129 protein-coding genes, 2 tRNA genes, 4 pseudogenes and 1 CRISPR repeat array (2 of these 136 only partly in view) are annotated in these 108,519 nt (G+C 60.5%); of the genes and pseudogenes, 48 read left to right on the top strand and 87 right to left on the bottom strand.

What is annotated here, in order from left to right:
• A protein-coding gene (locus tag BDK61_RS13215) for a DNA topoisomerase I (RefSeq protein ID WP_121303463.1) crosses the window boundary here: on the bottom strand, positions 1-1,703 show its start. It extends 2,392 nt beyond the left edge of the window; the window shows 1,703 of its 4,095 coding nt (coding positions 1-1,703); the start codon lies at positions 1,701-1,703; the stop codon falls past the left edge of the window.
• Between the two features lie 226 nt (positions 1,704-1,929).
• Here BDK61_RS13215 and BDK61_RS13210 point away from each other — a divergent pair, with 226 nt between their 5' ends.
• Together BDK61_RS13210 and BDK61_RS13205 are read left to right on the top strand one after the other, a co-directional pair.
• Positions 1,930-2,475: a hypothetical protein gene (locus BDK61_RS13210; protein WP_121303462.1), complete on the top strand. Its 546-nt coding sequence runs from the start codon at positions 1,930-1,932 to the stop codon at positions 2,473-2,475.
• Positions 2,476-2,645: 170 nt separating this feature from the next.
• Positions 2,646-2,942 carry a hypothetical protein gene (locus BDK61_RS13205; RefSeq protein ID WP_004957532.1) on the top strand — a complete coding sequence of 99 codons (297 nt, stop codon included), beginning with the start codon at positions 2,646-2,648 and terminating at the stop codon, positions 2,940-2,942.
• A 52-nt stretch (positions 2,943-2,994) separates the two neighbouring features.
• Here BDK61_RS13205 and gatB read toward each other — a convergent pair whose 3' ends face one another.
• Entirely contained in the window at positions 2,995-4,512 is a 1,518-nt protein-coding gene (gene gatB / locus BDK61_RS13200) for an Asp-tRNA(Asn)/Glu-tRNA(Gln) amidotransferase subunit GatB (protein WP_004957529.1), read from the bottom strand.
• A 129-nt stretch (positions 4,513-4,641) separates the two neighbouring features.
• Between gatB and BDK61_RS13195 the strand changes: the two genes are divergently transcribed.
• From BDK61_RS13195 to BDK61_RS13175, 5 genes are all read left to right on the top strand, one after another.
• A complete protein-coding gene (locus BDK61_RS13195; RefSeq protein WP_244209793.1) occupies positions 4,642-5,391 on the top strand; it encodes a DICT sensory domain-containing protein in 750 nt (249 codons plus the stop codon).
• Positions 5,392-5,502: 111 nt separating this feature from the next.
• Positions 5,503-5,805 (top strand): DUF7518 family protein, encoded by a 303-nt coding sequence (locus tag BDK61_RS13190; RefSeq protein WP_004957526.1) that lies wholly within the window; start codon positions 5,503-5,505, stop codon positions 5,803-5,805.
• Positions 5,806-5,826: 21 nt separating this feature from the next.
• Complete coding sequence (smc, locus tag BDK61_RS13185; protein WP_121303461.1) at positions 5,827-9,414, top strand: chromosome segregation protein SMC; 3,588 nt, start codon at positions 5,827-5,829, stop codon at positions 9,412-9,414.
• Positions 9,407-10,495 (top strand): segregation/condensation protein A, encoded by a 1,089-nt coding sequence (locus BDK61_RS13180; RefSeq protein ID WP_121303460.1) that lies wholly within the window; start codon positions 9,407-9,409, stop codon positions 10,493-10,495. Before smc ends, BDK61_RS13180 begins: the two co-directional genes overlap by 8 nt.
• Before the next feature lie 79 nt (positions 10,496-10,574).
• Positions 10,575-11,678 (top strand): site-2 protease family protein, encoded by a 1,104-nt coding sequence (locus BDK61_RS13175; RefSeq protein ID WP_007187666.1) that lies wholly within the window; start codon positions 10,575-10,577, stop codon positions 11,676-11,678.
• A 30-nt stretch (positions 11,679-11,708) separates the two neighbouring features.
• Here BDK61_RS13175 and BDK61_RS13170 read toward each other — a convergent pair whose 3' ends face one another.
• Both BDK61_RS13170 and BDK61_RS13165 read right to left on the bottom strand, forming a co-directional pair.
• Positions 11,709-12,359, bottom strand: coding sequence for a hypothetical protein (locus tag BDK61_RS13170; protein WP_007187665.1), 651 nt, complete (start codon positions 12,357-12,359; stop codon positions 11,709-11,711).
• Positions 12,360-12,407: 48 nt separating this feature from the next.
• Entirely contained in the window at positions 12,408-12,644 is a 237-nt protein-coding gene (locus tag BDK61_RS13165; protein ID WP_121303459.1) for a DUF7576 family protein, read from the bottom strand.
• A gap of 93 nt (positions 12,645-12,737) precedes the next feature.
• Between BDK61_RS13165 and BDK61_RS13160 the strand changes: the two genes are divergently transcribed.
• Positions 12,738-12,989 carry a hypothetical protein gene (locus BDK61_RS13160; RefSeq protein ID WP_121303458.1) on the top strand — a complete coding sequence of 84 codons (252 nt, stop codon included), beginning with the start codon at positions 12,738-12,740 and terminating at the stop codon, positions 12,987-12,989.
• Between the two features lie 338 nt (positions 12,990-13,327).
• On the opposite strand, the gene BDK61_RS13150 is transcribed toward BDK61_RS13160, so the two are convergent.
• The 3 genes from BDK61_RS13150 to BDK61_RS13140 form a co-directional block, all read right to left on the bottom strand.
• A complete protein-coding gene (locus BDK61_RS13150) occupies positions 13,328-13,573 on the bottom strand; it encodes a hypothetical protein (RefSeq protein ID WP_007187664.1) in 246 nt (81 codons plus the stop codon).
• 215 nt (positions 13,574-13,788) lie between these two features.
• Positions 13,789-14,220: a hypothetical protein gene (locus tag BDK61_RS13145; RefSeq protein ID WP_193363561.1), complete on the bottom strand. Its 432-nt coding sequence runs from the start codon at positions 14,218-14,220 to the stop codon at positions 13,789-13,791.
• 12 nt (positions 14,221-14,232) lie between these two features.
• Positions 14,233-14,670 (bottom strand): pyridoxamine 5'-phosphate oxidase family protein, encoded by a 438-nt coding sequence (locus tag BDK61_RS13140; protein ID WP_004957479.1) that lies wholly within the window; start codon positions 14,668-14,670, stop codon positions 14,233-14,235.
• A gap of 194 nt (positions 14,671-14,864) precedes the next feature.
• Here BDK61_RS13140 and BDK61_RS13135 point away from each other — a divergent pair, with 194 nt between their 5' ends.
• The gene (locus BDK61_RS13135) at positions 14,865-15,455 is read left to right on the top strand and encodes a HalX domain-containing protein (RefSeq protein WP_121303944.1); all 591 of its coding nucleotides are present in this window, start codon (positions 14,865-14,867) and stop codon (positions 15,453-15,455) included.
• A gap of 251 nt (positions 15,456-15,706) precedes the next feature.
• On the top strand, positions 15,707-16,918 hold the full coding sequence (locus BDK61_RS13130; protein ID WP_244209791.1) for a tyrosine-type recombinase/integrase: 1,212 nt from the start codon (positions 15,707-15,709) through the stop codon (positions 16,916-16,918).
• Between the two features lies 1 nt (position 16,919).
• Here BDK61_RS13130 and BDK61_RS23465 read toward each other — a convergent pair whose 3' ends face one another.
• Genes BDK61_RS23465 through BDK61_RS13105 form a run of 6 tightly spaced genes read right to left on the bottom strand, consistent with a single transcriptional unit; the run spans position 16,920 to position 18,853 of the window.
• A complete protein-coding gene (locus tag BDK61_RS23465) occupies positions 16,920-17,084 on the bottom strand; it encodes a hypothetical protein (RefSeq protein ID WP_167467385.1) in 165 nt (54 codons plus the stop codon).
• Positions 17,081-17,371 (bottom strand): hypothetical protein, encoded by a 291-nt coding sequence (locus BDK61_RS13125; protein ID WP_121303456.1) that lies wholly within the window; start codon positions 17,369-17,371, stop codon positions 17,081-17,083. Before BDK61_RS13125 ends, BDK61_RS23465 begins: the two co-directional genes overlap by 4 nt.
• The gene (locus tag BDK61_RS13120; RefSeq protein WP_121303455.1) at positions 17,371-17,847 is read right to left on the bottom strand and encodes a hypothetical protein; all 477 of its coding nucleotides are present in this window, start codon (positions 17,845-17,847) and stop codon (positions 17,371-17,373) included. The genes BDK61_RS13125 and BDK61_RS13120 overlap by 1 nt, the downstream gene beginning before the upstream one ends.
• On the bottom strand, positions 17,848-18,177 hold the full coding sequence (locus BDK61_RS13115) for a hypothetical protein (protein WP_064287741.1): 330 nt from the start codon (positions 18,175-18,177) through the stop codon (positions 17,848-17,850).
• On the bottom strand, positions 18,177-18,380 hold the full coding sequence (locus tag BDK61_RS13110) for a hypothetical protein (RefSeq protein WP_121303454.1): 204 nt from the start codon (positions 18,378-18,380) through the stop codon (positions 18,177-18,179). Before BDK61_RS13110 ends, BDK61_RS13115 begins: the two co-directional genes overlap by 1 nt.
• Entirely contained in the window at positions 18,380-18,853 is a 474-nt protein-coding gene (locus BDK61_RS13105; protein WP_121303453.1) for a hypothetical protein, read from the bottom strand. The genes BDK61_RS13110 and BDK61_RS13105 overlap by 1 nt, the downstream gene beginning before the upstream one ends.
• A 444-nt stretch (positions 18,854-19,297) precedes the next feature.
• Here BDK61_RS13105 and BDK61_RS13100 point away from each other — a divergent pair, with 444 nt between their 5' ends.
• Positions 19,298-19,600: a hypothetical protein gene (locus BDK61_RS13100; RefSeq protein WP_121303452.1), complete on the top strand. Its 303-nt coding sequence runs from the start codon at positions 19,298-19,300 to the stop codon at positions 19,598-19,600.
• Positions 19,601-19,605: 5 nt separating this feature from the next.
• On the opposite strand, the gene BDK61_RS13095 is transcribed toward BDK61_RS13100, so the two are convergent.
• Positions 19,606-19,848 (bottom strand): hypothetical protein, encoded by a 243-nt coding sequence (locus tag BDK61_RS13095; protein WP_244209790.1) that lies wholly within the window; start codon positions 19,846-19,848, stop codon positions 19,606-19,608.
• 579 nt (positions 19,849-20,427) lie between these two features.
• Here BDK61_RS13095 and BDK61_RS13085 point away from each other — a divergent pair.
• Positions 20,428-20,736, top strand: coding sequence for a hypothetical protein (locus BDK61_RS13085; protein ID WP_064287709.1), 309 nt, complete (start codon positions 20,428-20,430; stop codon positions 20,734-20,736).
• A gap of 1 nt (position 20,737) precedes the next feature.
• On the opposite strand, the gene BDK61_RS23870 is transcribed toward BDK61_RS13085, so the two are convergent.
• Together BDK61_RS23870 and BDK61_RS13075 are read right to left on the bottom strand one after the other, a co-directional pair.
• Complete coding sequence (locus BDK61_RS23870) at positions 20,738-20,872, bottom strand: 30S ribosomal protein S14 (protein WP_230458848.1); 135 nt, start codon at positions 20,870-20,872, stop codon at positions 20,738-20,740.
• A 943-nt stretch (positions 20,873-21,815) separates the two neighbouring features.
• Positions 21,816-22,454, bottom strand: coding sequence for a Cdc6/Cdc18 family protein (locus tag BDK61_RS13075; protein ID WP_244209789.1), 639 nt, complete (start codon positions 22,452-22,454; stop codon positions 21,816-21,818).
• Between the two features lie 128 nt (positions 22,455-22,582).
• On the opposite strand from BDK61_RS13075, the gene BDK61_RS13070 reads away from it, so the two are divergent.
• Positions 22,583-23,917 (top strand): IS4 family transposase, encoded by a 1,335-nt coding sequence (locus BDK61_RS13070; RefSeq protein ID WP_244209691.1) that lies wholly within the window; start codon positions 22,583-22,585, stop codon positions 23,915-23,917.
• Between the two features lie 191 nt (positions 23,918-24,108).
• Here the strand turns inward: BDK61_RS13070 and BDK61_RS13065 are convergent, their stop codons facing one another.
• Positions 24,109-24,513: an AAA family ATPase gene (locus BDK61_RS13065; protein ID WP_244209788.1), complete on the bottom strand. Its 405-nt coding sequence runs from the start codon at positions 24,511-24,513 to the stop codon at positions 24,109-24,111.
• A 235-nt stretch (positions 24,514-24,748) separates the two neighbouring features.
• Here BDK61_RS13065 and BDK61_RS13060 point away from each other — a divergent pair, with 235 nt between their 5' ends.
• The gene (locus tag BDK61_RS13060) at positions 24,749-27,457 is read left to right on the top strand and encodes a PAS domain-containing protein (RefSeq protein WP_167467384.1); all 2,709 of its coding nucleotides are present in this window, start codon (positions 24,749-24,751) and stop codon (positions 27,455-27,457) included.
• A 287-nt stretch (positions 27,458-27,744) separates the two neighbouring features.
• On the opposite strand, the gene BDK61_RS13055 is transcribed toward BDK61_RS13060, so the two are convergent.
• From BDK61_RS13055 to BDK61_RS13035, 6 genes are read right to left on the bottom strand one after another with little or no spacing between them, the layout of a single operon-like run.
• Positions 27,745-27,960 (bottom strand): hypothetical protein, encoded by a 216-nt coding sequence (locus BDK61_RS13055; RefSeq protein ID WP_121303448.1) that lies wholly within the window; start codon positions 27,958-27,960, stop codon positions 27,745-27,747.
• Positions 27,957-28,118 carry a hypothetical protein gene (locus tag BDK61_RS23460; RefSeq protein ID WP_167467383.1) on the bottom strand — a complete coding sequence of 54 codons (162 nt, stop codon included), beginning with the start codon at positions 28,116-28,118 and terminating at the stop codon, positions 27,957-27,959. Before BDK61_RS23460 ends, BDK61_RS13055 begins: the two co-directional genes overlap by 4 nt.
• The gene (locus tag BDK61_RS13050) at positions 28,115-28,306 is read right to left on the bottom strand and encodes a hypothetical protein (protein WP_121303447.1); all 192 of its coding nucleotides are present in this window, start codon (positions 28,304-28,306) and stop codon (positions 28,115-28,117) included. Before BDK61_RS13050 ends, BDK61_RS23460 begins: the two co-directional genes overlap by 4 nt.
• A complete protein-coding gene (locus BDK61_RS13045) occupies positions 28,303-28,626 on the bottom strand; it encodes a hypothetical protein (protein WP_121303446.1) in 324 nt (107 codons plus the stop codon). Before BDK61_RS13045 ends, BDK61_RS13050 begins: the two co-directional genes overlap by 4 nt.
• Complete coding sequence (locus BDK61_RS13040) at positions 28,626-29,030, bottom strand: hypothetical protein (protein WP_121303445.1); 405 nt, start codon at positions 29,028-29,030, stop codon at positions 28,626-28,628. The genes BDK61_RS13045 and BDK61_RS13040 overlap by 1 nt, the downstream gene beginning before the upstream one ends.
• On the bottom strand, positions 29,030-29,557 hold the full coding sequence (locus BDK61_RS13035) for a hypothetical protein (RefSeq protein ID WP_121303444.1): 528 nt from the start codon (positions 29,555-29,557) through the stop codon (positions 29,030-29,032). The genes BDK61_RS13040 and BDK61_RS13035 overlap by 1 nt, the downstream gene beginning before the upstream one ends.
• 93 nt (positions 29,558-29,650) lie before the next feature.
• Between BDK61_RS13035 and BDK61_RS13030 the strand changes: the two genes are divergently transcribed.
• Entirely contained in the window at positions 29,651-29,899 is a 249-nt protein-coding gene (locus tag BDK61_RS13030; RefSeq protein WP_121303443.1) for a winged helix-turn-helix transcriptional regulator, read from the top strand.
• 190 nt (positions 29,900-30,089) lie between these two features.
• A CRISPR array of direct repeats spans positions 30,090-32,219; the repeat unit is 30 nt; unit sequence GCTTCAACCGCCCAAGGGTCCGTCTGAAAC.
• Between the two features lie 208 nt (positions 32,220-32,427).
• Here the strand turns inward: BDK61_RS13030 and BDK61_RS24210 are convergent.
• Positions 32,428-32,562 carry a hypothetical protein gene (locus BDK61_RS24210; protein ID WP_279629715.1) on the bottom strand — a complete coding sequence of 45 codons (135 nt, stop codon included), beginning with the start codon at positions 32,560-32,562 and terminating at the stop codon, positions 32,428-32,430.
• Positions 32,563-32,848: 286 nt separating this feature from the next.
• Positions 32,849-35,239 (bottom strand): methyl-accepting chemotaxis protein, encoded by a 2,391-nt coding sequence (locus BDK61_RS13020; RefSeq protein ID WP_121303442.1) that lies wholly within the window; start codon positions 35,237-35,239, stop codon positions 32,849-32,851.
• Between the two features lie 431 nt (positions 35,240-35,670).
• On the opposite strand from BDK61_RS13020, the gene BDK61_RS24205 reads away from it, so the two are divergent.
• Together BDK61_RS24205 and BDK61_RS13010 are read left to right on the top strand one after the other, a co-directional pair.
• On the top strand, positions 35,671-35,799 hold the full coding sequence (locus BDK61_RS24205; protein ID WP_279629714.1) for a hypothetical protein: 129 nt from the start codon (positions 35,671-35,673) through the stop codon (positions 35,797-35,799).
• A 75-nt stretch (positions 35,800-35,874) separates the two neighbouring features.
• Positions 35,875-36,540 (top strand): annotated as a pseudogene (locus BDK61_RS13010) (ISH3 family transposase); the annotation flags it as partial.
• A gap of 34 nt (positions 36,541-36,574) precedes the next feature.
• Here the strand turns inward: BDK61_RS13010 and BDK61_RS13005 are convergent.
• Positions 36,575-37,405, bottom strand: a complete 831-nt coding sequence (locus BDK61_RS13005) for an IS5 family transposase (protein WP_121303441.1) — start codon at positions 37,403-37,405, stop codon at positions 36,575-36,577.
• A 77-nt stretch (positions 37,406-37,482) separates the two neighbouring features.
• On the opposite strand from BDK61_RS13005, the pseudogene BDK61_RS13000 reads away from it, so the two are divergent.
• Both BDK61_RS13000 and BDK61_RS12985 read left to right on the top strand, forming a co-directional pair.
• A pseudogene (locus BDK61_RS13000) lies at positions 37,483-37,968 on the top strand (ISH3 family transposase); the annotation flags it as partial.
• Positions 37,969-38,972: 1,004 nt separating this feature from the next.
• Positions 38,973-39,971, top strand: coding sequence for a transposase (locus BDK61_RS12985; RefSeq protein WP_121302241.1), 999 nt, complete (start codon positions 38,973-38,975; stop codon positions 39,969-39,971).
• 605 nt (positions 39,972-40,576) lie between these two features.
• Here the strand turns inward: BDK61_RS12985 and BDK61_RS23865 are convergent.
• A complete protein-coding gene (locus tag BDK61_RS23865) occupies positions 40,577-41,278 on the bottom strand; it encodes a response regulator (protein ID WP_244209787.1) in 702 nt (233 codons plus the stop codon).
• Between the two features lie 83 nt (positions 41,279-41,361).
• On the opposite strand from BDK61_RS23865, the gene BDK61_RS23860 reads away from it, so the two are divergent.
• Positions 41,362-41,580 carry a hypothetical protein gene (locus BDK61_RS23860; protein WP_244209786.1) on the top strand — a complete coding sequence of 73 codons (219 nt, stop codon included), beginning with the start codon at positions 41,362-41,364 and terminating at the stop codon, positions 41,578-41,580.
• A 560-nt stretch (positions 41,581-42,140) separates the two neighbouring features.
• A complete protein-coding gene (locus BDK61_RS12970) occupies positions 42,141-42,626 on the top strand; it encodes a metal-dependent hydrolase (protein WP_121303438.1) in 486 nt (161 codons plus the stop codon).
• Between the two features lie 658 nt (positions 42,627-43,284).
• Here the strand turns inward: BDK61_RS12970 and BDK61_RS12965 are convergent.
• The gene (locus BDK61_RS12965; protein ID WP_121301968.1) at positions 43,285-44,136 is read right to left on the bottom strand and encodes an IS5-like element ISHma10 family transposase; all 852 of its coding nucleotides are present in this window, start codon (positions 44,134-44,136) and stop codon (positions 43,285-43,287) included.
• 118 nt (positions 44,137-44,254) lie between these two features.
• Here BDK61_RS12965 and BDK61_RS12960 point away from each other — a divergent pair, with 118 nt between their 5' ends.
• Complete coding sequence (locus tag BDK61_RS12960) at positions 44,255-44,770, top strand: type IV pilin (RefSeq protein ID WP_121303437.1); 516 nt, start codon at positions 44,255-44,257, stop codon at positions 44,768-44,770.
• A 495-nt stretch (positions 44,771-45,265) separates the two neighbouring features.
• Here BDK61_RS12960 and BDK61_RS23455 read toward each other — a convergent pair whose 3' ends face one another.
• The 3 genes and pseudogenes from BDK61_RS23455 to BDK61_RS12950 all read right to left on the bottom strand — a co-directional run bounded on the left by BDK61_RS23455 (position 45,266) and on the right by BDK61_RS12950 (position 49,211).
• Positions 45,266-45,571, bottom strand: coding sequence for a hypothetical protein (locus BDK61_RS23455; RefSeq protein ID WP_167467345.1), 306 nt, complete (start codon positions 45,569-45,571; stop codon positions 45,266-45,268).
• A gap of 125 nt (positions 45,572-45,696) precedes the next feature.
• Positions 45,697-46,878, bottom strand: a pseudogene (locus BDK61_RS12955) (RNA-guided endonuclease InsQ/TnpB family protein); the annotation flags it as partial.
• Between the two features lie 338 nt (positions 46,879-47,216).
• Positions 47,217-49,211, bottom strand: a complete 1,995-nt coding sequence (locus tag BDK61_RS12950) for a S8 family serine peptidase (protein WP_167467382.1) — start codon at positions 49,209-49,211, stop codon at positions 47,217-47,219.
• A gap of 469 nt (positions 49,212-49,680) precedes the next feature.
• Between BDK61_RS12950 and BDK61_RS12945 the strand changes: the two are divergent.
• Positions 49,681-50,531 (top strand): annotated as a pseudogene (locus BDK61_RS12945) (IS5-like element ISHma10 family transposase).
• A gap of 321 nt (positions 50,532-50,852) precedes the next feature.
• On the opposite strand, the gene BDK61_RS12940 reads toward BDK61_RS12945, so the two are convergent.
• From BDK61_RS12940 to BDK61_RS12875, 15 genes are all read right to left on the bottom strand, one after another.
• Entirely contained in the window at positions 50,853-51,053 is a 201-nt protein-coding gene (locus tag BDK61_RS12940) for a hypothetical protein (protein ID WP_121303435.1), read from the bottom strand.
• 2 nt (positions 51,054-51,055) lie between these two features.
• Positions 51,056-51,442, bottom strand: a complete 387-nt coding sequence (locus BDK61_RS12935) for a thermonuclease family protein (RefSeq protein WP_121303434.1) — start codon at positions 51,440-51,442, stop codon at positions 51,056-51,058.
• Positions 51,443-51,471: 29 nt separating this feature from the next.
• Positions 51,472-51,768 carry a hypothetical protein gene (locus BDK61_RS12930; protein ID WP_148709139.1) on the bottom strand — a complete coding sequence of 99 codons (297 nt, stop codon included), beginning with the start codon at positions 51,766-51,768 and terminating at the stop codon, positions 51,472-51,474.
• Between the two features lie 104 nt (positions 51,769-51,872).
• The gene (locus tag BDK61_RS12925; RefSeq protein WP_208644670.1) at positions 51,873-52,109 is read right to left on the bottom strand and encodes a hypothetical protein; all 237 of its coding nucleotides are present in this window, start codon (positions 52,107-52,109) and stop codon (positions 51,873-51,875) included.
• Positions 52,110-52,157: 48 nt separating this feature from the next.
• Positions 52,158-53,735, bottom strand: coding sequence for a hypothetical protein (locus BDK61_RS12920; RefSeq protein ID WP_121303432.1), 1,578 nt, complete (start codon positions 53,733-53,735; stop codon positions 52,158-52,160).
• Positions 53,736-53,752: 17 nt separating this feature from the next.
• Positions 53,753-54,364, bottom strand: a complete 612-nt coding sequence (locus tag BDK61_RS12915; RefSeq protein WP_121303431.1) for a hypothetical protein — start codon at positions 54,362-54,364, stop codon at positions 53,753-53,755.
• Positions 54,354-56,054 carry a baseplate J/gp47 family protein gene (locus BDK61_RS12910; RefSeq protein WP_121303430.1) on the bottom strand — a complete coding sequence of 567 codons (1,701 nt, stop codon included), beginning with the start codon at positions 56,052-56,054 and terminating at the stop codon, positions 54,354-54,356. Before BDK61_RS12910 ends, BDK61_RS12915 begins: the two co-directional genes overlap by 11 nt.
• Before the next feature lie 3 nt (positions 56,055-56,057).
• Complete coding sequence (locus BDK61_RS12905) at positions 56,058-56,420, bottom strand: DUF2634 domain-containing protein (protein WP_121303429.1); 363 nt, start codon at positions 56,418-56,420, stop codon at positions 56,058-56,060.
• Between the two features lie 7 nt (positions 56,421-56,427).
• Positions 56,428-56,793, bottom strand: coding sequence for a hypothetical protein (locus BDK61_RS12900; protein ID WP_121303428.1), 366 nt, complete (start codon positions 56,791-56,793; stop codon positions 56,428-56,430).
• On the bottom strand, positions 56,790-56,948 hold the full coding sequence (locus BDK61_RS23450; RefSeq protein ID WP_167467381.1) for a hypothetical protein: 159 nt from the start codon (positions 56,946-56,948) through the stop codon (positions 56,790-56,792). Before BDK61_RS23450 ends, BDK61_RS12900 begins: the two co-directional genes overlap by 4 nt.
• Positions 56,948-57,493: a Gp138 family membrane-puncturing spike protein gene (locus BDK61_RS12895; RefSeq protein ID WP_121303427.1), complete on the bottom strand. Its 546-nt coding sequence runs from the start codon at positions 57,491-57,493 to the stop codon at positions 56,948-56,950. The genes BDK61_RS23450 and BDK61_RS12895 overlap by 1 nt, the downstream gene beginning before the upstream one ends.
• A 145-nt stretch (positions 57,494-57,638) precedes the next feature.
• Positions 57,639-58,487, bottom strand: a complete 849-nt coding sequence (locus BDK61_RS12890) for a hypothetical protein (RefSeq protein ID WP_121303426.1) — start codon at positions 58,485-58,487, stop codon at positions 57,639-57,641.
• A gap of 3 nt (positions 58,488-58,490) precedes the next feature.
• Complete coding sequence (locus BDK61_RS12885) at positions 58,491-58,832, bottom strand: phage baseplate plug family protein (RefSeq protein ID WP_121303425.1); 342 nt, start codon at positions 58,830-58,832, stop codon at positions 58,491-58,493.
• On the bottom strand, positions 58,832-59,353 hold the full coding sequence (locus BDK61_RS12880) for a phage baseplate protein (protein WP_121303424.1): 522 nt from the start codon (positions 59,351-59,353) through the stop codon (positions 58,832-58,834). Before BDK61_RS12880 ends, BDK61_RS12885 begins: the two co-directional genes overlap by 1 nt.
• 2 nt (positions 59,354-59,355) lie before the next feature.
• A complete protein-coding gene (locus tag BDK61_RS12875) occupies positions 59,356-62,145 on the bottom strand; it encodes a phage tail tape measure protein (protein WP_121303423.1) in 2,790 nt (929 codons plus the stop codon).
• 47 nt (positions 62,146-62,192) lie between these two features.
• Between BDK61_RS12875 and BDK61_RS24350 the strand changes: the two genes are divergently transcribed.
• Entirely contained in the window at positions 62,193-62,366 is a 174-nt protein-coding gene (locus BDK61_RS24350) for a DUF4177 domain-containing protein (RefSeq protein ID WP_121303422.1), read from the top strand.
• Positions 62,367-62,399: 33 nt separating this feature from the next.
• Here BDK61_RS24350 and BDK61_RS12865 read toward each other — a convergent pair whose 3' ends face one another.
• The 31 genes from BDK61_RS12865 to BDK61_RS12720 all read right to left on the bottom strand — a co-directional run bounded on the left by BDK61_RS12865 (position 62,400) and on the right by BDK61_RS12720 (position 81,629).
• Entirely contained in the window at positions 62,400-63,008 is a 609-nt protein-coding gene (locus tag BDK61_RS12865) for a helix-turn-helix domain-containing protein (RefSeq protein ID WP_208644684.1), read from the bottom strand.
• Positions 63,009-63,451: 443 nt separating this feature from the next.
• On the bottom strand, positions 63,452-63,853 hold the full coding sequence (locus BDK61_RS12860) for a hypothetical protein (RefSeq protein ID WP_121303421.1): 402 nt from the start codon (positions 63,851-63,853) through the stop codon (positions 63,452-63,454).
• A 3-nt stretch (positions 63,854-63,856) separates the two neighbouring features.
• Entirely contained in the window at positions 63,857-64,252 is a 396-nt protein-coding gene (locus tag BDK61_RS12855; RefSeq protein ID WP_121303420.1) for a hypothetical protein, read from the bottom strand.
• Between the two features lie 48 nt (positions 64,253-64,300).
• On the bottom strand, positions 64,301-65,599 hold the full coding sequence (locus BDK61_RS12850; protein WP_121303419.1) for a hypothetical protein: 1,299 nt from the start codon (positions 65,597-65,599) through the stop codon (positions 64,301-64,303).
• A gap of 20 nt (positions 65,600-65,619) precedes the next feature.
• Positions 65,620-66,216: a hypothetical protein gene (locus BDK61_RS12845; protein WP_121303418.1), complete on the bottom strand. Its 597-nt coding sequence runs from the start codon at positions 66,214-66,216 to the stop codon at positions 65,620-65,622.
• A gap of 6 nt (positions 66,217-66,222) precedes the next feature.
• On the bottom strand, positions 66,223-66,657 hold the full coding sequence (locus BDK61_RS12840) for a hypothetical protein (protein WP_121303417.1): 435 nt from the start codon (positions 66,655-66,657) through the stop codon (positions 66,223-66,225).
• The gene (locus BDK61_RS12835; protein WP_121303416.1) at positions 66,657-66,938 is read right to left on the bottom strand and encodes a hypothetical protein; all 282 of its coding nucleotides are present in this window, start codon (positions 66,936-66,938) and stop codon (positions 66,657-66,659) included. The genes BDK61_RS12840 and BDK61_RS12835 overlap by 1 nt, the downstream gene beginning before the upstream one ends.
• 1 nt (position 66,939) lies before the next feature.
• Positions 66,940-67,317 carry a hypothetical protein gene (locus BDK61_RS12830; protein ID WP_121303415.1) on the bottom strand — a complete coding sequence of 126 codons (378 nt, stop codon included), beginning with the start codon at positions 67,315-67,317 and terminating at the stop codon, positions 66,940-66,942.
• On the bottom strand, positions 67,314-67,916 hold the full coding sequence (locus BDK61_RS12825) for a hypothetical protein (RefSeq protein ID WP_121303414.1): 603 nt from the start codon (positions 67,914-67,916) through the stop codon (positions 67,314-67,316). The genes BDK61_RS12830 and BDK61_RS12825 overlap by 4 nt, the downstream gene beginning before the upstream one ends.
• Positions 67,917-67,922: 6 nt before the next feature.
• Entirely contained in the window at positions 67,923-68,375 is a 453-nt protein-coding gene (locus BDK61_RS12820) for a hypothetical protein (protein WP_121303940.1), read from the bottom strand.
• Positions 68,376-68,387: 12 nt separating this feature from the next.
• On the bottom strand, positions 68,388-69,350 hold the full coding sequence (locus tag BDK61_RS12815) for a phage major capsid protein (RefSeq protein WP_121303413.1): 963 nt from the start codon (positions 69,348-69,350) through the stop codon (positions 68,388-68,390).
• A 40-nt stretch (positions 69,351-69,390) separates the two neighbouring features.
• Positions 69,391-71,181, bottom strand: coding sequence for an XkdF-like putative serine protease domain-containing protein (locus BDK61_RS12810; protein ID WP_121303412.1), 1,791 nt, complete (start codon positions 71,179-71,181; stop codon positions 69,391-69,393).
• A 79-nt stretch (positions 71,182-71,260) separates the two neighbouring features.
• On the bottom strand, positions 71,261-71,587 hold the full coding sequence (locus tag BDK61_RS12805) for a hypothetical protein (RefSeq protein WP_121303411.1): 327 nt from the start codon (positions 71,585-71,587) through the stop codon (positions 71,261-71,263).
• A gap of 66 nt (positions 71,588-71,653) precedes the next feature.
• Positions 71,654-72,595, bottom strand: coding sequence for a phage minor head protein (locus BDK61_RS12800; RefSeq protein ID WP_121303410.1), 942 nt, complete (start codon positions 72,593-72,595; stop codon positions 71,654-71,656).
• Positions 72,596-72,598: 3 nt separating this feature from the next.
• Positions 72,599-74,155, bottom strand: coding sequence for a phage portal protein (locus BDK61_RS12795; RefSeq protein ID WP_121303409.1), 1,557 nt, complete (start codon positions 74,153-74,155; stop codon positions 72,599-72,601).
• Positions 74,152-74,337: a hypothetical protein gene (locus tag BDK61_RS24345; RefSeq protein ID WP_121303939.1), complete on the bottom strand. Its 186-nt coding sequence runs from the start codon at positions 74,335-74,337 to the stop codon at positions 74,152-74,154. Before BDK61_RS24345 ends, BDK61_RS12795 begins: the two co-directional genes overlap by 4 nt.
• Before the next feature lie 220 nt (positions 74,338-74,557).
• Positions 74,558-74,686 carry a hypothetical protein gene (locus BDK61_RS24200; RefSeq protein ID WP_279629713.1) on the bottom strand — a complete coding sequence of 43 codons (129 nt, stop codon included), beginning with the start codon at positions 74,684-74,686 and terminating at the stop codon, positions 74,558-74,560.
• A gap of 5 nt (positions 74,687-74,691) precedes the next feature.
• Positions 74,692-76,317 carry a phage terminase large subunit family protein gene (locus tag BDK61_RS12785; RefSeq protein WP_208644668.1) on the bottom strand — a complete coding sequence of 542 codons (1,626 nt, stop codon included), beginning with the start codon at positions 76,315-76,317 and terminating at the stop codon, positions 74,692-74,694.
• On the bottom strand, positions 76,310-76,906 hold the full coding sequence (locus tag BDK61_RS12780; protein WP_208644667.1) for a hypothetical protein: 597 nt from the start codon (positions 76,904-76,906) through the stop codon (positions 76,310-76,312). The genes BDK61_RS12785 and BDK61_RS12780 overlap by 8 nt, the downstream gene beginning before the upstream one ends.
• A 36-nt stretch (positions 76,907-76,942) precedes the next feature.
• Positions 76,943-77,227 (bottom strand): hypothetical protein, encoded by a 285-nt coding sequence (locus tag BDK61_RS12775; protein WP_121303407.1) that lies wholly within the window; start codon positions 77,225-77,227, stop codon positions 76,943-76,945.
• 2 nt (positions 77,228-77,229) lie between these two features.
• Positions 77,230-77,433: a hypothetical protein gene (locus BDK61_RS12770; protein WP_121303406.1), complete on the bottom strand. Its 204-nt coding sequence runs from the start codon at positions 77,431-77,433 to the stop codon at positions 77,230-77,232.
• A 15-nt stretch (positions 77,434-77,448) separates the two neighbouring features.
• The gene (locus tag BDK61_RS12765; protein WP_121303405.1) at positions 77,449-77,667 is read right to left on the bottom strand and encodes a hypothetical protein; all 219 of its coding nucleotides are present in this window, start codon (positions 77,665-77,667) and stop codon (positions 77,449-77,451) included.
• Entirely contained in the window at positions 77,664-77,849 is a 186-nt protein-coding gene (locus tag BDK61_RS12760; RefSeq protein ID WP_121303404.1) for a hypothetical protein, read from the bottom strand. The genes BDK61_RS12765 and BDK61_RS12760 overlap by 4 nt, the downstream gene beginning before the upstream one ends.
• Positions 77,846-78,079: a hypothetical protein gene (locus BDK61_RS12755; RefSeq protein ID WP_121303403.1), complete on the bottom strand. Its 234-nt coding sequence runs from the start codon at positions 78,077-78,079 to the stop codon at positions 77,846-77,848. The genes BDK61_RS12760 and BDK61_RS12755 overlap by 4 nt, the downstream gene beginning before the upstream one ends.
• Before the next feature lie 166 nt (positions 78,080-78,245).
• Positions 78,246-78,455, bottom strand: a complete 210-nt coding sequence (locus tag BDK61_RS12750) for a hypothetical protein (protein WP_121303402.1) — start codon at positions 78,453-78,455, stop codon at positions 78,246-78,248.
• On the bottom strand, positions 78,452-78,973 hold the full coding sequence (locus BDK61_RS12745; protein ID WP_148709138.1) for a hypothetical protein: 522 nt from the start codon (positions 78,971-78,973) through the stop codon (positions 78,452-78,454). Before BDK61_RS12745 ends, BDK61_RS12750 begins: the two co-directional genes overlap by 4 nt.
• A 221-nt stretch (positions 78,974-79,194) precedes the next feature.
• Positions 79,195-79,491 (bottom strand): hypothetical protein, encoded by a 297-nt coding sequence (locus BDK61_RS12740; protein WP_121303400.1) that lies wholly within the window; start codon positions 79,489-79,491, stop codon positions 79,195-79,197.
• Positions 79,488-79,826, bottom strand: a complete 339-nt coding sequence (locus tag BDK61_RS12735; protein WP_121303399.1) for a hypothetical protein — start codon at positions 79,824-79,826, stop codon at positions 79,488-79,490. The genes BDK61_RS12740 and BDK61_RS12735 overlap by 4 nt, the downstream gene beginning before the upstream one ends.
• Positions 79,827-80,028: 202 nt before the next feature.
• Positions 80,029-81,129 carry a prolipoprotein diacylglyceryl transferase gene (locus BDK61_RS12730; protein ID WP_121303398.1) on the bottom strand — a complete coding sequence of 367 codons (1,101 nt, stop codon included), beginning with the start codon at positions 81,127-81,129 and terminating at the stop codon, positions 80,029-80,031.
• On the bottom strand, positions 81,122-81,349 hold the full coding sequence (locus tag BDK61_RS12725; protein ID WP_148709137.1) for a hypothetical protein: 228 nt from the start codon (positions 81,347-81,349) through the stop codon (positions 81,122-81,124). Before BDK61_RS12725 ends, BDK61_RS12730 begins: the two co-directional genes overlap by 8 nt.
• A 135-nt stretch (positions 81,350-81,484) precedes the next feature.
• Positions 81,485-81,629: transfer RNA gene (locus tag BDK61_RS12720), tRNA-Met, on the bottom strand.
• Between the two features lie 145 nt (positions 81,630-81,774).
• On the opposite strand from BDK61_RS12720, the gene BDK61_RS12715 reads away from it, so the two are divergent.
• Positions 81,775-82,785, top strand: coding sequence for a DUF7115 domain-containing protein (locus BDK61_RS12715; protein ID WP_121303396.1), 1,011 nt, complete (start codon positions 81,775-81,777; stop codon positions 82,783-82,785).
• A 220-nt stretch (positions 82,786-83,005) separates the two neighbouring features.
• On the opposite strand, the gene BDK61_RS12710 is transcribed toward BDK61_RS12715, so the two are convergent.
• Positions 83,006-83,395 (bottom strand): DUF5830 family protein, encoded by a 390-nt coding sequence (locus tag BDK61_RS12710; RefSeq protein ID WP_049938898.1) that lies wholly within the window; start codon positions 83,393-83,395, stop codon positions 83,006-83,008.
• Positions 83,396-83,446: 51 nt separating this feature from the next.
• On the opposite strand from BDK61_RS12710, the gene BDK61_RS12705 reads away from it, so the two are divergent.
• Complete coding sequence (locus BDK61_RS12705; protein WP_121303395.1) at positions 83,447-84,106, top strand: TVP38/TMEM64 family protein; 660 nt, start codon at positions 83,447-83,449, stop codon at positions 84,104-84,106.
• On the opposite strand, the gene BDK61_RS12700 is transcribed toward BDK61_RS12705, so the two are convergent.
• A complete protein-coding gene (locus BDK61_RS12700; protein ID WP_121303394.1) occupies positions 84,084-86,660 on the bottom strand; it encodes a PAS domain S-box protein in 2,577 nt (858 codons plus the stop codon). The genes BDK61_RS12705 and BDK61_RS12700 overlap by 23 nt on opposite strands.
• A 46-nt stretch (positions 86,661-86,706) precedes the next feature.
• Positions 86,707-86,829 (bottom strand): HVO_2523 family zinc finger protein, encoded by a 123-nt coding sequence (locus BDK61_RS24195; protein ID WP_004957459.1) that lies wholly within the window; start codon positions 86,827-86,829, stop codon positions 86,707-86,709.
• Between the two features lie 105 nt (positions 86,830-86,934).
• Here BDK61_RS24195 and BDK61_RS12695 point away from each other — a divergent pair, with 105 nt between their 5' ends.
• Positions 86,935-88,455 carry a sulfite oxidase gene (locus BDK61_RS12695; RefSeq protein ID WP_121303393.1) on the top strand — a complete coding sequence of 507 codons (1,521 nt, stop codon included), beginning with the start codon at positions 86,935-86,937 and terminating at the stop codon, positions 88,453-88,455.
• Between the two features lie 43 nt (positions 88,456-88,498).
• Positions 88,499-88,789 (top strand): DUF7526 family protein, encoded by a 291-nt coding sequence (locus tag BDK61_RS12690; protein ID WP_121303392.1) that lies wholly within the window; start codon positions 88,499-88,501, stop codon positions 88,787-88,789.
• Positions 88,790-88,850: 61 nt separating this feature from the next.
• On the opposite strand, the gene BDK61_RS23025 is transcribed toward BDK61_RS12690, so the two are convergent.
• Together BDK61_RS23025 and BDK61_RS12685 are read right to left on the bottom strand one after the other, a co-directional pair.
• On the bottom strand, positions 88,851-89,282 hold the full coding sequence (locus BDK61_RS23025) for a hypothetical protein (RefSeq protein WP_148709136.1): 432 nt from the start codon (positions 89,280-89,282) through the stop codon (positions 88,851-88,853).
• Between the two features lie 261 nt (positions 89,283-89,543).
• Positions 89,544-92,645: an adenosylcobalamin-dependent ribonucleoside-diphosphate reductase gene (locus BDK61_RS12685; RefSeq protein WP_121303391.1), complete on the bottom strand. Its 3,102-nt coding sequence runs from the start codon at positions 92,643-92,645 to the stop codon at positions 89,544-89,546.
• A 573-nt stretch (positions 92,646-93,218) separates the two neighbouring features.
• Here BDK61_RS12685 and BDK61_RS12680 point away from each other — a divergent pair.
• The 3 genes from BDK61_RS12680 to BDK61_RS12670 all read left to right on the top strand — a co-directional run bounded on the left by BDK61_RS12680 (position 93,219) and on the right by BDK61_RS12670 (position 96,600).
• Positions 93,219-93,788, top strand: coding sequence for a J domain-containing protein (locus tag BDK61_RS12680; protein ID WP_004957446.1), 570 nt, complete (start codon positions 93,219-93,221; stop codon positions 93,786-93,788).
• A 37-nt stretch (positions 93,789-93,825) separates the two neighbouring features.
• On the top strand, positions 93,826-94,509 hold the full coding sequence (locus BDK61_RS12675) for a phosphoglycolate phosphatase (RefSeq protein WP_004957443.1): 684 nt from the start codon (positions 93,826-93,828) through the stop codon (positions 94,507-94,509).
• A gap of 459 nt (positions 94,510-94,968) precedes the next feature.
• Positions 94,969-96,600 carry a GTPBP1 family GTP-binding protein gene (locus BDK61_RS12670; RefSeq protein WP_011223746.1) on the top strand — a complete coding sequence of 544 codons (1,632 nt, stop codon included), beginning with the start codon at positions 94,969-94,971 and terminating at the stop codon, positions 96,598-96,600.
• 12 nt (positions 96,601-96,612) lie between these two features.
• On the opposite strand, the gene BDK61_RS12665 is transcribed toward BDK61_RS12670, so the two are convergent.
• From BDK61_RS12665 to BDK61_RS12645, 5 genes are all read right to left on the bottom strand, one after another.
• A complete protein-coding gene (locus tag BDK61_RS12665) occupies positions 96,613-97,110 on the bottom strand; it encodes a hypothetical protein (protein ID WP_121303390.1) in 498 nt (165 codons plus the stop codon).
• Between the two features lie 6 nt (positions 97,111-97,116).
• Positions 97,117-98,049, bottom strand: coding sequence for a methenyltetrahydromethanopterin cyclohydrolase (mch, locus tag BDK61_RS12660; RefSeq protein ID WP_121303389.1), 933 nt, complete (start codon positions 98,047-98,049; stop codon positions 97,117-97,119).
• Between the two features lie 24 nt (positions 98,050-98,073).
• Entirely contained in the window at positions 98,074-98,406 is a 333-nt protein-coding gene (locus tag BDK61_RS12655) for an MTH1187 family thiamine-binding protein (RefSeq protein WP_121303388.1), read from the bottom strand.
• A 99-nt stretch (positions 98,407-98,505) separates the two neighbouring features.
• Positions 98,506-99,156, bottom strand: a complete 651-nt coding sequence (locus BDK61_RS12650; RefSeq protein ID WP_121303387.1) for an HVO_2922 family protein — start codon at positions 99,154-99,156, stop codon at positions 98,506-98,508.
• Between the two features lie 463 nt (positions 99,157-99,619).
• Positions 99,620-99,691: transfer RNA gene (locus BDK61_RS12645), tRNA-Gly, on the bottom strand.
• Between the two features lie 348 nt (positions 99,692-100,039).
• On the opposite strand from BDK61_RS12645, the gene BDK61_RS12640 reads away from it, so the two are divergent.
• The 17 genes in view from BDK61_RS12640 to BDK61_RS12560 are tightly spaced (at most 4 nt apart) and all read left to right on the top strand, a layout consistent with a single transcriptional unit that may run on beyond the window.
• Positions 100,040-100,885, top strand: a complete 846-nt coding sequence (locus BDK61_RS12640) for a putative RNA uridine N3 methyltransferase (protein WP_004957426.1) — start codon at positions 100,040-100,042, stop codon at positions 100,883-100,885.
• A gap of 4 nt (positions 100,886-100,889) precedes the next feature.
• Complete coding sequence (gene rpl3p / locus BDK61_RS12635; protein WP_004957423.1) at positions 100,890-101,906, top strand: 50S ribosomal protein L3; 1,017 nt, start codon at positions 100,890-100,892, stop codon at positions 101,904-101,906.
• 3 nt (positions 101,907-101,909) lie between these two features.
• The gene (gene rpl4p / locus BDK61_RS12630; RefSeq protein WP_121303386.1) at positions 101,910-102,650 is read left to right on the top strand and encodes a 50S ribosomal protein L4; all 741 of its coding nucleotides are present in this window, start codon (positions 101,910-101,912) and stop codon (positions 102,648-102,650) included.
• Positions 102,647-102,904, top strand: a complete 258-nt coding sequence (locus BDK61_RS12625; RefSeq protein ID WP_004591553.1) for a 50S ribosomal protein L23 — start codon at positions 102,647-102,649, stop codon at positions 102,902-102,904. Before rpl4p ends, BDK61_RS12625 begins: the two co-directional genes overlap by 4 nt.
• Positions 102,905-102,906: 2 nt before the next feature.
• Positions 102,907-103,629: a 50S ribosomal protein L2 gene (locus BDK61_RS12620; RefSeq protein ID WP_004957415.1), complete on the top strand. Its 723-nt coding sequence runs from the start codon at positions 102,907-102,909 to the stop codon at positions 103,627-103,629.
• A complete protein-coding gene (locus BDK61_RS12615) occupies positions 103,626-104,048 on the top strand; it encodes a 30S ribosomal protein S19 (protein WP_121303385.1) in 423 nt (140 codons plus the stop codon). Before BDK61_RS12620 ends, BDK61_RS12615 begins: the two co-directional genes overlap by 4 nt.
• 2 nt (positions 104,049-104,050) lie before the next feature.
• Entirely contained in the window at positions 104,051-104,518 is a 468-nt protein-coding gene (locus BDK61_RS12610; protein WP_007187648.1) for a 50S ribosomal protein L22, read from the top strand.
• Positions 104,518-105,432, top strand: a complete 915-nt coding sequence (locus BDK61_RS12605; protein WP_121303384.1) for a 30S ribosomal protein S3 — start codon at positions 104,518-104,520, stop codon at positions 105,430-105,432. The genes BDK61_RS12610 and BDK61_RS12605 overlap by 1 nt, the downstream gene beginning before the upstream one ends.
• The gene (rpmC, locus tag BDK61_RS12600) at positions 105,429-105,644 is read left to right on the top strand and encodes a 50S ribosomal protein L29 (protein WP_004516964.1); all 216 of its coding nucleotides are present in this window, start codon (positions 105,429-105,431) and stop codon (positions 105,642-105,644) included. The genes BDK61_RS12605 and rpmC overlap by 4 nt, the downstream gene beginning before the upstream one ends.
• A complete protein-coding gene (locus BDK61_RS12595) occupies positions 105,644-105,928 on the top strand; it encodes a ribonuclease P protein component 1 (protein ID WP_121303383.1) in 285 nt (94 codons plus the stop codon). The genes rpmC and BDK61_RS12595 overlap by 1 nt, the downstream gene beginning before the upstream one ends.
• Complete coding sequence (locus tag BDK61_RS12590) at positions 105,919-106,257, top strand: 30S ribosomal protein S17 (protein ID WP_004591559.1); 339 nt, start codon at positions 105,919-105,921, stop codon at positions 106,255-106,257. Before BDK61_RS12595 ends, BDK61_RS12590 begins: the two co-directional genes overlap by 10 nt.
• Positions 106,257-106,655, top strand: a complete 399-nt coding sequence (locus BDK61_RS12585; protein WP_004516961.1) for a 50S ribosomal protein L14 — start codon at positions 106,257-106,259, stop codon at positions 106,653-106,655. Before BDK61_RS12590 ends, BDK61_RS12585 begins: the two co-directional genes overlap by 1 nt.
• Positions 106,656-106,659: 4 nt before the next feature.
• Positions 106,660-107,022, top strand: a complete 363-nt coding sequence (gene rplX, locus BDK61_RS12580) for a 50S ribosomal protein L24 (RefSeq protein WP_121303382.1) — start codon at positions 106,660-106,662, stop codon at positions 107,020-107,022.
• A complete protein-coding gene (locus BDK61_RS12575) occupies positions 107,019-107,723 on the top strand; it encodes a 30S ribosomal protein S4e (protein WP_121303381.1) in 705 nt (234 codons plus the stop codon). Before rplX ends, BDK61_RS12575 begins: the two co-directional genes overlap by 4 nt.
• On the top strand, positions 107,720-108,253 hold the full coding sequence (locus BDK61_RS12570; protein WP_121303380.1) for a 50S ribosomal protein L5: 534 nt from the start codon (positions 107,720-107,722) through the stop codon (positions 108,251-108,253). Before BDK61_RS12575 ends, BDK61_RS12570 begins: the two co-directional genes overlap by 4 nt.
• Entirely contained in the window at positions 108,250-108,435 is a 186-nt protein-coding gene (locus BDK61_RS12565) for a 30S ribosomal protein S14 (RefSeq protein ID WP_004591563.1), read from the top strand. Before BDK61_RS12570 ends, BDK61_RS12565 begins: the two co-directional genes overlap by 4 nt.
• A gap of 2 nt (positions 108,436-108,437) precedes the next feature.
• Positions 108,438-108,519: the 5' portion of a 30S ribosomal protein S8 gene (locus tag BDK61_RS12560; RefSeq protein ID WP_004516956.1), read on the top strand. 311 nt of this gene lie beyond the right edge of the window; the window shows 82 of its 393 coding nt (coding positions 1-82); the start codon lies at positions 108,438-108,440; the stop codon falls past the right edge of the window.

Below are 108,519 nucleotides of genomic sequence, written 5' to 3'. Positions count from 1 at the left end.
TCATCGTCTCTCAACGGCCGCTCACTGACGAGCGTTGATTCCTGTTCGGAGACACGTTCAGTCGCTTCGTCAAGCGAAAGGACCGTCGGTGTCTCCTTACTGACCGCAATATCTGTGTCTCCGTCAGCGAGGACGACCTGTCCGTCGCTAAAGAGCGAGTCGACTGTCTGTCGCTCGATATCTCCGTTTTCAGACCTGACAAGTACGTCACTGTCCGCTGTGAGGCATTTCGTCCCAAGCCCTTTGTCCTCCATCGTCTGGATGAGCCGCGACTGGCCGTAGCGACGTGGCGGCTGGGTCTGTTTGGCCTCCATCCGCACTTCGGAGATGGCCAGTTCCTCGCCCTCCTCCACGTCGGGAACGTGGTTCTCGCTGGCGCTGGAGTAAGGATACACCTCGTGATAGCCCGGTTCGACAAGGCGCTTGCCGTTGGCCTTCAGCGAGCGGCCGCCGGCCTCGGCGACGACCCGCAGGTGCTCCCACGTGGCGGCCTCGGCGACCGTCGCGAAGAAGCGCCGGACGACCAGTTCGTAGATTTCCCACTCGTCGTCCGAGAGGTCGGCCTTCGGCGGAATTTCGCCCGTCGGGTGAATGGGCGGGTGGTCGGTGGTCTCCTCGTCGCCCTCGGTGGCGGTGATGTCGTCTTGCTCCAGCAGCGCCTCGGCGTCCTCGCCGAAGTGTCCGGCTCCGACGAACTCATCGAGCAGGGCGTCCTCTTCGAGGTCGTCCGGGTAGACCGTGTTGTCCGTTCGGGGGTAGGTGATGTAACCGGTGGTGTACAGCTCCTCGGCGATTGACATCGCCTGCTGGGCGGAGTAGCCCAGTGAACTCGCAGCGGAGATGAAGGCGGTGGTGTTGAACGGCGTCGGCGGGCTGTCGGTTCGGGTCCGGCGGCGGACGCTCGTCACCGTCGCCGCGTCGACGCTCGTCAGGTCTGCGTACGCGTCGTCAGCGTCGTCTTCGACCCACACCCGCTCGGCTTCTTTGCCGTCGTCGTCGTAGAAGTACTGGGCCTCGAAGCCCGAACCGTTCTTCTGGAGGTCGGCGAATATTTCCCAGTAGTCCTCGGGGTCGAAGGCCTGTATCTCGCGCTCGCGGTCGACGATGAGCTTCAGCGTCGGCGACTGGACCCGACCCACGGAGATGAAGTCGTCGCCCAGCTGTCGGGCCGACAGCGAAAGAAAGCGAGTGAGTGCGGCCCCCCACACGAGGTCGATAATCTGACGGGCCTCACCCGCAGCCGCCAGGTCGAAATCAATCTCGTCGGGATTGGCGAAGGCGTCCCGGACCTCCCGCTCGGTGATCGAGGAGAAGCGGACACGGTCGACGGGCGCGTCTGTCTCCTCGCGGATGAGTTCGTAGGCCTCCTTGCCGATGAGTTCCCCCTCGCGGTCGTAGTCCGTCGCGATGGTGGCTTCGTCGGCCTTGCGGGCGAGTTGCTTCAGCGTCGTGACGATGTTCTCCTGGGTCGGCTCCTTCGTCACGTCGGCGTCGATGAGTTCGACCGGTTCGACGTCCCGCCAGTCGTTGTATTCCTCGGGGAAGTCGACGCCGACGACGTGCCCGGAGAGGCCGACGACGTGGGTGTCTCCCCACCGATAGACGTTGACGCCGTTTCGCCGATTCGCGGACGCGCCCCCTTCTGAGAGGATCTCCGCGATGCGGCGAGCGGCGTTGTCCTTCTCGGTGATAATCAGCCTCATCGGACACCACCTGTCTCTGTCATTACCCGTCGGTACGGAGTCAGTTGTTCTAAACGCTTTCGGGAAAATCAGGCGACAGCGCGGGTGTGCGGGCGCTTGCGGGGCCGCTCGCGCTCGCGCGGAGGTAGCCCCATTATCAATTCGGCAGCGGTCCAACGCAAGTGGGCAGCTGTGGCACCACTCATCACTTCGACGCACTCTTGCCACTGCCTCCCCGACTGCCGGTATGGATCGCCGGACGACCAAACTCCTCCGCGGAACCGCCGCCGCACTCGTCTTTGCGACGGCGGCGTTTCACCTCTGGTGGGGACTCCCGCGAAGCATCATCTACGCGCAAGCGATAGAGGGACTGTTCGGCCGGGGGCTCCCGCCGGACCCTCGCCCGTTCCTGTTCGTCGCCTTCGCCGCGGTGTTGCTCGCCGGCCCGTATCTCATTACACGGGGCGTCATCGGCCTGCGGAACGCCTATATCGCCGGGACGCTCCTCATGGTCGCATCCATTGCCGCGTGGGTGTTCTGGCACGCCACCGGCCACGGTGCCTTCCTCGTGGATGGGTTCTCCGCGCCGTCGTCCGGGAGCGGCGGCCACCACGGCGGGAGCACTGCCCTGCTGATACTGGACCATTTCAACACCGAGCCGACCGAGTCCGCGATCAAAACCCTCGAAGCGCTCGCCGCTGCGATACTCGTCACACTGCTGTGGAAAGACCCTGCGATTATGCCGGGCGAGCGACGTGACAGCGTCGAGTCAAGCACGTCGAGCGAATCGTAGCGCGCAGCTCAGCGTACTGGACAGTAGGATAGCCTTATACGGTAACCACGCCTATAGAGTTCAGGACCGACTCGGCAAGGGAACGGCGGTACCCTGACATTTATTATCAGTAGTGTGTCTCTTGTTATTGGATGGAAACTTCTATCCCGGACGTGATATGGGACACAGGGATGGACCGGGTGTTTGAGGCATTGTTTACCCGCCGTCGTCGAATGATTCTGTTCATGCTGAAGCAGGATAGTCCACGGCAGATTGTCGACTTTCTGCCAAGAAGTGTCGGCGCTCAGAGTACTGAAACTGAACTCCGTCACGATGACTTACCCCGTCTGGCCAGTTTAGCGTACATCAACTGGGACCGAGCGGCCGATGAGGTATCACGAGGCCAGCGATTCGACGAAATAGAACCGATGCTCGAGTTGCTTGAGAACCACGCCGATGAACTGCCGGACAACTGGCCACAGCGATGACTGCAGCAATTCAGGCTCGCCACTGCACCACCAGGCCGAGTAGGACGCTATCTTAGCTCTCCAGTTCCTCGCGCAGCAACCCATTCACGTCACCGGGGTCAGCGCTCCCGCCGGTTTTTTGCATGACCTGTCCGACGAGGAAGTTGATTGCGCCGCCCTCGCCGCTGTGGTAGTCTTCAACGGCGTCGGGATTCTCGTCGATAGCTTCCACGACAGCCTGTTGGACCTCGTCGCCGGAGGTCTTGCCCAGTCCCTCGCGGTCAACGACGGTGTCGGGGTCGTCGCCCGTATCGAGCATCTCCCGGAGCACAGTCTCATGGGCGTTTTTGGCCGTAATTTCGTCCTCGGCGACGAGTGCCACGAGCTGGGTCACCTCATCGAAGCGGTCGTCAATGTCGGTGATGGCCATGTCGCGGTAGTTCAGTTCGCCAAGCAGGTTGTCGGCGACCCACGTCGCGGCCAGGTTGGCGTCGAAGCGCTCGGCCACGTCCTCGAAGAAGTCCGCGACCTGTTTCGTGCTCGTGAGCTTCGAGGCGGCTTCCTCGCTGAGCCCGTACTCCTCGACGAACCGCTCGCGGCGGGCGTCGGGGAGTTCCGGGATCGGCACCTCGTCTTTCCAGTGGCTAACTCGAAGCGGCGGCAGGTCGGCCTCCCGGAAGTAGCGGTAGTCCTTCTCCTCCTCTTTCGAGCGCATCGACACCGTGTTGCCGTGCGTTTCGTTGAAGTGACGTGTCTCCTGTTCGACGGCGCGCCCTGACTGGATGAGTTTTCGCTGGCGCGACGCTTCGAAGGAGAGCGCCTGTTCCGCGCCCTTGTGGCTTGAGATGTTCTTGACCTCGGTGCGGTTGGCGTCTTCGAGGACGGACTTGTCGATGTCGCCGTCTTCGCCAACTTCGCTGGCGTCGACCATTGAGAGGTTCGCGTCGATGCGGAGACTGCCATCCCGCGTCGCGTCGAACACGCCCAGATACTCAAGCACTTCTTCGAGTTTTTCGAGGAACGACCGGACCTCGCCCGGCGCACGGAAGTCCGGTTCCGTGACGATCTCCATCAGCGGCGTTCCGGCGCGGTTGTAGTCGATGAGCGTGTAATCCGCGCGTTCAATGGAGCAGGTGCGGGATTCCAGCGGGCCCGAGCCCTCACGGACGTGTTTGATCGAGCCGGGGTCCTCTTCGAGGTGTGCCCGGCGGATGTCGACGCTGCGGCGCTCGCTCTCGACGGAGAATTCGAGTTCCCCGTCCTGACAGATCGGCGAGTCGTACTGCGTTATCTGGAAGTTCTTCGGGAGGTCGGGGTAGTAGTAGTTCTTCCGGTGGAAGGTGGTCTCCGCCGGGATGTCGGCATCGATAGCCTTGCCGACCTTCACGGCGGCCTCGACCGCTCCCTCGTTGACCACCGGGAGCGCGCCGGGAAGGCCCAGACACACCGGGCAGGTGTGGGTGTTGGGTTCGGCATCGGCCACGTCGGTCGAACAGCCACAGAATATCTTCGTCTCCGTCTCAAGCTGGACGTGGACCTCCAGCCCGATGACGGCCGCGAGTTCGCGGGCTTCGGACGCTTGCGCAGTCATTGTCCGGGATTCGGTGGCGCGTGGCTAAAGGCTAACGACCCCATCCGCAGCAACTCCCCAGCCAGACCTGTATTCACTCTCGATAACGGCCCCGCCACTTTCAATACGGAGAATCAAATGTGTGGCAGTGTGACGATATCGGCGTTCATCGATACGGTTCCGTTAGCTCGGCGGACGCTCACGGTGTTTAACGACGATGAACCCGAGCCGCTAGTGCGGATGCTCAGGCGGATGGTTGACTCGCCGGCCGTCGAGGTTCAGGCTGGCGAGATGTCGCCAGAATCCCCCGAAAACGCCGTCGTCGTCAAGGACGCCGACGGCACGGAGCTGGCCGTCTCGTCGATCAGTGCGGTCGGCGCGTGCGTGTTGCTCGTCAACTCCGACCTGTATGTCACGGGAACGCGGTCTCTGGACGAGGTCGACACGCCGGCGGCGCTGTTGCACCTCGACGAGGTCCCCTTTACTGTCACGGGCAAGCGGAAGATGCTGCTCATCGAACTCTCGCGGTACATCGAGTCGCTTGGGTGGCAATCCGACGATAACACGCTCCACGCGGGGTTTCAGTACCTCTCCCGGATCGACGACGAGCGCGGGACCCGACGCGTGTATGACCGACTGGCCGACAGCGATACCGACCTGCACCTGTACGGCCTTCCGGACCGTGTCCCCGAACTATCCGAGGACCCTACTATCCATACTGAACCGCGTGACGAGCTCCGGGAGTCCTGGTTCGTCGTCAACACTGACTGTACCGCCGATATGAAGGGAGTCCTCCTCGCTGAACGGACCGGACCGAGCCAGTGGCGCGGCTACTGGTCGTTCGGCGCCGACCACGTCGACGAAATTTCGGCGTACCTCCGGAAGCGCTACTCACCGTGACACAGGCGTACTGTCCGTGCCCTGCGTCTCCCGTCAACTCTGCATAATGTATCACTCGGACAGCCAATGTCTGACGTAGGTATAAGTGTCCACAATGGCTGGGTTACGGATATGTGCGGCAACCGAGTCGAGGAACTCGAAACGCGCGTCAGAGAACTGGAAGCGTCGGTCGAGGGACTGACCGACGAACTCGTCGAATGTAAGGTCCGCATCCGGGAACTCGAAGCCAGCGTCGATGAGGACAACGGATTCAGCGCTGACGAGCCCGACTCGGAGGAATCGGCCGCCACCTCGACGGAGGCCGACACACCTAACACTGAGGATACCAACGAGATTGATAACAGGGAGGAGGCCGAGGCCGCGTCGGAGACCGAGACCGAAGAGGACTCGGAGTCCGACATCATCGTCGCGTAGGGCTGTCGGCTACATCACCGCATGCATATTAAAGAGCTCGTCCTCGACAATTTCAAGAGCTTCGGACGGAAGACCCGAATCCCGTTCTACGAAGATTTTACCACTATCAGCGGCCCGAACGGCTCGGGCAAGTCCAACATCATCGACGCGATTCTGTTTGCACTTGGACTCGCTCGCACCTCGGGTATCCGCGCCGAGAAACTCACTGACCTCATCTACAACCCCGGCCACGCCGACGAAGATGCCGAGTACGACGGCGAACGGCAGGCCAGCGTCGAGGTAATTCTGGCCAACGACGACCGGACGCTGTCCCGTTCACAGGTCGTCAACGCCGCCGGCACTGAAGATGTGGGTGACGTGGACGAGATCGCCATCAAACGCCGGGTCAAGGAGACCGAGGACAACTACTACTCCTACTACTACATCAACGGTCGCTCGGTCAACCTTTCGGACATTCAGGACCTGCTCGCTCAGGCCGGCGTCACGCCTGAAGGCTACAACGTCGTCATGCAGGGCGACGTGACCGAGATCATCAACATGACTGCCGGCTCCCGCCGGGAGATCATCGACGAGATCGCCGGCGTCGCCCAGTTCGACGCAAAGAAGGCCGACGCCTTCGACGAACTGGAGGTCGTGCAAGAGCGCATCGACGAGGCCGAGCTCCGCATCGAGGAGAAACAGGAGCGTCTTGATCAACTTGAAGACGAACGGGAGACGGCGCTCAAGTATCAGGACCTCCGTGACGAGAAAGAGGAGTACGAGGGGTACCGCAAGGCTGCCGAACTCGAAGACAAGCGCGAGGAACTGACAGCCGTTGAGGAGTCCATCGACGAACTCGAAAGCGAACTCACCGAACTCCAGACGGAACTCGACGAGCGCCAAGGTGCGGTCATCCGACTGGAAGACGAGCTCCACGAACTCAACCAGGAAATCGAGCGCAAAGGCGAGGACGAACAGCTCGCCATCAAGCGCGAGATCGAGGAGATCAAAGGCGACATCTCCCGGCTGGAGGACAAGATCGAGTCCGCCGAGGAAACAGTCGAGGCCGCCGAGAACGAGCGCCGGCAGGCGTTCGTCCAGATCGACCGCAAGCAGGAGACCATCGACGATCTTGAAAGCGACATCCGCGAGACGAAAGTCGCCAAATCCAACGTCAAGGCCGACATCGCGGAGAAGGAATCCGAACTCGCGGAGGTCCAGCAACGAATCGACGAGGTCGGCGAGGAGTTCCAAGAGGTCAAAGACGAACTGGAGGAGAAACGCTCGCGGCTTGAGACGCTCAAAAGCGAGAAGAACGACCTCCAGCGCGAGCAGGACCGTCTGCTTGATGAGGCCCGCCGGCGCTCGAACGCCGAGGACGAGAAGCGAGCGGCTATTGAGGAAGCCGAAGCCGAGATCCCCGACCTCGAAGCCGACATCGAGGACCTGCAGACGGAACTGGAGAAAGAGAAACAGAACAAGGCGACTATCGGCGAAGTCGTCGACGACCTCAGGGCCGAGAAGCGGGAGCTCCAGTCTGATCTGGACGACCTCGAAGACGAGATCAGCGCGAAACAGCAGGAGTACGCCCAGCTAGAGGCGAAGGCCGGCGAAGACGGGGACTCCTCGTACGGCCGGGCGGTGACGGCGATTCTCAACGCCGGCCAGGACGGCGTCCACGGCACCGTCGGCCAACTCGGCGGCGTCGACCCCGAGTACGCCACGGCCTGTGAGACGGCGGCCGGCGGGCGTCTCGCCCACGTGGTCGTCGATGACGATAGCGTCGGCCAGCGCTGTATCGAGTACCTCAAATCCCGTAGCGCCGGCCGGGCGACGTTCCTCCCTATCACGCAGATGCAGAACCGCTCGCTGGGGTCTCTGCCCAGCGCCGACGGGGTCATCGACTTCGCGTACAACCTCGTGGATTTCGACCGCGAGTACGCGGGTATCTTCTCGTACGTGCTGGGCGACACCGTCGTCGTCGACAGTATGGACACCGCCCGCGAGCTGATGGGCGACTACCGGATGGTCACGCTTGAGGGCGACCTCGTCGAGAAGTCCGGCGCAATGACCGGCGGCTCCTCCTCGGGCACGCGCTACTCCTTCTCGGGCGGCGCTGGCAAGCTCGAACGGGTCGCCACGCGCATCAACGAACTCGAAGACGAGCGCGCCGACGTGCGCGATGACCTCCGTGATGTCGAGGAGCGCCTTGACGACGCCCGCGACCGCGAGTCCGATGCGACCGAACAGGTCCGGGATATCGAGACGAGCATCGAGCGCAAGCAGACCGCGCTCGAAGACACCCGCGAGCGAATCGAGCAACTGGAAGCGGACCTCGAAGAAATCGCTGACGAGCGCGAGGACGTGGCCGACCAGATGGACGAACTGGAGGCCGACATCGAAGCAAAGACCGAAGAGATCGACGCGCTCCAGCGCGATATCGACGAGCTAGAAGCCGAGGTCGAGGATTCGGAACTACCGGACCTGACCGACCAGCGCGAGTCGATCAAGGACGACATCGATGCGCTCGAAGACCGTCAGGGCGAACTCGACGCCGAACTCAACGAGTACCAGTTAGAGAAGCAGTACGCCGAGGAGGCCATCGAGGACCTCCACGACGACATTGAGGCGGCCCAGAACCGCAAGGCCGACCACGAGGAACGCATCGACGACCTCGAAGCGACGGTCGCGGAGAAGCAGGAGCTGAAAGGCGAGAAGGAACAGGCCGTCGCCGACCTCGAAGAGGAACTGGCCGAACTCAAGTCCGAGCGCGAAGACCTGAAAGCCGACCTGCAGGAAGCCAAGGAAGCCCGCGACGAGCAACAGGCCGCGGTCTCCGAAATTGAGCGCGACCTCGAATCTGAGCAGGAAACTCAGGAGCGTCTGGAGTGGGAAATCGATGAACTCGAAGCGCAGGTCGGCGACTACGACCCCGAGGACGTGCCCGACCACGAGACGGTCGAGCAGGAGATTGACCGGCTGGAAACGGAGATGGAGAAACTGGAGCCGGTCAACATGCGGGCTATCGAGGAGTACGACCGGGTCAACGACGACCTGCAGGAACTCGAAGACAAGAAAGCGACGCTGGTCGAAGAGGCCGACGGCATCCGCGACCGCATCGATACCTATGAGGCCCGCAAGAAGGAGACGTTCATGGAGTCGTTCACGGAGATCAACGACCAGTTCCAGAACATCTTCGAGCGGCTCTCGAACGGCACCGGCCATCTCCACCTCGAAGACGAGGACGACCCCTTCGAGGGCGGGCTGACGATGAAGGCCCAGCCCGGCGACAAGCCGATTCAGCGGCTGAACGCGATGTCGGGCGGCGAGAAGTCCCTGACAGCGCTGGCGTTTATTTTCGCCATCCAGCGACACAACCCCGCGCCGTTCTACGCGCTGGACGAGGTCGACGCTTTCCTCGACGCGGCTAACGCCGACCTCGTCGGTGAACTGGTGGACGAACTCGCCGGCGACGCCCAGTTCGTCGTCGTCTCACACCGCTCGGCCATGCTGGAGCGGTCCGAGCGCGCTATCGGCGTGATGATGCAGGGCGACAACGTGAGCGCCGTGACCGGGATCGACCTCAGCGGTGAGGGCGACGGTGATGAGGAGGTTCCGGCTGATGACTAGCGAGGAGCCGACGGAGCAGCGCAACGGAGACTCCTCGGCACAGTCGAGCGGGGAGGGCGAGGCGCGCCCGGAGGAAGCGTCTCGGGGTAGCGAGCGGGGAGCGAATGTGACCCGCGAGCGCAGTGACCCGCGAGACGATGCCGATGACATCCCGCTCAACATCACCGGGCACGAGGACCGCGAGCCGCCAGGTGGCTCGGACGACGCGGCGGCGCTGCTGGGCGACTCCCCCGACCCAGACGACGAGACAACTGCACAGGACAGCCCCGAAAGCGACCGGACGACCGACGAGGACGAGGACGAAGACGTCGAACCGGTCGAAGTGCTGGTCCAGCTTGCGGACGACGGCGAAATCGACCCGTGGGATATCGACGTGGTGCGGGTCACCGACAAGTTCCTCCAGCGTATCGACGACGCGGACCTGCGCACGTCGGGGCGGGCGCTGTTCTACGCGAGCGTCTTGATTCGGATGAAAAGCGACGCAATGCTCGGCGAGGGCGAGACGGAAGAGGAGCCGGCCGAGCCGTGGGAGCAGGCAATGCACGAGGACGCCCCCATCGAGGACCCGGACCCCTTCGCTGCGCTGGAGTCGGAGATGGACCGACGGCTCGAACGCCGCCGCGCCCGCGGGATGCCACAGACGCTCGATGAACTCGTCCGGGATCTCCGCGACGCCGAACGGGAATCGTGGTGGAAGGAGTCCCGCGAGTACGACACCAGCGACTCGCCGAGCGGGTACGACCGCGGGACGCAGGAACTGGACTACCGCGGGGCCGACGACATGCGACTGGACGAGGAACCGTCGGCCGCCGATGTGACTGGAACAGCCCACGCCGAGAACATCGATGACATCATCGCCGACGTGCACGACGCCGTCCGCGAGCAGTACGACCAGGGCCGCGAAGAGGTGCTGTACCGCGAGGTCGACACGGCCGGTGGGTCTCGCGTTGAGACGTTCCTCGGATTGCTCTTTTTAGCTCACCGCGGTCAGGTCCGCCTCCAGCAGGACGACCTCTTTGGGGACCTCTGGATTCAGGACCCCAGCGCCGCGACCGGGTCGGACGAAGCCATCGCAGACTGAGCGAGCCAGTTGGGCGGCTCTACTGTATCCAGTGGGGCCAGCAAACAGGTTCAAACGGGTCGAACCCTAAACGTTGGTAATGGCGACTCAGTCCTCGCCGCCGGAGTTACCTGACCCGGAAGCGCTCGCAGACACGTTCCACGTGTACGAGATCGACAGGACCGCCGAGGACGGCGTCCGGTATTACGGCGAGCCACTGACCGAGTCCGAACAGGTCATCCACCGCATCGCGCCGGCGTTCCGTCAGCGCGGGTACCGCGTCGCGCTCAAGCGGGAGATGGGCGAATGGGTGCTGATTGCCCACGAGCGGTCGCTCGGCGTCGACGGCATCCCGTGGTTGAACGTCGGGCTCGCCGTCCTGACGCTGTTGTCGACGCTGTACGCCGGGACCCGCTGGTACGGGCTGTCCGTGCTCGAAGACCCGACAGCCATGCTCGCGGCGTGGCCCTTCGCCGCGGCCGCACTGGGTATCCTCGCAATTCACGAGTTCGGCCACTACGTCATGAGCCGGTACCACGAGGTTGAGGCGAGCCTGCCGTACTTCCTGCCGTTTCCGAACGTGCTCGGGACGCTGGGTGCGGTCATCAGCATGAACGACCACATCCCCGACCGGAAGGCGCTGTTCGACATCGGCGTCGCCGGCCCGCTGGCGGGTCTCGTTGCGACAGTCGTCGTGACTGCCATCGGTGTGACGCTCCCACCAGTGGAGGTAACTCGCGGCATCGTCACGAACATCGAACTTGGTTACCCGCTGTTGTTGCAGGGTATCGCCGCAGTCATGGGTGAACAGCTTGAGTACGCGAACCCGCAGCTCCTCCCGAACCCGGTCGTCATCGGCGGCTGGGTGGGGGCGTTCGTGACCTTCCTGAACCTCCTGCCAGTCGGCCAACTCGACGGTTCACACGTCGCTCGGTCGCTGTTTGGCGACCGACTGTCTCTGGTCCAGCTCGCCGTCCCCGTCGCCCTGTTTGGACTCGCTGGCTACCTTGTCGCCTTCGAGGGGGGCCGAGCGGCCGGGCTGTGGGCGTTCTGGGGGATTCTGGCGCTGGTGTTCGGCCGGCTCGGGTCGGCGACGCCGCTTGACGAGACGCCGCTGGGACCGGGCCGCTGGGCTGTCGGCCTGCTTACCTTCGTTCTGGGGATGCTCTGTTTCGTCCCGGTACCGCTCGTCATCACGATGTAGCGGCTTCCTGTGGACCGCCCTCCTGACCCCTCACAGCCCGTACGGGTCGTATTCGGGTCTGTTGTCCGCGTCGGCAGAGAGGTCATATCGCTCCCGGAACTCCGTGAGTAGGTCATCAGCGCCAGCAGTGAACAACACAGCGACGCCATACGGCCGGGAGTACGAGTCAGCATCGGGCGGATCGGGGTCGATGAAAATAGCGTCTGTCGGCGGGTCGCCGATACCGGGGAGTTCGGTCAGCAGTGATTCCATCGGCACGAGCCCGGTGAGCACGCTCGGGACGAACGTGCCGCCGGGCAGCGGCGCGCGCGGCTGCACGAAACACTCCGCGACCGGCTTGCCGTCTTCTTCGAGTACGGCGCTCGCCGGGCGTTCCAGCCCCGGCTCCCAGAGGTCAGCCGCGACTTCGGGGACTTCGGCGTCAACGACGAAATCCATCGCGACGCGGTCACGACGGTCGAACGAAAGCAGCGACCAGGCTTCCTCCGAGTCGTCGGGATCGCCGCCGAGCGTAGCCTCGACGAGATCACCTGTTCGGAGGTCGTCAACTGCCGGCTGTCGTTCGCCGTAGCCGGACTGGTACACGGTGTAGAGCCGCGTTGCATCGGTGTCGAACAGATTGATGTGCGGGACCGCATCGACGACCCGGTAGACCCTGAACACGCCCGTGCGCTCGTCCATACTTTCCCGACGCGCTCCATCGTCAAGACTCCGCGGACTCACCGGCGCTCAGGCAGCCGTCATGAGTTTGAGCCACTCGGTCAGGCAGTCGTCGCTACAGTGGTGGTGGCGCTGTCGTCCGCTGCCTGTATCCAGAACTCCGACGACGAGATGCCAGTCGTCGGCGTACATGTGGCCGCCACAGACCACGCAATCGCGCACCGTCTCGTCGTCCGTCCGTTTCCCGACCGACACGGTCTCGACGTAGTAGGTCCCTCCGAGGGCGTACGGCGTTTCCAGCTCCATCGGCACAGTCTGGGGACTACACACCCCTAAATGACGGGGCAAACCGCCTCGGTCGACACAACATGGAGGTAGCTCCGGCTCCAAGCAACAGGTATGAGTCAATCCACGGATCTCCCGGACCCGGACCCTGAACAGCTCCGCCTGGCCGCCGAACGGTTACTCGATGAGACGGTCGATCGCGACGAGGCACTCCATGTGACGGCCGACGATCTGTCGATTGCCATTCCGATGCGGTTCGGTTCGGACTCCCAACAGGCGACGTGGCGGTTCGACGGCGACGTGACGATATCAGCCGACGGTGTTCGTGGGCCGCTCAGAGAGTGGGTCGACCTCCTCGAAGAATAGCCGGCATCGGAGCCGAAGCGCTCAGAATGCCGCGACGTGGGGCAGAGATCAAATTATAGTGTCCACGCCGAGCGGTCCTGTTCGACGAGGTGCCAGTATGACCGGCGATTTCGGTCGGATCGAGCGAGGACTGTGCGTCGCAGTTACTGTGTCCGCGGCAGTTAGCGGGAGAATCTGGCCAGCGATTCGCCGAGGCCCGGACCGACACCTGCGGTGACTGCTGTTCGGGACGTGTGCACGCGAACGACTACTGGGAGAATGAACGTATGGCCACAGCGGTAATACGGAGTAGCAGGGCACGATATCCACGCTGGTGACCGAAATTGAAGCGTTCCGTTTCAGGCATCTCCTCTGTGTGCGTGGCCGATAAACAGTGTCACGGCGTTGCAGACGACGAGTGCGACGAACGCGACCCGCGTTGCCCCGGAGTTCAGGCCGGTAATTAGCAGCGGGAGATACAGAAACGGGAGCGCAATCGCTGTCCAGAACGCGAAACCTCGAACGGCGGAGACGAAAGGCTCGTCGAACTCCGGTATCGAGTCATCAAACTGGGCGAGTAATTCGTATGCGGACGAACTTGACATATGGAGGGAACCTATCCACGGCTTTTACTGGAGATAGCTTATAACCTCTAGAGGTTTCCGGCCGTTTCGCTTCGTTTCACGTACAGTGGTCCCCCAATAGTTCATTTTACTACAGGCTGAGCGGCGCGGAGACGTTTTATTAGCGGCGGAGATCTGGTATAACACCTGTGGAACTTCTGATATCTATGACATTCTCGGTGGACGTGCACGACCGATCACGGTCCGAGTAGTGACACGGTTACGTCGTGTTCTGTATCCGTTAGTGTGGTGCTATCAACGACGTGGTCCGGCAGCGACTCCCGCCACTCGGCGAGTCGTTGCTCGTGGTAGGTCCGATGGCGCTCCACCGAGTACGTCTCGTCGTCCGCGTCCCGGAGCTCGTCAGCGGTGTCGTCAGGCGTTGGATACGACGGTGCGTCCGTAGCCAGTAGCGAGCCGGGCTCGATGAGAATCGGTCCATCGTCGTCGTCGGGCTGGACGACGTGGAGACGCGCCCGCATCCGGCCGCTAAACGGCGGTGTGACGCGCAACACCGTCTCTGACCCGTCCGCAGCCGCTTCGATGGCTGCAACGAGGTCGGTGGCGCTTATCGCGAGTGATTTGATATCTGTCGGGTCGCTGTCCATGGTTGAGTCTGTATGTTCCATTGGTTCAGGCTGTTACATCCGATTGCTGTAGTCCCAGGTGTGGAGTCGGTCGGGCGTAATCGTAATCCGTACCTCGCGGCGGTCGGGTGCAAGCAGTTGGTCGGCCAGTGGTGAGTCGGTCCCGCCGAGATAGCGGTGCAACAACTCGGTGAGAACTGTCTTATCCTCGTCCGCTGTCATCGTCGCTGTTCCGTTGCCTCTGACGCCGCAGTACGGCGGCTCGTTCGTCGAGATTTCGAAGGAGACGCTGGCGTCATAGTCGAGGTAGTCGACAACTGCCGCATCCGCCCCAGTCGCACACTCGAAGACACCGTCAACGAACCGATACCAGAGCGAGAGCATCCAAGGCTTGTCTGCTGGAGTTCGACACCCGAGACGGAGTGGCACAGTTTCGGCGCTGAGAAACTGTTCCATCTCCTCGCTCGTCCACGGTCCGGAGACGGTCACCATACACACAGCCTACGGTCGCCGCTATGTTAACATCTCTGGGATGAGTCACTGCATTGTGACAGCACAGTTTCACGAGAATCGACAATAGGACAACCATAGCATTCTCAAAATAGATAATCTGCTGGGTAGCTTTATTTTGCTGTTCAGGAAAGTCACCGTGAGAGCAGTGCGTGAGTCGACAGGAGGGACAACAAGTGCAAAAGCGTGGTGAGACCGAGGAGGCAACGGTGCTCGTCGTTGACGATGAGCAAGATATCGCGGACCTGTATTCGACGTGGCTGCTGACCGCACACGACGTTCGGACCGCACACAGCGGTACTGAGGCGCTCCAGTTAGCCGACGCGTCCGTCGACGTCGTCTTTCTGGACCGACAGATGCCCGACATGAGTGGTGACGAGGTCCTCGACACTATCGCAGAACGGGGTATCGACCCCGCAGTAGTGATGGTGACGGCCGTCGACCCGGACTTCGACATTGTCGAGATGCCCTTCGACGAGTATCTGACCAAGCCGGTCAGCCGCGAGGACCTCCTCGACACCGTCTCGGAGATGCTTATCCGAACCACGTACGACGACCAGGTTCAGGAGTACTTCGCCGTAGCTTCGAAGAAGGCGACACTAGAAACCCAGAAGAACACACCACAACTCGAAGCAAGCGATGAATACCAGACCGTCAACAAGCGGTTCGAAGAACTCCGCCAAAGGGCCGATGCCACGGCCGCAGAGATTGACGATTTCGAGTCCGTATTTCAGCAGTTCCCCGGTAACGGGCTCTCATCTGGCTAATCGCTGGCGATTCTTTTCTCACGGAGCGACAGTAATGCGTCGAGCAGTCGGAGCAAACGTACTGGCGTTTGAGAACAACTCGTTGACGACGCAGTCTGCTTGCTCGGCACACCGCCGCTCGGACTGGTGTAGTGCTGTTCCCGAATCCGAGATAGAGACGCTACTGGCTGCTTGTCGATGTGATCTGGAAAATGCCCGGGGAGGGCAGTATACCCGAGCTTTACATGCCCGTCGCCCGTGGCACTGTCTACATGACCGACAACCCCGCCAGCGCCGTCGACACCATGGTCGACCGCCTTGAGGACGGTCACTATGACATCAGCGACGCCGACCGGGACCTCCTCCTCGACCTCGACCGGCAGATCCGCCTGCTGGGCCCCAGTGAGTTCTCCGACCACCGCCACGAGTTCCTGCTGCGGCGTGGGCTCATCATCGCGAAGCGTGTCGGCGGGCTCGCCGATGGCGTCGACGACCGCGAAGCCGCGGAAGATATCGTCCAGTGGATCAACACCGAACAGACCGGCAGTCCCGAGACAAACAAGGACTACCGCGTCGCGTTCCGCACTATCGGGAAGATCGTCACCGACGGTGACGAGTACCCGGACGCTGTCGAGTGGGTCCCCGGCGGGTATCCCGACAACTACGACCCGGCACCGAACCCCGCAACCATGCTGGACTGGGCCGACGATATCCAGCCGATGCTGGACGCCTGCCTCAACTCCCGCGACCGGGCACTGGTCGCCCTCGCATGGGATCTGGGCCCCCGCCCCGGCGAGCTCTACGACCTCACGCCCGGCGATATCGTCGATCACGACTACGGCCTGCAGGTCACACTCAACGGGAAGAACGGTCGCCGGTCGCCCGTCCTCGTCCCGTCGGTCCCCTATGTCCGCCGATGGCTCGACGATCATCCCGGCGGCGATACCGATCCGCTGTGGTGCAAGCTCTCGTCGCCAGAGAGCATCTCGAACAACCGTGTCCGTGACGCACTGAAAGACGTCGCCGACCGCGCCGGCGTCGACAAGACCGTCACGCCGACGCACTTCCGAAAGTCCTCGGCCAGCTATCTCGCCTCGCAGGGCGTCTCGCAGGCCCACCTCGAAGAACACCACGGCTGGACGCGTGGATCCGACATCGCGAGCCGGTACATCGCCGTCTTCGACGACGCCAGCGAGCGGGAGATCGCCCGTGCCCACGGCCTTGATGTCGAAGCTGACGAACCCGATGCCGTCGGTCCACTGGTCTGCCCGCGTTGCGAGCAGAAGACGCCCCGGGAGAAAGACGCCTGCGTGTGGTGTGGCCAAGTCCTCTCCCAGACCGCGGCCGAAGGGGCCGAACGACAGCGACAGGATGCGATGGACAGCATGGTCGCCGCCGACAGCGACCTTGCCGAAGCCATCGCGACCGTCGAAGCTGAAATCGGCGACGACGTCTCTATCCGTATCGAAGGACTGGACGAGTGACTCAGACATCGTAGCCAGCCTCCCGAAGTGACGCAAGCCAGTTTTCCGCATATTCGGCGTAGGGAACGTCGCTCTCGGCGATGGTCTGCAGCTCTTCGTGGACGTTGTACAGCGTTTCGAGTCGGTCGTCGCGTTTTGCGTCTGTGGTGTTCGTATCGACACTCATGAATCCTCACCTCGGAAAAAGCAGTCATAACACAGCGCGTCAATGTCGCCGCTCCCGGGACAACCGACGGTCCCGTTCGGGCAGGTAGTGTCTTGGTCGCCGACACCGGCCAGCTGGGTAGTGGTCGCGATGGCGTCGCGACGGCTCATGCCACCGTCCGTCGCAACGCGCTTGACCTCGACATCGTGCCGTTCCTTGCGCTCGTGGCGCTCGGCTTCGTCGCTCACCGACACGAGATCCTGCGCAGTCTCGGACCACGAGCAGTCCTGACAGTCAGCGACCGCCATCAGTCCGCACCTCTCTTGACCAGCGTGGCTTCGTCAGTGGTCACAGCCCGGGGCGCTCCATGGAGAAGATCCTTCGCAGCGGACCGGGTAGCGACCTCGCGAAAGTATGGGTCCTCGCCTTGGAGTCGGTCCAGCGACGAGTAGCCGGCGACGAAAAACCGCCCCTCATCAGGAACGTACTCGATCTCGTTGAACCCAGCGCTTGACCAGGTCACTACGACGAGGTCGCCGCCGGTGTGTTGGATGGCCCGCAGCCAGTCAATCGGGCGCGGTTCGTCGGCGGGAATCTCGCCACACAGTGCCGCCCGGACACGCTTGACCGTCTTGCGCTGCCCGTTGTCGGCCTCATCGAGAGCGGCCAGTGCGGCGTCGGTCGCGGACTGGTCGGCCGGCAGCGGGAGCTGGTCCAGATCCCACGGGAGGTCCTCGTTCGGTGGGTGGCTTCGCGTCGCAGGCTGGCGTGATGTGGCTGCCATCTACGCCACCTCCTCGCCGTGCTTGCGGTCCCACTCGAACTCGTAGTCGACCTCATCGAGTTTGTGCCGCAGCGAGGGCCGCTGGTCGCTACGACCGCCGTGTGGCTGGTCGAGGACACACTTCGTACAGGCCGGATACAGCCGGCGGTGACACTCCCGCCGGGTCATGTCCGCTGGGTCGTCGGCCGTGAGGTCGGCACAGTCCGGGTCGTCGTGGTAGCAGATGTCGCCGCGGCCGCTTGTCCGGACTCGGTAGACGGTGTCGTCGAGGTCGCCGTCGTCTTGCTCGATCCGATGGCGTCGTTCGTCACGGGTGATTGCGCCGGCCATCAGCACCACGCCTCCCGCTCGACCACGACGTTACTCTTGATCCACGCCTCGGACTCAGTCGTCGCGACCGTGACGTTCGCGAGCGTGGTGAGCTGGATGTCGGCCGTCGGCGCGAGCAGCACACCGGTCGGGTCTTCGATGCAAGCCATCTCCTCTGGTAGGGTGTGCTGGCGCTCGCGGGCGCACACGGAGGGTTCCGACATCAGTCATCACCCCACGAGCCACGGAACGTCTCCTCGACGGTCACATACACGGACACGTCGACATCGTCGGCCACCGAGTGTCGCGCCGCGCGTTCGAGATCATCCGCGAGCGTGCGGAGTTTCGAGGCGGCCTCGATGCGGGTGTCGGTGTGTTGGTAGTCAGCGGAGGTGTCATTGCGGAGGTAGTCTTCAACAGCATTCAAATCCGCCCGCTGGTCAGGGGTCATACCGTCCCACGCGCTGTCGAGGACGGTCCCAACCATGTTCGCAGCGGCCGTGTCGGTCATGCCACCATCGGTCATCGGCTCGCCGACGTGGTCGGCGCTGACAGCGTCAGGATCAGCTTTCGCGAGCTCTCCGGCGAGGTAGCCGGGATCGCCGTTGTCCGTGTAGCGGTCGCGCTCAATGGGCTCATCGAACGTAGCCCCACAGTGACTGCAGGCGTACTTCGCCTGTGCGGGCCGGCCGCGCATCTTGTTCTTTGCCCGCCTGCAGATGCCCGTCGTGTCGCACTCAGGGCAGGCACGGACAGTGTTATCGGCCTGTGGGCCAGCGGTGCTAATGGAGGGGCTGGTGCCTATCTGAGTCCTCTCCAAGTGGCTCGCGGTGTCACGCGAGTCCGCCTTCTGAGTACTGCTCTGTTCTGGATTATCACGACCGTCTGCACGGTCGGCTATGCCGCTCTCGTTGGGCTCAGTTTTAAGAGCCCGATGTCCGTCTTTGTTCATGGCTTTCGTGCACCGGAAGCCAACGACCCCGAGGTGCCCTTAACACCATTTGAGGGGTCGTTTTAGGGCGATGACCCAACGGCCTCCGAGTTGTAAGTGTATCCTTACGCTATTAATGTTACTGGTAGTAGCACCCTAAAGTGAGCCTACCAGTAGTTCTATACAGCGGTGTTACCAACAGTATCATGTATGGCCCTCGCTACCGATGAGATGATGCTGTTGCAGCTCCCGACAGACGAAATGATCCTTACGGAGCTGCGGGACGGTCGAAATCTCGGGGCCAACATCGCCGACGAGATCGGCCGACACAAGAAAACAGTCACCAAGCGGTTGAACCAGCTTGAAGACTACGGACTCGTCAATAATATCGGACGCGGCGTCTACGAGCTCACCGAGTCTGGTAGAATTGCTCTGGATCACATCGACAAGTATGACCGGAGCTCCAATGAACTCGAAGACACCATTGAGCGCAAACTCACCGACGAGTCCTGACATTCTCACGCGGGCTGTGCTATCAACGATAGCTCGTCTTCCAACCAGTCGGGCGTCTCGATATCGGCGAGTTCCCCATCGCGGTACGTGCTCTCGACGTCCATCTCGCCAGACAGACTGACTTGGCAGATCCAGCGCCGGCCATCGGGGTGCGTGACCTTCAGTCGGTGACCGTCCTCGCTGCGGCCCAGCTGGCGCACTTCAACTTCGTTGCCGGCGTAGTCCCGGATACTCATTTTCTGTGGCATACACGCCACACCGAGGGGTGGATATTGCTTAAAAAGGTGCTAGATGTCCGAATAATCGGGACGCGATGCCCATCGATATTATCCGCTGTTCGTTTGGTGGGTCTGGTCGTGGCGTGGGCGGTACAACTGAAACAATATCAGCATACCACCTGGCTTCCGAAAACCATAGCACGTCTAAACAAAGCTCAGTGATGTGCTGTTATGACAGGAGGAGTTATACATAGACTGTGGTCATGATCAGTAATAGTGTCCTTAATCAGATCAGCATGATCCTCCGCATATCACTCTCACTAGACTTTGTGATCCTGATCTTTCTGCTCGGCGAATACAGATCAATGAATCGAGATTCTATATCTCCTCTCAGGTTGAAGCCGTTGAAGTACGGAATTTTGGTGATCTTAGGATCAGTCATTATAACTGTAGCTACGATCTCTCTCAGGGTTTTTTCCGATATCTTTGACTTTGATATAGGCGTCCTACCATTACTAGCATTTATAATACAAATGATAATCATAACTGGGGCCTCAATCTGGCTATCCCATATTATTTTGAACGAGTGAACGCTAATGTTGAGTCAAGATGGAGGCTCCTGAGGATGGATGGCACAAAGAAATTTTTGATGAGAATGATCTAAAATTATTGAGAGATGAGTATAGCCAGAAGGACGAACCCATTAAAACATTTGCAGAAGGCTGCTGTGATGATGGACTAGTTCCTGGACAAAGGGTAGAGAATTTGGCCTATATTATTGGTGAATTTGCTCACTCAAATTTTAATGACGAAGGACTGTTTGTTGAAGTGATTGAAAAAAGTGTAGACGGAGAGGAAGGTGAAAAACTAGCGAAGTCTTATATCGGGATCCAAGCAATAAAAGATCTTGAGACTTGATCTAACTATATTTTCTAAAACCCATATTCGATGCAAGGCTTTGAAAGCACTGTCTACACAACCAGATATCGTATTTTCCGATAAGACCTTGCTCTCGTCCACAATATTGACATGCACTTAGTTGCTTAGTATGCACAACCTTTTGGACTAATTTTGGTTGGTCTTCGATCTCAGAGTTTTGAATAGACCACCATATATTCCAAAGATATGCCTTCTGTGCCTTTCGAATCAGGACCTTATTTGTTGATTCATTAGAAGATCCAAAAGCTGCTTCAGCGGCGCTGGTGAACTGCCGCTTCCGTTTTTCTAAATACTCTCTCGCCTGGTTTGGACTAATTGGATCATCAATAGCTGAGCGCGTATTGCCGGAAGTGAAGTTACTATCTTCAATTCCTTCAAAAAACTGACTTTCGAACTTTTGTAGTGAATCAGTCCACTCTGGTCTACTTGATTTAGCATATTCGATAATTTGTCTCAGATATACTCCATTCTTTATTTTTAGATCACTGGGATCTATACCCTGCGTAAAATGGTTATATGCCAACTCGTAGATCTGGTCTTTGCATCCAGTACTATACTTACCAATTTCGCTCAGCGCTTCAAATAGTTCGTCAGAACCCGCTGATTCAGGGTCAAAAGGCAGGTCATCGCGATACTCTTCTTCAGTTACAGTCCTGTGGTGGGAGGTATCCGTATCGGAATACGATTTATTAGGGGATCTGGTATCGATATCGTCTGCCATTGTTCTGGAATCTTCCTATGTGGCCGAACGGCTGTGCTAGGTACATTACTGTTAGTCACGTAAATAAGACTTAGGTGCTGTTTCTTTTGGGTAATACGCTGGAGTTCTCTCAACTTTTCATTGACCGTAGCTATTTCAGCCTTTCAGATGAGTGAGGATATACTCGAAACGGCCGATACCGACGACAGTGGCCTATCCGCCATCGGCTTGTCGGCTCACAATTCGACAACAGTTGGCTGAAGTCTCGACACACATCAGCCGCAGCACCCTTTTCGATGTCCTGCAGGTACATGATTTAGCACTCACCCAGCGGCCTGAGAGAACCTCCGCACAGTAGTCAATCTTGCAGGCCAGATTGGAGTACTCTACTCAGGTCGATATCGTAGCCGGACCGGACACTCTGGTCGATAACCGTATACCGACGATCCCGCGTTGAGCCCAGCCGCTCAACAAGGTCGTACTCATCGAGCTTCCGGAGCTTCCGGCGCTGTGACCGCTCCGCCAGTGGCGTTCGCGAGCGGCCGTCGTACGCTCGGTCGGCGACAGCGTCGTAGCGGTCGTGCAGCGTCTCGCCGTCGATTTCCCCGGCGTCCCGTACCAGCGCGTAGAGCAGGTGATGATGGAACGACAGCGAGTCCAGCGCTGCCTGCCGCATCCACTCCCGGGCCAGTGGATACGCGCCGGCGACGTCCTCATCGCGAACAGTGTGGTGATCCCGATCCTGTGCCAGCGTCGCTGCGGCCAGCAGCGAGTAGATCCCGAAGCGGGCGATGCCAGCGACCTCGTCGGCGATCATTTCGAGCTGGCGTCGGGCAACGACACCATGGTCCAGTCCCTTCTCGGCGCGGGGTTCGAGGATGTCGGCCAGCTCATCGGTGCCGTAGCGATCCAGCGTCAGCGTCTGTCCGTGCAACCGGTGGGTGATCCGTCCGGGGGCGTGGGTCAGCCACTCGGCAGCGTCGTAGCAGATGATCACCAGCGAGATGCCAGTGACGTCGGCCAGCCGTTCGAGCGCCTTGGTGTCGTGGCATCCGTTCTAGGCTAAGGCTGAGTTAGCAGGAAAACCACCAGATGTTACCGGGATGAGAAACCGGTGGAAAGTGAATGAAACTACCACCGGATGAGGTAATCGAAGAGCGGTTGGTGAATACTTTTCCAAACAGCCGGCTGCGCGAGCTGGCTCGCGCAACCGGACTGGTGCAGCGCGACGGCGGGAAGTTGGAAGCTGACGCTCTGTTCTGGGCGCTTGCGCTCGGATTTCTCTCAGCCGGGCACAGAACAATCGAAGCGTTCCGCCAAACCTACATCGATACCTTTGGTGGCACGATCAGGTACTCATCCTTCTACGAGTGGTTCACGCCTGAACTGTGTACATTCCTTCGAGAGGTCCTCAAGGAGGCCCTTGAGGACCTCGATCACGAGAGCGACCGTCTCCAAGGACGGTTTGAGGAGTTCCGTGAAGTCTTCATCGTGGATATGACAGTCATTACGCTGTTCCAGGAGCTGTTTGATGAGTTCCCTGGCTTTGGTGACGACCACGCTGGAGCGAAGCTCCACGTGGTCGAATCAACCAGTACAGGCCTCCCTACCGAGTTTTCTATCACAGACGCTCGCACGCACGAGTCAACGCAGTTGTCGACTGGACCATGGCTGGAGAACGCACTGCTGCTGTACGATCAGGCGTACTTCGAGTACCGGACGATGGACTTGATCGACACTAACGGCGGCTGGTTCCTGACGCGGTTGAAGCCAAACGCACAACCGAAGATCGTCGACGAACTCAGGGAATGGCGTGGCAACGCCATTTCTCTGGAGGGAGAAAAAGTTCAGGATATTCTGGACGATCTGCATCGTGACGTGATTGATGCCAAGAGCGAGGTCGAGTTCAAGCGACGCGTCTACAACGGCACGCGCAGCCGTGCCGTTGAGACGTTTCGCGTCGTTGGTGTCTGGAACGAGGACCAACAGCAGTACCACCTCTACATCACGAATCTTCCAGCTGACGACTACGCTGCCTCAGATATCGCAAAGCTCTACCAAGCTAGATGGGAAGTAGAGCTTCTCTTCCGTGAACTCAAGACTACATACGCCCTTGACAAGATGGATACAACCAAACCAGAGGTCGTTGAAGCGCTCATTCTGATCAGCCTCATTTCACTCATTGTGAGCCGGACACTTCGAGAACTGTTCATCGAGATTCTCGAAGACAACTGCAGTGACGACGACATTGAGCCGTCGTCACTGCTGCCACGAGAGCGCTGGGCAAAGGCTGTGAGCCGCCGGAATGATCGGATACTCCGCCGAGTCGCTCGGCGACTCGGCTATGAGACGCCAAGTCTCGTCAAATCGCTGATGAACGACGGATTGAACCCGAACGCTCACCGTACCTTATTGCTTGAGGAGGTACAGTACAACTCGTTTGACGCCAAGCTCGCGTAATCCAGCGAGAACGCTGGATTCGCGTCGCTGGTTAGCTGCGCTACTCGGTCCAGATGGGCAATTCAGTGCTTCTTCCTCCTGAGAGAAGTTCAGGCTGTCACACACGAGCAGATCGAATCTTCAGCGCCAGTTATTCACCGTAGATGTATCACCAGCTCTGGCACAATCTCTGTCAGCCGAATCAAGTTAGACTAGAACGGATGGGTGTCGTGGATGTCAGAAGCCTCGTCGAGGACAACGACGAGTGGGTCCTCAACACGCCCGCGCAAGGAGAGACACAGGTCTTCGAGTGGTGTGTTGGTAGCGGGTTTGGGCCCGACCGCTGCCAGTACTTCTCGGATGATGCTCGCCGTCGACGCCCCCATACACTCGACGTGGGTGTAGTCGAGATCGTGGCGCTCGGACAGCTGGCTGAGTGTGTGTCGCGCCAGGACAGTCTTCCCGACGCCGGGCGACCCTTCAATGAGGAGATCGTCGCCTTGCTGGCCGCGCTTTGTGGGCGCGAGCGCAGTGGCAAGCCGGTCGACGGCAGCATCGCGGTGGAGGAGGCGTTGCGGGGCGTACGTGTCGTCAAAGACCGACCGGTCCGCAATCATGTCAGCGGCTGATGATAGCGTGGTATATAAATGGGTGCGTGATGTCCGAATCTTGGCTGCTGTCAGTTGTCAGGGGAGTTCCTTATTTGATCGGACAGAGTGAAACACCTTCTCAGTACGCGTGCCTATTGACGACTAGATTTTCTAACAGTTCAGAGAAATGTACTGATTGTGATGAAAGATCGAGCGCGCATTCAGCACTTCCTTAAATTCCTCTGTGTAATAAATGAGCCATATGGAAGATAATTCGAACATGGACAGAGGGGGAGCAACCGCCGGCGAGTCAAGAAGTGTTTACGAAGCGATCTTCCGTGAAATGAGTGATGCAGCCTTTTTGATCGACGTTGAACAATCAGACGAAGACTACACGTTTACCTACCGGCGAAATAACGCCTCACATCAGGAGCAATCTGGCCTTTCTGAAGATGAACTACGCGGACAGACCCCACAGGAACTTCTTGGCGACGAACAGGGCACTGTTGTCGCAGGGAACTATCAAGAGTGCGTTGAAAAGGGAGAAACCATCGAGTACGAAGAGAAATTAGAGTTACCTGGTGGGACGAGTGACTGGCAGACAAAACTCACCCCGATCACCGACTCCGGCCAAGTCACCCAAATCGTCGGCGTCGCTCGGGACATGACAGAAAAGAAAGAGCAAGAACGGCAGCTGAAGCGCATCCATCGGCGGTTTGAGACTGTCATGGAAACCATGTCCGCAGCGGTATTTCTGAAGGATGCCGACGACCAGTATCTCATGATGAATCAGGCGTGCCGTGAACTGTTCAACGTAGAAGATCAAGACATCGTCGGATTGACCGATGAGGACCTCTTTCCACCAGATACGGCTGAGCAAGTCAGAACAGACGACCGACGGGTCTTCGAGAACGGCGAGGTGATTGAGATAGAGGAGACAGTCCCAACAACTTCCGGGAACACTGTCCGGTTGACGCGTAAATCACCTGTGTACGACGAAGATGGTGAGGTTATGGCTCTTTGTGGCGTCTCGACTGACATTACCGAACGCAAACAGGCCGAACGGCAACTCAAAGAGAACAAAGAACGGCTCACAGAACAGAATACCGCACTGGAATCGTTGGCTCAGATCATAACCGATACAGAGCGAACAGTCAACCAGCAGATAACTGACCTGCTCGATCTGGGAACGACGTATCTTGATCTCGATGTTGGAATCCTCTCGGAGATCGACGGTTCTGAGTACACGGTCCGGAACGTCGTTGACCCTTCGAAAGGCATCACCTCCGGAGATTCGTTCGATCTCACCGATACGTATTGTTCGTTGGTCTATGATGCTGACGGCCCCGTCTCATTTCACAGCGCAACTGATGGTGGTGTCAAAGACCATCCGGCGTATGAAAAGCAAGGGATCGAGTCCTACATCGGGGTTCCAGTCTTCGTCGAGGACAAACGGTATGGTACCTTGAATTTCTCCCGATCTGAGTCTCGTGAGGAAGCAATCACAGACGCTGAGGAGTCGTTCGTCCGGATTATGGCACAGTGGATGGGGACGGAACTCAATCGCCAGCAACGTGAAGAGGAACTTGAACGGACCAGCAAGTTCCTGCAAGAGACACAGGCAGTCGCAAAGGTTGGTGGATGGGAGGTTAGCCTGCGGTCCGAGCGGATGCGATGGTCCGAAGAATTGTATCGCATCCACGGACTGCCACTGGATGCGAACCCGACACCTGAAGAGGCGATCGAGTTCTATCATCCGGACGGTAGAGACACTATCAGAGAAGCCTTCGACAGACTCACTACTGAAGGCGAACCGTACGACCTGGAGCTGCGGATTGTCACCGCAGACGACGAGGTCCGCTGGGTCCGCACGCGCGGTGAACCACGGTATGAGGATGACGAAATCGTTGCCGTCCACGGAACGTTTCAGGATATCACCGAACGCAAAGAACGCGAAGAGGAACTAAACCGTTCTCAACAGATTATTGAAAATTCGACCGATATCGCTACGATTATCGATCCAGAGGGAACGATAACGTACGTTAGTTCCGCTGTCAAAGATGTTCTGGGACATGACCCAGAGGAGTTGATCGGTGCCAACGGGTTCAGGTATCAACCAGAAGAAACCCAAGGAGCTGTTGCGGATGCTGTCGAACATGTGCTCGACAATCCTGCTGAAACGAAGAGGGTGCAGACACGGTTTCGGCGAGCTGATAGCTCGTGGTGCTGGATCGAATCAACGCTTCGAAACCGTCTTGATGATAATGTGATCGATGGGATACTAGTAAGCAGTCGGGACATTACCGAACGCAAAGAACGCGAGCAGGAACTCCACCGACAGAATAGTCGACTCAACGAGTTTGCAAGCGTGATTTCTCACGACCTCCGAAATCCACTCAACGTCGCTCAGGGACGGGCGGCGATTCTGCAACAGCGGGACGACGACGAGTTGCAGGAACACCTCACTCCGCTCGTGAGGTCGCTGGACCGAATGGAGAGTATTATCGAAGATACGCTGACGCTTGCTCGACAGGGCGAAACTGTTGGTGGGACAGATCCGATATCGGTCGTTGATCTGATCGGGAAATGCTGGGCAGGGGTAGAGACAGGTGAAGCGACGCTCGAAATCGAGGACGAGTTCACGCTACGTGGGGACCACGACCGGCTCCAACACGTGTTCGAGAACCTGTTCCGCAATGCAGTGGAACATGGGGGCGAGGATGTAACGGTCTGGGTTGGACGCTGTGGTGAGGACTGTCTCTATGTCGAAGATGATGGGCCAGGAATTCCACCGAGTGACCGCGACGCGGTACTCGAACCAGGCCACACGTCTGTAAGTGGCGGAACAGGCTTCGGTCTCACGATTGTAAAGCGCATCGCAGAGGCCCACGGCTGGGAGGTAGCGATTACCGACGGGCGAGACGGCGGTGCTCGATTTGAGTTCGATACTGCTGGACTGCCCGATAAGTGAGTGGTATTGACCGACTGATTCGCCAGTTCTGATCCGAACACGGGGTTGCTGTGCTGTATCCGTTCTGAATGGATTCTGCGTAGGGCATTCTGTCTGGATTGCTCGTGCTGACTTCGACCTCTGCATGTTTCACCGGCCCTCTGACGGATTTCATATAAGTTGCCCCTAATCAGGTTACGGATACTCTCTGTACCGCTCACAATAAGAAGTAGAGTCACTACATTCACAACAGCTAATATTAGGTAACCAACCGCCGGCCATCCGAAGGCTACAGGAATAGGAAGTGGTCAGCCCTGCAGTTGCTCAGCGTACCAGCGGCTATGCACGAACCGCTGTGGGCACCACTGCTCGTGTGGGAAGTCATCGATGTTCATTGCCACAGCCCCACACTCGGTACACCGAATTTCGCCGGTCGGCCGGCGTGCGGTCAGCCCGCCCTGCCCGACCGAGGCCTCCTCAAAGACGAGCTCGAACGTCGTTGACGGGTCAGCGAAGGACTTCATTTGAGGTCGACCTCCAAGCCACTCGACCGTCGGTACGCCAACAACGCGAGTCTGTCGCGAGGGAGCGGCACGTACACACCCAGCCGTAGCGACGATAGCGGCGTGAGCTCGACGTGAGCCCAGTCCACGCGGCCCTGCCCGTACTGCATCTCGGTCATGCGTCAACCTCCTGGACGACGACAACGCTGTCGACGATCTGCCGGCCGACGGGTCGCCACGCACACCCAGTCCACTCTTCCTCGACGTGATCGTAGCGGCCGTCGCTGCGGGGTTCGTAGCGATCCCGGCGCGGGGTCCCGCCGGCGGGCGTCCGCCGAACGACGATCGCTTCCGATGGGTCCGTCATCGGGACACCCCGCCATCGATGTGTTCCGCCAGCGCTGTCTGGTCGACGCCGGCGGGAATCTGCTTGTCCCCGCGGGCAAACCAGACAGCTCGTAGATGCTTGCACCCGCCGTCGGGTCGCCGATGCAGCATGTCGGGACAGTCACAGATGCCGGCGTCGGGATCGACGATGTACTGCGTGCCTTTGTTATAAACCGCGACCTGCTCGTCGCGGGTCGCCGGGTCGTCAGCGTAGATGTCCATGTGCTCGGTCAGCGCGGCCACGTCACGCTGGTCCAGCTGGGCCAGCGCTGCGATGTCGGCAGTCGCTGCGGTGGCCATCACGCCAGCACCTCCAAGAGCGTGCCGCTGTTACGCAACCGCTTGGCTTCGTCGACAGCCTCGCGACCGTCGGCGCCGTGGTGGTCGATGATCTCGGCCCGGTCGGCGACGATGTCGTCCAGTGCTGTCCGGACGTGGGCCCGCACCTCAGCATCAAGCTGCTCGCGAATCGTCTCGGCGGCATCGAAACATACCGCGTCCATCTCGGAGAGGATGGTCTCCCCGTCGTCTTCGCTGAGCGTGTAGCAGCGTTCCATCGCATCGGCCAGCCGCACGATGGCGCCGTCGCGGAAGTACAGCTTGTCCCGCACGATGTCAGCGAGCAGGTCCGACTCGAACTGGTCGACGGCGCGGTCGACAGCCTCGTGTCGGCGCTTGTCGGCCTTCGGGTGGTATTGGGGCATCAGTTCTCGACCTCCTCGGGGTAGAGCTCTCGCACAACGGCGCGGTACGCATCCCGAGCGTCGGCGTCGACAGTGTCACCGTGGCCCTCTGGCCGAGTGATGACAGCCTGCCAGTCCGACAGCGGCCGAATGGTCTCGCCGTTGCCGGCGGCCTGAGACTCGACGACAACAGCGCGACCGCCGTCGGCAGTGACGTACAGCGTCTGGATGGCTGGCCGCTCGCGGTTGGCGACGCCGGTTGCCTGCCCGCGGTCGTTGGTCCGGTACTCCAGCTGGAGGCCGGCGCGTGCCTCGACAGCGTGGTAGCGCTCTTCGTCAGCGTCGGCATCCTCGCGACCGCCGTTGTCGGCCCACGTCTCCGGGATGATCTGCGATTCGTCTGACTGGTCGATCCACTGCCAAACTCGGTCCGTGCCAGCAGATTGATTGCTGGGGCGAATTGATTGGCTCATGCTTCGGTTGGTCGAAGCGCGGGCGGTGTCTGAAGCACCGTCCGAATTCTGCATCGGCGAGCTCCCACGCTTCATACATACACATTATTCTGTCATCAACATAAACCTATGGGTTGTAGGTTATTGGCGATAGGTTTACGGCGGTAGCCTACCACTTTTACAACGGAGATGAGTACAGCAGAACCAATCATGGACGCAGATGATATGCGTGACGCAGATTGGGCCATCCTCGAAGTACTTCGCGAAGGCCGAGCGAACGCACCGCTTATCGCTGAGCAAGCGGGCTACTCGGCCCAGTACGTTCGAGAACGGCTTGGTCGACTCAAGCAAGACGATATCGTTGAGCCACTAGGTCACGGTATGTATGCGACCAATCCAGATGAGATTCCGAACAGGGAAGCGAGCAATACCGAGTGAGTGCGAGCAGTGCGGCGTCACGTCCCGCGGCGCCGTCGTCCACCAGTTCGGCGACGAACTGCTGTATGTCGACTGCGCAGCGCCGAGCGACTGCTCCCGCTGCGGGACCGACACATCGAAGCTGACGCTGGCCGGCGAGTGGCTGTGCACGGCCTGCTAGGACATCCGGAGCGACCGGGATACGGTACGTGCTTCAACCGCCCAAGGGTCCGTCTGAAACAGTCATTCGTGCTTGGGACGGCGGCATACAGCGAGCTTCAACCGCCCAAGGGCCCATCTGAAACGCTCGGAAAACGGACTGTTCCGCGACTTGTTGATGCTTCAACCCCACAAGGGTCCATCTGAAACCGGCCGGCCAGCGCCGCCAAGAAGGCGACGAACATGCTTCAACCGCCCAAGGGTCCGTCTGAAACGCGGCGACTCGGTGATAGCTTGTATGTCTTACCCGTTGCTTCAACCGTCCAGGGGTCCGTCTGAAACCGCTCAAGCACTCCGTCACCGAGCAACGGCGCGGCTTCAACCGCCCAAGGGTCCATCTGAAACACAAACAAAATCGGTCTTCGCTGTCGTTCGTCGAGCTTCAACCGCCCAAGGGTCCATCTGAAACTGCGAGCGCCCAAAATCCGCCCGATTCAATGCTGCTTCAACCGCCCAAGGGTCCATCTGAAACCAACCCCCACAGTCAACGACTCGGCGATCAAGCTGGGGCTTCAACCGCCCAAGGGTCCGTCTGAAACCGGCCCAACGACGTTTAGAGCGGCAAACCCAAGGTGCTTCAACCGCCCAAGGGTCCGTCTGAAACGCGTCCAGTTCCCCAGCGGGCTCTGCGTGGTAGACTGGCTTCAACCGCCCAAGGGTCCGTCTGAAACGTCCTGGGCCTTCGAGACGGCTTCGCCGGGGTTATCGCTTCAACCGCCCAAGGGTCCGTCTGAAACTGGCAGTAGAGATCTCAAAGCTCCCGATCTGGTCGCTTCAACCGCCCAAGGGTCCGTCTGAAACTGGGTGTACTGAACCTCGGCGTCGTAGCCGCCGGGCGCTTCAACCGCCCAAGGGTCCGTCTGAAACCGTTGTCCCACTTTGTCCCGCCGCGGGACCACTGCGTGCTTCAACCGCCCAAGGGTCCGTCTGAAACTGCCGTTGCCCACGACAAGCCGCTCGGGGTGGCGCGTGCTTCAACCGCCCAAGGGTCCGTCTGAAACCGTCCGACGGGGCCAGACAGTCCGGCCACTGCTCTCGCTTCAACCGCCCAAGGGTCCGTCTGAAACCCCATGACGTATGCGCCGCCGACGCTGTCGAGCGCGCTTCAACCGCCCAAGGGTCCGTCTGAAACACGCACTCAAAACGACTGAGCCAGAGGAGTTGATAGAGGCTTCAACCGCCCAAGGGTCCGTCTGAAACCACAACCTCAAGCACCGACGACGAACGAACTGTATCCGCTTCAACCGCCCAAGGGTCCGTCTGAAACCCACGTCAGCCGTCCCGTCGACAGCGTTCGGGTCGCTTCAACCGCCCAAGGGTCCGTCTGAAACATGCATTATGGCAATTCAGGAACGCAATTCCACGAACGCTTCAACCGCCCAAGGGTCCGTCTGAAACCACTCTATCGCCAGGTGCGACGAGGGCGTTCGAGAGCTTCAACCGCCCAAGGGTCCGTCTGAAACCATCAGGCGGGGCGGCCATTATTACAGCACTATGCGGCTTCAACCGCCCAAGGGTCCGTCTGAAACGCGGGCGACCAGCTCGCCGGGGGTCCGCTCGACGTGCTTCAACCGCTCAAGGGTCCGTCTGAAACAACGCACCGGCATCGGTAAGCGTCACCCGCTGTGTGCTTCAACCGCCCAAGGGTCCGTCTGAAACGGGACAGTTCCGCCACCGGCTCACGGGCGAGTTGGTCGCTTCAACCGCCCAAGGGTCCGTCTGAAACGCGACAGACCCTGATGCCGTCCCAGACGACGCGCCGGCTTCAACCGCCCAAGGGTCCGTCTGAAACGCGGCGATAACTGGCACACGCTTCGGGTCCCGCCCGCTTCAACCGCCCAAGGGTCCGTCTGAAACCTGACGGGTTTCCGGTCCCTCTCCGAGTTTATCGAGGCTTCAACCGCCCAAGGGTCCGTCTGAAACTCGCAGAGACAGGCGAGTTTGAGGTGGTAGAACAGTCGCTTCAACCGCCCAAGGGTCCGTCTGAAACCGGACACCACACCCGAAGTCCCACTGCTCGGGTTTGCTTCAACCGCCCAAGGGTCCGTCTGAAACGATGATCGACCCTGGCACACTGCCGAGCTTCGGCAAGGCTTCAACCGCCCAAGGGTCCGTCTGAAACAATGCCCGATTTCCGGGACACAGCCTGTCTTGAGGCCGGTTTCACTTCACTATTTTCGTCGACCACCAATATCCCCTGAACCCCCGGGGGTCGACGGAAACCACTCCAGTTTGCCACCGCGCTCCGCACCGGCCTCAACCGTATTACTCTGTGACTCGTTTCTTCTTATGGGGTCTGTATGTACCAGAACGGCCACTACGGCGCAGCGCTACTCTTTGTCGCCCCAACCGGCGCGCTCCTCATTGCCGCCGGCTTCGTCGAGCTCGCCCTCATGGCCGGAGCCACGGCGGTCGCCCTCGCGATGGTGCCCGATCTCGACCAGCGCGTGCCAGGTATCACGCACCAAGGCCCACTCACACGTCTGGTTTGGGCTGGCTGTTGGTCTCCTGCTCGCTCCGGTCGGGACGCTCGTGACGGTCGCACCCCTTCTGGGATGGGCTGTGACAGGGTTCGTCGTCGGGTCTGTGACTATCGCGTCGCATATCACCGCCGACGCATTGACCGCATTTCCCCCCAGTACTGCACCTGCACTACGAAGAGCGGGTCTGCGGTCAGTTAGCTATCTGAGCCAAGGGATACTTCATAGAGCGATCTTCGGTTGCCTGAGAGGGGCCAGCACTGCGACATCCTTACTCACCCGTCTCACTGGTATCAACTTCTCCAGAGGTAGTAAACTGTCCAACGAGCGAGCGTAGGTCACTGGCTCGTTCGGAGAGTGTTTGAATATTAGTGGTCACTTCGGTGACCGATGCAGTCTGTTCTTCCGCGGAGGCCGCAGCGTTTTCTGACTGTGCAGTCGTTTCCTCGCTTATCGAGCCGACCTCATCAACCATTGCGACGACTGCTTCGCTTGAGGTAGCCTGTTCAGCCGTCGCATCGCTGATAGACTGGACGCCATCATTTGCCGATTCGACTTTTCTGGCGATATTTCCGAGCGCATCAGTAGCCTCTTCGACTGTTGTATGACCGTCTTCGATTTGGTCTCCGATCTTCTGCATATCGGCAACCGTCTCATTAGTGACTGATTGCACATCAGCGATGATTGAGCTAATGTCGTCTGTCGCCTCCTGAGTTTCCTCGGCAAGTTGTTTCACTTCGTTAGCGACGACAGCAAACCCTTCTCCGTCAGTTCCGCCGTCACCGTTGCCAGCACGAGCAGCTTCAATATTCGCGTTGAGCGCAAGCATATTTGTCTGCTCAGCGATGTCATCGATGAGTGTCACAACCTCATTAATTCGGTCTACTTCTTCAGCAAGTTCTTCGACCTGCTCTATCGTTGCGGCTGTCTGCTGCTCAATGTTTGCCATCTTCTCCGACGCCTTTTGACCGCTTTCCCGACCAGCCACAGCCATTTCAGTTGCCGCCTCTGACTGTGTTGCAACCTCATCCGCTGAGGAAGAAATTTCCTCGATGGTGGCCGACATGTCCGTCATCTCGTCTGTTACCTGTTGGATGTTCTCGTTTTGGTTTTCCGCACCGGTCGCGATCTCCTGAACGGCGTTGCTAACCTCCTCGCTCGCGGTTTTGATTTCTGCAGCGCTGGCCGAAATCTCCTCTGTGGAACCGTTCACGTCACCGGCAAATGACTCAATCCTAGTAATTGTCTGTTCAAGCTCCGAAACCATATGATTGAACGCCTCCGCAATATCACCCATTGCGTCGTTATCGGTGTTTTCGTCAAGCCGCTGAGTAAGGTCCCCGTTTGCAGCCTGACCCATCACCTCACCGAACTCTTCTGCACGGCGTTCAAGAGATGCTGCCAAATCCTCAGCTTCAGCTTGTGCTTGCTGGGCATCTTCTCGCGCCTCAGTGATATCTGAAATGAACCCTTCTAGGTCAGCTTGCATTTCGTCTAAGGATTCACCGAGACGACCCGGTACGTCTTCCTCTAACACGTCGGCATTGAACTGTTGTTCTGAGAGTGCATTGGCTTGGTCCGCAACCACTTCGAGATATGTCTTGATATCTCTGAATGCAGTTCGAACTTGTCCAACTTCGTCGATACGACCCTCATCGCGTATCGGCTCATCCAGATTCCCTTCGGCAACCGCCGTTGCTTGGTTTGTAAGCTCCTGCATCGACTGGATTGGACCACGGTTAACTAACCACCCGAGGAGGAGCAAACCAACTATCGCCACGCTCACCAGCGCGACGATGTCGGTTGTAACTGTTTGCTGAAGCGCAAGTGCTGAAGACTTCGGTGCTCGCTTGACAGCAACCCAATCAGTACCTCCGCCGACAGGAGCAAACGCAACAAGGGAATTAGCAGTAATTACCGTCCCCTTATCTTGCTGGTCAATTGCAGAGAGAATCTGCTCTGACCCCTGTGCACTGTATTCTGAAAGCAGCGCAGACTCGTTCAGACCGAACACGACATCAGTCGTCCCAGCAGCAACAACTACGGTTTCCGTGCCGTCAATGGAGCTCCTGAATCCCTCAGCTCGTTCAGCCGTGTGCGTGACTAGTACCACAGCACGGTCTGAATTTGGCACTGGGGAGATGAACGCTATCGATGTCTTTCCATTGGTATCTCTGTATACCCATGACCGCGACACCTCATCAGGACTGTCGAATGTAAGGTCCTCATATGCTGTCTCCATTGGCCAGACGATGCTTGTTTCCTGAATACCGCCTCCTTCCAATTCCGAGTTTGTGCTTGCGACAATTGTACCGCTTTCTTGTTCGATATAGTGGAGTGCAACGACATCCGATGACAAGTCAGCCTTTCTGTTGAGTAGCGTCTCCCGTGCCCCAGTTTCGTTACTGGCAAACCCACGATGCTCTGACAGAGACCTCGTGTTTTGTCGTTGTGTAGTGAGCCACTGCTCTAAGCTATCGCCCTCCATTTCCGCGCTTGTCAGAAGGCTTTGCTGTTGCTGTTCTGTCACTCCGTTAGAAACTTCGACTTGTGTATATCCTCCAATAGCACCAATTACTACCAGAATGAGGAGCGCCGATAGGGCGAATTTCCTTGTGTAGCTCTTACGTATTGTGTCTGGGAGATAGTTCTCAAGTGACATAATTTTAGATGGGGTTTTGCTCCGTATATACGACCGCAGGAATTTTGAGTGATAAAACTGCTGTTGGGATTATTTTTGTTGATACTAAGTGTGTGTCAGATCTTACCGACCTCTGAAGCTCTCAGGGATCAGCGATTAATATATAGACACTCGAGCCAGCTTTCAGACTGTAAATGTAGGTATTAGTATAGTGTATTTCACATATCGGATATATGGATTACAAAATCGATGGCGACAGTTGATATGTTCCAGAGCGAGTCCACGGCGTAGCGTTGCTAACTGGTGTAACCATGATCCGCTTGCAGCAGAAACTGCCATTGCCAGACCTGTCGTGTCGGTTGTGACAGGGTCCGTTGTCGCGGTTGGAACCAGCACGTCGTACATCGCCACAGACGCACTCACACTGGCTGGCGTCCGGCCACTGAGTTCGGTTGATAACACACAACTCCCTCGACGTCGTCAGAGCGAAGAACCCACTCGCAAACTACGCGGTGCTGGGACTGGGGATTGCCGGCGCAGTGTTTGGCGTCTGGGTCGGAACCACGGTTGCTGGCTTCTAACCAACACAACGTGATTTTCCGGCCCAGTGTCAGTCGATCACATCGGGTTAGAGGAAGCGTCTACTTGGGAAGAGTGTGGAAGCCACCCAAGCAGACAGCGAGATAGAAGAAGAGCACCTGCTTAATTTTGTCGTCAATAGTCTTGACGAGGAACTTTCATTAGATCTCGGCGAGAATGTCAAGGTCACGGCAGAGACGCTCTATGAGGTCCTCGCCGGCGCCAGCGCCGGCGGGACCTCGATCAATCACGTCTGCGAAACGACTGACGACTCACCACACGCTAATACCGTCCGTGGACATCTCAGCGATCAGTTTGAACTGGATTCGGTTGAATCGGTTGGAGACACGCTGCTTCAACGAGATACGCTTGAGACACTTCCAGATCGACCGGTGGAGGTCTGCGCAGACCTCCACCTCGATCCCTACTACGGTGATGAGGACGAAACCGAGGCTCTGTACTCCTCACAGGCCAAGCGTGGAACAACGACGTTTCACGCCTATGCAACGCTCTACGTGCGCGTACGCAACAAGCGATACACGCTGGCGGTTCGCCAGCTCGTTGCTGGCGAAACCACCAGCGATGTCCTCGGTGAGTTTCTTGAACTCCTTGACGGCCTTGACCTCAGCGTCAAGGCCGTCTACCTTGATCGAGGTTTCTACAACAGCACCTGTCTCAAGCTGCTGTACGCGCACAATTACGCCTATGTGATGCCGATCGTCAAGTGGGGTGAGACGATTCAAAAGGCTGTGTTGAATCGCCATAAGGCGGTGGAATTCACTGTTTGACGGCACGTTTGATGTTATAGACGACACACATCAGGGCGATTTCTCGGAACTCACGAAACCAGGAACGCGCTCGCACGGCGAAGCCGAGCGAGCGCTTCACGGCCGAATTAACGGTCTCAGTCATAGAGCGCTGATTGTAGCGTTGTTTGTCGATTCTGGCGTTGTGAGCGTGGTCGTAGGGAGCGAAGATGCGGTGCTTGATGAGCGGTCTGATGCCGAGTTCACGCAGTGCTTTACGGAGCGCTTGCTTGTCGTAGCCTTTATCGGCCGCTAGAGACCGCAGATCGCCCGCGTTCCGGCGGACGATCTGCTCAGCGAGGTCTGCGTCGCTTCCTTCCCGAGTCGTTGAGCAGTGTACGTCAAGGATTGCTTGGGTCTCTGTATCGACGAGTTTCGTGACTTTCAGCTTCTGGACGCGGTAGCTTATGCGCTGGCAGTAGTGACGGCTCGCTGCTGAGCGTTCGTAGAATGTAGCGTCGATAGCAGCGTGTTTCGATGGGTCGTGCAGCTGCGCCGACTGGCGCAGCAACACTCGGCAGACGCTCATTTCGATTCGGTCGAACGCTTTACACAACGTAGATGGAGAGGGGAGATCGGCCGCGCTGAGGCCGATCTCCCCGATTATTTGTGGCATCTCTTTGAGCAGGTCAATCGTCATCCGGTAGGATGTATCAAGATAGATCCGCAGACAATGCAGGGAAACGATGGCATAGTCGGCGAATCCGCCGCCGCCTTCCGGGGCGGCGGATTCGTCTCCATCACCGGTAACAACTTGAGCAATCGGCACAATCTCACCAGTGAAGCGGGAGATTTGTGTCATAGGCAACCGAATCATCCCGCTTCAACTCCTTTGATTTAGCGACCTATCCCGACGCCGTCTAGTGATTCAACAGAGCCATTCAAAACAAACTCAGCAAAGGCTGGAGCCGCGAGATCGAACACGATCTCGCTGGCGAGGTGGAGTTCCCTGTGTTCATCGACTGCGTGTACCAGCAGGGACGGTACGACGAACACGGGGTGGCGCGTCACGGCTACGCCGCTGACGCGCCCTTTATCGACACGCCACGAGATGCACGAGATCACTACAGCAAGCGCTTCGGCATCGAATCAAGCTACCGATTAGCCAAGCAGAGCCTCGCTTTCACTAGTTCTCAGGATGCTGGACTACGGTTGGTAATGTTTGTAGTGAGCCTACTGCTTCAGAACAGCTGGCGATATCTCCACTGGAGGTACGTGGCGGCGCCCCGCCGTGGGGGGCGCCGCCTCTTGCAGTGGTCGTTCACGGAGTTTTGCGAAATGACGCTTCGCGCAGCTTGGACAGCACTTGGTGTCCGCAGGTCTGTTCCAGCGAATCAACCACTTGACGGCCGGTTCTTCCGGTAGCTGTCCATCGGGCCGGACGGCGGTCGTCAGTGGTGACACTGTCGCGTCGGCGGCAGTCCGCCGCCGACAGCGACGGTCCATCCCGAAAATCATGCTCACCAGCGGTTCGAAGATGCTCCACAGCTAGTTCGGTTTAGTTCACCGTAATCAAACGGGGTTACGCGGCTGTCGATGTGATCGACTGAGTGTTGGTTAGCGATTTATTTTAGCAGAGGGATTGAACAGTTCACATACTGCTGCTACACTCTCATTGAATTGCTAAGTACACCACAGTTAGAGGGCAAAGCAGGCCTCCCCAGTACTTTTATCCTCATGTTCTAGAACAACATCTATGCCAATCATGTCAAGCGATGACTTTTCGCTTCATACGGATGAGTGCGAGCAGGTTGGGGACGGCATGCCAACCTCAAATCTGCCTGACGAAGTCACATCAATCGATGATCTCGAGTGTGACTGCTGGAAGCAGTTTGACTCGCTTGAAGAATTTACTTGAACACTGGCTTGTTCGTACGTGCATCGAACAGCCGTTTCACCCCTTCTGGTGAGTTACAAACACGAGAACGTGTCATAGAATCGGTTACAGCGTTTGGTTCTATAATGAATTATCAGTAAGAAGAATAATATGTCAGATAGTGTAAGAGTATCTCTACGAAGGCGGGTCGTCAAACGTTTATATCTGAGAAACGAATGTATTAGGAGAGTACCGATGAGAGGGTCGCCCAACTGGTTGGTATTCACCCTGGTGAGTGCTGCAGTAGGTGCTGTCGTCGTGTATGTTTTCGGGCCAGCTGACACAAGAGTCGTCTCATCTTTGGCCGCTGGCACTGTCGTATTCGCTATGTTTACTATCGGCGTTAAAGTCTCCAATAAGAAAGTGAAGCAAACTCTTTTAGATATTCTTTCACTGTTGCCCTGACGAACTATGCACACCTACCGAACGGGTGTTTGCCTCCAAGAGCGTGTCATAGAAAGGGTCACATACGAAGCAGCAGGGTGCGGAAAGTGTGTCCAGCACAACCGCAACCCTGCAAGATTTGGATTCGGTAGACGCCTTCTTGAATGTCGCGGCTACCGAGACAGTACCGCTGTTTGAGCATCTTGAGTTCGAGTTTCTGCTAGAGTACGACGTGTTCGCCCCCGCTTCGAGGGGGCGAACACGGGTGCATCAGCCACCAGACCTCTTTCGCGGCTTTCTGCACTGCTACTACGAGGATGTCTACGGTACACGCCCGGTTGCACGAGAACTTCAGCACGGCCTCGTCTGGTACTATTGCGGGCTCGACAAACCGCCATCCAGAGACACAATCGACCGGTTTCTCACCGACCTAGAACACGTCATCGATGATGTTTTCCAGAGGCTCGTCGAGCAGGCCGCCGCCCGCGGCCTGCTCAACTCAACGTACTCTATCGATTCGACGCACGTTGAAGCGATCCAGTACAACGACGATGCGTCGTGGAACTACGATTCAACGGCCGAAGAGCACTACTACGGGTTCGGCTGTACGATCGTTTCGACCGGTTCAAAGATCCCGATTGCAGCAGAATTCACCCAACGCAAGCAGGCAGACGCTGAGACGGCGATGCGCGTCACAAAAGACGCGCTCGCCGTCGGGACACCGATCTGGATGCTTGGAGACAGTGCCTACGACATTCTTGAGTGGCACGACTTCCTGCTGGAAGTAGGGATTGTACCAGTCGCCCCGTACAACCCACGAAACACTGATGACCCGCTCGATATCGAATACAGGGTCGAAGACCGTATCAAGGAACACAGTGAGGAGGTTCAGCTCAAGCAATCAGTCTTGGATGAGACGTACAACCGCCGTACAGGAGTCGAACGCACCAACGATGCGGTGAAGGACTGCGGCCTCGGGCACGTTCGCGCCCGAGGCCGCGTCCACGCACGAACAGAGGTGTTCATTGCGCTGTGTCTCCGCATCGTTGTCGCAATCACAAATTTCGAGCGAGGAGACGACCCGGGTCGTGAGAAGCTCACACTATGAGGAGGATTCTATGACACGCTCTCCAAATCAACTGGTGAGGATCTACTTCGATAGGAGAGCGTGACTCCATGAGAATCCCGCTGAATACCCTGGAGTGTGAAGTACGATATGGAGTCACGCTCAACTCGAAGCTAGTGCTCTGTTGAATAGCGGCCTCTGAGCCACACTGAGACGACCCCGGTGTTGAAACCACTAGCGTCAGCCACTAACGGGCCTCCTCAAATTCCGACTACCTCAACCAACCCCGCTATTCAACAGAGCAGTATCTACAACAACTGTCATGCGAAGGCGGGGGAGGGGGTGTGGAGAGCAAACAGGGCGTGTCAGGGACATGGGCACACGGTTGATGACTACCATCGCCGTCGGGGACCCATGGTGCAGTGGCGGATAGGTACATCGGATACTTTTTGAGACCGCCTCCGACCGGCGGCTACCTGTATAAACTGACCAGTGGATAATTAAACAAGACCGTGAGTTTCTGACCCTGAAACTCTACCGTAGATTCTTGTCCTACGCTATTCAGAAGCAGCAACAGCAGTTCTCTCACCTGATATCAGAAACGCATGCCAACTGTTCTATAATACCCACATACTTCCCTCAGCTACTCACGGTGTGTTTTGGACAGCGCTGCGGACCCGGTCGGCTAAAAGTTCGTACTGTTCAGAAGTCGCTTCTTTTTCAACATAGTCTGTAGCGCCGACTGCGACAGCATCGCCCATAACCGTCTCACTGTCATGTGAACTAAAGAAAATGAATGGGAGTTCCGGGTACTTCACCCGAACGATCTGCAAAAATTCAGTCCCATCCATTCCGGGCATATCAAAATCTGACACGATACAGTCTGGCTTACTTTTGTGTATTATATCCAGAGCTTCACTTGCATCAGTGGCTGCCACGACCTCGAATTGCTCTTCTTCGCGTTCAAGAAACTCGTTAGTCAGGGCTGGAAAGTCCAGTTCGTCGTCGACATGGAGGACTTGAATTCCCTCTTGAACACTATGGGACATATGTAATCGTTGCGTGACATTTGCAAAAACATCTCGGGCAATATTATCAATCCTGATATTGGGGCGGTATACCAAATAAAATAATGTTGACAAATATCGGACCGTAGCCATAACAACCACAATTACTGGAACGGCCACTATGGCGCGGCGCTGCTGTTCGTTGCTCCGATCGGCACACTCCTGATCGCCGCCGTCTTCGCCAAGCTCGCCCTCGTCGGCGGCGGTACGGCGGTCGCTCTCGCGATAGTTCCCGATCTCAACCAGCGCGTGCCGGGTATCACGCACCGTGGCCTGACGCATACGATCTGGTTCGCACTGCTGATCGGCGTGATCATCCGGCGGTCGCGGCGGCAATCGGTATTGTTGGCCCTGTCGTGTCAGCTGTGGCGGGCTTCGTCGTCGGGGCTGGAACCATCGAATCGCACATCGCCGCCGACGCATTGACGCCGGCTGGTGTCCGGCCGTGGTGTCCCGTTGACGACACGCACTACTCGTTCGGCGTCGTCAGGGCGGAGAACCCGCTCGCGAACTACGCGCTGCTGGGACTGGGGATCGCCAGTGCAGTGCTTGGTGTATGGGCTGGGAGCATCGCGAGCGTCTAACCAATGTGCCGACTCGCTGGCTGTGATTGGTGGTCAGCAGCGAGAGGCACACCACCGTTTCCGGAGTAAACGGTAGACGTGACAGCTTCAACTTCACAACCGTCTGTCTGAGACCAGACCACCTCGGGGAACACTCGCAGGGTGGTGCAAGTCTCAATCCAACAGAGGATCCGTCTGAAACTCCGAAGCGCCTCATTGATCGCCTGGCGCTTGATGTTGCTTCAACCTCACAAGGGTCCGTCTGAAACTCTCGTTAAGCTTTTTTAAGTGCTCATCACAGACCGGCTTCAACATCACACGGATCCGTCTGAAACCATGATGTCGATGTCGTCGCCATCGAGCCAGACCCACGCTTCAACATCACAAGGACCCGTCTGAAACCATGCCCGATTTCTAGGACACAGCCTATCTTTAGCTTGGTTTCACTTCACTATTTCCGTCGACCGCCAATACCCCCTGAACCCCCGGAGGGTTGACGGACACCGCTCCAGTTTGCCACTGCGCTCCGCACTGGCCACAATTGTATTACTCTGTGACTCGTCTCTTCCGGTAGAATCTGTATGTACCGGAACGGCCACTATGGTGCGGCGCTACTGTTCGTCACGCCAGTCAGCGCGGTCCTCATCAGCATCGGGTTTGTCAGGCTCGCCTTCGTCGCTGGGATTACAGCGGTCGGCTTCGCGATGGTCCCAGATCTCGATCAACGCATACCGGGTGTGACACACCGTGGCCTGACCCACACGGTCTGGTTTGCGCTGGTCGTTGGGTTCCTGCTCGCTACGGCCGGTGCAGTTGTGACAATCGCGCCCTCACTGGTAGGGGCTGTGACCGGATTTGCTGTCGGGACAGGGACCATCACGTCGCATATCGCCGCCGACACACTCACACCAACTGGTGTCCGGCCGTGGAGCCCCGTTGACGACACACAGTACTCGCTCGACATCGTCAGAGCGAACGACCCACTCGCGAACTACGCGCTGCTGGGGCTGGGGATTGCCAGCGCAACGCTTGGCATCTGGACCGGTGGCACAGCCGCTGGCTTCTAATCAACATACCGACTCGCTGACTATGATTGGTGGCCAGCAGCGAGCACCACACCGCCGTTTCCGGAGTAATTCCGCTAAGTGATGCCAGAGAACACTCGTAGGGTGGTGTGTTATTCAGACATGACCAAGTAATCGGTAAAGCTATGAGGGCAGCGTAAGGGATATGTGTCTACCGTTTACTTAATATAAGCATGAGTAATTGGACTCAGTTTCGGTGTGTGGAGTGTGGAGAGCACTATGTCCACCCGCTCATAAGCCTCGAGAGGTCAGCAGATGGAACGGTTGAAAAGGCCGTCTGCCACGACTGTCAGAGTGTCCCTGCTTAGGTTCCTTACAGGGAGTCACAGAATGATTTGTACACTCCAGTAGTCTCTCAAACCGGTGTGGAAAGTAGGTATTGTTGCTGCTATTCAGGAGCAGCAATAGCAGTCTTTACGGCCGGTATCCGAAAGCCATGGCAACCTTTCTATAACACTCTGTCCCAAATCAAGATTTCTTCTCAGTTCCGGGCCTGTCTCTTGAGGTATCTCGGAGACCGCGGAAGAAGCAGTCGGGCCGCAGCGAATAGTTACCTCCGCTGAAACATTGACTACTTCCAATACTAATGGGCCGATATACTCTTTTGTGGGCTCAATTGAATCCGGCGAATTTCGGCGTTTCAGCGTTCAATTGCCTGCTCCACGTTGTAAACGCCGGCTATGAGCGTTATCTCCCGGAACTGGCGGAACCAGTCACGCGCTCGGACGGCGGAGCCGTGCGAGCGCTTGATTGAGGAGTTGACGGACTCGGTCTGTGATCGCTGACCATAGAGCTCGTCGTCTATTCGGGCGTTGTGTGCGTGATCGTAAGGAGCGAAAACACGGTGCTTGATCAGCGGACGAATCCCGGCGTTTCGAAGCTCCTCACGGAAGCTCATGTCATCATAGCCTTTGTCAGCGGCCAAGCTTCGAAGGTCGCCCGCGTTCCGCAGGGCGACCTTCGGGCCGATCTTGGTTTCGTCAGGCCACTTCGTGCTGCAGTGTAAGTCAAGAATTGCTCCCTCAGCTGTATCTACGAGAAACGTCGTCTGGATCGTTTTGACGGAACGATCAATCCGTCGCAAGTAGTGAGACGATGCTTGCTGACGGTCGAAGTAGGTGGCATCAATTGCGGCGTGACCATTCTGGTCCAGCAGCTCCGCCGACCGGCGGAGCAGCTGTCGCCAGACAGTCATCGATGCCCGTTTGAACGCCTTACACAGCGTCGAAGGCGCGGGAAACTCCCCGCGTTGAAGATTCAATACCGCTCGAACACGTTCCATCTCTTCGGCCCAGTCGATGATTTCCTCGTACTCCGCGCTCATGTGTTCGCGCAGATAGAGCAAGACTGCGTGCTTCCAGCCGGCAAACCCGTTGCCGGCTGGATCACTCAGTTCCATCAGCGCAGCGTCAGTAAGCTTTTGAGCGAGCGAAGCCACTTGCTTCACGAAGCGGAAGAGGGTGTTGTGCATAACATTACTCTCCCGCTTCATACCCGTGATTCTAACGACCTATCCCGGCGCCGTCTGTGGATTCAATTGAGCCCTTTTGTGAGATAGCTCTCAATTGTTAGCAGCGACTTTTTTATCACGCGAGAGGTTATATATTGTAATGGACTTGAAACAGTTGCTGTGCACTGATAACGACGCAGTCTCACCAGTTATCGGAGTTGTACTCATGGTCGCAGTTACCGTGATCCTTGCGGCCGTCATTGCAACGTTCGTATTGGGAGTGGGCGATACCGTCAATGACACTGCGCCACAAGCAAGCTTCAATTTCAATTATGAGCAGAATGCCGGGGGGTCAGACGAGCTTGCAATCACCCACAATGCGGGGGACACCATTGCGGGCGAGAATCTCAATGTCACCTCTACCGGTGCTGCAACTGAAGATGATGACAGCGCAAGTATTGGTACCGATGTGTTCACTGGCACAATAGACGCAGGAACAACAGCGACTATCAACAATACGACCTTCAAAAGAGACTCTGACAACAAGGTCCTTAGCAACGCTGGTGGACCAGACTCACGGCTCAATCTCTCTGCCGCGACTGTCAGGGTCGTTTACATTGATACCAGTAGTGATAGCTCCGCGACGCTTGGACGCTGGGAAGGCACCGATGTCTGACTGAGTTACTGGAGTTTTAATTCTCGATACTACTGCCTGCATACTACACTAGATTGTGCATATACCACGGCAGTAGGCTGTACTAATGCTGATGGATGACACGGCCTACTGGTGGGTCTATAGTAAGCTCTGCGTTGCTGTCGCATAGACCGTGACAGAGTGGATTAGAAAAGCGCTGACACGCAGTGGAACAGGGTGAGGTGGGATTAGTGCTTCTTGCGTGTCAGCTCCAGTGTCTGCCGTCGGCGCCCAAACTGGCGATGACGGGGGCAGTGACAAGCGCCGACAATGGAAGGTGAAATTATACGTTTATAAGTCCACCTATCGCTCAATCCCGTCGACGCCCGCCGTGGGATCGATATCGAGCAACTCCCGAGCCTTCTCGATGCCGGGCTGGGGCTGCCAACCGACGCCGGCGTAGTGATCACGCGGTCGCCGCCAGGGGTTGAGCTCGTAGTGCGCACTGATCCCGACGCCGTTGACGTGGTTCCACAGTCAGAAGTGATACTGGTACTCGCCGAGGAAGCCGTCGGGCCGCAGCGCGTAGCTGCCGCACTCGTAGGCCCGTCTCTCGGATGTCTTGTGGTACTTCATCGTCGCCGTGTTCACCGGAAACACGGTGTCGATGTCGAGCAACTGCTTGCGGACATCGTCGGAATCTGCGTCCTGGACGACGCCGGCGAAGCACCGGGTCTGCAGCGCTTTCGAGAACATGATGTCCCGACCGAACAGGCGGCGCTCGTTGCGCTCCAGCGGCGGGAGAACTGTGCGTCTGAACGTGATGAGGTCTGGCCAAAGCATGGGTACAACAGCGATGGAATCATCTTTCGGCACGGCAGAGTCCCAGTATGGAACTGCGGGTCCGCAAGCCCGAGGGTTGGACGACGCTCTCGTTCCCTGAGGAGGCCGAGACAATCGCCGTCGCCGGCGGGAAGGTTGTACTCTCCACTCACGTTCAACGTCCCGCGATTCAGGCGCACGTCTACGGGTGCGCCTCCGTCGTCTGCGTTTTGCCGACGACGGAGATACTGTAGGCCGATGTTCTTGGAAGCGTTGTAGTCGGCGTGGTTCTGGTAGCCGCAATCTTGACACTCGAAGTCCTCGCCGTGGCGGTTGTCGTCGTGAGTAAATCCACAGGTCGAACACCGCTTTGAGGTGTTCCGTGGGTCTACTTGGACGGCTTTGATGCCCTGCTCTTTGGCTTTGTATGCGACGTACTCGTAGAGGCGACGGAACGCCCAGATATGGTGCCACGACGCCTGTGGCACGTTCTCACGAATTTCGGTCAGGTCCTCGAACACGATGTGCGAACAGTCGTGTTCGACGGCTTCGGCTACGATTTCGTTGGCGACCCGGTGCAGGAATATCTCGAAGCGTCCGTCCTCCTTGCGCTCAATGCCTGCTATCACGTCGTGTGCCGCTCGTGTTCCGCACTGTTGGAGATCGCCACGCCGTTTTTCGTACTCTCGCTTTCAGTGGTTGAACTCGTCTGCCGACCAGAATCGCCCAGTCGAAGCGACCGCAAGTTGGTTCACACCGAGGACTGTTCTGTGCCCGGTCGTGGTGTCGGTGTCGTCGTCTTCTTTGAGCATCGACGCATGGAGATACCAGTCACCATCACGTCGATGCAGAGTCGCCCGCCGGAACTCGTAGTTCTCGTTGGCAACGTACTTCGTCGGCGGTGTCTCGGGATTCTCAGGGAGAATATAATCGCACTCAATACGCCCGTCCGGTGTCGAGAGCGAAACGTGGTCACGGTGGAACGTGGCACTTCGCTTGTCGTAGATAGCGGTATCTGCCGAGAACGTCGGACGGGACGTATCTTGGTCGTTCTTGAGTCGTTCGACGCCGCTTTTGATGGCTTCGACGGCCCGATGAATCCCTTTCTGGACGAGATTTGCGGTCAACTCCGTGTCTTCGCGTAGCTGGTCGTACAGTGCATCTTCGGCCTTGGCTTTCGATGTGACGTGGTAGCCGTCGTCACCGTGCCAGCACCACTCGCTTGCGGTGTTGGAACAGTATTTGAATTCCTCGACAGTCTCCCAGAGGTGTTCATCCGCTCCTTCGGGCGTGTCGAGCTTGATAACGGCGGTTCGACGGTACTCCACGATACTTTCATACATCTACTTGTAGTTACTTAATGATCGGGAGTTAGCAGGCAACAGTTTGGCGGCTGGTCGATACCGGGTCGGCTTCCTCCCCACCCTACTCGCTTGTGCTTCCGCCGGGGCCGGAAGCCTGGCGCTCCTTGAGGGTGGGGCCTCCGCCTTGAATTAGGTGAACGTCTCGACGGTGGCGTTCGATGTGACCGAGGAACTGGTATCGGACATGATGAGGAATGAGAGGTATTGGACCTCTCCGCTCCCTTGCGGCTGAGAATATTGAGGGAGGAGACGGCGTCTCCCTCCATCGACACCGACGGTGCTACCCGCCCCAGTGTAGGCAGTCAGCTCGCAAAGGCGGCAGCGACAGCGCCGAGCGCACCGACATCGATCTCACCACGGGCGAACTCTGTCGCCGCCGTCCCAAGTTCACCGATATCGATCTCGCCATCGTCGTTCGCGTCAAACCGTTCAACTGGGTCCTGCTGCGTCTCGCGCACGGTTACGAGAGCGCTGACACTCGCCTTGCCGAAGTCGAAGTCGTCGGTACCCTCTGCTGTGATGGCGTAGGTGCCAGCGTCTTCATCGGAGAGGTTGACATCGAAGGTCACCGTTTGGGTGCCACTACCGCTTGCCTGCACCGGATTGGGGCTGTTGACGACGTAGCCCTGGCTCTCAAGCCCGTTAGGGTTCTCAATGGTCAGGTCGATGCCTTCGTACTTCGCGAAGTTGTACTCGACAACAACTTCGAGATTCTCGGCGTTGACGTCAGCGACGCTGCTGCCCGCGATATCCTTGCCGCTCTCGTTGAGAATTTCGTAGTCTGAGATTCGCGGCTGGCCGACAACGACCGAGAACGTATTCAAGGTACCGTCCGCGCTGTAGGTCCCAGTCGTCTGGTCCTGCGGGATCGGCGTACTCAGGACCTGCCCCTCAGCGTCACCACTAACCCCGGTCAGGGTGTCGAAGTCCTGCGAGCCGAACTGAATACTTTCCTGACCCTGGAAGACACGGTCGCCGGACTGAGCAACTGTTGCTGTCGGTGTTGGTGTGGGCGTTACTGTCGGCGTCGGTGTCGTAGCAGACCCGACAGCATCAATGGCATCCACTGCACCTGTGCCAGACACTGTATCGGCACCGGAGCGTCCAATATCGTCGCTCGTTGATTTGAGTGTAGATTCCACCTCTGCTGGTGATGGATCTCCTTTCTGTTGCTCCTCAACGAGTGCTGCAACCCCGCCCACGTACGGTGCTGCTGCCGATGTCCCTCCGAAGATATCGTAGAACCCGCTGTTAAGATCAGTATTAGTGTATCCAGCTACGTCGACCCCACGTCGACCGTCATCTGTCGGACCACGGCCACTATATGAGGCTATCCCGCTACTTTGGACATATTTTCCCCGTTCATACGCTCCGACGGTGACTGCTGCGTCCACATCTCCGGGAGCCATGACACTCGAACTGGGGATTGTCCGCTCTATTCGCCTTGGTCCCTTGAAGACCACGAGTTCAATCTCATCATCAGCGGGCCCACCAGTATGCTGAACAACGAGCGCCAGCGGTTGTGGCTCTACTGTCGCACTTATCGTTGTCCAACGGCTTGTCTCAGTACTGAGAGCACGGCTACGCCCAATGGAGACGTACTCTGCTGTGTTAGGATTAAGTAATGCGAGTCGATATTCACTCGGATCTCCCCGCTCCTCCCATCGAAGAACGGCGTTAATCGCTCCCCCTCTAAACGTAACGCCGGGACTTGGGAGCGAATTTACTTCATCTCCCGACGCCGTCCACTCGTGGATGTCATCTTGATCTGTGTCTTGGAAATCTCCTTCCCAGTGGTGCTCAGCTTCGTTTCCCGCGCTCGTGACGAATAATGTTCCCTGCTGTCGTGCCGACACGATTTCATCAGACAGGTAGTGATCTCCATCATCCTCGACCGAGGGCCAACTTATGCTGTAGACGATTATATCAACATCTTGGTTAGCAAGGTACTCAATCGCTCGCTGGTGGTCGGTGGTTGTATCAGCGCTGACCAAGTAGAGGTCACTATCCGGCGCGGTTTGAGTGACGACTTCCGCAACCGCTGTGCCGTGTGCAGGGTCGCCTGCTGTGGATCGAAATGACCGAGTTGTCACAACATTGTTACCAATCGCTGGATTATCACGATCGAATCCACTATCAATAACGCCAACTTTGACACCATCTCCGGTGACTCCGTTCTGATGAAGTTCCTTAACGCCGAGAGACTCACCGTCACTTGATCCGGGAACGTCCGCGGGCACAGGCTGCATTGCGGGTCTGACTTCTCTGACCCACGGGAGCCTCTCAACTGCACTCACGTTTGACTGCGGCATCCGTATATCAATCTGCGCATCCGCCTGTGTCTCTACTGTGCCGTACTGTGCTAACCGTGTTCGGTTAATTGCTGACGCATTCGTTGCAACGACCGTGTGTTGTTGTGGAACTGTGGTTTGGGTTGTCGTCGCTCCTGTAGCACCCGCTGAATCGTCGATTGGAGGGGCTTGATCGACAGACGTCTTATTATTAGACACCCCGCTCACGGTAATTGCTCCGGCAAGGAGCACAGCGACGACAACGACAACTCCGAGGAAAGCCGACTTTTTTATCATAGTGTTAAACGAGCGTATTATGATGTCGCGTTTCCAGTGTTTAAAACCGGTGCGAAGCCGATGGTGACGACCTGATGACTCGGTGTTCAGAGCATCCGTTCTAGCCTAACTTGATTCGGTTGACAGGGCTCAATTGAATCCACAGACGGCGCCGGGATAGGTCGTTAGAATCACGGGTATGAAGCGGGAGAGTAATGTTATGCACAACACCCTCTTCCGCTTCGTGAAGCAAGTGGCTTCACTCGCTCAAAAGCTTACTGACGCTGCGCTGATGGAACTGAGGATCCAGCCGGCAACGGGTTTGCCGGCTGGAAGCACGCAGTCTTGCTCTATCTGCGCGAACACATGAGCGCGGAGTACGAGGAAATCATCGACTGGGCCGAAGAGATGGAACGTGTTCGAGCGGTATTGAACCTTCAACGCAGGGAGTTTCCCGCGCCTTCGACGCTGTGTAAGGCGTTCAAACGGGCATCGATGACTGTCTGGCGACAGCTGCTCCGCCGGTCGGCGGAGCTGCTGGACCAGAATGGTCACGCCGCAATTGATGCCACCTACTTCGACCGTCAGCAAGCATCGTCTCACTACTTGCGACGGATTGATCGTTCCGTCAAAACGATCCAGACGACGTTTCTCGTAGATACAGCTGAGGGAGCAATTCTTGACTTACACTGCAGCACGAAGTGGCCTGACGAAACCAAGATCGGCCCGAAGGTCGCCCTGCGGAACGCGGGCGACCTTCGAAGCTTGGCCGCTGACAAAGGCTATGATGACATGAGCTTCCGTGAGGAGCTTCGAAACGCCGGGATTCGTCCGCTGATCAAGCACCGTGTTTTCGCTCCTTACGATCACGCACACAACGCCCGAATAGACGACGAGCTCTATGGTCAGCGATCACAGACCGAGTCCGTCAACTCCTCAATCAAGCGCTCGCACGGCTCCGCCGTCCGAGCGCGTGACTGGTTCCGCCAGTTCCGGGAGATAACGCTCATAGCCGGCGTTTACAACGTGGAGCAGGCAATTGAACTCTGAAACGCCGAAATTCGCCGGATTCAATTGAGCCGCTGACAGAGATTGTGCCAGAGCTGGTGATACATCTACGGTGTGCTCTATTGAAAATGCAAGGCGGGAAGGCGATTAGAGCGTTCTAGCGAGTTTCTAGATGTTGTTGAGAGCGAAGAGAAGAACGATTTCACGGAACTGTCGGTACCAGAACCGCGAACGCAGGGCATAGTAGTTCAGGCACGATCTTAATAATCCTCAGTCGATCACATCGGGTTAGAGGAAGCGTCTACTTGGGAAGAGTGTGGAAGCTGGCGGCGCCCCGGTTAATGGACCTCATCGCCGCGATCGTCAGTCGTCGCTTCGCACCACCTGGTCGTAGAAGTCGCCAACCAGCCAGGCGACACGCCAGTAGTGCTTCTCCTGCCCGTACTTGCTGACTTCAGCGCCGATGACGCCACAGTAGAAGCCATCCTCGAGGGCATGGATCTCTCGGTACGTGAGGTTCCCCAGCAACGGGAGCGAGATCGCCGTGTCCTCTTCGTCGGCCATCCTCAGCTCTCCCCCTCCGTCGTGTCGACGCCGTCGAACGTCTCGCGGAGGCCCTCGTTCAACACGGCGCCGTCGTGTCGGCGCTCGACCTCTGCGAGGTAGCGACCGTACTTCCCCTTCTTCTCGGTGCGGACGGTGATCGGCCACTCCCCCCCTGCGCCGTCGGCCGTCTCTCCATCGATGCTGGGGAGCCAGTCCTGGACGTACGCTGTTTCGCGCTCCCCGCGGCGATACTCCTCGGAATCGTGACTGACGCCGTACGTCTCGTGGGTGTCCACACCCTGCAGTCGGAGCCGGATCTCCCGCTGGATATGGAACCCGAGATCGACGACCACGTCGATCGTGTCGCCGTCGATGACGTTCACGCAGTGAGCTTTGTACTCGTACATGGATTTCTCGAACTGTTGTTTCAGCGCCTCTACCTCTCGAAAAGAGATGTCTCCCAGGTCATCGTGGATACGGTCAGCGCATCCGACGTCGCGATGGATGCGGTGATCGCCTCGGAAGATATCGCGCTCGATAAGGTCGTGAGTACGCAGGTCGCGATGGACACGGTGTCGGCACCCATCCTCGCGCGGACCACTCTTCTCGCGAGTGCGTACGTCGTCGACGAGATCTGGGAGTCACAGATGCCGACGGAAAAGATGTGGTCTACAGGGTTCCCGTCGCCACCACACGAGTGGTTGGGCTCGAACGCCGAGCTGTACGAGGACACCGGAGATACACCAGGGAGCACGCATAGCTCACTGACATTCAATTCTCCGGGGAACAGCAACACCGGAACCAAATACTGGGAGATCACTCTCGACCTCGATGAGATCACTCTTGATTCTCGCGAACATACTCGGCGTCGAAGGATATCTCCCCGTCATCAAGCACGAGAAAGTCATGGTACGTGAGGGGGCCATCGACCGCGGCACTGATCGACTCGTCGATGCCGTCGAGAGTGTCGACTGATGTCGCGTCGAAGACCTCGGCCAGGTCGTCTTCGGTCGTTTCTACGATCTTCTCCTGGCTGTCGCTGCTTGAATACTCGCCTCGAGCGTAGCCAACCATTCGGTCGGTACCGCTGCTGTCGGATTTGAAGATTGCACTGATCATGAGTCACTCCAGCTGAATTTCCGCGAATTCGGTTGTTCGAGTTATTCCAGTCGCTGAATCGAGCCAGAACCCCATTTGCAGATCCTGCTCACCGCTGTAGCCTGAGGCGTCGATCGATCTTTCGGTCCATCCGTGGTTAGAGTTGGTGCTAAAGACTTCACTTCCGCCGATTTGAACCGTCATATATCCGCTCGCACTTATGTTATCCGCAGCCGTGTAGATCCTGAGCGTCGACGCCTCGTCCCAGTCGATCGCGAGGTCGTAGGTGTACAGACCACCACTGGTCGAATTGTAGAGCTCGACGCGGAGTTGGTACGCACTTTCGCTCCGGTCCTGGATCATCTCGGCATCGATGTCCTCTCCGCCGAGATATGACGCCGGTGGTGTCGGTTCTCCTGCTTCCCAGAGCTTCTCAGCACCAATTGTCTCCGTCCAGACGCTGCCTCGAACGTGCGATGAGTGAAGTATTGCAGTTCGGGCCATGATAGACGTCGACACCGCGTCCATCGCCGTGGGGGACGTCGACACCGCGTCCATCGCGGTATCGGATGCGCTGGCCGCGTCCATCGCCGTGTTGGACTCGCTGACCTCGTCCATCACGACCGACGAGGCGGCGATGCTGGTCATCGCTGCGGAGTTCGCGAACTTCGAGAAGTTCTGGTAGTAGGTGTCTCGCGTCGACGCATCGACTTCCTCGGGGTACAGCGCGAACCGAAGGTCGGTTCGTGCATCTGCAGCCCCGGTCTGATCGTCGTTGACGTTGTGGGGATTCGTCTCGTCTCCCTTGTGGTCGGACAGTGCCGTATCGACCGCATCGACACCGCCGCTGGTCGCGGGGTCAAAGTTCAGTTCGGTGCTACTAATCGCGCCTTCCGGCACTTCGACCGTCAGCGCGCCGTTCTGGTCGTCGTAGGTGACGCTTACACCGGTGCCGGCGTTGACGAGTGTGGAGACCTTATCTTCGACTTCTTCGTCGTTGAGCGCACTCGTGTCGACGGTCAGCGTTCCGTTCTGGCCATCGTACGTCCACGAGAGTTTATCGCCTGCCTGTACGAGCGAGGCGACGACGTCCTCGATCTCTTCGTCGGTCCGCGTGCTGATGTCGCTCCACGAGAGGGCATCCCCGTCGGTTTCGAGGACCTGCCCACTGGATCCAGAGGAGCCAGTGAGAGATGCCGCATCGACGGATCCTACGACAGCGCTCTGGGCCTCGGCGTCGGTGTACCGCGCGTGATGATCGTCGCTTGCGATGTCGGCGAGATCATCGTGGGACTTGACGCCCAGGTCGATCCACTGGTTCCCGTCGTCGACGGCGACGATCTGCTCGTCGTATGCGAACGAGACGCGCCCGGGCGTCCCAGCCGCCGGTCGGTCGGCGAGCGTCTCGTATCGGAGCTCCGTTACCGACGAGACGCCTTCGAGCGTCCCAACGATCGACGCGAGCGTATCGATATCCTTCGTGATTGCCCACATCGCCCAGTTGTCGTGCTCGGCGATGGGTTTCTCACCGCCGGCGTACGTCTCCTCGCCGGCAGCGGGTTCTGTACCACTGTCTCCCCAAATGCGTGATTGTCTATCCATGTCTCAGTAATCTGGTGTCACTTCAGCAGCGAGCCGTACGTCCCGCCGACACTATCGTCAGTGAGCGTCCCGTATCCGCGATCGGCGTCCGTCGGATCATCACCAGCAGCCGCGTACTCGAACGTCCCGCGGGCGTAGCCCTGGACGTCGACGCCGGCTGCGGTGAGCGGTTCAGCCTCCTGGAAGAACTCATCCGTCGTCAAGTTACGATCGTTCAACTGCTCTTCCCAGACGCCGATGTCAACCCGCGCTGGCTCGATATCGGTTGGTTCGTCTACGACGACGTCGTCGATCTCTGCGTCCAAGAGCACCGCAATCGTCTCGCGGATCTCGTCGATCGTCCCGCTGGAGAGCTGTGACCGCAGCGCCGTCTGGGCGCGAATCCTGAACACCGAGTCGGGTTCGTCTGTCCGGCGCTCGAGGTCGAAGATCGTCGCCAGCCGGTCGAGCTGCTCGCCGGTTGCTGAGGTCACGAACTTCGCCGCCAGGATGTCCGCGAACACCTGTTCGAGTTCGTCGTACTCGTTGGCGAACGCGGTGATGAGGGCGGACCAGATCTCACCGTCTGCAGGATACGGCGTCTTCAGCGACGCTTCCAGGCGCTCACGGGCGGGTTGCTCATTCAACATTGACCGTTACCTCCGATATCCCGGTCATCGCGGCCTGGGTGTCTGTGATTGAAATGTTACTCTCACCGACCTGGTTGAGCCGGACACCGTCGACGTTCGGGCGCGTGGCCTGAGGGGACCCATCTGGATCCAGATCCCCCCGGTACCGTTGGGTGATGTCGACGCCAGCGGCCGCTCCATCGTACGGATACGTCGGGTCAGCGTCCTGCCCGATCGTGTAGCTGGCCCCCTCAGCGTCGACAGCGATGTCGAACGCCTCACCGGAGGTCCACGAGAGGACGCCGTCGAACCGGAACCACTCACCGGCAGCGACATCGGAGATGTCCGTACTGGTCAGAACGTTTCCGTTACTGTCGAGCAGTCGTGCTTGGGTTGCATCTGCGACGTTGGCTGACAGCCGGGCCTCGACCAGCACGTCATCGGCATCCGCCGTGGCCTCGAATCGAACACCACGGGCCGACGAATCCGACACAGTGGCATCGTCGGCATCGGTCGTCTGGGCCGTGTCGGGATCGTCGGTTCCGATCCAGAGGTCGGCCATGACTGTCCCCTGGGTTTCCATCACGCGCCGGAACAGCTGGTCGTAGATGACGTCCTCACCGATTTCGAGGCCGGGGTAGCCGATGTTATCCGACGCCGTGCCACCGATGTAACGGATGATCCGGTCAGTGATCTGAGTCGAGCCATCCGACGGGAACGTATCGGACGTCGTCAGATCGGCGACGAGCAGGATCGTCACCTCATCGGCTCGGTTGAAGGACTCTGTCTTCTCTGTCCCGTCCTCGAGCGTCCCGATGCCAGACTCAGAGCCGAACGATTCGAGGCCGCCAGCCCGTGAGTCAACGATCGCCTGGGCGACGACTTCGTCGGAAACGTCGGGTGCCAGCACCGTCACCTGGACGCCGTACCCCTGGTCCGGGTCGCGGACCTCGTCGACACCGACGGACTTGATCTCGTCGTCAGCGTTGAACACGCCCGACCGGACGGCGCGGAGCGTCGCTGCCCCGCCATCAGCGAGGCTGTTCTGATACCGCAGTTTGAACTCAGCATCAGTCTCGCGATCCCTCCCCTCGACATAGCCGAGCGACTCGTCGCCCGTGGGATTGGGGTTCGTGACGTCGTCGACGTCGGCGACCAGGTCTTCGAAGCGCTCGATCGTGTGCGCTGCGACGTTCGTCTCGGCACCGAGCCACTCCTCATCGAGCTCTGTCTGCCAGGGTTTGAGCGCCTCGATCGGCGCGGTGGCTTCGGAGTTCCCCGCGCTGAGGACGACTCCTTCAGTCGTCTCGAACGGGATCCGTGGTTTCGTTTCCGTTCGCTGCGTCGTCACCATAGTCCCCGAGGGGATGGTGATGTCCTCCGGTGCTGGCGAGTCTCTCAAAAACACGACCTCGCCGGTCGCACTCCGTGCCGGGATCCGTGAGAAGCCCGCCAGCGCGAGCTGCTTATCGAGTTGCTCCCCGAAACTGTCCTCGTAGTAGGAGGCGTAGTAAATCGACTCGGCGACCTCCCACAGCCGCGCCAGCTCGAGGGCGTTCATGTCGAGCGCCTGCATCTGGGGAGACGCCTGGCGGAGTTCGATGTCTTCTCCAACCTCGTTTTTAAAGTGCTGCTTCTGGTCCCCTCGGATATCGTCGATGTGCTTGCGACGGAACGAGCCGTCGTCCTGGATACCGTAGTTGTTGCTCATGGTTTAGACTGTGACCTCCGTCTCGAAGTCGAGTCCCGTGCCGTCAACGAGCGTCACCGAAATCGCGACGTCAACCCGACGGTTTGCGTCCGGATCCGTGATCACGATCTCATCAACCGCCTCGACGCGATCGTCCTCCAGGAGCGCATCCCGGATCTCTCGCTCGAGGATCGGCGGTGCCGAGCCAGCCGCCTCGAACACACGGAGACCGTGGTCCTCGTCGAACGGATCCTCACCGCGGACGGTCGCGAGCGTCGTCTTCAGTTCCTGTTCGACAGCTGCCGCGCCGTCGATCCAGACGAGCTCTCCGTTCTCGACGCGGTAGCTGCCGTCCTCCTCGAGCGCGAGTGTACGATTGTATTTCATCGGTCTATCACGATTCGGTCACCGTCAGTATCTCGTTCCCACCGTGGTCGGTGATCGTTGCCGTCCCGCCAGACCCAGGATCTGTCGTCGAGTCGTCGACGCACATCACCGGCTCTCCGTTGACCGTCAGGAGGTGGTCCTGGTCGGGCGTCAGGTCGTGGGTTTGGTAGTCGATGCAGTTCCCCATCGGATCCGTTGCGTGGCCGTGCGACGGGAAGTGCATCACCGCGGCCGCGTGCGTCGCGACATCGGCACCCTCGATCGAGAGTGGTGCGTCATCTGTCGACTCGACGCTTCCCGTCGCCGGCTCGGAACACGCCGACGGGTGGCCGTTGGCCTCGGTCGGAGCGCCGATTACTGCAGGGACGGTCATGAACCAGACCCTCCTCGACGGATTCCGATGACGCCGATTACCGTGGCGAGGGCGAGAAGGCTGATGGCGAGGCGGCTCGCGCCGGTCAGGACTGCGATAACGAAGCCGCCCTGGAAAAACCCAAACCCGATGTCGATGTAGCGGTCGGGAGACATCAGTTGATCGGCCCCTCCTTGACGTCGACCGACTGAGCGTGCCAAGTGAAGTTCCCCTCGCCGTCGGAGACGATCCCGTGACCGCTCCCGTCGACGAGCTGGAAGCCACCAGTTTCCCCGTTCAGTCGCATCGTTGGCGCACCCTCGCCGAGATCGACCACGAACTCGTTCGCCCCGTGTTCCGGGATGGTGTCCTCGTCGAGCCAGAGCAACGGCAGCAGCACGGCGTCCTCGAGCTGGAACCGCCGGTCACTCTCGGAAGGTTGTTCGCCGCGCTGCTGGATCTGCTTCGCGAGGGGCTCTTGGGCGTGCATCACCAGGCCCTCGTCACCGCTCTCGACCGGCGTGATCATCCCGGCGCCGTCGCGTGCAAACGGCGACGCGACGGGGACGTTGTCGATGAGGATGTCCGAGTCGCTCTTCAGTGAGACGACCGCCCGGCGCGTCTCCTCGTCGATCTCCTCGATGCGGACGAAGGTGATGGTGTAGATGCCCCGGATCTCCGAGCGGACGGCCTGCTTGAACGTATCGACGTTCCCCGTCATCGGCCATCTCCCGCATCGATTTCCTGAGCACACTCGCGGCACTCGTAGTGGGTGATCTCCCCCCACTGGTTGGTCTTCGCGACGGCCGTCCCGTCGCAGTCGGTACTCGGACACGGTCTCGTCGATTGATCCCAGGCGTTCATGATCAGCTCTCGATAGAATAGTCCGCCTCGACCGGCGTCAGCGTCCCACGGACGAGATGGTCGCCGGACTGCGTTGAGGAGCGGAACTCGTAGTCGCTCACGCGGTACGGCCCGCTGTAGTCTTCCGTCTCGACGTAGACAGCAGCCCCTTTCGAGATGCGAGGCTCGCACATCGCTTCGAACTCGAGCTGCCCCTCGACGTCGTCGTTCGTGTCCGACTTCTCGCCGATCGAGACCAACATCCCTTCGTAACTCAGCTGGGGAGCCTCCTGGGCCTCCTCCGAGCGTGGGAGAAAGAAGATCTGGCCGCGAACCGCGAACCACTCCCACTCGACGCCCGTGTTCTCCGCGGCGATTTGGACGAGGTCATCCAGCCAGCCGGTCACCGTTTTGTCTGGCGTGACCGACCACGACCCTTTGATCGGGTCGCCGGCGGACTCCGTCTGCGCCGAGAGCCCGATCTCGCTTGCGAGCGCCTCGACGATCTGGTCGGGACGCTTATCGACCCACGTCTTCTGCGACCAGGAGCTGTCGGGGCTGACCTTCGTCGCGGCCTCGGTCTCGTCGACGCCGCCAAGCGTGTACTCGATATCCGACGTCCCCGCCGAACGTTTTCTCGTGTCGATCTTCCCGAGGCACACCGTTTCGATGTTGCCGTCCGCCCAGCCGAGTTCGATTCGGCAGAGGTCGCCATCTTCGATACGGCCCCAGGTATCCGACGTCAGGTTCCACGTCGTCACCTCGAACTCGAGCGGATCGTCCTTCGGTTTGTTGACGCGAATGTCCAGGTCGAGGCCGTCGAGCGAGACCTCCCCGGCGTCGACACTCCGGTGCTGTTGCCAGACGGTCATCGGTCAGTCCTCCTCTGGTTGGCGGCCGGACGGCCCGGGGAGTACCCAGAACTTCATCTCTTCTCCGAGGTTCGACGGTGTCACAGCCGTCTCCTCACCCGATGGATCAGCGAAGATGAACACCAGATACGGTAGGTAGGAGTACGGCCGGTAGGGCGTCGCGATGCTCTTCGTGATGGTGAACTCGCGCCGGAGGTGCTCTATCTCGACCGTCCACTCCTCCTGGACGGCGTTCCAGTCCATCCGGAGCGCGAACCGCTGCCCGGGGAACGACTGCGGGATGAACTCAAGATGGATCGGGCGCTTGTCCCGGGCGCGACGGGCGGGGATCGGGATTTCCTCCATTAGAGCACCCCCGAGAGAGACTCACGAAAGCCAGACAGCGAATCCACGATGCCGCCGGATTCGTCTTCTACCTGGCCGCCATCGTTGTCTTCCGGTTGGCCCAGGGACGGCTCCGTGTCTGCTGCCGAGCTCCCCATCGCTCCGGACTCGGTCTCGATCGAGATCTCCGTTGTCTCGATCTCCGCTTCTGTGATCTGTTTGATCGTGATCGAGACCTGGTAGTGGGAGTCGCGCTTCGCCTCGTTCTTTGTGTTCAGCGACTCCAGCTTCGCTCTCGAGATAGAGATCTGACCGACCGACGCCGGGAACGGCTCCCCGCTCTCCCGTAGCGACTGCAGGGAGCGATACTCGTCGACGGGAACCCACGCCTCGAGGGAGACCTCGACTGGTTCCTGCCGGACGTAGGTGCTGTACTGGAAGCCCTGTTCTGTGCGTTTCTCCGGCGCGTTCCAAGCTCCCGAGTCGTCGATACTCGTCACGCCCGAGAGCACTATATCGCCGATCGTCACGACGTCTGACATGGTTAGTTGTTCACCTCCCGAGCGAGCTGCTGGAAGAACGCGTCGAGCGCGTCACCGCTGATCGCCTCCGATGCGCCATCACTCGCGGCCGTGGCGACGTCTGCCTCGGTTGCGTCACCGCCGTCGACGTCGATGTCTTGGTTGATCGTGATCTCGAGCCGCGGCATCCCCTCTCCCGACCCACCGCCCGGACCACCAGAATCACCGCCTTCACCGGAGCCACCGATCGCGTCAGCGGCCGCGCCGGCGGCCTGCCCGAGCGGTGTCTTCCCGAGAAGGCCGCCCGCGGCTCCGGCCGCCTGTCCCAGCGGGGTCTGCCCCAGCACGTTGCTGATCGATGAGACGAGCGTCGGTGCCTCCGACTCGACGCCGCCGGCGATCGTCTGGATCAGTCCCGGCCCGGTTTCTCCGAGCGACTGGAGCGGTCCCTTCTCAGCCGGGGAGAACGGGAGCCGGTCGCGGATCCCCGACGCCACGTTGGTGACCGCGTCGACGGGCTTCGATGCGGCGCTCTTGATGCCGTTCGCGATCATCCCCGGGATCTGCTTCCCGGCGTCGAGCCACTTGCTCGGATCTGTGATCATGTCCTTCGCGAGCAGCAACGGCCCCAGTACGGGCAGTGCGTACTTCGCGGGACCGAGACTCGCGAGTCCATCCGCGATCTTCCCCGGGAGGCTCATTGCCGCCTTCTTGACCTTCGGCCCGACGCTGGAGATGAGGTCCGGGAGCTTCAGCACCGCGGCGAACGGTGCGATGAGTGAGAGTCCCGCGATCGTCGCGCCGATCCGTGCGAGCTCGAATAATATTCCTGTCAGTTGCTTGGTAACATTCCAAGCCGTACCAGCTTTATCTCCGAACCACCCCAGTAGGTTGCCTGCTTCTTCACCAGCACCGAATAGATCTCCTTTCCAGATCGCGGCCAAAGCAACTGCGGCACCGGCGATACCCAACAAAAGCCAGCCGATAGGCCCCATCGCGGCCTGTAGCGTTACGAATCCGGTTGCGAGAGCTCCTGTCGCTGCTGTAGCAACACCTTTCGCACTCGCGTCAGCAAGAGCGGCCGTCGCTGAGGAATACAAGCCAGTGATCGACGTCCACATTGCAGCTGTCTTCGCCCTCGTAGCTGCAGCAAGTTGCCCCGTCGACGCTGTTGCGAGCCAGAGGGCTTTGTTCTTCGCCAGCGTGGCTGCAGTAGATGCCCGGGTTAGTGCATTATACGTGGCTGTCTGTTGAGTTAATACACTTGTCTGTAATTGTGCGATTTTTAGGTTGACGATAAGAGCTCCAAGGGCGCCGGTCGCAACGGCGGCAGCTCCTGTCAACCCAATCAATCCGACGCCAAGTGCCCGCGCAACTGCGGTATTCTGACTGAGTGGCGTTGCCAGGCTTTGTAACCCCCCAACTACTGCTGATACTGCTGGTTTGGTACCTTGGTACATTTCGTACCCGAGTACCTGAAACGACGATCGGAGTTGCTCAATCTGACCAGAGAGCGTTTTTGTCTGATCCTCGGCAAGTTCCGCCGCCGTCATCACACCGCCGATTGCGTCGGCGATCTCCTCGGCAGATTTGTTTGTCTCAGTGATTTCTGTCGCGAGTTCTTCAGCAGCCTGACCAGTGAGCCCCAACCCGACCTGAAGCCGGGAAACAATCTCTTCAGTCGATTCGCCCTGGCTGTCCAAGGCCTGGAGATTTGATACCAGCTCCTGCGTACTCGTTTCCCCAGATACTTCCATTCCAAGGGCTTGTGACGTCGTCTCGAGTTCCTCATCACCCATCTCCGCGAGATCGCCAATCGCACCCTGGATTTCCGCACGAAGGTTGTCACGAACCTTCTGTTCCAGTTTGTCAGTCTGTCGTATGAGTGGGAGTAGCGCCCGAGCACCCTCACGCCCACCGATTTGTTGGGCGAGCCGGATCTGTTCAGCCTGAGACGCATCTTCCATTCGTTCGGACAACGTTCCGACGATGGTTGTGATGTCTTGAAGCTCGCCGGCCTCGTTCGTGAAGTCGCTCGTCGAGAGCCCCAACTCTTCGAGGGCTTTCTGTGTCTGACTGCTGTTCCCAGCCAAACGGGAGAGTACTGCGTTCAGAGACGTTCCTGCCTTCGAGGCTTGGATACCGTTGTCGGCCAGCGTCCCCAAAGCACCGACCGTACCGGCGACGGAAAGACCGGCAGAGGCGGCCGTTGACTGAACTTCGGTGAGTGCCTGTGCTAGTTCTCGAACCCGCGTCGTCGAGTTACTAAATGTGCTCCCGAGCGAGCCGACGATGGCGTCAGCCTGCTCAGCCTCGAGGTTGAACGCGTTCATCGACTGAGCCACGATATCAGCGGCTTGGGAGGTCTGCATCTGTGCCGCGACAGCAAGCTCACTTGTCTCTCGAATTGCAGAGATCGACTCCGATGCGCTGAGCCCAGCGAACGAAAGTGATCTCATCGCCTGAGCGGATTCAGAAAGCGTGACTGGGAGCGTTGAGCTGATGTCTTTCGCTGCACCCCGGATCTGTTGCATCTCTTCAGCAGTCGCGCCGGATGTCGTCTGAATCGTCTGGAACGTTTTTCCTAACCGACTGAACCGCTGCGTGAGTAGAGCGACCGACCCCCCAAGTACTGCGGTCGCTGTGCCAGTTGCAGCGAACGCAGTACTCAGTCCTTCGATACGTTGCTCTGCCTCGGACGCCGATTCAGCGACGTCGTCGCCGGCGCGCTCAACGCGGTTAAGTTTACTTGTCGCATCGTCGCGAGCGGTGAGGACTGTCGCGATCGTCCGGTGTCCACCTCCTCCTAACATCGTTTTTGTCAGTATGTTTTATTTTGTATTGCGGTCAACTGTGGGCTATGCCACAGGATCGTCGATACGAGTACCGCGTTGTTGACATCGAGTCTCTACCGTCTGCCGAAAGTGTCGGAAAACAACTCAATCAACAAGCCAAAGAAGGATGGCAGCTGGTCGATAGAATCGATTCAGGTGGGACGACTGTATCACTTATTTTCGAGCGCCCTATTGAGTGATCCTCGCCGAATATCAGTGCTACTGAGTCAGACTTAGGTGGTAGTAAATGTGGTAGTGTCGGGTCGGAGTGGGGCCATTTTCTCCCAGCTTTGATGACAGTCGCCTCGGCAGAGTGTAACCAAGTTTTTCATCGCGTTTCGCTCTTCAGGATCGGCGACGGATCTGGCTGGGTCTATGTGGTGGACGACGTGTTTCGTCCCGAAGAGCTTGATGTGCTCTTGTTCATCACGGCCACAGTGCTGGCATTCACGACCATCTCTTTCTCTGACTCGTTCTTTTTTCTCCACATCCCAACCTTTACCGTAGTTGTTATCACCATCCTTGTACAGGTGGTGATCTTCGCCACGTGGCCAAGATCCGTTCTCCTCGCAGTCGATGCCATGCTTTTGGCACCACTCCCACACGAGACTGCTTGGGCATCCAATCCACTCTGCTATCTCTCCAGAGGTCATATTTTTCTCGACGTAAGTTTCCACCAACCAATCCTTTGAGCTGAGACGCGTGTACTTCGCCTCATTCACCCCTCGAGTCTCGATACCGTGCTTTTTCAGCCATCGCCAAACCGTCTGCCCTGAGCAACCAAGATAGTCTCCGATCTCAGAAGCGGACATGTCTCTCAATATATAGAGTAATTCCATCATCTGTTCGTCTCGCCATGGTCCAGATACTCGACACTCTTGTGAACAGTATTTGATATTCTTTTGATCCTGGGAAGGAGGGGTTGAGTACTCCACATTGCAGTATTTTGCACTACATTCACTCGTGAATGGCGGTCCGCCGTGGAGAGCAGCATGATGACTACTCATGGATTGGTGGTTCCCGAATACCTCACCACATTCCGGACACTTGTGATCTCCTTCGGATCGCATCGCGTTATCCAACAGTCACGTTTCCTAGGTTAAAACACCGAGCCAACCATGGTGGAAGTGATCTTGCTATGGGCGGTACTTGTCCGGAACTCCGTCCATGTCGGCGAAGTCGTCGATGTCGAACTCGCGGGCGTCGCTCTGATCCGGGTTGGATTCTGCGAGACAGATGCCGTAGAACAGCTTCTTCTCCCAGGGCCAGGCGTCGACCTCTTCGATCAGGAGGCCCCACTCTCGAGCGATTCTAACTGTGAGTCGTCCAGCTGGGCTTCGAGCCCAGCGTCGGTAAACCCCAGCAGCTTGTTTAGACCGATGACCTCAGCCACCTCGTCGGCAAGGCCGATCCGGTCTGCGGGGCGCACCTCCTGCCACCGCTCCAGCGTTATCTCGGGGGCGACCACCGCGGCGCTGACGATCTCGTAGAGGTTCTCCGCGATATCCCCGTCCTCCCCCGGCTCGACCGCGACGATGTCGAGCAGGTTGTTCGTGTCAGGGTCCTGGACGAGGAACCGCTTCGTGTTTCCGTTCAGAAACTCGTACTCGATCTCTTCGCGGGGGTCGTCGTCGCTGACGTCCCAGTCCTGTTCCTCAAGCTCTTGGATGTCGATTTCATCGCTCATGGGTTACTGGGTGTCGTTGGCGATGAAGGTGTACGTCCGGTTCGGCGGGGACGTGTTGTCGTCGTCGAAGCTGTTCGCGTACGCCTTGTTCGTGAAGACGACCCGGACGTACGTCTCGCTGTCCCGAGCGTCGGCCGACGGGAACCGCACCGTGATCGTGGTTTCGTTCCCGGACTCGGTCAGGCTGTTGAGTGTTGGGATCGTGCCCGACGTCGGGGAGACCTCGATCTCTCCTTCGAGTTCGGGGTCGCTGTCTGCGAGCAGGACGTCGTCGTCATCGCCGACCGTAGCGTTGAACTCGCGTTCGTAGGACTCCTCCGGCGGGTCGAAGTTCTTCAGCTGCTCGACCCGCACGCCGTCGACGAGAATCGTGACTTCGCTCTTGTCGTATTGTGACATTTTTGTGTACCTCGTGGTTGGTTAGTTGTCAGGATGGGGCTGGAACGCTCAAACGCTAAGCGTCATCTGGACGCCGAACGTCTGGGCGCTGCCGGTCAGTCGGTAGTCGAGCTGGATGCCGGTCCACTGGCGGTTGGCCCGGTCGTCCTCGGGGACATCCTCGGGCGCTGGGACCGTGATGTCAGCCTCGGCGAAGGGATCGTCAGGTCCGCCGACGTACTGGTTGAGCCCACCGATGATGGCGTCCTCGATCATGGACTGGCCATCCTCAGTGAACGGGATCTGATCCCGGTTCAGCTGCCGGCTGATCAGCGCGTTCTGGATGACCGAGATCGCGAAGTCCTCGGTCATCTTCACGTCGAAGAACTGATAATCGCTCGAAGCGCCAGCCGTCGAGACGCTTCGCCAGAGCGTGTTCGTCCCCTCGATCGAGACGACCACGTTGGTCGGCCCGTTGCCGTCGGCGTCACCGCCGACGAACGTGTCGTTTACGCCAGGGTTCCCGATGAGGCTGCCCCTGATGCCGTCGATCGCGAAGGGGTACCCCTCGCCGTCCATGTGGAAGTCCCGCCAGGGATCGTTCACGGCCATCTTGCCCAGCTGGTGGGCTCCGACGTCGCCGCTGGCCTTTGCGGTGATCCCGAGGACATGACCGCCGGGGACGTAGCCGGCGACGTCGTGAGCAACGGCCATCGCCTCTTCGTCGCTCTCGTACTGCCGCGGGTCCTCGATCGGGAGCGGGACGCCGACGCGGGCAGATGCGGCCCAGGCGACGAACTCGTCGTAGTCCCCGATGTCTTCACGGCCGGCTCGCGTGTCCGCGAGATGGGCGCGGTTGACGCCGTGATACTCGAGCTCTACCAGCCCGCTCCAGTCGACGTGGGAGTACGTCAACGTGGCCGCGGTTCCGTCGCCGGTGGAGATCTCGCCGGTCGCGGTGTTGACCGCGACCTCACCCTCCGCCGGCGCTGCGACGGGATCGTCAGCCGTGTAGACGACATCCCGCGCGTCTGCGGAGACGCCGACCTTGCCGTGGATCGGCGTGTTCGCGACGGTGTTGCCATCGTCGACGTTCTCGTCGACGACCTCGGTCTGCTCGAGGACGAGGACGTACCAGAAGTCCGCGCCGTTTTCGGCGACGGCCTGGGAGGCGACATGGACATCTGATCCGTCGCCGTAGTCGTTTGCTACCTCGGCTGCGCTTCCGTAGCGGTTGACCTCGCCGAAGGCGGCATCGGGCGGTGCATTCGCGGCCGTCCCGATCACCGCGACATCGGTGAAGGTCTCCTGGGGAAGTGCAGCGGTCTCTGCCGAAACGTCGATTTCGACCGGTGAAACTGTCGTCATGTGTGTTCGTTCGTTGGGTGTTAGTCTCGTGTCTGTTCAGCCTCGACGCCGACGCTCTCAACCGTATCGTAGACGGTCTCCTTGGTCTCCGAGTGGTGAAGCCGGAGTGCCCACTCCAGGCGGTATGTCAGCTTGACGCGACTCGGCGTCGGCCCGCTCTGGACGTCGACGCGCATCGGACGCTCGCCATCTGGACCGACGCTGTTCAGGTCGAGGTCATGCTCGGTGAACCGCCACAGGTGCCGGGCAAGTTGACTGCCTCGAACCTGTGGCGGCACGCCGTTGGCGTCGTGAGCTGCCTCGACTGCGACGGTCACCGACAGCTCGTCGTAGACCTCGGCGGTCTCTGTCTCGCGGTACTCTGGAACGTCGGTGGGATTGTCGATCGACGCGACGTTGTCGACGGGCTGGCGTTCGGGAGCAGGCTCGGACTGGGCATCCCACCCGAACACGAGCGCCGGGTAGTCTGGGTCGGCGGTCGCATCATCGCCCGCATCGTCACCGCCACTCCAGAATGGTGTGAGGTCGTACGTGTACGACCCGCCCTCGTAATCGACAGTGAGTCCCTTGAGCGGGAAGCTGGCCTCAAGCCGATCCTCCTCGGCAGTTGTCAGCATCGCCGATCAGACCTCCGCCTCGTCGAGTTTCAGCCCGATCTCTTCGCCGAGTACCTCGGGTGCCTTCTTGCCCGCCAAGCGAGCTACGGGACCGAAGATCGGTCGCCGGGGGATCCCGGCTTCTGGGGCACCGTACTCGTGATGCTTGGCGTAGTCCAGATTCGTCCCGATGATCGAGGTCTTGGTCTTCCGGTTCATCTCCGACGCAACGTTGATGTTCGTGAGGAGTCGAGAGCTGTCGATCAGTGGTGTATCCGAGCCTTTGGCCTGGATCGTCGACTCCTTCAACGGCTCCCAGGAGTTTCCGAGCGCGTCTTTCCCGTTGCTCATATTCCTGATCAACCGTCGCAGGCAGAGCCGGTGGAGCTTCTCGATCCCGTCGGCCAGCCCCTCATCGAGCGCCTCCTTCGCCTCGGGGAGGTTGTTTTTGTCCTCGACCATCAGCCGACCACCTCGAGATCGCCGGCGTCGATCGCCTGCTCGATGCGGCGCGACTCGCGCACGATCTTCTCTTCGTCGACGGAGTCGAACCAGAGCCCAGCGACGTAGTTGCGGCCGGCCGACGTCACCGTCATCAGCTCTCTTTCGAGTGGCTCGACCACCGTCTTCCGGTTCTTGTGCGCCTTCTCGAACTCGATGAACGCCTTGAGCTGCTCGGCGGAGAAGTCGCTGACCGCGTCGAGCGTCTTCTCGCGGTTGCGGTCGTCGTAGTTGTCGATCATCTTAGTCTGATTCCCAGGTTGAGCAGTGAAGCGTCAGCGTTCCATCGCCCTCATCCTCGACGTGCTCGACGACGTACGTCCGCTCGCGGTAGGTCACTCGTGACGCGCCATCGTGACCACCGTCGCGGAGGTCATCGTGCATCGCCGCTTCGAGGACGCGGAACCGGACGTCGATCGAGAGTTCGCGACCGAGCAGCTCGTGCAGGTTCGTCGACGCCGACTTGTCCTGGACGTACGCCTTGACGGTTTGCTGTTCGGACTCGACCGGTCGACTGCCGCGGGAGCCACCATCCTCGATCTTGTAGTGTTGGATGGTGATGTCGGAGCCGTGCATCTGGAGCCGCTGGCGAGCCTTCGCCGGTGCGGACGGGAAGCTCATACCGAGGCTGCACCCCCGTAGTAGGATGGCGCCTCGTAGCCAGTAGCGTCGCCTCGGGCGCGACGGACGACCTTCTCCTCCGGCTCGTAGGAGATCGAGTCCCCCATGATCGTGTCGGACGAGATGCCGTCCGCCGTGATCGCCCGGAGTCGAGCCCGAACCAGCCGGATGATCGCCTTCTTCACGCCCTCGGGGATCTCCTCGAGACCGTGCGTCCACTCGACGGTGACCGACCGCCGATCCGTTGGCCAGGCGTCGCGGTTCGCGTCGGGCTTCAGCTCCAGGTGCGTCTCCTCGACCCAGTAGTCGTCCGGCTCGACGTCGCCGCCACTCACTCGGTCGGTGTCGATCGACACTGAGGCGACCTGCTGGACCGGCCGTCTGGGTAGTGGCAGGTCGTGGTCATCGACATGCGACGGTCGGGAGAGCGTTTCCGTCGCCGTCTTCGGTTCGAGCGAGACGGCGAGCCAGTCTTCGACGCGCTCTGCGGCTGTCGCGATGTACGACTCCAGCTCGCTGTTGAAGTCCGCCTCGGTCATGCCGAACGCGTCGGCATCGAACGGGAGTTCGGAGGTGACCTCGTCAGGCTGGAGCGGCATGGGAGTTTACCCCTCGATCTCGGCGCGTCGGACGCCGATCGCGTCCTTCACCTGATCGCTCGTTTCGATGTTGGCGATCGTGTCGAGGTGGTCGTCAACGTCGCCAGACTCCACGCGCTCGATGCGCGCTTGGTAGTCGTCGTGGTCGTCGAACCACGCGTCCTCGCCGGCGAACTCGTACCCGTCGTTGCCGCTGCTGCCGCCGTCGTCAGCGTCTGGCTCCCCGTCGGATGTCGACTCCGACTCGGTCGAGCCGTCATCGCTCGAGTCCTCGGCCCCGCTGTCGCCAGCGGTACCAGACCCGTCGACGTACTCGAAGTACTCCTGGCCCTCGACGAGGTCCGTGGCCACGTCGCCGTCGACGGTGACCTCATCGCCTGGCTCGGTGTCGATATCGACGCCGAGTCGGGTGAACCTCCGCGGGCCATCTTCTCGATGACGGATGGTGCGTTCAGACATCATCCATCACCGTTAGGCCGTGAAGTTGATGTTCGCGAGCGGGTCTCCCATGTTCTCGACGAGAACGGCCGCGTCGGTGTTCTCGATCTGGAAGTCGTCGTCGCCGCGCATGAAGTACCGGGCGTAGAGATCGCGCTCGCTCACCTTGTCGGACTCGGTGAGGACGTCGATCTCGAGCTCGCGGTACAGCGCGTAGATGAGGTTCTGCGGGTCGGTGAACATCGCGTAGCCATCGGGCCAGAGGCCACTGCCGATGATGGGGAAGTTGAACGGGTTGACGTCCGCCTCGCCCATCAGGACGTTGTCCCCGAGAGGCGTGTCGCGATCCGTCAGCGTGTAGTGGTAGCTGAGGAGCTGGTCCTGGGAGACGATGAGCGCCGGGTTCATCCGCGACCGGTACTTGGAGTCGAGGCCCGCGATCGTGCTGACGACCATGTCGTTGTCGAGGATGTTGCCAGCAGCATCGATGGTCGTGGCCTCGCCCTGCGCCAGGGTGATCCAGCCGTTGTTCTGACTCTCGAAGTTGTCTGCGACCGACTCGTCGCCGTTCGCGCCGAGGTCCTCGACGTCGGCCGACCAGGCGTCGGTCATCAGGTTGAGGATCGTGTCCGCGAGTGCCTCGCCCTCGGGGTTTTCGCGCACGACCTCGGTCGGGAGGTCCCACGCGACGGTCCCCTTCTCGGTGTTGATCTCGATGTGGCCAGTGGAGATGTCGACCTCGTTCTGGTTCCACTGCCCTTCGGACTGCGGTCGGCGGTGGCGCTCGCCGATGTTCAGGCGCGGGATGCGCGTCTTCTTCGCACCGACGGTCTCCGTCCGGACGGCGTCGAGGAGCGGCGTCTCCTCGGTCAGGTCCGTCCAGAACTCGTCCCAGAGCGGATCGGGAAGCGTGCCGCCCGCATCGAGATCCGAGACGGTCAGTGCGTTCTTCTCAGTGATGCTACTCAGGTCGTTGTCGATGGTTCTGGATGCCATGGAAATCTCAGATTGCTAATGGGTGTGCAGTTGACTCGCCTTACAGACCGAGGAACGCCTTCTTGACTTCGCCCTCGTCGGGCTCGCCGTCGGCGTCCTTCTCGGTCTCGCCGTCGTAGTCCAGCTGCTGGCTGTGGCCAGATGCCTCCGCCAGGCTCTTGACCGACTGGGCGAGTTCGTTGATCGCTTCGGCGTTCTTCTCAGCCTGGGACTTCTCGTCTGCCTCACCCTCCTCTTCGCCGCCGTCGCCGCCGGCGGACTTCTCCGAGTCGCCTTCTCCGCCGTCGGAGATCTCGTCGGTGAGGTCCTTGACGGTGTCCGTCAGTTCGTCGATCGCCTCTGCGTTCTGTTCGGCGAGGCTCTTCTCGTCCTCGCTCTCCGTGTCGTTGTCGGTATCCTTGCTCATGGTGATCTCGGTGTCGGTGTCGCTCTCGCTCTGGACCCAGTCGAGGAAGTCCTCGGTGACCGGAGTCTGATCGCGCTGCTCGCGGACCCACTCGCGGTACTGGTGTGCGGCCTCGTCGGCCGCGAACGCCGTATCGTCGTCGAGGATGTCTGTCGACCAGACCCAGGACCGGAAGTCGGAGAAGGGCGCTTCGCCCTGGTTGTCCACGAATCGCTGGAGTGCGCCGAGGACGAGCTCGCCCTGCTCTTCGGTGAGCTTCTCGGTCGGTCGAGACTTCTCAGTGCCATCGCCATCGTCGCCGCCCTCGCTGGAGCCGCCGAACTGAGCGATGTCGAAGTCCGTCTTGTCGTCGTCTGTAAATCGGTTCCCCTCGAAGTCGAGTTCCGACTCGAGCGCCGCCTCGATCGCGTCGTGGGCTGCCATCAACGCCTCGCGGTTCTGGGCGTTGAGGGTGCGGCCCTCCTTCGAGACGTCCCGGGCGACGTCGATCGCCTTCGAGAACGTCCCCGCCGAGACCTCGGACTGCCCGTCCGCGGGACTTACGCCGTCATCGGCATCGGCGACATCGGAGTCCGACCCTTTCAGCCACGACTTGAACCGCCGCCACTTCGTGGCGTCGTCGGGCTCGTCGTCGGGTGGGTTGCTGTCTTCCATGTCTGGTTGCTGACTCTCTTGGTCGATGATCTCCTCCGCCTTCTCGGCGTCAGCGAAGAACTTCGCGACGGCGCCGTCGGGAGCCGTCTTCTCCAGCTGCTCCAGGTAGTCCCAGAGTTCGCCCGCGGTGTCTTCGGGAGCACCGCGATTCGACATCGTCTCGACGAAGTCCTCGCGATCATCGGCGTTCTCGTAGAGGTTCTTCTCGAGGGAGCCGCCGGCCGACTTTGTGGCGTAGACCGCCGACGTCACCGCCGGGATGTCGACGTCGGAGATCTCCGTCGTGGCCCCGTTACGGATCCCCGCCGGCGGCCAGTACTTGTCCGGAACCGAGTCCGGGTCGACGCTGTCCGGGATCTCGACCTCGTCCGGGAGATCGTCGATCGAGTCGAACTCGTCGGCCTCGGTGACGTCGCCACCGATGGAGAACCCGTGAAGGACCTCGCCGACGAACGACCACAGTTCGTCATCGTGATACTTGCGCCGTACGACCCAGTCGCCGGCTTCGAACTGCACGCCGTCGATCTCCTGATCCTCGGCGAGGACCTCGTTGAACTCGAGCTCCGCCGCATCGTCGGGGAACCGAGCGTGGAGGACGCCATCGTCTGGATCAGGGTTGTACATCGCCCCGACTCCGTCCGGGTAGACGAAGTCGAGTTGATGGTCCAGCTCGTAGGGCGTCAAGACGATCCCGGTGGCGGTCTGCTCCTCCTCGTCGATCGCCTTGATGGCGACGTGCTTGGTGAAGTGACGCTTCTCCTGTGTACTCATTGGTGTCCTGTGAGAACGCCGGTATGGATCTCGCCCAGTGGCCCCGGCGGGGGCATGGGGTCATCGGTAGTTGGCCGGGCTATCGCGCTTCCGAGATCGTGACGTCGGCCGTCTCACCGGCCGTAGCAGTCCCGGTAACGCGGATGCGGAGGTAGCGATGGCCGAACCGGAAGCTGTCTCGGATGTCGGTTGCGTCGTCGAGGTTTGCCTGGTCGTACGTCTCCTCGCCTTCGAACCAATCGCCATCCTCACCCGTCGCACTCACGTCAAGCGCGTACGACGCCGCAGCCGTGCCTTCGATGTTGAGTGACACCAGTACGTCGCCCTTGAGGTCCGCCTCCGCGATGACGCCCTCTGCTGATATGTCCTGTTCCTCCTCGATTGTTGCGTCTTGGGTTCGTGGCATGATTCTGAGGTGTCCTCCGGCCCGCTCTGGACCTCGGCGCGGGGAGCGTCATCGGTTGGTTATCTTCTATCCAGCAGCGAGTGGCTCGACAGTTCCATCGGCAGCGAGCTTGACTGTCTCGTCGACGGACGCCTTTCGGATCCGCCCGCCACCCTCGATCGCCTCGAGCTCATCATCGCTGAGGTCGTCCTCGAACACCGGCACCATCGTACACCGGCAGTTGACGATCTGCTGCAGGGATCCCGACGGATCGCCCGGGTAGTCGAGCTTCTCACCGCCGACGATGAACGGTGTGGCGACAGCGACGATCTGGCCGTTGGCCTGGTTGTGATCATCCCGCGTTCGTCGGTCCCCGATCGCGATCCACTCCTCACCGACGACCATATCCGATTCCTGAAAGCTGGAGTGGACGCCCAGATTTGACGTCGAGTTCGTGCCCGTCCGTGCGGCGCGCTCGGCGACATATCCCTCGAGTCGGGAGTCGTACAGTTCGTCGTTGATATGCTCCTGGATCTCTGGGATGGAGAGGCCGTCTTCGTGAGCCCCCCGGAGCCACCTTGAGGCGTTCTCGTCGATCGTCTCCAGCGTGCTTCCCGCGGCCTCGTCTACCCAGTCGTCGATGACCTCCAGTGCCCGGTCGGGGACGACGTCAAACGGATCGAGACCGAGGTTGTACCGCCGACTGGCGAGCCGGCGGCCGGCTTGTGTCGCTCGCTCGCCGCCCTCCTGGAACACCTCTTCGAAGTCGTCGACGTAGCCGCCCTCCTCGATGAGTTGCCGCAGGTCGTTTTGGATGGACTCCAGCGACTCAAGATCCTCTTCGCTCGCGTTCCGCAGCCACTCGTCGAGGTCCTCCTCGATGGGCGTCAGGGCGTCGACGTAGTCGTCGAGGAACTGGTTGAACGCCTCCTCCTGTTCAGGAGAGAAGTCCTGCTTATCGAGGTGGCGGACGTGCCGCCGGCGCTCGGCCAGCCCCGAGCCGGATGCCGAATGAGTCGCGTCAACCATCGGTCAGTTGTCGGCCTGAGCACCGGTTTCGATCCGCTGCCCGGCGTCGATATCGGTCTGGTACTCGTCGAGAAGTTCGTCCGTTCGCTGCTCGACGAGGTCCTCGATCTGCTGGCTGATGCCGCCCATCCCACCGCCTGCGCCAGCGCCTCCAGTCACCTCGACGACAAGCGTCTGGCCACCGTAGACGTGGTCGTCCGGGAACGGCTCGAACCCGAGTTCCTCGCGGAGTTCGTTCACGGTGATGAGGCCCTGCGCCGCCTGGATCCGTTGCTTGGCGATCTCGAGATCCTGGAGCTTGGTGTCGGGCTTCGCCAGCTCGAACCGGATGGTCCAGTCGGGCGCGTCGAGGCCCTGCTTGTGGACGAGTTCGTAGAGGAGATCCGCGAAGTCGTGCTGCTTGGGTTTGATCGTCTCCTCGGCGAACTCCTTCCGCTGTTCCTCCGAGTCGGTGGAGAACGCGCCGGACTCAACGACGCCGGCGACCACCGGCGGGACGTCGTGAACCTTGAGGATGTCGTGCTCGTTCCGGTCGCGGAACTCGAGGAACGAGGCCTCCTCATCCATCCCGACGGTCAACGGCTCGATCCGGATCTCGACGTCATCTGCGTCGGCCCCGTCGGCGAGGTTCAGGTAGTCGTCGCCTTGAACGATCTTCTCCGTCTCGATGAACGCCGTCCGGTGACTGTTCTCGTTGTTATCCTCGATGAGGGTCCGCATCTCCTCGCGGCCCTTCTCGGTGAGTTCCGCCCCCTTGACGATGATCGCCAGGCGCGGGACGCCGTCGTGCTCGAAAAAGTCGATGTTGTAGTCCTTGGCTGCCTCGTCACCGCGGATCGCACGGACAGCAGGGACGACGTCGGGCGCTCCGTAGTGGGGGTAGAGCGGGGAGTGGTTCCGCTTCCAGATGATCTCGTTGGCGGGAGACGATACGGACGAACCCGTGTTCCCCGAGTTGCCGTCGACGAAGATGGGGTCGGGGCTGTCGTTCTCGTCAGTTCGGTAGCGGTCACCAGCGACACCGAAGTACTGCGTCTTGTCATTGAGCAACTGGACGAACCCACGATCCTCCTTTCGCTTCCAAACGGTGTGGGCGGGAACGTACGCCAGGCCGATGGGCGTGCCGTCGGTCTGGGTGAGGATCTCGATCGCGAGCCAGCCGATCGCCTCGTAGTCTGTCCAGGCCGTTTGGAGGACGTCGGTCGCGGTCGCCCGCTCGCTCTCCATCGGCCCGACCTGCCAGTTGGAGTCGTCACCGAACCAGAAGTCGTGAACCCGCTCGTACTGCTCACCGTCCGGGTCTGGATCCTCAGCCTCTGGGTGTGGAACGATGTTGATACCGAAGCCGGCGACGTATCGAGCCTTCGCGTGAACGCACTTTGCGTGCGTCTCGTTGTGCTCGAGGAGCTCCGCCATCTTCACCGGGTTGAACGGTGGCCGGCGAGCACCGCCGCGGGTCTGGCCGACGTGTTCCTCCTGGAGCTGCTGGGTCTCGGCTGACTTCTCCGCGACCGACTTCGTGATCTCGGAGTAGACACCGGAGTCAGTGTCGCTACTCATTGGAAGTCCCTCGATTCTGTCAGGTCTTCTTCATCGAGCTTCGGGTCACGCTCGGCCGCCTTCTCCAGTTCCTCGTCAAAGACCTTTTTGACCTCTTCGAGGGTGTCCTGCGACCCGCCGCGGACGCCGAGGTTGAGGTCGTAGTGGTCGATCCAGATCTTCGGCGGGTCAGTCTCACTCATCGTCGTCCTCCAGGGGTGCATCGGCGAGACGCCGTAGTCGAACCGCTCGAACTCCTGCTCGACGGCGTGGGCGAACATCACCTCGGGGACATCGTTCTCCTCACACCAGTCCCGGCCGTTGAGCGACCCGTTGCCGGCTGACGGCGTGTCGGCCTCGATCTCGTCGGCCAGCGACTCGAGTGCAGTCTCGTACTCGCTCCACGCCTCCTCGTAGTCGACGTCACTCATCGTCGTCCTCGTCCTCTTCGAGAGTGCTCCGGATGTCGTCGACGGCGTCTTTCCCGCCGACGATGCCGTACTTATCACGCGATTCCTCGTCATCCTCGGTGTCGTCCTTTCGTGTGACCATGTCGATCAGGCTCCGTAGAGGCCGCTATCCGTGCTTTCGTCGTCCTCCTCATCCTCGTCGGCATCGGGCATGTCGTCGATCTCGGTGATGCCCATATCCTCGAGCTTCCGGAGGCCCTTTTCCGCCATATACCAGGCTGCAATGTAGTCCGGCGTGTGGCCGTGCAGCTTGCCGTCCCGGCGCTCGAGGCTCTGCATCGCGGTGATGAAGTCCTCGGTCGGCCGGTGGCCTCGGTGGAACAGGATGCGACCGTTCTCGACGAGGATCCGTAGCCGCGGGATACCGTTGTCCCAGGAGTGTTTCGCGCCGGTCGTCGGGATGCCGGTCACTTTCGCACCCAGCTGGGCGTCGAACTCGATGGCGTCCTCGGCGACGTAGCTCTGCATCCCGTTGTTCTCAACGACCACGATCGCCGGATCGTAGCGTCGGTCGTACTCGACGAGCGTGGTCTTGACGTCGCTCGGGCTCATCCCCGCCTCGGCGTGGCAGTCCAGGAGGCGACGTCGACCATCGCGCTGGAGGAGCCACACCGTGAACGCGGCGTCGTCGCCGGTCGGAGAGTTCGCGGGGTCGTGGCTCAGGATGACGACCTCGCCAGGCCCGGCGCGGTACTTCGGCGGCGGGTCGCGGTCGGTGATCGAGCAGCCACCGTCCTCGGCGGGGAGCCGGACGTCCTTTGCGTCGATGAGGTCGCCCGACGAGCCCATGATGACGAGCGAGTACTCCCGCCAGAAGCGGTGGTCGGCCATCTTCGAGCGCTTATCGGCCAGCCACTCGGGCCCCCGCGCCTCTGGCCAGAGCACCTGAAGCGTCTCGCCCTCGTTCCACGGGTCCTCGACCTCGGTGTAAAGGTCGTCGTCGGGCCGCCGGGCCTGCCAGTCGTCATCAGCGCTGAACTGCTGATCCCAGTAGTCCAGGATCGCCGGGAACTCATCGACGTCGTAGCCATCGCGAAGGCGGAAGTTCTGGTAGATGTCGTCGGTCTGCTTCCGCGTCCCGATCACGACCGTGCGGCCGTTGTCCTTCACCATCGGGACGCTGACAGCTTCGACCCAGTCGAGGACGTCGTCGGTCGAGCCGTCACCCTTCTCCTTGATGATGTCGTCGAGTACCAGGAGGTGCGCGCGGTCGCCCTCGATCCCGCCGAACAGCCACCCAGCAGTCAGCGTCGATCCGTTCTCGAAGATCTTCGTCTGGATGTTGTCCTTCTTCGGCGGCGCGTTCAGGCTGGTCAGCCACGGGTTCCGGTTGACCATCTTCCAGAACTCCGTGTCGGCCTTCTTCGTCACCGATGTCTCGTTGTTCATCGCCCAGATCGCCCGGAAGCCAGGCTTGTACTCGAGACAGGCGATGAGGTACGCCAGCGTGATGGTTGTCTTGAGCCCGTCGCGATGGCACAGCAGGACGCGGTCGCCGGCGTCGAACTTCTCGAGCCAGTGGCCGTGGTGCTCGTCGAGGAGATGGTACGGGTCGTCGTCCATCTCGCCGGCCATGTAGTTCCGCGTCAGCTCGTTCGCGAAGTCAACCCACGTTGCCGGGCCCTCGAACGGGTTGAGCGTCTGGCGTTTCGCGTCGAGTGCCTGGCCGGTCGCGACGTCGGCGATAGCGCCGGCATCGACAGGACTACTCACCGGCATCACGCTCCTGGAGTTCGCGAATCGTCTCGAGTGCGAGCTCGCGTTCGTCGTCGCCCAGCTGGTGCTCGGTCGTCTGGTTGACGTCGGCCTGGACCTCGATCTCGTCCGCCGGCGACGCGATCACGCCGAACTCCTTGGCCCACTGACGAGCCTCACGGAGGAAGCGATCGTCACCAGTGCGGTGGTACTTCAGGTAAGCCTCCTTGACGACGTCCTTCGCGAAATCGTCGGCATGCTCATCCAAGTCGAGCGCGTCGAGCATCTCCTGCTCGCGCTCGGTCAGCGACTCGCGCTGGAGGCGCTGGAACTCCGAGTAGCTGCCAGTGTCGTAGTTCGGGTTGGACTCGCCCCACTGCTCGCCAGTGACGGGGTGCTTGCTGCAGGGGCCGACATCGCGATTCTCGCCCCAGCCCGCAGCGAGGAGACAGTAGTCGACGTCGTCGCGTTCGCGGCCGTGGTCAGTCGGTGTCGTCTTGTCCGACTTCGTGGCCCCGCAGATCCGGTGGCCTCGCTCAGGATGGATCGGATGGCCCTGCTCATCGCGAGGCGGTTCCTCGGAGATCTCGTAGTCGTCATCAGTCATTGGTGGCTCGAAGAGTTGTTGGGTGTCAGTAGTGAGTCAGCGGGGAGATGTCCGCGGGCTGCTGGGACTCGACCGCGACGGGCCCGGCGGCTGCTGTGAGTTGGGCGCGTCGTCCGGCCGGTCGTGCTCGCCGGCGAAGTGGCACGTCGGACACCGCTTCCGGAGGTTTTCCGGCTCGCCGTTGCGCTCGTTACCATCACGATGATGGACGTCGGCGCCGCCAGCCTGATCGAACGACGCGCCGCAGCGAGGGCACTGGTCGCCAGCCCGCTCGCTCCAGACGCGGTCGCGGTGTCGGTCACGAGGGTTGTCGTCGGGCATGGTCAGACGTCGGCTTCGATCAACAGGCGCTCGACGCAGGGCCCACAGAGTGTGACCAGATCGCCGAGATCATAGCCCTGCTCAGAGAGTCGGCCGCCGATGGCAGTACTCTTGTAGAACTCCTCGTTGAACTCACCGGTCAACGCTGGTCGTTCGTCGTGGATATCGTCGTCACACCAGCCGTCGCAGTCGTAGACGTAGGTCATGCGTGCAAGTTGCCCTCACCGTCGTGTCATGCGATTCTCGACTTCAGCCGCCGTTTCGCGAGCAATCTCAGCAACCTGTTCTGGGGTGATGCACGCAGTTTGCTCGCTGCCCGGTTCCTCGTCCAGCGCGTCGGCGGCCTGCTCGAGGACGTCGTCCCACGTCTCGCCCTCAGCCTTGTGGTCGGCAAGCCGGTCGTAGACAGCGTCGGAGACCGGAATGTTGGTGCGACTCATTGCTTATCACTCTCTGGCGTCTCGCCGCCAGCACCGTCTTCAGTCGCTGCGTTGAATCGCCGAATCTCGCGTGGTTTCAGCCCGAGTCTCTTCGCGAGCGTGGCAACAGCGATACGGCCGAGTTCCGAACTGGGAATCGCGCCGAGTGCCACGCCGAGTAAGAGCAGTTGGATGTCGTTCATGAGTCGTCCTCAAGTCGGAGATCGTCCGGCGACGAGCCATTCAGTCGGTCCGCAACCTCGTCCTCGTCGATGTCGTCGTTCTCTTGGGCAAGAGCGATGACGGCGATGATGACCTCATCGACCTTGTCGGCAACGCGCTCGAGCCGGCCGTGGTGAATCTCGTAAAAAAGATACAGGATCACCAGAACTGCCGTTGAGGCGTTCTCGACGAGGAATGAAAGTGAGACCATCACGCGCCTCCTGTGCAACTGCGACTCATCGTAGGCCCGGTTAGGGAGTCGAACCCCGCGCTCGTGGAGTGGGTATGTGGGACGAGCGCACCAGTACCGGGCAGGGCGGCCGGCTGTGACACCCGAGCTGGATGCCGGCCGGTTGACGAACGATGCATCCCCTCGTCTACTGCCGCGTGGCAGTCACCGCGTCATCGGGGATGCCGGCGTCGTCCTCTGGGACACGGATGATCGTCCCACCGAGGTTGACGCGGAACACACGCTGGATGTCGTGAACGTCGGCCTCGACGAGCTCGTCAACGACGGGCCCAGAACGAATGTCGCCTTGCAGCGTCTCGACAGCGACGCGGTCCGGCGTCGATGGCAGAACACTCATCGCTGGACTCCCAGCGCTGCGGCGACGGCGAAGATCCGCTTGTCGTTCTCGGCGTACTGTCCCCGTTGGCTCTTCAGGTGCGCGACTGCCCGGTAAATGTGATCGGTTTGGACGTGATAGCCAGCCTCTTGCAGACGAGCGGCGAGCGCGGGAACACGATCAATGGCCGCATCCTTCGACAGTGTATCAGACTGACGCAGGCCCCGGACAGAGCCACACTCGGCGCAGGTCGTCTTGCTCTCGGGCATGGGGGCGCAGTTGGCGACCGACGCCGGCGGCTCGATGTGGTCTTCCCCGAGAACGGCCGACTCAGTCCGCCACGACATCGTATCTTGGTTGCCCCAGTGATCGCGTTCGGCGATATCCGACCGCTTGAGGCGAGCGAAGCACTCGCTGCAGACGGCGTGATCGTGCCAGATCATCGTTTCAAACCAGCGCAGTGCGTGTGCCCCAGACCGGGCTGGGTTCCGTGGGAGTGGTGCTGCCGTGGCTGTCGCTGTGTCAATTGATTGGGACATGAATTAGAAGAGTCGCAGGACTACTTGGGTCGGCGTCGGAGGTCATCCAATGTGTCACCCCGAGACCGGTACGATTCGCTATCAGTATATCTGTAATTATGCAGTATAAACGCAACTCTGTTGTCGTGAAACGGCCAGTGATATCCTCCCGTGGGGCGTACGCAACCCTGCCAGAGGACACCCCCAGCAGCGCGTCACCATGCCGACCCCACGGTCTGAGGTCACTGGTCGACCGGAAGCGAATACGGGGCAGTTGCGGCAGGATGCCCTGCTGGCAGATAGCCGCGCCGTGCGGGGTAGCCCGGTTGATCGGCATCGACACCCCAGACCCGGATTAGATGCCCATCAGTGCTGAGCGTCAGCAGCCGGTCCCGCAGCGAACCGGGCTGGAGTTCGCAGTGCATCGCGACGTGTTTGGGACGGACTCCCCCGCCAAAGGCGAGGCAATCGTCATTATCGAGGGCTTCGTGGACGGCCTCGAGGATCGTCTCGTCGGCGACGCCCCAGACGTGCGTCATGGATCCTCCCGGTACTCTCGGATAGTGTCGTGGTCGGCGACCTCAGGATACTCAGCTACGAGTCGGTCGACGCTATCGTCGGTGAGCAGTGCGAATCGCAGCTGCCCGTCTTCGTCCTTGTACGCGATCGCGTCGTCGTTGTCGAGGGCTGCCTGAAGTGACGCTTTGACCCCTGTGCGTTCGAACGACCCGTGCGCCACGAGCGTGAGGCAGACCGTTTCGAGTGTGACGCCCGGCCGCTGCATCGGACTGGTCTGCTGGTAGATCGCCGAGAGGACGCGATTGTATCGACGTTCAGCGTCTACCTCGTCGGATTCGTCGGAATGGATGTGCATCGGATGGTGGCTTCCTATTCGTCACAATCTGACGACGAACGATATCGCCCGTCGCACTGTGACTAAACTCGCTCTAGAGAGATGAGCGCGATTTGAGCGAGTTTACTCACGAGTAGCGATACAACACTAACAACGGCTAACGCAACCGCACTTGCACTCTACAGCAACGGCGGTGGGATCCAGTTGGTGGTAGGGGACATCTTCAGTGGGCCTCCTCGGTATCTTTCGTCGTCAGATTTTGACGAATCTCTGCACCCGTCACATCGGAGAGGTTCATCACGACCTTCGAAGCGTTGCCCCGGCCTTCCCCGACGGAGAACGTGATCGAGTCCACTGGCTGGAGGTCACTGCTGCCGTTGATAGAGGTGTAAGACCGTTCGTCGTCCTCTGCTTCGTAGCCATCCGCGGCCCGCTTCATCGCCCCGAGGACAGTGTCACGGTGCAGGCCGCCGCCGAGTCGGGAGTCGACGTCGTCCCGGTCCATCTCGGCCTTCCCCTCGGAGTGCTGCTTCGCCTTGTTGTACAGCGTCTGTCGGATCCGCTGGGCCCGGCTGTCGGGATCGTCGGGACTGCCACCGCCGTCAACTCTCACCATCTGGATCTGGTCGCCCTGTTCCTGCAGTTGTTCCTCAACTTCGGAAAGCCGCTGGTGGTGGTTTACCACTCCTTCTGGGTCGATACCGGCGTCTTGCACAGTTTCCGTGCCGACCAACAGCTGGTTCTGCATCGCCATCTGCTTCCGGACGGCCTTCACCAGTGCGTTCGAGTCTCGCACCATCGACTCCAGTTCGTCGACAGTCTCCCGGAGGTCCTCGACCTCCTCGGCCAGATCTGTATGAGACATCTCGGAGACCGGCTTGCCCTCCTCGCCGTCCTGCTCAGCATCGTCGCCGGCGTCGATGTCTTCGGACTCGGTAACGGTGGCCTCGACGTCGGCGTTGTCCTCGTCGTGGATCTCTGGCCCCGCTGGCTCTTCGCCGGTCTGGGCCTCCTGCGTGGTCTCGAGTTGGGGTTCCGATGGAGCCTCTTGGACGGCCTCCCCACTGCGCTCACCATCGTCCTCCGGGGCGGTCTCCTCGTAGGCCTCTTTGAAGTGGGCCATACTCAGTCGCGTGGCGTCATCATCGAGCGCGGCCATGACGGCGTCGCTACACAGGTCATCGAGGGTCTCGTCATCGAGTCTGCCGAACTCGCCAGCAAGGGTCTGGGCTGACACGTCGGGTGCCAGAGTCAGGCTGGACCGAGAGAGCTTGCTCGACCAGATGTCGAACGCCTTGTCGTCAACGTCGGCGGCCTCAGGCATCGACGATCACCTCCGCCACGTCGAAGCGGCCACGGCAAGCCGGGCACTCGACACGGTTGTCATCGCGATACCTGTTGGATAGCTGCGTCCCGTCGACGGGACACTGCATCGTCGTCAGGTGGACGTCGTCGCTTTCACCGGTATCGTCCAGTTCCGGACGCTCGGTGATGGACTGGACGGTGCCATCAAGCGGGTCACCGGAGGTCGAGCGCCCGCTCATGACAGACACCCCACCGTTTCCGCTGGAGTATCTGGAGAAATATCTATTGTGGTATATAATTCATCGCCGCGTTGACCGGTCAGCGAGGCGTCTCTATGCCGGTTCTGCCGATGGGTATGTAAAGTTTCAGAGTAGTGCCCGGGGAGGGCTCCGAACCCTCGATCTCCGCATGGCCCAGGTCTGGGGCGTGACGAGCGCCCCGGGGTCATGACGGGTGCACTGCCGCATGAGTCGAAAGACCCTATGAGTGCGGCGCTATGTCCAGCTAAGCCACCCGGGCGCGGGTGCATTCAGCCGTTGGCCGTTAGCCGTCTTGAAGGTTCTCATCTCTGTCGAGACTGTGGTACAGTCCCACGCCGCGAGCGCCTCACCGGCGTTGCTACTCGACCCGCGGATTTAAGCCACCACGCAGGTATGCAGGCAGTATGGAGATACCAGACCTCGTCCAGCAGGAACTCGGGGACGAGGAGATCCGGGGCGGTGTCAACCTCGGTGACGAAGACGCGGCCTGTTTCACACCGACCCGGACGCTCGTCTACCGCGGTGAGGGCCTTCTCAGCGACGAGAAGGTCGCCAGCTATCCGCACGACTTCGAACGGCTCACGGTTTCGGAAGGCCGCCGCAAGACCAAATTCTCGCTCATCTACACCAGTGAGAAGCTCGAACTGTCTGTCCCCGGGAGCCGCGCTGATGCCGTCCTCGAACGGTTGCTCGAAGGGAAGCTCACTGTCTCGGGCGGCATCGCCCCCGACGAGAGTCTCGTCGGCGTGTTCCGGTTCAGCGAACTCACGCTGGTGGTTACCGACCGCCAACTGCTCAAGCACATCGGCAACGTCACCTGGGACGCCGACTACGAGGCGTTCTCCTTCGACGACGTGACTGGTCTAGAGTTCGAAGAGGGGAGCGTCGCTACGGCCGTCGTCCTCTCGTTTAACGAGCGGCCAGAACGCATCAAAGCGCCGTCCGAGGAAGCACCAATGGTCCGGAAAGCGCTGGAAGAGGGCCTCTTCGCGTACCACGAAGTCGATTCACTTGCCGACCTCAATGCCAAGGTTGGAGCCGACCCCGACAAGAGTGCTGACGAAGCCGGCAACGGTCTCGGCCTTGAATCTGGCATCGACCCGCTTGTGAGCAACGACGAGGAGGGCGGTGACGATTCCGAGAGTGAGTCCACGAGCGCCAGTACACAGGCTGCGACCGCATCGACCAATGAGCAGGGACCCACCACTGAAGCCCCGACGGAGACACGATCCAGTGACACAGCTGGCATAGACACCGGATCGGTCGAGTCGGACACCACCACAGACCCCGATATCGCTGAACTCGAGGCACAGGTCGCAGAACTGACCGCCGCTGTCGAGGCTCAGAACGAACAGCTCCAGAGACAGGAGCGAACGATCAAACAGCTCATCAAGGAACTCCGGCAGGGTCGCTAAGCCGCCGCGTTCCGCCTTGATGCCCGTCTCGGGAGGCTCGCTATTCTCTGGCCGTTGTCCTCAATGACACGCTGAGACCGTCGCTGCGACAGCAACCGCGCTTTCGCTGCTTGCGGCTCGTTTCGGTCGCTGCTCGTCCACCGAGGGCCACACCCTGGTCACGGGTCGCGCCGCTCCCCGTTCTCAAACCGAGGACCACCCCCTTCTGTCGTGCCCCTCGCTACTCTCTCCCCAACACTTTCCGAATGCACGTCGACCCGAACGGGCCCAGTTCGCCGTCGTCAAACTGGACGAAGTGGCCCGTACTGATAGCTGCACCACAGCGCTGACACGAGAACTCCCCGTCACGGACGACGACATCGCTGTCGAAGTTCACGTACGACCCCTGTGATCGCGGGCGGATAACGCCGTTCTCGCGTTCGATGAGCCCCCGCATCACTGCAGTGTCGAGTATCTCGCGCTGGACCTGTGGGTTGGTCGTCACCGTCTCGATACGGTCGAGGGCGTCGGCGACGGACAGCTCCCCGTGTTCCAGATGGGCGAGTAGTTCGACACCGAGCTCGACCGGGTCTCGCGTCTCGGACACAATCGCCGATTCAACCCCGAGCAACGTAAAAGATACCACAAAGCGTTTGTCGATTGCTACCGCCCACTTGGGTAGATGGACCGCCTCGCGAAGCGACAGCTGATCGGGACCGCCGGACTGGTGGCAGTCGTCGCTATTGTGACGACGCTGCTTACACCCGAGCGGGTGGTGGCCCAGCTGCTGCACCTCGCTGACCACCCTGTCTACCTCGCGGGTGTCATCGTCGGCCTGTATCTGGTCCGCCCGTTCTTCGCGTGGCCGACGATGCCGTTATCTGCGTTCGTCGGGTTCGTCCTTGGGGTCAAGTACGGCTTTCCGGTCGCGCTGATGGGCGCACTCGTCACCTGCCTCATTCCCTACCGATTTGCACTCCGGGCCGGTGAGCAAGGCGGGATGTTCGGCTGGCTTGGGGACTCCGGCCGGCGGATCATCGAGGTGACCGGCGAGACGCGGGGCGTCCTCGCGGCGCGACTCTCACCGGTGCCCGCGGACCCCGTTTCCTATGGAGCCGGGTTCGCTCGCGTCTCGCCGCGTTCGTTCGCTGTCGGGACGTTCCTCGGTGAGATTCCGTGGGTCGCCGTCGAGGTCACCGCCGGCGCGTCACTGCGGTCGCTAACGCTCACTGGCCTCACCGTCGACGCACTCCCGCACGTGCTGCTGTTCTCCGCGGCGCTGGCCGTGCTGGTACTTGCGGGGCCGGCCTACCGCCACGTCAACGCTCCGAACTCGTCGTGAACTCGAACCGCGCGCCGCCGCCGTCGCTCTCTGTCACCGACACTGACCAGCCGTGGGCCTGTGCGACCTCCCCGACGATTGCCAGCCCGAACCCGGTTCCGGTATCGCTTGTGGTGTAGCCCCGTTCGAACACGTCATCTCGCTCTTCCGGCGGAATACCAGCGCCGTCGTCGGCGACATAAAATCCGGTATCCATTGTCCCGACAGAGACTGTGATCGGGGTCGAGGTCGCCGCGCGACACTCCCGCTCCACCGCGTCGTCAGGCCGCGGCTGGTCACTCGCGGACCCATGTTCCACACTGTTTCGGAACAGGTTCTCGAACACCGCACGGAGCCGTGCCGCGTCAGCTTCGACCGTCGCTGTCCCGTGTTTTTCGAGCGTGGCTTCACCGGTTTCGACATCGGCCCAGGCCTGCCCTGCAAGGGCAGCGAGGTCAACCATCGTCGTCTCGCCAACCCTATCGCCCTGTCTGGCAAGTGTCAACAGGTCGTTGATAAGTTCGTCCATCCGGTCGGCCGCGGACTCAGCCGCCTCAAGATGTGAGACATCGCCCGACATCCGGGCAACCGATATTCGCCCTTTGACCACGTTCAACGGGTTTCGGAGGTCATGGCTAACGACAGATGCGAACTCCGCGAGCTGTCGTTCCCTGTCTTTCCGGTCGCTGATATCGCGGATGACGCCCGCTGTGCCGTTGAACTCCCCGTCTACGGCTGGAAGCAACGCGATATGGATCTCGATAGGGGTGTGATCCCCATTCTGATCGACGATATCCGTTTCGAAGGTCACGTTCTGCCGGGTCGGGTCGGACAGCATGGTCCGGATGAGGTCGCTGCCGCGGTCGATGTCCTCGCCAGCCATAATCGTAGAGATGTGCTCGCCGATGAGAGCGTCCGGTTCGAACCCAGTCAGTCGCTCGATCGCCTCGTTCACGTAGGTGAACACGCCCTCCTCGTCGAGGGTGTACACCGGGTCGCCGACAGCCTCGATAATCGTCTCATAGCGTTCGAGTTCTCGCTTGCGCTGTTTTCGCTCTGTTGTTTCACGCATCACACCGACTGACCCGTCGAAGTTCCCGTCCTCGTCGAACAGTGGTGCGATCCTGTCCTCATTGATCCGGACCGTCCCGTCAGCCGATATCGTGCGCATCTCGTAGGCAGCCCACGTTCGCTCGTCGTCAAGTAGGTCATGGATGAGTTCTGTCGCCTTCTCGACATCCGCGTCGGGCATGAACCGGGCTGGCTCCGAGCCGACGATTTCCGAGCGGTCGTATCCCAGATGGGCTGCCATCGCCTCGTTCACCATCTCTACTGTCCCGTCTCTGTCGAGGACGTACATCGGGTCCCCAACGTTTTCGACCAGCGTTCGGTACTCTCTGAGTTCCCGCTCCCGGCGCTTCCGCTCGGTGATGTCCCGACCGATGCCGGCAATCCCGAACAGGTCGCCGCGCTCGTCTTCGATGAGCGTCCCTCGAAATTCGTACTGGAGCCGCTCGCCGTCAGCCGTCTCAATGCCTGCCTCGATTGTTCCGTACCCGGTTTCCAACGTCTCGTTGAATATCCGCCATAGTTTTTCGTGGTCAGAATCCACAATGAGGTCGTCAATTCCCATCGACGCTAATTTCTCGTTGGTGTAGCCGGTCGCCGACTGGACAGTGTCGTTCCACCGGACCAGACTCCCGTCGGTGCCAACCACGTAGAACATATCGTCGACAGAGTCGATGAGCTTCTCGGTAAATGCCCGTTGATCCGCGAGCTCCCGTTCACGCTCCTCGCGCGCAGTCACGTCGGTGATGAACCCTTCGAGGATTTCGACGCCATTGTCGTCAGTGTCAACGACACGCCCACGCTCCCACATCCAGCGGGTCTCACCGTCGGCCGTCTCGATCTGGTAGGAGACCTCGAACGGTTCGCCGGCGGCAATACAGGTCTGGACCGTTTCCCAGAGACGCTCCGTTTCGGAGTCCTTGATCAGCGCACCCCAGGAGACGTTGCCACGCTCGAACGCCTCCGAACTGTAGCCGACTAGCTCCGCTGCACCGTCGCTAACGAACTCCATCGGCCAATCAGGCTCGTTCCGGGCGCGATACACCATCCCCGGCAGATTCGAAATGAGCGTCGACAGCATCCGCTCGGACTCTTCGAGCGCGGTCTTGGCCCGTCGTTCCTCGACAGCCCGCTCGATACGGTTGGCAAGCACGGCGTACTGGTCTGTCCCCATCCCTTTCTGGAGGTATTCGGTGACACCAGCGGAGATGGCATCACTCGCGATTTCCTCGTTTCCTTTGCCAGTAAAGAGAATAAACGGGAGTTCCTCGTACTCCTCGCGAACGACCTTCAGAAATTCGAGCCCGCCCATGCCCGGCATATCGTGATCGCTAACGACACAGTCGAACGTGTGCTCAGACAATCGTTCTAACCCAGCGGCCGCACTTCGCTCGGTACAGACAGAGAGGTTGCCGTGCGTTCGTTCCAGGTGGACCGCAACGAGATCGCCAAGGTCGGGGTCATCGTCGACGTGCAGCACCGAAATCTCTTCCCCGTGACCACTCATACCACTTCTTTCGTTGTTCCAAGCTAATAAACCCGCGAGCGTATCGTCAGTAGAACGTGTCAGCGCAGTCATACACGACGCCGTGCTCCGGACAGACGTACTTGCAGTGTCGGTGGTACATTGCCCGCTCACAGCGCGGACACGGCCGACCGCCGGGCTGCTCGTCCATGATTCTGTAGAGCAGCCCCGCTCGCTTGTGTCTTCCGGAGTTTCGGAACGGATTCTAGCCGAAATTGGAACAATCCCTTTTGCGGGGTAGGCCGTCGGTTCAGCCATGACTGACGACCTCCTCGACTCGCCCGGCGGTCGGCTGCTGGTCAGCGTCGCCGCAGCTATCGCGGGTCTGGCCGGGTCCTACGCGGTGACCGGCTACGCGCCCGCATTTATCGCCTCGCCAATCGAGCGGACGCTCGCGCGGTCGATGCCCGGTATCGTCGTCTCGACTGCCATCTCGACGCTCGGCAGTCTCGGCCAACAGCTCAATCTCCTGCTCGCGATTGTCATAGCGGGGCTGTTCATCGCACTGGCGGCCAGGGCAGCCATCCTCACCGGCCAGCTGGCGAACAATCGTGCCCTCCCGGTCGTCGGAACGGCTGTCGTAACGTGGGCTGTCAGCATCGTTCTCACCGGCGAAGTCGTCCTTGCCGCTGGCCCGGCGGTCCCCGCCGCCGCCGTCGTCGGCCTTGCGCAACTCCTCGACGGATTCGGTGGCTCGGTGTCACCGATATCCTCGAAACGACGGCGAGCGCTCTCGACGGTCGGCGCGGCCATCGGCGCGGCGACGGTCGGCTACGCGGCTGGCAACCAGCGGTCGGTCGTCGCGACGGGTGACGATGCGCCCGTGCTGAATGCGCCGGGGGCGGACCTCGACGATGTCGACGAGAAGCTCGCCGTCGCAGCGGAGTCATCGCTGGGCTTTGGCGACATAGACCCGCTGGTCAGCGAGAACTTCTACGAGGTCGACATCAACTCCATCGACCCGCAGATCTCGGCCGCGGACTGGTCGCTCTCTATCACCGGCGCTGTCGAAGAGGAGGTCACGCTCGACTATGAGGATATCATAGAGATGGATGCCGAAAACCGGTTTGTTACGCTTCGTTGCGTGGGGGAGAGCCTCAACGGCTACAAGACGGATAACGCGCTATGGACCGGCGTTCCCGTCGACAGCCTGCTCGAAGAAGCCGGCGTCCAGAGCGGCTGTGAGTGCGTCATGCTCCGGGCCGAAGACGACTACTACGAGGAGTTCCCCATCGACGCGCTCCGGGGCGGGATGCTCGCCTACGGGATGAACGGAAAGATACTCCCGCGCGGCCACGGCTACCCCGTCCGAGCGCTGGTCCCCGGCCACTGGGGCGAGGTCAACGTCAAGTGGCTCTCGGAAATCGAGGTGCTGGACGAGGAGGCCGACGGCTACTGGGAGAAACGCGGTTGGCAGGGGACCGGACCGGTGAATCCGGTCGCTAAACTCCACCACGAATCGATGCTTTCGGACGGCCGCCGACGTATCGGCGGCCCTGCTTACGCCGGCCTGCGCGGTGTCAAGCGCGTCGAAGTCTCCACCGACGGCGGCGAGACGTGGGCGGACGCGACGCTCTCGGACCAACTGCCCGCAGCCAGCGGCGACGGCCCCGCCGCGGACGCCTGGCGGCAGTGGGAGTACACTTACGACCCACCGTCCAGCGGTCACACCGTCGTCGTCCGAATGGTCGACCAGCGCGGCGAGGTGCAGCCGGAAACAGAGACCGACTCGTATCCCAGCGGTGCCTCGGGCTGGGTCTCCAAACAGTACTCATAGTGCAAAGCGAGCGGCACATACCGCTGTAGTCGCTACTGTGCGTATGGACGAGACGATTGCGGGCGAGGTCATCCACGTCGTCCCGCCAGCCGACCACGAGGACTACGACTTCGAGCCCAAGATGGCGTCGCTCGCGGACTCACGCTACGTCATCGTCTGCCGCAAGGGCGGGAAGCCGTCGTGGCTCAAACGGATTGCGGCATTTCTCCGCCGCCAGCCTATCGAGCCGGTGACGCTTGTCGCAGACTCGGCAGCCGAAGAAGGGAAAGAAATCACCGCGACTGTCGAGGAAACGACGATTACCGGCGTGTACGACGTGACGGAATTCCGGTAGCGGACGCACCGGATACCGACACTAAATATTTCATAGAGTGATAAGAATAACTGATGTTTATTCAGCAAGGGGTAATCTCATCTCCATTAACTCTCATTATATTCGCACCATCAATTAGATAGAGGGCCTTTGATTCGTAATCCGCTTCTAATTCTTTCGTTGAGTAGTGATACGGGACGTTTACCTCAACATACTTTCCACGGTTTGTCTCATTTATTATTTCAGCATATTTCGTTCCAGTTTGCCCTCCAGGTGCACCACTTGCACAAGAAGCATTTTGTAGCTGATTAAAAATATAATCCTCCTCAGCGGATAGTGCTCGTTTTTTTGCACTGTTATTTGCCACTAGTTGAGGAGTTTGCTCATCGGTTGTTGTATCCTCACGTAAAGACTCGGTTGATGTGCTGATCTCAGAACTATTCGGAGACACACAACCCGCGCCAACCAGACATAGGACAAGTACTGCCAGAAAGACCGATCGTGAGAAGTCCATTACAGTTTGGTTAGTGTTATCGAGTGAATACTTTGTGATCCAACTCATATAGGCCCCATACCGGGTGGACATTCTTGCCGGACCCATTGAGAAAGAGCGGATAATATTAACCAATAGTTTTTGATGATTTAATCAGTATGTAATCTGTATTGACCATCTATCAATAACCGACACGGGGTTTGCGAATAGTTCTATGACACGGTGTTACTAGAAAAGAAACGGCGTCAATCGCGGTGAAAGCCGACTCCGTGTGTCACCGACTCAGCACTCGGACCAGCCACAGGACTCGCAGGTCTTGCAGCCTTCCGAGTAGTACAGCGACAGCGAGCCACAGTCAGGACACTCCGGGCTCTCGCCGGCGTCGATGATGTCCTGCTGGTCGCCACCCGCGTCAGATGCGGCGGCGGCCGCGCCGCCGTCGGTCTGGGTCTGGGTGGCGGTCTCGCCGTCGGCCTTCTCGGCAGTCTCCTCCAGCGTGGTCTGGTCGGGGTAGGCCTTGTCGACGTCGCCGTCGAGGTAGCGACGCAGGGCCGTGCCGATGGCGTCCGGGATGGACTGTATCTGCTCGCCCTTGTCCCAGGCGACCTTCGGCGACCGGATGCCCTGCAGTTCGTCGGCGATCTCTTCGGGGTCGACGCCCGAGCGAAGTGCCGTCGAGATGGTCTTGGCCAGCGCCTCGGTGAAGGAGGCGGTGAAGCCGCCGGAGTTGCCGATGTTGGCGAACAGCTCGAACGGCCGGTCGGCTTCGGGGTCCTCGTTGATGTTGACGTAGAGCTTCCCGTAGCCGGTGTCGATGCGCTGTGTCACGCCGTGGAGCACGTCCGGCCGGGTCTGCTTCTCAGCGTACTCGGCGTCCCCGTCTGCGACACCCAGCACCTGCTGGATGGAGTCGTCGATGGCGGCTTGAACGGCCTCGTCCTCGAGGAAGCCCTCGATGCCGCCGAAGACCTCCTCGATCTGTGCGACAATCTCGTCGGCGTCCATGTCCGAGAACTCCGTGTTCTGGGCGCGCGTCGTCAGCACCTGCTTGCTGCGGGTGCCGTCGCGGTAGTAGGTGACGCCCTTGCCGCCGTGGTCGTAGATGTACTCGAACACTTCGGCGGCGTCCTCTGTCGTGGAGTCGTTCGGGGCGTTGACTGTCTTCGAGATGGCGGAGTCGACGCCCTCCTGACAGGCCACCTGAATACCCGCGTGCTGCTTCGCCGAGAGGTCGCCGGTGGTGACGAACAGCTCGCCGATGGCGTCGGGCACGGTCGTCAGCCCGTCGACGCCGTCGAACTCGTTGTTGGCCATCTGCTCCTGAGCCTCCTGCTTGACGGCCTCGACGTCGATGTCGTTGTCCTCCAGTGCGCGGAGGAAGTAGTCGTCGAACTCAACGAGCATCTCGTCGCCCTGCACGTCGTCGGAGACGTTCTTGTAGTAGGCGACGTTGTAGATGGGCTCACACCCGCCGGTGGTGTTGCCAATCATCGAGGTCGTCCCGGTCGGGGCGATGGTCGTCGTGTTGTGGTTGCGGATCGGGTAGCCGTCTTCCCAGTCCGCCGCGTCCTCGCCGGTCTGCTTCTCGAACCAGTCGGAGTAGTCTGTCGGGTTCGCGTACTTGGAGTTCTCCCACTCAGTGAAGACGCCCCGTTCCTCGGCGAGTTCGTGGCTCGCGGCCTTGGACCCGTGGTTGATGTGGCGCATCGTCTGGCGGGCGATCTCGTTGGCCTCCTCGGTCCCGTAGGCGACGCCGAGCTGGATGTACAGCTGGGCCAGCCCCATGATACCGAGGCCGATTTTGCGCATCTCCCGGACCTTCTGCTCGATCTTCTCGACCGGGAAGTCCGACATCGTGACAACGTTTTCGAGGAAGCGGGTCCCGAGTTCGATGCGTCGGTCGAACTCGTCCCAGTCGATCGCTTCTTCGAGGAACGCGTCGATAGCCGCGTCAATCGAGTCGTACTCGTCCGCGTGGGCCTCCGACCAGACGCGCCAGTCCGGCGCGTCCGTGGCGGCCAGCGTCGAGAGGTTGATGTGGCCAAGGTTGCAGGCCTCGTACTCTTCGAGTGGCTGTTCGCCACACGGATTCGTGGCGAGGATCTCGTGGTCGGGGTGCTCCTCCACGTCGAAGGAGTGCTGCTTGTTCACCCGTTCGAGGTAGATAACGCCGGGTTCGCCGTTCTCGTGCGCGCCCTCAACGATATCATCCCAGAGTTCCTCGGCCGGGATCGAGAGTTCCTCGCCGACCTCGACGTGCTCGCCGAGGCCGAACATATCGTACAGCTCTTTCGTCTCCTCAGTGACGATGTGGGCGTCACCCGTTCGCGGGTTCGTGAAGGTGAATTCCTCGCCGGCCTTCAACGCCTCCATGAAGTCGTCGGTGACGCCGACGGAGATGTTGAAGTTCGACAGGTGACCCTCGACGGCGTTGCGGAGGTGCTTTGGCACCTGTCCGTCGTCGTCGATGAGTTCCCGTGCTTCCTCCAGCGCCTCGGCGAAGGAGTTGTGCGTGAAGTCGTCCGGGTCGTTCAGGCGCAGCGTCTCGGCGAGTGAGACGTCCTTGTTCTTGGCGTGGATGAACTGGATGACATCCGGGTGGGAGACGCGCATGACACCCATCTGTGCGCCACGGCGGGCGCCGCCCTGCGCGATGGTCTCGCACATCTGGTCGTAGGTCCGCATGAACGTGATGGGACCGGAGGCGATGCCGCCGGTCGAGCCGACGGGGTCGCCGTACGGGCGAAGCTTCCAGAACGCATAGCCCATGCCACCGCCGGACTGGAAGACCTGCGCGGCCTCCTTGGCGGTCTGGTGGATGTCGTCGATGTCGTCACCCGGTGAGTCGACGAAACAAGCAGACAGCTGCTGGAGTTCGTCGCCGGCGTTCATCAGCGTCGGCGAGTTCGGCATGAAGGAGAGCTGCTCCATCTGCTCTTGGAAGGCGTCGGCGGTCGATTTGACGTGGTCGCGGACACCTTCGGGCAGTTCCGGCACGACCGTCTCGTAGGCAAACTTGTTGACGTTGTAGACAGAGAGTTCGGTCTCGACGTCGTCGTCGACGGACGTTCCTTTGCCGAACACCTCGTCGGCGAGTTCGTCGCGGCGCGGGTGGTCGGGCTTCAGCTGGTCCGGCGAGACGTGTACGTCGACGTCCTGCTTGTTGGCCTCGAACACAGCTTCAGCGAGCGCGATGTTCTTTGCGACACGGTCAAAGAGGTCTTCGGGTCCCTCGATGAGGTCCCCGTTGGCATCCTTCCGGAGGTAGCGAGCCGGGAGGATGTTGTGGTAGGCATTGCCTGTGAGTCGCTCTTCGATAGTGTCACCGTCGGTACGTTTGATTGGGAGCGTAATCTCGTCAGCGGAAAGGTCGCTGTTACTCATCGCCCGCTCCTCCTCCCGACAGCGGCCGTCTGTCGGTCGATACCCCTCGTCGTAGCTACCCGTGATCCTGTCATTTCTGGCGGCGAATACGTAGTCATCGATAGCGTTTAATCCTTCTTGTCTGCGATTCGGCGGCGGCCGTAGCAATCTCCGGAGTCGTGGCTACGGTGCTCGACGAACTGTGCTGGTGACGCGTGAAACGATAGCCGCGTACAACGGAATAGATGCCGTCGGTTCTCCTTAATACTGTCTAGACCGAGGTGAAAGTGAAAACCCGACCCCGTGAATCACCAGACGTGAGCGAGATATCCAGTAGAAACTGGTGGGGGTTTGCGCGTGGTGATAAACACTTACTAACAGTTCGTAGGGAGGTACTGAGGCTGTGTCAGATACGCTGCCGTGGTGCGGTTTTGGCAAAACAGGTCTGTCAGTCCGTTGGTGTCGATATCGTGTGGTTCCGTTCTGTTCCGGTCCTGTATCATCCGGGAATGTGCCCGCTATCTAGTTCGAAAACGGACTGGATGGACGGCGAGAGGCGGGACGCTTACAGGTCTGTGGACCGAAGGAACGTGCGTGCAGTACGATGGGCTCACCAAGGGAATCGCGGTGGTGTTCGGAGGCCTGACAGTCGTCCTGACGGCGGTGGGTCTCGTGATCAATCCTGCGGTGCTCTTCCTGGCGCTCATGTTCGGGGTGTCGACGTATTTCATGTACTACCACCTCAGCGGGAAGATGGCTGCGAGCCTCTACGAGCGGGTTGAGCGACAGGCGGCACAGAACACGGGGAACGCCCGCCGTGGGGGGTTCGGGGCTGGCCCGCGGGAGGAATGGGAACCACCGCGGGACGGCCGCCGGGCGCGCCGTTCGCAAGCGACCCAGGGCGGCCAACGCCGTGGGCAGGGGCGGCAACGGCAGCGCCGCCAGCAAGCGGGTGGCCGGCAGCGCCGACAGCGCGTCCAGTCGTCGGGACCGAGTCCGGCGGAGGCCTACAAGCGGTTAGGCCTCGACCCGGACGCCGACCAGAGTACTATCAAACGAGCCTACCGCGAGAAAGTCAAAGAGGTCCATCCCGACACCGACAGCGGGAGCGAGAGGGAATTCAAGCAGGTGCAGGCGGCCTACGAGACGCTAACTGACGACTGACCGCAACCCACATATCCGACGCTCCGAACCCGAACGTATGGACAGCGACACACCTCCCCTTATCGTGGATATCGATGGGACACTGACCGACGAGAGCCGCGCGCTTGACCCTCATGTCATACCGGTCCTCCGCGAGTGGCCCGCACGTGTCGTCATCGCGACTGGGAAAGCGATGCCGTTCCCGATTGCGCTCTGTGAGTTTCTCGGCCTCGAGCGGACAGTCGTTGCCGAGAACGGCGGCGTCGTGTTCGTCGAAGCCACCGATGAACTCAGATTGGAAGGCGACCATGAGGCGGCGCTGGCGGTCGGCGAATCCTATCGCGACCTAGGTCACGACCTCGGCTTCGGACAGATAGACCTTGCAAACCGTTGGCGCGAGACGGAACTCGTTGTCTCGCTCGACCAGCCGCTCGAACCGCTGGAAGAACTGGCCGCGGCACGCGGGCTCGTCGTCCTCGATACCGGCTTCGCCTACCACGTCACAGACCCTGTCGTCGACAAGGGGACTGGGCTCGAAGCGGTGTGTTCGGAGTTGGATCTGGACCCGGCAGAGTTCCTGGCGGTCGGCGACTCGGTGAACGACGCACAGATGTTCGACTTGGCCGGTGAAGCCGTAGCCGTCGCCAATGCCGATGAAACGGCGCTCGAACGGGCCGATCGGGTGACTGATGCGAGCTATGGCGATGGCTTCCTCGAAGCGGTCGCGCCGTATCGAGACTGAGGCACTGGTTTCGAAAAGCACGGTACGCGGTCGCCGGTCTGCTGATGCCACGTACCGGGTTGGCTTCGCTGCGTAAGTCAACGACCACTCTACGCAGTATGTCATGACGGTGTCTCTCTTTTTGACCGGCCCGTCTGTACTGCCCCTCGGTATCGCGTATGCAGACCACACACTGCACGAGTGGCTTTCGTGAGCAGCCAGATGTCACGCTGACCAGTGGTTAGCCAAATTGGCGGACAGGTGACGCCATCGACAGCAGTCGGCTATCTACGGGGCGGCGCCACACGACCGCAAACCCCGTATAGTGGTTCAGTCCATGAGCCGGTCTGGCTGCGCCCTCGCGTATAAATATCCGTCCGGCTGTTATTGTGAGAGAGAGACTCATTCACCGGATTCAGGAGGGCTCTGGAGGCCTAAATCCGGGGAAGGCTTATGTCTGCCCCACGGTAACGAGGGGATATGAGCCCCGACCGGGCTGTCCTCCGGCGCGCGCTTGACCGCGGTGAACGGGAGGGCGGCAGCGTCGAGTTCAAAGAACGGCTCACCGAAGATCTCCACCTGTCCGAGGGGCGACTCGAATCCCTCGCGGCGCAACTCCGCCACCGTGTTCTCTCCGGAGATGGGGAGGCGACGTACGTCGTCGGCGTCACCGACGACGGCGGTCTCGCCGGCATCTCGCCGGCAGAGTTCTCCGAGTCAATGGACGTGCTTAGCCTGCTGGCAGAGGAAGCCGGCGCGCACATCGAGGAGGTCAAAACGTGGGGCGTTGACGGCGTTTCAGAGAACGGATCGACGGACACAGACGGTATCGTGGGTGTCGCGACAGTCTCCGAGGGGTCGGTCCTTGCAGACGATGACCACATTGTCGTGGGAACTGCCGGGCACGTCGACCACGGCAAATCCACGCTCGTGGGGTCGCTAGTCACCGGTGACGCCGACGACGGCGAAGGTGGGACACGCGGCTTCCTTGACGTGCAGCCACACGAGGTCGAACGGGGCCTCTCGGCGGACCTCTCATACGGCGTCTACGGCTTCGACGCGGACGGCGAGCCAATTCGCATGGACAACCCGCACCGGAAGGATGACCGCGCGCGGGTCGTCGAAGAATCCGACAGGCTCGTCTCCTTCGTCGACACCGTCGGCCACGAGCCGTGGCTCCGGACGACCATCCGCGGCCTCGTCGGCCAGAAACTCGACTACGGCCTCCTGACCGTCGCGGCCGACGACGGGGTGACAGAGACGACACGCGAGCATCTCGGCATCCTGCTGGCGACGGACCTCCCGACGATTGTCGCGCTCACCAAAACCGACCTCGTCGACGGTGAACGGGTCGCCGAAGTCGAACGCTCAGTCGAGCAAGCACTGCGAGAGGTCGACAAGACGCCGCTCCGGGTAGAGCGCCACGGCGTCGACACGGCTATCGACGAAATATCTGAGACTGTCGTTCCCGTCGTCACCACCAGCGCCGTCACCAAGGCGGGGCTGGACGCCCTCGACGAGATGTTCGAGGCGCTACCAAAGACTGCCGGCGAGGTGGGCGATTTCCGGATGTACGTCGACCGGACGTACAACGTTCAGGGGGTCGGCGCGGTCGCCTCCGGCACCATCAAATCCGGCGAGGTCGAGGCTGGCGACGAACTGTTACTTGGACCGATGCAAGACGGGAGTTTTCAGGAGGTCGAAGTGCGGTCCATCGAGATGCACTACCACCGGGTTGACGAAGCAAAGGCCGGCCGTATCGTCGGCATCGCGCTGAAGGGCGTCCGCGAGGCGGATATCGAGCGCGGGATGGTCCTGCTACCGAGCGATGCCGACCCGTCGCCGGTACAGGAGTTTGAGGCTGAGGTAATGGTGTTGAACCACCCAACCCGCATCGGCGACGGCTATGAGCCCGTGGTCCACCTCGAAACAGTCAGCGAGGCCGCGGCGTTCTATCCGGAAGGCGGGCAGTTGCTCCCGGGCGACGCCGGCAAGACCCGTGTCCGATTCAAATTCCGCTCATATCTCGTTGAAGAGGGCCAGAAGTTCGTTTTCCGCGAGGGGAGTTCGAAGGGCGTCGGGACCGTCACCGACACCGACCCGGCGGAGTAGCGGCCCGTCATTTCACTCATTTTCGTTGTTTTCGGTTGGCTGTCTGTAGCCGTCATCCGTTTTTTGAGCGAGTCCGAACACTACGGCCCATTCCAGCAGATTCGCCGTGCGCTCCTGCCAGACCGATTCCCAGTCGGTGTGGCGCTCACGCTCCCAGCGGGGAATCTCGTCTCTGAGTGCATCGAACGCAGCGGCAGCCGCTACCGGCTCCAAATCGAGAGCAGCAACGAGTACGTCGACACCAAAGACCGAGTCCTCGAAGGCCGTCGCGAGGGCCGACTGGTCGGGGTCGGTCCTCGTCCGGTAGTAACCCCGCTCGCTCTCGGCGACCAGTCCCAGCGCCTGCAAGAGCACGAGGTACTTCTGGGCCGTTTCGCGGTCGGACACGTCAGTCGCCGTCTGTATCGCGCGACAACAGTCCGCCTCGCTGTCAGGGACAAGCGGAAGCGCCTCTCTTGCGGTCTCCAGAAACGGGCGCGAGCGGGCCGGCGGCGCGACTTTGTAGCGCATCCCCGATTACAGGCCGAAGCTTTCGGCTAACACGTTCTCGCTTGTCTCACCGACGACGTGCGTGTCGCCGCCGACGACATCGATGGTGACCGCCGCGGGGCCGAACAGTTCGACGGGAAGCTCCGCGAAGTCCCAGTCCACGTCCTCGAAGACACCCTCTAGCGGCTCGCCGTATTCTCGGGCCGCGACGGAGGGGACCTCGTCGAACCGGTCGAAGGACTCGTCGACGGTGAGGTGGACCTCGCTGCCGTAGGCGAGTGCGTCTGTGGTCCGAGCCATCGCAGTTGCTTCGTCATCGGCGACCGGCGCGACCGGCGCGCGGCCGCTGGCCGACAGGACCGACACCGGGTCGAAGCCGAGTTCGGCCAGTCGGAAGACAGCCAGCTCGGCGGCCCGGGCCGCGGCGACGACGCTCCCAGTGACACTCGCGGTTGCGAACGACGGCAGGAACACGCCCGTCTCGGGGACGCCTGTGCGCTCAGCGACTTGGCTCGCAACGTCCTCGTCCGGCAGTTCGTCGGTCTCTACGGCCAGCACGGCGAAGTCGGCGTCCTCGCGGTAGCCGATACGCTGGAAGGCTTCCTCCTCGGCGACGAGCGCGCGTGCGGGGCCGCTCCCGAGCGCCTGAAAGTCATCGACGGCCAGCTCCCAGCCGCCCTTTTGTGAGCACAGCAGGGCCAGCGCCGGGTGGTCTGTCGACAGTTCGACGTGGTTCAGCGGCGCGCCCCCGACGGTGGCCATCGTGGACTGGACCGTCGCCAGCCCGGCCGTCTGGATTTCCGCGAGTAGCATGCCGGCCTCGACAGCGCCGGGGACCTCGACGCCGAAGTCCAGCACCGCGGCGTCGCCCTCCAGCGCGTGTACGTCTATCGTGAGTTCGTCGGCAAAGTCGATGGCCTCGTCAACGAGTTCCGTGGCCATCCGATTGAGACTATCCATACGCCGTCTTTGGCACCCTTCCCTTTAATCTCCGCCTTCGGCCGCGTCGCTTCTGGCCGCCCGACCCAGATGCTCCTCAACGGCGTCGACCTTGTCTCGCGCCTGCTGGTCAACGGTCCGCTTGTCGTCGATTTTCAGGAACGTGCTCACGCGGTCAGCCTGCTCGCCGACAGCCTCGTGAGCGGCGTGGGTGGCCGCGAACAGTTCTTTGCTGTCCTCCGCTTCGATGATCGTTCCCATCGGCGTCGTCTCGTACTCGACATCGAACGCCTCCAACGCCGCGACGGCGTCAGCGACGTACGACGACATGCTGCCTTCGATGACCGGTGCGACCGAGAGAAACCCTATGCAGGTCATACTGGTTTCTCACGCGCGCTCGAAACCTAACCGCTATGATACTCGCGTAACGCTATCGGTGTCTGACTGGAGGAACAAAACTACCGCTGTTCGGAACGCTTACTCGCCTTCTTCGACCGGTGCCCCGCGAGCGTTCGTCTTGACGCTCTGGAGCCCCTGCTTCGCTTTCTGCTTGGAGGCATAGCCCTGCCCGCAGTCGGCGATGATCTCTCCGTTGTCGTGGCGGAGCCGCCAGCGCGCCTTCCCTTCGCTGTCTTTGAACAGTTCGAATGTCGCCTTGCTGCCCCCCTCTTCGACAACACCGTCGTCGTCCTTGGACTCGTCGACGACGTACGCCCCGGGCGCGTTGGATTTGACGCTCTCAAGACCCTGCTCGGCCTTCTGCTTGGAGGCGTAGCCCTCCCCGCTGTCGGCGATGATGTTCCCGTTGTCGTGGCGGAGCCGCCAGCGGTACTGCTCGGCGCTGTCCTCATACACCTCGAACGTGGCCTTGCTCGCAGCCACATCGGTCGCCACCTCTCCCTCATCCTCGTTCCACTCCATATCGATTTCAAGGGTGACAGTGCCGTCCTCTCGCTCGACCTCAACCTCGAACTCGGATTCGGCCGGCGGCGTGACCGTTACAGTCTGTTCCTCATCCGCTGGGGCTGGCTCACCGCGGCTGAGCCTGTTTGCCAATCGCCGGAAGTACGATGCGATTCCTCTGCGACTCCGTGTTTCCTGTGACTCGTGGACCGTCTCGTCCGTCATACACTCTCATTGTCGATGGGGCAACAAATAATGGTACTCCCCGGTTTCCGGGTGGCGCTCCGACGACTCAGATGAGTACATGACAGCGGTATTATATAACTGGGCGACGCGATAAGACGCATCGCTTGCCGATTTGGAATCAGAGAAATGCGCCGGCTGGGAGTGAGCAATCGCGACGCGATTGCGAATCACGACGGACGAAGTCCGTCGGTGTTTGAACCCGATGCAAATCCAGTACGATTGCACGACTCACGGATACCGAGCACACGCGACGCAGTGCTCGGTGGAATAGTTCGTCGTAGAAATGCGCTGGCTGGGATTTGAACCGGAGCCAGACGTTCCCGCTCGCTCCCAGTGGTCGCTCGCGGGCTGCGACTGGCAGGGCTCAAATCCAGTGCGATTACACAGCATCCAGTACGCGGCGCGATAAAACGCGCCGCTCGAGAGTTTGGATGAAGAGAAATGCGCTGGCTGGGATTTGAACCCAGGTTGTGACCATGGCAAGGTCACGTGATACCAACTACACTACCAGCGCTTGCTTCGTTTGCCCTGACATTCACGACCGGTGGTCGCTCAGTGCCAGCGCGCAACGCCTCGTTGCAATCAAATCTGGCGGGGGTGAGAGTAAAAAGCCTTCCGTTTTCCGGGGAAAATCGTGGGAAGTGAGGGCAATCATCTCCCCGTCTGAGCGCCGGATCATGTGATGGCGTCACGAGACATGACCTTTCGGAAGCGGCAAAACAGTGAATGCGTGCATCGGTTCCGAACCGGCATGACGGACCATGTGAACGCGACGCATCGCGTGCGTGAAACGGGGGCTTTTTAAGCCCTGGGAAGGGAGATATCGGCACAGTCTAGTGGCGCGACGTGGAAGCGTCACGGCATGACGACCAGCGTACTCGTGCCGTCTTCCCTTGCACGGGAAGCCGAAGACAGACGCGAGGCAACTCGCAAGCTCGGTTACGTGGCCCGCGCGGCCGCGGTCTACCGGGTTGATCGGCTGACAGTGTACCCCGACCCTGACGGGGCGGGCAAATGGGAAGACGGGTTCGTCGAAACCGTGCTGCGGTACGCCGCGACGCCCCCGCACCTCCGAAAGGAGATGTGGGGTAAGCGGGACGAACTGGAGTACGTCGGCGTCCTGCCGCCGCTCCGCGTGCGTTCACAGACCGGCTCCGGATCTGAGGGTTCGGGGTCGTTAAGACAGGGAATCGTGACCGAGGTCGGAGCTGATGGGCGCGTCCGGGTCAATTGCGGCATGCAACACCCGATCTCCCTTCCCGTCCCAGCGGATATGGACGTGGAACAGGGAGAGCGCGTGACCGTCAGGGTCTCTTCGCGACGGCCGGTCCGGGCGAAACTCGTCGACGCCCCCACAACGGGATTCGACGTTGTCGCCGCGGACCTCGATGCGGCACTCTCGCGCGACGATGCCGGGCTCACTATCGCGTCCTCGCGATACGGCGAGCCGGTAACGTCGACCCGTCTCGGCCAGTTGGCCGAGCGGCGCGACGCCGAGGGCGGCATGACCGTCGCCTTCGGGGCACCCGAGCGCGGGTTACCGTCGATACTCGACGTTGCCCCGGACGCCGTCGGGGGAGACCAGACGAGCGACGAACCAGAAGGGTTCGACCTCTGGCTGAATACGGTTCCGAACCAGGGCAGTGAGGTTGTGCGAACGGAAGAAGCTCTGTTCGCCTCCCTCACCTGTCTAACCCTCACGGAGTAAACGAATGCCACAACCAAGCAGACCACGCAAAGGCTCGCTGGGCTTCGGCCCGCGCAAGCGCTCGACAAGCGAGACGCCTCGCTTCAACAGCTGGCCGTCTGACGACGGGCAGCCGGGCGTCCAAGGGTTCGCCGGCTACAAAGCAGGCATGACTCACGTTGTGCTTGTCAACGACGAACCTAACTCCCCCCGCGAAGGGATGGAGGAGACTGTCCCGGTGACAGTCATCGAGACGCCGCCGATGCGCGCCGTCGCCCTGCGAGCGTACGAAGACACGCCGTACGGTCAGCGTCCGCTGACGGAAGTCTGGACCGACGAGTTCCACTCGGAGCTCGACCGGACCCTGGACGTTCCGGAGGACCACGACCCGGACGCTGCTGAGGAACAGATACGCGACGCACACGAGGCCGGTGACCTCGGGGACCTGCGACTCATTACGCACACCGTCCCCGACGCCGTCCCGAGCGTCCCGAAGAAAAAGCCCGACGTGATGGAGACTCGCGTCGGCGGTGGGTCCGTTTCGGACCGCCTCGACCACGCCCTTGACATTGTCGAGGACGGTGGCGAACACGCCATGAACGACATCTTCCGCGCCGGCGAGTACGCCGACGTGGCCGGTGTCACGAAAGGCAAAGGGACGCAGGGTCCCGTCAAGCGATGGGGCGTCCAGAAGCGGAAAGGCAAGCACGCCCGCCAGGGATGGCGCCGACGGATCGGCAACCTCGGTCCGTGGAACCCGTCCCGTGTGCGCTCGACGGTCCCCCAGCAGGGGCAGACCGGCTACCACCAGCGCACCGAGCTCAACAAGCGCCTCATCGACATCGGCGAGGGCGACGAGCCCACCGTCGATGGCGGCTTCGTCAACTACGGCGAAGTCGATGGGCCGTACACGCTCGTGAAGGGCTCCGTGCCCGGTCCGGACAAGCGCCTGGTGCGCTTCCGGCCCGCGGTGCGTCCGAACGACCAGCCGCGCCTCGACCCCGAGGTGCGCTACGTCTCCAACGAATCGAACCAGGGATAACCTATGCAGGCAACAATCTACGACCTGGACGGCAACACAGACGGCGAGGTCGACCTGCCGGACGTCTTCGAGACGCCGGTTCGGTCCGACCTCATCGGCAAAGCTGTACGTGCCGCACAGGCCAACCGAAAGCAGGACTACGGGTCCGACGAGTACGCCGGCCTCCGAACGCCGGCCGAGTCCTTCGGTAGCGGCCGCGGCCAGGCACACGTCCCGAAGCAGGACGGCCGTGCCCGCCGCGTCCCGCAGGCGGTCAAAGGGCGAAGCGCCCACCCGCCAAAAGCCGAGAAGGACCGCTCGCTCGACCTCAACGACAAGGAACGGCAGCTGGCCGTTCGCTCGGCGCTGGCTGCGACAGCCGACGCCGACCTCGTCGCCGACCGCGGCCACGAGTTCGACCGTGACGAAGTGCCCGTCGTCGTTTCCGACGACTTCGAGGACCTCGTCAAGACGCAGGAAGTCGTCTCGCTGCTGGAGGCGCTCGACGTCCACGCGGACATCGACCGCGCCGACGAGACGAAGATCAAGGCTGGACAGGGTTCGGCCCGTGGACGGAAGTACCGTCGTCCCGCCTCGATCCTCTTCGTGACCAGCGACGAGCCGTCGACGGCCGCCCGCAACCTCGCGGGGGCCGACGTGGCGACCGCCAGCGAGGTCAACACGGAAGACCTCGCGCCCGGCGGCGCGCCCGGTCGACTCACCGTCTTCACGGAATCCGCACTCGCGGAGGTGGCCGAGCGATGAGCTGGGATGTCATCAAACACCCACACGTCACGGAGAAGGCCATGAACGACATGGACTTCCAGAACAAGCTCCAGTTCGCCGTCGACGACCGCGCCTCCAAGGGCGAGGTCGCCGACGCCGTCGAGGAGCAGTACGACGTGACAGTCGAACAGGTCAACACGCAGAACACGATGGACGGCGAAAAGAAGGCCGTCGTTCGCCTCTCTGAGGACGACGACGCCCAGGAAGTCGCCTCCAGAATTGGGGTGTTCTAACGATGGGACGACGAATCCAAGGACAACGGCGCGGCCGCGGGACCTCCACGTTCCGTGCTCCGTCGCACCGTTACAAGGCTGATCTGGAGCACCGCAAGGTCGAGGACGGCGACGTCATCGCCGGCACGGTCGTCGACATTGAGCACGACCCTGCCCGCTCGGCGCCGGTCGCTGCCGTCGAGTTCGAAGACGGCGACCGACGACTTATCCTCGCGCCGGAAGGCGTCGGGGTAGGCGACGAGCTACAGGTCGGCGTCAGCGCCGAGATCGCACCCGGGAACACGCTCCCGTTGGCCGAGATCCCAGAGGGGGTCCCGGTGTGCAACGTCGAATCCAGCCCCGGTGACGGTGGGAAGTTCGCCCGCGCGTCGGGTGTCAACGCCCAGCTGCTCACCCACGACCGCAACGTCGCGGTCGTCAAGCTCCCCTCCGGGGAGATGAAGCGGCTTGACCCGCAGTGTCGTGCTACCATCGGCGTCGTCGCCGGTGGCGGCCGAACTGACAAGCCGTTCGTGAAGGCTGGCAACAAGCATCACAAGATGAAAGCGCGAGGGACGAAGTGGCCCAACGTCCGCGGTGTGGCGATGAACGCCGTCGACCACCCGTTCGGTGGTGGCGGACGCCAGCACCCCGGCAAGCCCAAGTCCATCTCGCGGAACGCCCCGCCTGGCCGTAAGGTCGGGGACATCGCCTCGAAGCGAACAGGTCGAGGTGGCAACGAATGAGCTCAGAATATCAAATCGGCCACGAAGGAGAGTTCTCCTTCCGCGGCCACACGCTCGACGAGCTGCAGGAGATGGAGCTCGAGGAAGTCGCGGAACTGCTCCCCGCTCGACAGCGGCGAAGTATCGTACGCGGCCTGACCGAGGAGAAACACAAGCTCCTCGAAAAGGCCCGCGAGGCCGGCGAAGAGGAGACAGCCAACGACCCGATCCGGACGCACCTGCGCGACATGCCGGTGCTGCCGGAGATGGTCGGGCTGACCTTCGCCGTCCACGACGGCCAGAACTTCGAGCGTGTCAAAGTCGAGCCCGAGATGCTCGGCCACTACCTCGGTGAGTTCCAGCTCACCCGGAGTAGTGTCGAACACGGTCAGGCCGGTATCGGAGCGACACGCTCCTCGAAGTTCGTACCGCTCAAATAATCATGGGAATCAGTTACTCAGTCGAAGCCGACCCGGACACGACGGCCAAAGCGATGCTCCGGGAGCGGCAGATGAGCTTCAAGCACAGCAAGGCCATCGCCCGCGAGGTCAAGGGCAAAACGGCCGGCGAGGCTGTCGACTACCTCGAGGCAGTTATCGAGGGCGACCAGCCCGTTCCGTTCAAACAGCACAACTCGGGCGTCGGCCACAAAAGCAAGGTCGACGGCTGGGACGCCGGGCGCTACCCGGAGAAGGCCAGTAAGGCCTTCCTCGACCTGCTCGAGAACGCGGTCGGCAACGCCGACCATCAGGGCTTCGACGGTGAGGCCATGACGATCACGCACGTCGCCGCCCACAAGGTCGGCGAGCAGCAGGGTCGCAAGCCCCGCGCGATGGGGCGTGCCTCGGCGTGGAATAGCCCGCAGGTCGACGTCGAACTCATCCTCGAAGAGCCGGAGGTCGAAGACTAATGGCCGACGAACAACAGTTCATCGAGGACGGACTCCAGCGGACCCAGATCGACGAGTTCTTCGCAGAGGAACTCGGTCGAGCCGGCTACGGCGGCATGGATGTCGCCAAGACGCCGATGGGGACCCAGATCGTGCTCAAAGCCGAGAAGCCAGGGATGGTCATCGGCAAGGGCGGGAAGAACATCCGGAAGATCACGACGGAACTCGAGGACCGATTCAACCTCGACGACCCGCAGGTCGACGTGCAGGAAGTCGACGAGCCGGACCTCAACGCCCGCATCGTCGCGGACCGACTGGCCAACGCACTCGAGCGTGGCTGGTACTTCCGCAAAGCGGGCCACACCACCATCGACCGCATCATGGAGTCGGGCGCACTCGGCGCAGAGATCGTCCTCTCCGGCAAGGTCACTGGTGCACGCTCGCGCGTTGAGAAGTTCAACCGCGGCTACGTCAAGCACAACGGCGAACCCGCAGAGGAGATCGTCGACAGCGGCGTCGGCGTCGCCGTGATGAAGCTCGGGACCATCGGGGTCCGAGTCAAGATCATCCCGCCGAACGCGGAGCTCCCCGACGACTTCGAGATCTACGAGGATGTCGACGTCGAGGACTACGTGGCCGATACCGACGGCGAGTCCGTCGAGGAACTCCTCGAAGGCGAGCCCGAAGACAGCGAGACGGCCGAAGAGCTCGACGAGGACGTGGCCGCCGGGGCCGACGACAACTCCGAGGCTGACGAGGAGTTCGTCGACGAGGAAATCGTCGAAGAAGACGTCGAAGTCCCGACTGACGACGATGTCGAGGATGTCGACGTTGACGAACTCGAAGAGGCTGTCGACGAGGAACTCGACGAGGACGTCGAGGCGGAAGCCGAAGAGCTGATGGATGAAATGGACGAGGAGGGTGACGACGAATGACCGTCCTCCACGTCCAGGAAATTCGGGACATGACGCCCGCCGAACGCGAGGCGGAACTCGACGACCTGAAGACCGAACTACTGAACGCCCGGGCCGTCCAGGCCGCGGGTGGTGCGCCGGAGAACCCCGGTCGCATCAAGGAGCTGCGGAAGGCCATCGCCCGCATCAAGACGATTCAGGGCGAAGAAGGCGACCTGCAGGAGAACGAATAATGCCACTAACACCCGAGACGCTCCCACGACACGAACTCGTCGGCCTCGACTGCGAGGTCGTCGCAGCGTCCAATCCGGACGTCATCGGTATCAGCGGAACTGTCGCCATGGAGACGACACAGATGCTGACACTCGAGGGGGCCGACCGGGTGTGGCACGTGCCGAAGGACAGCGCGACGTTCGCGTTCGACCTGTCGACCGAGACGGTTCTCGTCGACGGCGACCGACTCGTTGCCCGTCCCGCTCGTCGCACAGAGAACACAGGAGATTCACTATGGCGCTAGGACTGAACGTACAGGAACCGGAGGAAACCTGTGCCGATCAGAACTGCCCGTTCCACGGAGAGCTCTCCGTGCGCGGACAGACACTGAACGGCGAGGTAGCCTCCACTGACATGGAGAAGACCGTTGTCGTCGAGCGCGAGTACGACGTGAAGGTGCCGAAATACGACCGCTTTATGAAGCGGCGGAGCCGCGTTCCGGCTCACGCACCCGATTGTCTCGACCTCGCGGTCGGTGACACGGTCACGATAGCAGAGTGTCGACCGCTCTCGAAAACGAAAAGCCACGTCGTCGTTGGCGTGGTCGCCGATGAACAGGACGGTGATGCCTGATGGAAGCACTCGGTGCTGACGTCACGCAAGGCCTGGAGAAGGGCTCGCTCATCACGTGTGCGGACAACACGGGAGCGCGCGAACTCAAGGTCATTTCCGTCCACGGCTACTCGGGAACGAAGAACCGCCACCCCAAAGCTGGGCTGGGCGACAAGATCACGGTCTCGGTCACCAAGGGGACGCCCGAAATGCGTCGCCAGGTGCTCGAAGCCGTCGTCGTCCGCCAGCGAAAGCCGATCCGTCGACCCGACGGCACCCGCGTCAAGTTCGAAGACAACGCGGCCGTCATCGTCGACGAGAACGAGGACCCGCGCGGGACCGAGCTGAAAGGTCCCATCGCACGGGAAGTCGCACAGCGATTCGGCAGTGTGGCATCAGCAGCGACGATGATCGTATAGAACCATGAGCAAGCAACCAGACAAACAACGCAAGAGTCAACGACGTGCCCCGCTTCACGAGCGGCACAAGCAGGTCCGGGCGACGCTCAGCGCCGACCTCCGCGAGGAGTACGGCCAGCGGAACGTCCGCGTCAACGCTGGTGACACCGTTGAGGTGCTCCGTGGTGACTTCGCCGGCGAAGAAGGCGAAGTCCTGACGGTGGACCTCGACAAGGCTGTCATCCACGTCGAAGACGTCACGCTCGAAAAAACAGACGGCGAGGAAGTCCCGCGACCGCTGGACACCTCGAACGTCCGCGTGACGGACCTGGACCTCGAAGACGAGAAGCGCGAGGCGCGTCTCGAATCGGAGGATGATTCCGCATGAGTAACCACCAGAAGCGACTCTCGGTGCCAAACAGTTGGCCCGTAGAGCGCAAAACCGCGACGTTTACGGTGAAAGCCGGTGCCGGCCCACACGGTGAGTCGGGGGTTCCCCTGCTCATCGTCCTTCGGGACGTGCTCGGCTACGCCGACAACCGCAAAGAAGCCCGCTACGCTCTCAACGAGGACAACGTCCTCATCAACGGGAAGGCCATCTCCGACGAGGAACGCCCTGTCGGGATGTTCGACATCCTGGCCTTCACCGAGCGCGAGGAGTACTACCGCGTGTTCCCCGGCGAGGGTGGTCGGCTGGCGCTGACCGCAATCGACCCGGACGCGGCACAGTCCAAGCTCGGCAAGATCGTCACCAAGACCCACGTCTCCGGTGGCGACGTCCAGCTGGGCCTCCACGACGGTGAGACGCTCATCGTCGAGGACGACCAGACCTACGACGCTGGCGACTCCATCGTCGTCGGCAACGAGGACGGCGAAATCGTCGCTCACTTCGAGTACCAAGAGGGCGCGCTCGTCACCGCCGTCGACGGCGCCCACGCGGGTGAAGTCGGCGAGATCGAGGAAATTCAGGTGACGCCGGGCTCGGCTCAGAACAACGTGATCGTCTCGCAGGACGAAGGCGAAGGCTTCGAGACAGTCGAAGAGTACGTCGTCGTCATCGACGAGAACTTCACGGGTGATGATGAATGAGCTCCGAGAGTGAGTCCGGCGGCGACTTCCACGAGATGCGCGAACCGCGCATCGAGAAGGTCGTCGTTCACATGGGTATCGGCCACGGTGGCCGCGACCTCGCCAACGCAGAGGACATTCTCGGAGAGATCACCGGGCAGACGCCGGTGCGAACGAAGGCCAAGCGGACTGTCGGCGAGTTCGACATCCGTGAGGGCGACCCCATCGGTGCGAAGGTCACCCTCCGCGACGAGATGGCCGAGGAGTTCCTCGAGACGGCGCTGCCGCTCGCCGAGCTGGCGACGAGTCAGTTCGACGACACCGGCAACTTCAGCTTCGGCGTCGAGGAACACACCGAGTTCCCGAGCCAGGAGTACGACCCGAGCATCGGAATCTACGGGCTGGACGTGACGGTCAACCTCGTCCGCCCCGGCTACCGCGTCGCAAAGCGCGACAAGGCGTCGCGCTCGATTCCGACGAAGCATCGACTCAACCCGGCGGACGCCGTCGCCTTCATCGAGTCGACCTACGACGTGGAGGTGAGCGAATGAGCGAAAGTGAAACCACAGACGAGCCCGATTCCGAGACGGCATCCAGTGAGCGAACTGGCCAGCTCGAGTCCTGTCAGCGCTGCGGGCGCGAACAGGGACTCGTCGGCAAGTACGATATCTGGCTGTGCCGCCAGTGCTTCCGCGAGATTTCGCGAGGCATGGGCTTCAGGAAGTACAGCTAACAATGACAGGGAACGACCCATTTGCCAACGCACTGTCGGCGCTTAACAACGCCGAAAGCGTCGGGCACCTAGAGCAGACAGTAT

Source organism: Haloarcula quadrata (genome assembly GCF_003634715.1).
GTDB lineage: Archaea > Halobacteriota > Halobacteria > Halobacteriales > Haloarculaceae > Haloarcula > Haloarcula marismortui.
Note: the sequence above shows the minus strand (reverse complement) of the source record. Positions and strands in the feature narration are given on the sequence as shown.

Coding starts and splice junctions, on each gene's coding strand:
- BDK61_RS13055 (WP_121303448.1), bottom strand. CDS start 27,960: ATGAAGTCCTTCGCTGACCCGTCAACGACGTTCGAGCTCGTCTTTGAG.
- BDK61_RS12810 (WP_121303412.1), bottom strand. CDS start 71,181: ATGAGTACACAGGAGAAGCGTCACTTCACCAAGCACGTCGCCATCAAG.
- BDK61_RS12665 (WP_121303390.1), bottom strand. CDS start 97,110: ATGCGCTACAAAGTCGCGCCGCCGGCCCGCTCGCGCCCGTTTCTGGAG.
- BDK61_RS13170 (WP_007187665.1), bottom strand. CDS start 12,359: ATGGACGAGCGCACGGGCGTGTTCAGGGTCTACCGGGTCGTCGATGCG.
- BDK61_RS12805 (WP_121303411.1), bottom strand. CDS start 71,587: ATGCCACGAACCCAAGACGCAACAATCGAGGAGGAACAGGACATATCA.
- BDK61_RS13085 (WP_064287709.1), top strand. CDS start 20,428: ATGGAGGCTCCTGAGGATGGATGGCACAAAGAAATTTTTGATGAGAAT.
- BDK61_RS12775 (WP_121303407.1), bottom strand. CDS start 77,227: ATGCCCGACGACAACCCTCGTGACCGACACCGCGACCGCGTCTGGAGC.
- BDK61_RS13045 (WP_121303446.1), bottom strand. CDS start 28,626: ATGGCCACCGCAGCGACTGCCGACATCGCAGCGCTGGCCCAGCTGGAC.
- BDK61_RS13165 (WP_121303459.1), bottom strand. CDS start 12,644: ATGGAGCTGGAAACGCCGTACGCCCTCGGAGGGACCTACTACGTCGAG.
- BDK61_RS13145 (WP_193363561.1), bottom strand. CDS start 14,220: ATGGAACATACAGACTCAACCATGGACAGCGACCCGACAGATATCAAA.
- BDK61_RS12910 (WP_121303430.1), bottom strand. CDS start 56,054: ATGAGCAACAACTACGGTATCCAGGACGACGGCTCGTTCCGTCGCAAG.
- BDK61_RS12900 (WP_121303428.1), bottom strand. CDS start 56,793: ATGACCGTCCCTGCAGTAATCGGCGCTCCGACCGAGGCCAACGGCCAC.
- BDK61_RS13100 (WP_121303452.1), top strand. CDS start 19,298: ATGGCCCTCGCTACCGATGAGATGATGCTGTTGCAGCTCCCGACAGAC.
- BDK61_RS12620 (WP_004957415.1), top strand. CDS start 102,907: ATGGGACGACGAATCCAAGGACAACGGCGCGGCCGCGGGACCTCCACG.
- rpl3p (WP_004957423.1), top strand. CDS start 100,890: ATGCCACAACCAAGCAGACCACGCAAAGGCTCGCTGGGCTTCGGCCCG.
- BDK61_RS12800 (WP_121303410.1), bottom strand. CDS start 72,595: ATGGTTGACGCGACTCATTCGGCATCCGGCTCGGGGCTGGCCGAGCGC.
- BDK61_RS13105 (WP_121303453.1), bottom strand. CDS start 18,853: ATGCGCGGCCGGCCCGCACAGGCGAAGTACGCCTGCAGTCACTGTGGG.
- BDK61_RS12770 (WP_121303406.1), bottom strand. CDS start 77,433: ATGACCTACGTCTACGACTGCGACGGCTGGTGTGACGACGATATCCAC.
- BDK61_RS13005 (WP_121303441.1), bottom strand. CDS start 37,405: ATGACACAAATCTCCCGCTTCACTGGTGAGATTGTGCCGATTGCTCAA.
- BDK61_RS12920 (WP_121303432.1), bottom strand. CDS start 53,735: ATGGATAGACAATCACGCATTTGGGGAGACAGTGGTACAGAACCCGCT.
- BDK61_RS12875 (WP_121303423.1), bottom strand. CDS start 62,145: ATGTTAGGAGGAGGTGGACACCGGACGATCGCGACAGTCCTCACCGCT.
- BDK61_RS23450 (WP_167467381.1), bottom strand. CDS start 56,948: ATGTCTCCCGACCGCTACATCGACATCGGGTTTGGGTTTTTCCAGGGC.
- BDK61_RS24200 (WP_279629713.1), bottom strand. CDS start 74,686: ATGGTCACACGAAAGGACGACACCGAGGATGACGAGGAATCGCGTGAT.
- BDK61_RS12685 (WP_121303391.1), bottom strand. CDS start 92,645: ATGAGTAACAGCGACCTTTCCGCTGACGAGATTACGCTCCCAATCAAA.
- rpmC (WP_004516964.1), top strand. CDS start 105,429: ATGACCGTCCTCCACGTCCAGGAAATTCGGGACATGACGCCCGCCGAA.
- BDK61_RS12840 (WP_121303417.1), bottom strand. CDS start 66,657: ATGGTCGAGGACAAAAACAACCTCCCCGAGGCGAAGGAGGCGCTCGAT.
- BDK61_RS23455 (WP_167467345.1), bottom strand. CDS start 45,571: ATGCTTTGGCCAGACCTCATCACGTTCAGACGCACAGTTCTCCCGCCG.
- BDK61_RS12735 (WP_121303399.1), bottom strand. CDS start 79,826: ATGCACATCCATTCCGACGAATCCGACGAGGTAGACGCTGAACGTCGA.
- BDK61_RS12650 (WP_121303387.1), bottom strand. CDS start 99,156: ATGACGGACGAGACGGTCCACGAGTCACAGGAAACACGGAGTCGCAGA.
- BDK61_RS12905 (WP_121303429.1), bottom strand. CDS start 56,420: ATGAAATACAATCGTACACTCGCGCTCGAGGAGGACGGCAGCTACCGC.
- BDK61_RS12760 (WP_121303404.1), bottom strand. CDS start 77,849: ATGAACGACATCCAACTGCTCTTACTCGGCGTGGCACTCGGCGCGATT.
- BDK61_RS12625 (WP_004591553.1), top strand. CDS start 102,647: ATGAGCTGGGATGTCATCAAACACCCACACGTCACGGAGAAGGCCATG.
- BDK61_RS12730 (WP_121303398.1), bottom strand. CDS start 81,129: ATGCCTGAGGCCGCCGACGTTGACGACAAGGCGTTCGACATCTGGTCG.
- BDK61_RS12860 (WP_121303421.1), bottom strand. CDS start 63,853: ATGAGCGATGAAATCGACATCCAAGAGCTTGAGGAACAGGACTGGGAC.
- BDK61_RS24350 (WP_121303422.1), top strand. CDS start 62,193: ATGCCACAGGATCGTCGATACGAGTACCGCGTTGTTGACATCGAGTCT.
- BDK61_RS23465 (WP_167467385.1), bottom strand. CDS start 17,084: ATGAGTGTCGATACGAACACCACAGACGCAAAACGCGACGACCGACTC.
- BDK61_RS24345 (WP_121303939.1), bottom strand. CDS start 74,337: ATGAGTGAGACTGACCCGCCGAAGATCTGGATCGACCACTACGACCTC.
- BDK61_RS13120 (WP_121303455.1), bottom strand. CDS start 17,847: ATGGCAGCCACATCACGCCAGCCTGCGACGCGAAGCCACCCACCGAAC.
- BDK61_RS12590 (WP_004591559.1), top strand. CDS start 105,919: ATGGCGCTAGGACTGAACGTACAGGAACCGGAGGAAACCTGTGCCGAT.
- BDK61_RS12940 (WP_121303435.1), bottom strand. CDS start 51,053: ATGGCCGACGAAGAGGACACGGCGATCTCGCTCCCGTTGCTGGGGAAC.
- BDK61_RS12855 (WP_121303420.1), bottom strand. CDS start 64,252: ATGTCACAATACGACAAGAGCGAAGTCACGATTCTCGTCGACGGCGTG.
- rplX (WP_121303382.1), top strand. CDS start 106,660: ATGAGCAAGCAACCAGACAAACAACGCAAGAGTCAACGACGTGCCCCG.
- smc (WP_121303461.1), top strand. CDS start 5,827: ATGCATATTAAAGAGCTCGTCCTCGACAATTTCAAGAGCTTCGGACGG.
- BDK61_RS12715 (WP_121303396.1), top strand. CDS start 81,775: ATGGAGATACCAGACCTCGTCCAGCAGGAACTCGGGGACGAGGAGATC.
- BDK61_RS12605 (WP_121303384.1), top strand. CDS start 104,518: ATGGCCGACGAACAACAGTTCATCGAGGACGGACTCCAGCGGACCCAG.
- BDK61_RS12960 (WP_121303437.1), top strand. CDS start 44,255: ATGGACTTGAAACAGTTGCTGTGCACTGATAACGACGCAGTCTCACCA.
- BDK61_RS13030 (WP_121303443.1), top strand. CDS start 29,651: ATGAGTACAGCAGAACCAATCATGGACGCAGATGATATGCGTGACGCA.
- BDK61_RS13180 (WP_121303460.1), top strand. CDS start 9,407: ATGACTAGCGAGGAGCCGACGGAGCAGCGCAACGGAGACTCCTCGGCA.
- BDK61_RS12750 (WP_121303402.1), bottom strand. CDS start 78,455: ATGAGTGTTCTGCCATCGACGCCGGACCGCGTCGCTGTCGAGACGCTG.
- BDK61_RS13110 (WP_121303454.1), bottom strand. CDS start 18,380: ATGTCGGAACCCTCCGTGTGCGCCCGCGAGCGCCAGCACACCCTACCA.
- BDK61_RS12705 (WP_121303395.1), top strand. CDS start 83,447: ATGGACCGCCTCGCGAAGCGACAGCTGATCGGGACCGCCGGACTGGTG.
- BDK61_RS12965 (WP_121301968.1), bottom strand. CDS start 44,136: ATGAAGCGGGAGAGTAATGTTATGCACAACACCCTCTTCCGCTTCGTG.
- BDK61_RS12925 (WP_208644670.1), bottom strand. CDS start 52,109: ATGGTTGGCTACGCTCGAGGCGAGTATTCAAGCAGCGACAGCCAGGAG.
- BDK61_RS13050 (WP_121303447.1), bottom strand. CDS start 28,306: ATGACGGACCCATCGGAAGCGATCGTCGTTCGGCGGACGCCCGCCGGC.
- BDK61_RS13020 (WP_121303442.1), bottom strand. CDS start 35,239: ATGTCACTTGAGAACTATCTCCCAGACACAATACGTAAGAGCTACACA.
- BDK61_RS12640 (WP_004957426.1), top strand. CDS start 100,040: ATGACGACCAGCGTACTCGTGCCGTCTTCCCTTGCACGGGAAGCCGAA.
- BDK61_RS13175 (WP_007187666.1), top strand. CDS start 10,575: ATGGCGACTCAGTCCTCGCCGCCGGAGTTACCTGACCCGGAAGCGCTC.
- BDK61_RS13070 (WP_244209691.1), top strand. CDS start 22,583: ATGAAACTACCACCGGATGAGGTAATCGAAGAGCGGTTGGTGAATACT.
- BDK61_RS12915 (WP_121303431.1), bottom strand. CDS start 54,364: ATGTTGAATGAGCAACCCGCCCGTGAGCGCCTGGAAGCGTCGCTGAAG.
- BDK61_RS12845 (WP_121303418.1), bottom strand. CDS start 66,216: ATGCTGACAACTGCCGAGGAGGATCGGCTTGAGGCCAGCTTCCCGCTC.
- BDK61_RS12675 (WP_004957443.1), top strand. CDS start 93,826: ATGGACAGCGACACACCTCCCCTTATCGTGGATATCGATGGGACACTG.
- BDK61_RS23865 (WP_244209787.1), bottom strand. CDS start 41,278: ATGCGTCAGGCCACGGTGCGTGATACCCGGCACGCGCTGGTTGAGATC.
- BDK61_RS12820 (WP_121303940.1), bottom strand. CDS start 68,375: ATGTCTGAACGCACCATCCGTCATCGAGAAGATGGCCCGCGGAGGTTC.
- BDK61_RS12570 (WP_121303380.1), top strand. CDS start 107,720: ATGAGCTCCGAGAGTGAGTCCGGCGGCGACTTCCACGAGATGCGCGAA.
- BDK61_RS13115 (WP_064287741.1), bottom strand. CDS start 18,177: ATGGCCGGCGCAATCACCCGTGACGAACGACGCCATCGGATCGAGCAA.
- BDK61_RS12895 (WP_121303427.1), bottom strand. CDS start 57,493: ATGACGGGGAACGTCGATACGTTCAAGCAGGCCGTCCGCTCGGAGATC.
- BDK61_RS12765 (WP_121303405.1), bottom strand. CDS start 77,667: ATGAGTCGCACCAACATTCCGGTCTCCGACGCTGTCTACGACCGGCTT.
- BDK61_RS12970 (WP_121303438.1), top strand. CDS start 42,141: ATGTACCGGAACGGCCACTATGGTGCGGCGCTACTGTTCGTCACGCCA.
- BDK61_RS12880 (WP_121303424.1), bottom strand. CDS start 59,353: ATGTCAGACGTCGTGACGATCGGCGATATAGTGCTCTCGGGCGTGACG.
- BDK61_RS13205 (WP_004957532.1), top strand. CDS start 2,646: ATGGACCGGGTGTTTGAGGCATTGTTTACCCGCCGTCGTCGAATGATT.
- BDK61_RS12745 (WP_148709138.1), bottom strand. CDS start 78,973: ATGTCCCAATCAATTGACACAGCGACAGCCACGGCAGCACCACTCCCA.
- BDK61_RS12815 (WP_121303413.1), bottom strand. CDS start 69,350: ATGGCATCCAGAACCATCGACAACGACCTGAGTAGCATCACTGAGAAG.
- BDK61_RS13060 (WP_167467384.1), top strand. CDS start 24,749: ATGGAAGATAATTCGAACATGGACAGAGGGGGAGCAACCGCCGGCGAG.
- BDK61_RS12795 (WP_121303409.1), bottom strand. CDS start 74,155: ATGAGTAGCGACACTGACTCCGGTGTCTACTCCGAGATCACGAAGTCG.
- BDK61_RS12700 (WP_121303394.1), bottom strand. CDS start 86,660: ATGAGTGGTCACGGGGAAGAGATTTCGGTGCTGCACGTCGACGATGAC.
- BDK61_RS13065 (WP_244209788.1), bottom strand. CDS start 24,513: ATGATTGCGGACCGGTCGGTCTTTGACGACACGTACGCCCCGCAACGC.
- BDK61_RS12585 (WP_004516961.1), top strand. CDS start 106,257: ATGGAAGCACTCGGTGCTGACGTCACGCAAGGCCTGGAGAAGGGCTCG.
- BDK61_RS12615 (WP_121303385.1), top strand. CDS start 103,626: ATGAGCTCAGAATATCAAATCGGCCACGAAGGAGAGTTCTCCTTCCGC.
- BDK61_RS24195 (WP_004957459.1), bottom strand. CDS start 86,829: ATGGACGAGCAGCCCGGCGGTCGGCCGTGTCCGCGCTGTGAGCGGGCA.
- BDK61_RS12780 (WP_208644667.1), bottom strand. CDS start 76,906: ATGACTGATGACGACTACGAGATCTCCGAGGAACCGCCTCGCGATGAG.
- BDK61_RS12610 (WP_007187648.1), top strand. CDS start 104,051: ATGGGAATCAGTTACTCAGTCGAAGCCGACCCGGACACGACGGCCAAA.
- BDK61_RS12935 (WP_121303434.1), bottom strand. CDS start 51,442: ATGTACGAGTACAAAGCTCACTGCGTGAACGTCATCGACGGCGACACG.
- BDK61_RS12595 (WP_121303383.1), top strand. CDS start 105,644: ATGCCACTAACACCCGAGACGCTCCCACGACACGAACTCGTCGGCCTC.
- BDK61_RS12850 (WP_121303419.1), bottom strand. CDS start 65,599: ATGACGACAGTTTCACCGGTCGAAATCGACGTTTCGGCAGAGACCGCT.
- BDK61_RS13190 (WP_004957526.1), top strand. CDS start 5,503: ATGTGCGGCAACCGAGTCGAGGAACTCGAAACGCGCGTCAGAGAACTG.
- BDK61_RS13125 (WP_121303456.1), bottom strand. CDS start 17,371: ATGGCGGTCGCTGACTGTCAGGACTGCTCGTGGTCCGAGACTGCGCAG.
- BDK61_RS13150 (WP_007187664.1), bottom strand. CDS start 13,573: ATGTCAAGTTCGTCCGCATACGAATTACTCGCCCAGTTTGATGACTCG.
- BDK61_RS13095 (WP_244209790.1), bottom strand. CDS start 19,848: ATGCCACAGAAAATGAGTATCCGGGACTACGCCGGCAACGAAGTTGAA.
- BDK61_RS12890 (WP_121303426.1), bottom strand. CDS start 58,487: ATGACCGTCTGGCAACAGCACCGGAGTGTCGACGCCGGGGAGGTCTCG.
- BDK61_RS12655 (WP_121303388.1), bottom strand. CDS start 98,406: ATGACCTGCATAGGGTTTCTCTCGGTCGCACCGGTCATCGAAGGCAGC.
- BDK61_RS23025 (WP_148709136.1), bottom strand. CDS start 89,282: ATGGACTTCTCACGATCGGTCTTTCTGGCAGTACTTGTCCTATGTCTG.
- BDK61_RS13035 (WP_121303444.1), bottom strand. CDS start 29,557: ATGAAGCGTGGGAGCTCGCCGATGCAGAATTCGGACGGTGCTTCAGAC.
- BDK61_RS12835 (WP_121303416.1), bottom strand. CDS start 66,938: ATGATCGACAACTACGACGACCGCAACCGCGAGAAGACGCTCGACGCG.
- BDK61_RS12565 (WP_004591563.1), top strand. CDS start 108,250: ATGAGCGAAAGTGAAACCACAGACGAGCCCGATTCCGAGACGGCATCC.
- BDK61_RS12755 (WP_121303403.1), bottom strand. CDS start 78,079: ATGGTCTCACTTTCATTCCTCGTCGAGAACGCCTCAACGGCAGTTCTG.
- BDK61_RS12695 (WP_121303393.1), top strand. CDS start 86,935: ATGACTGACGACCTCCTCGACTCGCCCGGCGGTCGGCTGCTGGTCAGC.
- BDK61_RS13130 (WP_244209791.1), top strand. CDS start 15,707: ATGACCGACAACCCCGCCAGCGCCGTCGACACCATGGTCGACCGCCTT.
- BDK61_RS13140 (WP_004957479.1), bottom strand. CDS start 14,670: ATGGTGACCGTCTCCGGACCGTGGACGAGCGAGGAGATGGAACAGTTT.
- rpl4p (WP_121303386.1), top strand. CDS start 101,910: ATGCAGGCAACAATCTACGACCTGGACGGCAACACAGACGGCGAGGTC.
- BDK61_RS12885 (WP_121303425.1), bottom strand. CDS start 58,832: ATGGAGGAAATCCCGATCCCCGCCCGTCGCGCCCGGGACAAGCGCCCG.
- BDK61_RS12825 (WP_121303414.1), bottom strand. CDS start 67,916: ATGCCGCTCCAGCCTGACGAGGTCACCTCCGAACTCCCGTTCGATGCC.
- BDK61_RS12670 (WP_011223746.1), top strand. CDS start 94,969: ATGAGCCCCGACCGGGCTGTCCTCCGGCGCGCGCTTGACCGCGGTGAA.
- BDK61_RS12865 (WP_208644684.1), bottom strand. CDS start 63,008: ATGATGGAATTACTCTATATATTGAGAGACATGTCCGCTTCTGAGATC.
- gatB (WP_004957529.1), bottom strand. CDS start 4,512: ATGACTGCGCAAGCGTCCGAAGCCCGCGAACTCGCGGCCGTCATCGGG.
- BDK61_RS12740 (WP_121303400.1), bottom strand. CDS start 79,491: ATGACGCACGTCTGGGGCGTCGCCGACGAGACGATCCTCGAGGCCGTC.
- BDK61_RS13040 (WP_121303445.1), bottom strand. CDS start 29,030: ATGCCCCAATACCACCCGAAGGCCGACAAGCGCCGACACGAGGCTGTC.
- BDK61_RS12575 (WP_121303381.1), top strand. CDS start 107,019: ATGAGTAACCACCAGAAGCGACTCTCGGTGCCAAACAGTTGGCCCGTA.
- BDK61_RS13210 (WP_121303462.1), top strand. CDS start 1,930: ATGGATCGCCGGACGACCAAACTCCTCCGCGGAACCGCCGCCGCACTC.
- BDK61_RS12830 (WP_121303415.1), bottom strand. CDS start 67,317: ATGAGCTTCCCGTCCGCACCGGCGAAGGCTCGCCAGCGGCTCCAGATG.
- BDK61_RS23460 (WP_167467383.1), bottom strand. CDS start 28,118: ATGACCGAGATGCAGTACGGGCAGGGCCGCGTGGACTGGGCTCACGTC.
- BDK61_RS12725 (WP_148709137.1), bottom strand. CDS start 81,349: ATGAGCGGGCGCTCGACCTCCGGTGACCCGCTTGATGGCACCGTCCAG.
- mch (WP_121303389.1), bottom strand. CDS start 98,049: ATGGATAGTCTCAATCGGATGGCCACGGAACTCGTTGACGAGGCCATC.
- BDK61_RS13160 (WP_121303458.1), top strand. CDS start 12,738: ATGAGTCAATCCACGGATCTCCCGGACCCGGACCCTGAACAGCTCCGC.
- BDK61_RS12690 (WP_121303392.1), top strand. CDS start 88,499: ATGGACGAGACGATTGCGGGCGAGGTCATCCACGTCGTCCCGCCAGCC.